This is a genomic window from Dyella sp. BiH032 (assembly GCF_031954525.1).
Lineage (GTDB): Bacteria > Pseudomonadota > Gammaproteobacteria > Xanthomonadales > Rhodanobacteraceae > Dyella_D.
Map to the genome: position 1 here is coordinate 4106520 of NZ_CP134867.1, position 115343 is coordinate 4221862.

General features: G+C 66.7%; 94 protein-coding genes and 1 riboswitch (2 of these 95 cut by a window edge). Of the genes, 31 read left to right on the top strand and 63 right to left on the bottom strand.

Annotated elements, in window-relative coordinates:
* The 5 genes in view from mazG to gspN are tightly spaced (at most 4 nt apart) and all read right to left on the bottom strand, a layout consistent with a single transcriptional unit that may run on beyond the window.
* A protein-coding gene (gene mazG, locus RKE25_RS18125) for a nucleoside triphosphate pyrophosphohydrolase (protein ID WP_311839487.1) crosses the window boundary here: on the bottom strand, window positions 1–55 show its 5' end (the start). Its footprint begins 761 nt before the window's first position; only the first 55 of its 816 coding nucleotides appear in the window; the start codon lies at window positions 53–55; its stop codon lies off the left edge, out of view.
* Between the two features lie 4 nt (window positions 56–59).
* Window positions 60–872 (bottom strand): 3'(2'),5'-bisphosphate nucleotidase CysQ, encoded by an 813-nt coding sequence (cysQ, locus tag RKE25_RS18130; protein ID WP_311839488.1) that lies wholly within the window; start codon window positions 870–872, stop codon window positions 60–62.
* 2 nt (window positions 873–874) lie between these two features.
* Entirely contained in the window at window positions 875–1432 is a 558-nt protein-coding gene (gene nudE / locus RKE25_RS18135; protein ID WP_311839489.1) for an ADP compounds hydrolase NudE, read from the bottom strand.
* A 2-nt stretch (window positions 1433–1434) separates the two neighbouring features.
* A complete protein-coding gene (locus RKE25_RS18140) occupies window positions 1435–2223 on the bottom strand; it encodes an inositol monophosphatase family protein (RefSeq protein WP_311839490.1) in 789 nt (262 codons plus the stop codon).
* Window positions 2220–2999: a type II secretion system protein N gene (gene gspN / locus RKE25_RS18145; protein ID WP_311839491.1), complete on the bottom strand. Its 780-nt coding sequence runs from the start codon at window positions 2997–2999 to the stop codon at window positions 2220–2222. The genes RKE25_RS18140 and gspN overlap by 4 nt, the downstream gene beginning before the upstream one ends.
* A 62-nt stretch (window positions 3000–3061) precedes the next feature.
* Between gspN and RKE25_RS18150 the strand changes: the two genes are divergently transcribed.
* Window positions 3062–4429, top strand: a complete 1368-nt coding sequence (locus RKE25_RS18150; RefSeq protein WP_311839492.1) for an adenosylmethionine--8-amino-7-oxononanoate transaminase — start codon at window positions 3062–3064, stop codon at window positions 4427–4429.
* 138 nt (window positions 4430–4567) lie between these two features.
* Here the strand turns inward: RKE25_RS18150 and RKE25_RS18155 are convergent, their stop codons facing one another.
* Window positions 4568–5164, bottom strand: coding sequence for a hypothetical protein (locus tag RKE25_RS18155; protein WP_311839493.1), 597 nt, complete (start codon window positions 5162–5164; stop codon window positions 4568–4570).
* A 51-nt stretch (window positions 5165–5215) separates the two neighbouring features.
* Between RKE25_RS18155 and RKE25_RS18160 the strand changes: the two genes are divergently transcribed.
* The 4 genes from RKE25_RS18160 (at window position 5216) to RKE25_RS18175 (ending at window position 10114) form a co-directional block, all read left to right on the top strand.
* Window positions 5216–5953, top strand: coding sequence for a 16S rRNA (uracil(1498)-N(3))-methyltransferase (locus RKE25_RS18160; protein ID WP_311839494.1), 738 nt, complete (start codon window positions 5216–5218; stop codon window positions 5951–5953).
* 318 nt (window positions 5954–6271) lie between these two features.
* Window positions 6272–6580 carry a DUF5676 family membrane protein gene (locus RKE25_RS18165; protein WP_311839495.1) on the top strand — a complete coding sequence of 103 codons (309 nt, stop codon included), beginning with the start codon at window positions 6272–6274 and terminating at the stop codon, window positions 6578–6580.
* Window positions 6581–7070: 490 nt separating this feature from the next.
* The gene (locus tag RKE25_RS18170; RefSeq protein WP_311839496.1) at window positions 7071–9482 is read left to right on the top strand and encodes a TIM-barrel domain-containing protein; all 2412 of its coding nucleotides are present in this window, start codon (window positions 7071–7073) and stop codon (window positions 9480–9482) included.
* Window positions 9483–9754: 272 nt separating this feature from the next.
* The gene (locus tag RKE25_RS18175) at window positions 9755–10114 is read left to right on the top strand and encodes a hypothetical protein (RefSeq protein WP_311839497.1); all 360 of its coding nucleotides are present in this window, start codon (window positions 9755–9757) and stop codon (window positions 10112–10114) included.
* Between the two features lie 66 nt (window positions 10115–10180).
* Here RKE25_RS18175 and RKE25_RS18180 read toward each other — a convergent pair whose 3' ends face one another.
* From RKE25_RS18180 to RKE25_RS18230, 11 genes are all read right to left on the bottom strand, one after another.
* On the bottom strand, window positions 10181–10636 hold the full coding sequence (locus RKE25_RS18180) for a hypothetical protein (protein WP_311839498.1): 456 nt from the start codon (window positions 10634–10636) through the stop codon (window positions 10181–10183).
* Window positions 10637–10703: 67 nt separating this feature from the next.
* On the bottom strand, window positions 10704–11195 hold the full coding sequence (locus RKE25_RS18185) for a hypothetical protein (RefSeq protein ID WP_311839499.1): 492 nt from the start codon (window positions 11193–11195) through the stop codon (window positions 10704–10706).
* A gap of 222 nt (window positions 11196–11417) precedes the next feature.
* Entirely contained in the window at window positions 11418–11948 is a 531-nt protein-coding gene (locus RKE25_RS18190) for a hypothetical protein (RefSeq protein WP_311839500.1), read from the bottom strand.
* Window positions 11949–11961: 13 nt separating this feature from the next.
* On the bottom strand, window positions 11962–16575 hold the full coding sequence (locus tag RKE25_RS18195) for an RHS repeat-associated core domain-containing protein (RefSeq protein ID WP_311839501.1): 4614 nt from the start codon (window positions 16573–16575) through the stop codon (window positions 11962–11964).
* A 307-nt stretch (window positions 16576–16882) separates the two neighbouring features.
* The gene (locus tag RKE25_RS18200) at window positions 16883–17359 is read right to left on the bottom strand and encodes a chemotaxis protein CheW (RefSeq protein WP_311839502.1); all 477 of its coding nucleotides are present in this window, start codon (window positions 17357–17359) and stop codon (window positions 16883–16885) included.
* Window positions 17356–19113 (bottom strand): chemotaxis protein CheB, encoded by a 1758-nt coding sequence (locus RKE25_RS18205; protein ID WP_311839503.1) that lies wholly within the window; start codon window positions 19111–19113, stop codon window positions 17356–17358. The genes RKE25_RS18200 and RKE25_RS18205 overlap by 4 nt, the downstream gene beginning before the upstream one ends.
* A complete protein-coding gene (locus tag RKE25_RS18210; protein ID WP_311839504.1) occupies window positions 19106–25420 on the bottom strand; it encodes an Hpt domain-containing protein in 6315 nt (2104 codons plus the stop codon). Before RKE25_RS18210 ends, RKE25_RS18205 begins: the two co-directional genes overlap by 8 nt.
* A 107-nt stretch (window positions 25421–25527) precedes the next feature.
* On the bottom strand, window positions 25528–27558 hold the full coding sequence (locus RKE25_RS18215; protein ID WP_311839505.1) for a methyl-accepting chemotaxis protein: 2031 nt from the start codon (window positions 27556–27558) through the stop codon (window positions 25528–25530).
* A 114-nt stretch (window positions 27559–27672) separates the two neighbouring features.
* On the bottom strand, window positions 27673–28206 hold the full coding sequence (locus RKE25_RS18220; protein ID WP_311839506.1) for a chemotaxis protein CheW: 534 nt from the start codon (window positions 28204–28206) through the stop codon (window positions 27673–27675).
* Between the two features lie 8 nt (window positions 28207–28214).
* The gene (locus RKE25_RS18225) at window positions 28215–28586 is read right to left on the bottom strand and encodes a response regulator (RefSeq protein WP_311839507.1); all 372 of its coding nucleotides are present in this window, start codon (window positions 28584–28586) and stop codon (window positions 28215–28217) included.
* 31 nt (window positions 28587–28617) lie between these two features.
* Complete coding sequence (locus RKE25_RS18230; protein WP_269320406.1) at window positions 28618–29016, bottom strand: response regulator; 399 nt, start codon at window positions 29014–29016, stop codon at window positions 28618–28620.
* Window positions 29017–29344: 328 nt separating this feature from the next.
* Between RKE25_RS18230 and gshB the strand changes: the two genes are divergently transcribed.
* The 7 genes from gshB to RKE25_RS18265 all read left to right on the top strand — a co-directional run bounded on the left by gshB (window position 29345) and on the right by RKE25_RS18265 (window position 42437).
* Window positions 29345–30328: a glutathione synthase gene (gene gshB, locus RKE25_RS18235; protein WP_311839508.1), complete on the top strand. Its 984-nt coding sequence runs from the start codon at window positions 29345–29347 to the stop codon at window positions 30326–30328.
* Complete coding sequence (locus RKE25_RS18240) at window positions 30325–31191, top strand: energy transducer TonB (protein WP_311839509.1); 867 nt, start codon at window positions 30325–30327, stop codon at window positions 31189–31191. Before gshB ends, RKE25_RS18240 begins: the two co-directional genes overlap by 4 nt.
* A gap of 113 nt (window positions 31192–31304) precedes the next feature.
* Complete coding sequence (locus RKE25_RS18245) at window positions 31305–31874, top strand: YqgE/AlgH family protein (RefSeq protein WP_311839510.1); 570 nt, start codon at window positions 31305–31307, stop codon at window positions 31872–31874.
* Window positions 31871–32332 (top strand): Holliday junction resolvase RuvX, encoded by a 462-nt coding sequence (ruvX, locus tag RKE25_RS18250; RefSeq protein WP_311839511.1) that lies wholly within the window; start codon window positions 31871–31873, stop codon window positions 32330–32332. Before RKE25_RS18245 ends, ruvX begins: the two co-directional genes overlap by 4 nt.
* On the top strand, window positions 32329–33258 hold the full coding sequence (locus RKE25_RS18255; protein WP_311839512.1) for an aspartate carbamoyltransferase catalytic subunit: 930 nt from the start codon (window positions 32329–32331) through the stop codon (window positions 33256–33258). Before ruvX ends, RKE25_RS18255 begins: the two co-directional genes overlap by 4 nt.
* 265 nt (window positions 33259–33523) lie before the next feature.
* Window positions 33524–35308: a hypothetical protein gene (locus RKE25_RS18260; protein ID WP_311839513.1), complete on the top strand. Its 1785-nt coding sequence runs from the start codon at window positions 33524–33526 to the stop codon at window positions 35306–35308.
* Between the two features lie 673 nt (window positions 35309–35981).
* The gene (locus RKE25_RS18265; RefSeq protein ID WP_311839514.1) at window positions 35982–42437 is read left to right on the top strand and encodes an autotransporter-associated beta strand repeat-containing protein; all 6456 of its coding nucleotides are present in this window, start codon (window positions 35982–35984) and stop codon (window positions 42435–42437) included.
* 42 nt (window positions 42438–42479) lie between these two features.
* Here RKE25_RS18265 and RKE25_RS18270 read toward each other — a convergent pair whose 3' ends face one another.
* The gene (locus tag RKE25_RS18270) at window positions 42480–43658 is read right to left on the bottom strand and encodes a diguanylate cyclase (protein ID WP_311839515.1); all 1179 of its coding nucleotides are present in this window, start codon (window positions 43656–43658) and stop codon (window positions 42480–42482) included.
* Between the two features lie 197 nt (window positions 43659–43855).
* The gene (locus RKE25_RS18275) at window positions 43856–46924 is read right to left on the bottom strand and encodes a TonB-dependent receptor (RefSeq protein WP_311839516.1); all 3069 of its coding nucleotides are present in this window, start codon (window positions 46922–46924) and stop codon (window positions 43856–43858) included.
* Between the two features lie 528 nt (window positions 46925–47452).
* On the opposite strand from RKE25_RS18275, the gene RKE25_RS18280 reads away from it, so the two are divergent.
* Window positions 47453–47821, top strand: a complete 369-nt coding sequence (locus RKE25_RS18280) for a BON domain-containing protein (RefSeq protein WP_311839517.1) — start codon at window positions 47453–47455, stop codon at window positions 47819–47821.
* Window positions 47822–47984: 163 nt separating this feature from the next.
* Here RKE25_RS18280 and RKE25_RS18285 read toward each other — a convergent pair whose 3' ends face one another.
* The gene (locus tag RKE25_RS18285; protein WP_311839518.1) at window positions 47985–49151 is read right to left on the bottom strand and encodes a PilT/PilU family type 4a pilus ATPase; all 1167 of its coding nucleotides are present in this window, start codon (window positions 49149–49151) and stop codon (window positions 47985–47987) included.
* A gap of 115 nt (window positions 49152–49266) precedes the next feature.
* On the bottom strand, window positions 49267–50304 hold the full coding sequence (locus RKE25_RS18290) for a type IV pilus twitching motility protein PilT (RefSeq protein WP_311839519.1): 1038 nt from the start codon (window positions 50302–50304) through the stop codon (window positions 49267–49269).
* Window positions 50305–50661: 357 nt separating this feature from the next.
* Here RKE25_RS18290 and proC point away from each other — a divergent pair, with 357 nt between their 5' ends.
* Window positions 50662–51486, top strand: a complete 825-nt coding sequence (proC, locus tag RKE25_RS18295; protein WP_311839520.1) for a pyrroline-5-carboxylate reductase — start codon at window positions 50662–50664, stop codon at window positions 51484–51486.
* On the top strand, window positions 51483–52055 hold the full coding sequence (locus RKE25_RS18300) for a YggT family protein (RefSeq protein ID WP_311839521.1): 573 nt from the start codon (window positions 51483–51485) through the stop codon (window positions 52053–52055). Before proC ends, RKE25_RS18300 begins: the two co-directional genes overlap by 4 nt.
* Before the next feature lie 537 nt (window positions 52056–52592).
* On the opposite strand, the gene RKE25_RS18305 is transcribed toward RKE25_RS18300, so the two are convergent.
* From RKE25_RS18305 to pdxH, 3 genes are all read right to left on the bottom strand, one after another.
* The gene (locus RKE25_RS18305) at window positions 52593–53408 is read right to left on the bottom strand and encodes a cobalamin-binding protein (RefSeq protein WP_311839522.1); all 816 of its coding nucleotides are present in this window, start codon (window positions 53406–53408) and stop codon (window positions 52593–52595) included.
* A gap of 100 nt (window positions 53409–53508) precedes the next feature.
* Window positions 53509–53949, bottom strand: coding sequence for a secondary thiamine-phosphate synthase enzyme YjbQ (locus RKE25_RS18310; RefSeq protein WP_311839523.1), 441 nt, complete (start codon window positions 53947–53949; stop codon window positions 53509–53511).
* Window positions 53950–53959: 10 nt separating this feature from the next.
* Window positions 53960–54547, bottom strand: coding sequence for a pyridoxamine 5'-phosphate oxidase (gene pdxH / locus RKE25_RS18315; protein ID WP_311839524.1), 588 nt, complete (start codon window positions 54545–54547; stop codon window positions 53960–53962).
* A gap of 39 nt (window positions 54548–54586) precedes the next feature.
* Between pdxH and RKE25_RS18320 the strand changes: the two genes are divergently transcribed.
* The gene (locus RKE25_RS18320; protein ID WP_311839525.1) at window positions 54587–55417 is read left to right on the top strand and encodes a kinase; all 831 of its coding nucleotides are present in this window, start codon (window positions 54587–54589) and stop codon (window positions 55415–55417) included.
* Window positions 55418–55458: 41 nt separating this feature from the next.
* Here the strand turns inward: RKE25_RS18320 and RKE25_RS18325 are convergent, their stop codons facing one another.
* Both RKE25_RS18325 and RKE25_RS18330 read right to left on the bottom strand, forming a co-directional pair.
* Window positions 55459–55800, bottom strand: coding sequence for a heavy metal-binding domain-containing protein (locus RKE25_RS18325; RefSeq protein WP_311839526.1), 342 nt, complete (start codon window positions 55798–55800; stop codon window positions 55459–55461).
* Window positions 55801–56460: 660 nt separating this feature from the next.
* A complete protein-coding gene (locus RKE25_RS18330; protein WP_311839527.1) occupies window positions 56461–57297 on the bottom strand; it encodes an NAD-dependent epimerase/dehydratase family protein in 837 nt (278 codons plus the stop codon).
* 28 nt (window positions 57298–57325) lie between these two features.
* On the opposite strand from RKE25_RS18330, the gene RKE25_RS18335 reads away from it, so the two are divergent.
* The 8 genes from RKE25_RS18335 to RKE25_RS18370 all read left to right on the top strand — a co-directional run bounded on the left by RKE25_RS18335 (window position 57326) and on the right by RKE25_RS18370 (window position 65071).
* Complete coding sequence (locus tag RKE25_RS18335) at window positions 57326–57865, top strand: shikimate kinase (RefSeq protein WP_311839528.1); 540 nt, start codon at window positions 57326–57328, stop codon at window positions 57863–57865.
* Between the two features lie 2 nt (window positions 57866–57867).
* The gene (aroB, locus tag RKE25_RS18340) at window positions 57868–58965 is read left to right on the top strand and encodes a 3-dehydroquinate synthase (protein ID WP_311842427.1); all 1098 of its coding nucleotides are present in this window, start codon (window positions 57868–57870) and stop codon (window positions 58963–58965) included.
* 14 nt (window positions 58966–58979) lie between these two features.
* Window positions 58980–59291 carry a hypothetical protein gene (locus RKE25_RS18345; RefSeq protein ID WP_311839529.1) on the top strand — a complete coding sequence of 104 codons (312 nt, stop codon included), beginning with the start codon at window positions 58980–58982 and terminating at the stop codon, window positions 59289–59291.
* Between the two features lie 46 nt (window positions 59292–59337).
* Complete coding sequence (locus RKE25_RS18350; protein ID WP_311839530.1) at window positions 59338–59598, top strand: WGR domain-containing protein; 261 nt, start codon at window positions 59338–59340, stop codon at window positions 59596–59598.
* A gap of 1 nt (window position 59599) precedes the next feature.
* A complete protein-coding gene (gene hemE / locus RKE25_RS18355) occupies window positions 59600–60673 on the top strand; it encodes a uroporphyrinogen decarboxylase (RefSeq protein WP_311839531.1) in 1074 nt (357 codons plus the stop codon).
* Window positions 60674–60874: 201 nt separating this feature from the next.
* Window positions 60875–61282 carry a VOC family protein gene (locus RKE25_RS18360; protein ID WP_311839532.1) on the top strand — a complete coding sequence of 136 codons (408 nt, stop codon included), beginning with the start codon at window positions 60875–60877 and terminating at the stop codon, window positions 61280–61282.
* An 80-nt stretch (window positions 61283–61362) separates the two neighbouring features.
* The gene (locus RKE25_RS18365; protein ID WP_311839533.1) at window positions 61363–62049 is read left to right on the top strand and encodes a DUF4328 domain-containing protein; all 687 of its coding nucleotides are present in this window, start codon (window positions 61363–61365) and stop codon (window positions 62047–62049) included.
* A gap of 196 nt (window positions 62050–62245) precedes the next feature.
* Window positions 62246–65071 carry a valine--tRNA ligase gene (locus RKE25_RS18370; protein ID WP_311839534.1) on the top strand — a complete coding sequence of 942 codons (2826 nt, stop codon included), beginning with the start codon at window positions 62246–62248 and terminating at the stop codon, window positions 65069–65071.
* Window positions 65072–65638: 567 nt separating this feature from the next.
* Here RKE25_RS18370 and rimI read toward each other — a convergent pair.
* From rimI to RKE25_RS18385, 3 genes are read right to left on the bottom strand one after another with little or no spacing between them, the layout of a single operon-like run.
* Window positions 65639–66070, bottom strand: coding sequence for a ribosomal protein S18-alanine N-acetyltransferase (gene rimI, locus RKE25_RS18375; RefSeq protein ID WP_311842428.1), 432 nt, complete (start codon window positions 66068–66070; stop codon window positions 65639–65641).
* Window positions 66071–66112: 42 nt separating this feature from the next.
* Window positions 66113–66601, bottom strand: coding sequence for a hypothetical protein (locus tag RKE25_RS18380; RefSeq protein WP_311839535.1), 489 nt, complete (start codon window positions 66599–66601; stop codon window positions 66113–66115).
* 5 nt (window positions 66602–66606) lie between these two features.
* A complete protein-coding gene (locus RKE25_RS18385; RefSeq protein ID WP_311839536.1) occupies window positions 66607–67380 on the bottom strand; it encodes a phosphatidylcholine/phosphatidylserine synthase in 774 nt (257 codons plus the stop codon).
* A gap of 112 nt (window positions 67381–67492) precedes the next feature.
* Between RKE25_RS18385 and RKE25_RS18390 the strand changes: the two genes are divergently transcribed.
* The 3 genes from RKE25_RS18390 to RKE25_RS18400 all read left to right on the top strand — a co-directional run bounded on the left by RKE25_RS18390 (window position 67493) and on the right by RKE25_RS18400 (window position 70424).
* A complete protein-coding gene (locus tag RKE25_RS18390; protein WP_311839537.1) occupies window positions 67493–67933 on the top strand; it encodes a DUF4124 domain-containing protein in 441 nt (146 codons plus the stop codon).
* Between the two features lie 118 nt (window positions 67934–68051).
* Window positions 68052–69749, top strand: coding sequence for a proline--tRNA ligase (locus RKE25_RS18395; protein WP_311839538.1), 1698 nt, complete (start codon window positions 68052–68054; stop codon window positions 69747–69749).
* 348 nt (window positions 69750–70097) lie between these two features.
* Entirely contained in the window at window positions 70098–70424 is a 327-nt protein-coding gene (locus RKE25_RS18400) for an H-NS histone family protein (RefSeq protein WP_311839539.1), read from the top strand.
* Window positions 70425–71632: 1208 nt separating this feature from the next.
* On the opposite strand, the gene RKE25_RS18405 is transcribed toward RKE25_RS18400, so the two are convergent.
* The 21 genes from RKE25_RS18405 to RKE25_RS18505 all read right to left on the bottom strand — a co-directional run bounded on the left by RKE25_RS18405 (window position 71633) and on the right by RKE25_RS18505 (window position 94644).
* The gene (locus RKE25_RS18405; protein WP_311839540.1) at window positions 71633–72943 is read right to left on the bottom strand and encodes a threonine/serine exporter family protein; all 1311 of its coding nucleotides are present in this window, start codon (window positions 72941–72943) and stop codon (window positions 71633–71635) included.
* Between the two features lie 60 nt (window positions 72944–73003).
* Window positions 73004–73363 carry a hypothetical protein gene (locus RKE25_RS18410; protein WP_311839541.1) on the bottom strand — a complete coding sequence of 120 codons (360 nt, stop codon included), beginning with the start codon at window positions 73361–73363 and terminating at the stop codon, window positions 73004–73006.
* Window positions 73360–73809, bottom strand: coding sequence for an NfeD family protein (locus RKE25_RS18415; protein ID WP_311839542.1), 450 nt, complete (start codon window positions 73807–73809; stop codon window positions 73360–73362). The genes RKE25_RS18410 and RKE25_RS18415 overlap by 4 nt, the downstream gene beginning before the upstream one ends.
* Window positions 73810–73828: 19 nt before the next feature.
* Window positions 73829–74779, bottom strand: coding sequence for an SPFH domain-containing protein (locus RKE25_RS18420; protein WP_311839543.1), 951 nt, complete (start codon window positions 74777–74779; stop codon window positions 73829–73831).
* Between the two features lie 105 nt (window positions 74780–74884).
* Entirely contained in the window at window positions 74885–76267 is a 1383-nt protein-coding gene (locus RKE25_RS18425) for an ATP-binding protein (RefSeq protein WP_311839544.1), read from the bottom strand.
* Window positions 76268–76594 carry a hypothetical protein gene (locus RKE25_RS18430; RefSeq protein WP_311839545.1) on the bottom strand — a complete coding sequence of 109 codons (327 nt, stop codon included), beginning with the start codon at window positions 76592–76594 and terminating at the stop codon, window positions 76268–76270.
* A gap of 129 nt (window positions 76595–76723) precedes the next feature.
* Window positions 76724–78067 (bottom strand): sigma-54 dependent transcriptional regulator, encoded by a 1344-nt coding sequence (locus RKE25_RS18435; protein WP_311839546.1) that lies wholly within the window; start codon window positions 78065–78067, stop codon window positions 76724–76726.
* 73 nt (window positions 78068–78140) lie between these two features.
* Complete coding sequence (locus RKE25_RS18440) at window positions 78141–79964, bottom strand: DUF885 domain-containing protein (RefSeq protein WP_311839547.1); 1824 nt, start codon at window positions 79962–79964, stop codon at window positions 78141–78143.
* A 70-nt stretch (window positions 79965–80034) separates the two neighbouring features.
* A complete protein-coding gene (locus RKE25_RS18445) occupies window positions 80035–81249 on the bottom strand; it encodes an FtsX-like permease family protein (RefSeq protein ID WP_311839548.1) in 1215 nt (404 codons plus the stop codon).
* A 7-nt stretch (window positions 81250–81256) separates the two neighbouring features.
* Window positions 81257–82579: an ABC transporter permease gene (locus tag RKE25_RS18450; protein WP_311839549.1), complete on the bottom strand. Its 1323-nt coding sequence runs from the start codon at window positions 82577–82579 to the stop codon at window positions 81257–81259.
* A gap of 20 nt (window positions 82580–82599) precedes the next feature.
* Window positions 82600–83823, bottom strand: a complete 1224-nt coding sequence (locus RKE25_RS18455; RefSeq protein ID WP_311839550.1) for an FtsX-like permease family protein — start codon at window positions 83821–83823, stop codon at window positions 82600–82602.
* A 9-nt stretch (window positions 83824–83832) separates the two neighbouring features.
* Complete coding sequence (locus RKE25_RS18460) at window positions 83833–85137, bottom strand: ABC transporter permease (RefSeq protein ID WP_311839551.1); 1305 nt, start codon at window positions 85135–85137, stop codon at window positions 83833–83835.
* A gap of 41 nt (window positions 85138–85178) precedes the next feature.
* Window positions 85179–86414: an FtsX-like permease family protein gene (locus tag RKE25_RS18465; RefSeq protein WP_311839552.1), complete on the bottom strand. Its 1236-nt coding sequence runs from the start codon at window positions 86412–86414 to the stop codon at window positions 85179–85181.
* Window positions 86415–86426: 12 nt separating this feature from the next.
* Window positions 86427–87740 (bottom strand): ABC transporter permease, encoded by a 1314-nt coding sequence (locus RKE25_RS18470; RefSeq protein ID WP_311842429.1) that lies wholly within the window; start codon window positions 87738–87740, stop codon window positions 86427–86429.
* A gap of 45 nt (window positions 87741–87785) precedes the next feature.
* Entirely contained in the window at window positions 87786–89024 is a 1239-nt protein-coding gene (locus RKE25_RS18475) for an FtsX-like permease family protein (protein WP_311839553.1), read from the bottom strand.
* Between the two features lie 13 nt (window positions 89025–89037).
* A complete protein-coding gene (locus RKE25_RS18480) occupies window positions 89038–90351 on the bottom strand; it encodes an ABC transporter permease (RefSeq protein ID WP_311839554.1) in 1314 nt (437 codons plus the stop codon).
* A gap of 67 nt (window positions 90352–90418) precedes the next feature.
* Window positions 90419–91135 carry an ABC transporter ATP-binding protein gene (locus tag RKE25_RS18485; protein WP_311839555.1) on the bottom strand — a complete coding sequence of 239 codons (717 nt, stop codon included), beginning with the start codon at window positions 91133–91135 and terminating at the stop codon, window positions 90419–90421.
* Between the two features lie 45 nt (window positions 91136–91180).
* Entirely contained in the window at window positions 91181–92452 is a 1272-nt protein-coding gene (locus RKE25_RS18490; RefSeq protein WP_311839556.1) for an efflux RND transporter periplasmic adaptor subunit, read from the bottom strand.
* 212 nt (window positions 92453–92664) lie between these two features.
* Window positions 92665–93234, bottom strand: coding sequence for a hypothetical protein (locus tag RKE25_RS18495; protein ID WP_311839557.1), 570 nt, complete (start codon window positions 93232–93234; stop codon window positions 92665–92667).
* A gap of 103 nt (window positions 93235–93337) precedes the next feature.
* Complete coding sequence (locus tag RKE25_RS18500; protein WP_311839558.1) at window positions 93338–93553, bottom strand: hemin uptake protein HemP; 216 nt, start codon at window positions 93551–93553, stop codon at window positions 93338–93340.
* Between the two features lie 122 nt (window positions 93554–93675).
* Entirely contained in the window at window positions 93676–94644 is a 969-nt protein-coding gene (locus tag RKE25_RS18505) for an aldo/keto reductase (protein WP_311839559.1), read from the bottom strand.
* Window positions 94645–95031: 387 nt separating this feature from the next.
* Here RKE25_RS18505 and RKE25_RS18510 point away from each other — a divergent pair, with 387 nt between their 5' ends.
* Window positions 95032–95502 carry a hotdog fold domain-containing protein gene (locus RKE25_RS18510; protein ID WP_311839560.1) on the top strand — a complete coding sequence of 157 codons (471 nt, stop codon included), beginning with the start codon at window positions 95032–95034 and terminating at the stop codon, window positions 95500–95502.
* 22 nt (window positions 95503–95524) lie between these two features.
* On the opposite strand, the gene RKE25_RS18515 is transcribed toward RKE25_RS18510, so the two are convergent.
* A complete protein-coding gene (locus RKE25_RS18515) occupies window positions 95525–97270 on the bottom strand; it encodes a TolC family protein (RefSeq protein WP_311839561.1) in 1746 nt (581 codons plus the stop codon).
* Window positions 97271–98577: 1307 nt separating this feature from the next.
* Between RKE25_RS18515 and RKE25_RS18520 the strand changes: the two genes are divergently transcribed.
* Window positions 98578–102825: an Ig-like domain-containing protein gene (locus RKE25_RS18520; protein ID WP_311839562.1), complete on the top strand. Its 4248-nt coding sequence runs from the start codon at window positions 98578–98580 to the stop codon at window positions 102823–102825.
* A gap of 91 nt (window positions 102826–102916) precedes the next feature.
* Here the strand turns inward: RKE25_RS18520 and RKE25_RS18525 are convergent, their stop codons facing one another.
* Window positions 102917–103417: a phosphatidylglycerophosphatase A gene (locus RKE25_RS18525; protein ID WP_311839563.1), complete on the bottom strand. Its 501-nt coding sequence runs from the start codon at window positions 103415–103417 to the stop codon at window positions 102917–102919.
* Window positions 103414–104397 carry a thiamine-phosphate kinase gene (gene thiL, locus RKE25_RS18530; RefSeq protein WP_311839564.1) on the bottom strand — a complete coding sequence of 328 codons (984 nt, stop codon included), beginning with the start codon at window positions 104395–104397 and terminating at the stop codon, window positions 103414–103416. Before thiL ends, RKE25_RS18525 begins: the two co-directional genes overlap by 4 nt.
* Before the next feature lie 142 nt (window positions 104398–104539).
* Here thiL and RKE25_RS18535 point away from each other — a divergent pair, with 142 nt between their 5' ends.
* Window positions 104540–105016, top strand: a complete 477-nt coding sequence (locus RKE25_RS18535) for a nuclear transport factor 2 family protein (RefSeq protein ID WP_311839565.1) — start codon at window positions 104540–104542, stop codon at window positions 105014–105016.
* Between the two features lie 140 nt (window positions 105017–105156).
* Here the strand turns inward: RKE25_RS18535 and RKE25_RS18540 are convergent, their stop codons facing one another.
* From RKE25_RS18540 to RKE25_RS18570, 7 genes are all read right to left on the bottom strand, one after another.
* On the bottom strand, window positions 105157–105690 hold the full coding sequence (locus tag RKE25_RS18540) for a GNAT family N-acetyltransferase (protein WP_311839566.1): 534 nt from the start codon (window positions 105688–105690) through the stop codon (window positions 105157–105159).
* On the bottom strand, window positions 105690–106136 hold the full coding sequence (nusB, locus tag RKE25_RS18545) for a transcription antitermination factor NusB (protein WP_311839567.1): 447 nt from the start codon (window positions 106134–106136) through the stop codon (window positions 105690–105692). The genes RKE25_RS18540 and nusB overlap by 1 nt, the downstream gene beginning before the upstream one ends.
* Window positions 106136–106603: a 6,7-dimethyl-8-ribityllumazine synthase gene (ribE, locus tag RKE25_RS18550; RefSeq protein ID WP_311842430.1), complete on the bottom strand. Its 468-nt coding sequence runs from the start codon at window positions 106601–106603 to the stop codon at window positions 106136–106138. Before ribE ends, nusB begins: the two co-directional genes overlap by 1 nt.
* A 39-nt stretch (window positions 106604–106642) precedes the next feature.
* Window positions 106643–107602, bottom strand: a complete 960-nt coding sequence (gene ldcA, locus RKE25_RS18555) for a muramoyltetrapeptide carboxypeptidase (RefSeq protein ID WP_311839568.1) — start codon at window positions 107600–107602, stop codon at window positions 106643–106645.
* A gap of 81 nt (window positions 107603–107683) precedes the next feature.
* Complete coding sequence (ribBA, locus tag RKE25_RS18560; protein WP_311839569.1) at window positions 107684–108775, bottom strand: bifunctional 3,4-dihydroxy-2-butanone-4-phosphate synthase/GTP cyclohydrolase II; 1092 nt, start codon at window positions 108773–108775, stop codon at window positions 107684–107686.
* A 48-nt stretch (window positions 108776–108823) separates the two neighbouring features.
* Entirely contained in the window at window positions 108824–109465 is a 642-nt protein-coding gene (locus RKE25_RS18565; protein WP_311839570.1) for a riboflavin synthase, read from the bottom strand.
* A gap of 127 nt (window positions 109466–109592) precedes the next feature.
* A riboswitch (FMN riboswitch) is annotated at window positions 109593–109794 on the bottom strand.
* A 78-nt stretch (window positions 109795–109872) separates the two neighbouring features.
* The gene (locus tag RKE25_RS18570) at window positions 109873–110778 is read right to left on the bottom strand and encodes a LysR substrate-binding domain-containing protein (RefSeq protein WP_311839571.1); all 906 of its coding nucleotides are present in this window, start codon (window positions 110776–110778) and stop codon (window positions 109873–109875) included.
* Window positions 110779–110868: 90 nt separating this feature from the next.
* Here RKE25_RS18570 and RKE25_RS18575 point away from each other — a divergent pair, with 90 nt between their 5' ends.
* Window positions 110869–111879 carry an NAD(P)-dependent alcohol dehydrogenase gene (locus RKE25_RS18575; protein WP_311839572.1) on the top strand — a complete coding sequence of 337 codons (1011 nt, stop codon included), beginning with the start codon at window positions 110869–110871 and terminating at the stop codon, window positions 111877–111879.
* Between the two features lie 613 nt (window positions 111880–112492).
* Here RKE25_RS18575 and RKE25_RS18580 read toward each other — a convergent pair.
* The 3 genes from RKE25_RS18580 to ribD all read right to left on the bottom strand — a co-directional run.
* Window positions 112493–113515, bottom strand: coding sequence for a Gfo/Idh/MocA family oxidoreductase (locus tag RKE25_RS18580; RefSeq protein WP_311839573.1), 1023 nt, complete (start codon window positions 113513–113515; stop codon window positions 112493–112495).
* Entirely contained in the window at window positions 113512–114354 is an 843-nt protein-coding gene (locus tag RKE25_RS18585; RefSeq protein WP_311839574.1) for a phytanoyl-CoA dioxygenase family protein, read from the bottom strand. The genes RKE25_RS18580 and RKE25_RS18585 overlap by 4 nt, the downstream gene beginning before the upstream one ends.
* Window positions 114355–114445: 91 nt before the next feature.
* A protein-coding gene (gene ribD / locus RKE25_RS18590; protein ID WP_311842431.1) for a bifunctional diaminohydroxyphosphoribosylaminopyrimidine deaminase/5-amino-6-(5-phosphoribosylamino)uracil reductase RibD crosses the window boundary here: on the bottom strand, window positions 114446–115343 show its 3' portion. The gene runs 167 nt beyond the window's last position; the window shows 898 of its 1065 coding nt (coding positions 168–1065); the start codon falls outside the window, past its right edge; its stop codon occupies window positions 114446–114448.

A 115343-nucleotide genomic window follows, 5' to 3' on the forward strand; every position in this document is an offset into this window, starting at 1 on the left:
GACGCGCCATGATGGCGAGGAGGTCGTCGAGGCTGTGGCGCTTGGGATCGTTCATCGGCTCACACGTCCGCCGCGCGCAGGCGCGCGGCCCAGTCGATCGCCAGGTCGCCCACGGCGATGAATTCGGGATTGATCAGGGAATCCTTGCGGTTGTAGCGCAGCGGCGCGCCGGCAAGGTCCAGCACGGCGCCGCCCGCCGCCTCCAGCACGCACTGCGCGGCGGCCGTGTCCCACTCGCTGGTGGCGCCGCGGCGCAGATAGACGTCCGCGTCGCCGCGCGCCAGCATGCAGAACTTCAGCGAAGAACCCATCGGCTTTTCGGCGAAATCGTCGCCCAGCAAGGCGCGCAGCAGCGAAATGCCATGGCCGCCATGCGATCGGCTGCCGGCCACCACGGGCGGCTGGGTCATGCCGCGCGTGGCGATCGGCTGCCAGTCGGCGCCAACCGCCGGTTGGCGCCATGCCGCGCCGCCGCGTTCCGCCGCGTACAGGTCGCCGGTCACCGGCGCCAGCACCACGCCCAGCACCGGCTCGTGGCCATCGATCAGCGCGATATTCACGGTGAACTCGCCGTTGCGCTTGACGAACTCGCGCGTGCCATCGAGCGGGTCCACCAGCCAGTAACGCGACCAGGCCCGACGTTCCGGCCAGGGCGCGATGCGCGATTCCTCGGACAGCACGGGCAAGCGCTCGTCCAGTGCGTCGAGGCCAGCCACGATCACGCGCTGCGCGGCCAGATCGGCGTCGGTGACGGGGGAATGGTCGGCCTTGCGCAGCACTTCGAAATCCTGCGCGTAGACCTCCAGGATGGCCTGCGCCGCATCGCGCGCGATCGCGGCCACCTGCTTCAGCAAGGGGGACACCGGTGCCATCGTCATGCCGGTTTGAAGCGGCCGGCGAGGTACTCGCGGGCCATGAACAGCGCGGCGATGGAACGGCCTTCGGTGACGTCGTCGCGCGCGATCAGTTCGTGCAGCTCGGAGAGCTTCCACGGCACCACTTCGAGCTCCTCCGGCTCGTCCCCTTTCAGGCGTTCCTCGTACAGGTCCTGCGCCAGCACGATGTGCGCCATGTGCGTCATGTACGACGGCGACAACGAAAGGTTGTGCAGGATCTTCAGCTTGCGCGCGCCGTAGCCGATCTCTTCCTTCAGCTCGCGATCCGCGCCCTGCTCGGCGGTTTCGTCCTGGTCCAGGCGGCCCTTCGGCAGGCTCAGTTCGTAGCGGCCGACACCGGCGCCGTACTCGCGCACCAGCAGCACGGTGTCGTCGTCCCGCATCGGCACGATGATGACCGCGCCCAGGCCGCTGCCCTTCAGACGTTCGTAGGTGCGCCGCTCGCCGTTGGAGAACTCCAGGTCGAGTTGCTCCACATGCAGGAAGTGGCTGTCGTGCACGTCGCGGGTGGCATGGATGATCGGTGGCTTGCGCATCTTCAGCTCCGTAAGGCGGCGCGGAAGCGCGCCAGCGCCTCTGCGTGCAAGGCCGGCGTACCCGCCAGCACACTGCGCGTGTCCAAGTTCAGCGGCTCGCCGTCCAGGTCGGTGAATACGCCGCCGGCTTCGCGCACGATCACCGCCAGCGCCGCCACGTCCAGGATGTTCACATCCGACTCGATCACCAGGTCCAGGCCGCCACGCGCCAGCAAGTGGTAGTGACAGAAATCGCCGTAGCCGCGGATACGGTTGCTGTCGCGGATCAGCGCGCCCAATGCGTCCCAGCGCGCGTCGCGGGTCAGCGTCTTGACGTTGCCGGTGGAGATCGAGGCCTGCGCCATCGCCTCCGTGGCCGCCACGCGCACGCGCTCGCCTTCGAACCAGGTGCCGCCACCCGCGCTGGCCCACAACGTCTCGCCGTAGACCGGCGCGCTCGATACGCCCAGCACCAGCTCGCCCCGGTGCATCAGCGCGATCTGCGTGGAGAAGAACGGCGTGCGCCGCACGAAGCTCTTGGTGCCATCCAGCGGATCGACCAGCCACATCAGCTCGCGCGCGCGGTCATCCAGGCCGAATTCCTCGCCGTAGATAGCCGCCTCGGGCAGCGCTTTCTCCAGCACTTCGCGGATCGCCAGCTCGGCTTCGCGATCAGCCACCGTCACCGGCGTGTCGTCGCTCTTGATCTCCACGTCCACGCCGCGCCGCCAGTAGTGGCGGATCACCTCGGCCGCCGCGTCCGCGGCTTCGCGCGCCGCGGACAGCGCCCGCGCCAGATCGGGTGCGCTCATCGATTCCCCTTGCCCATAATCGCGGCCAGTCCGCCGCTGCGTTCCACATGCATGCTGCCATCCGCCGCCAGCCGGCCGAAACCCGCCAGCCAGTCGCGCAGCGCCGGATCGGGCTCGCGCGGCCTGGCCTTGATGTCGTACTTCCAGCCCAACGGGCTCAGCGCCAGGCGGCCGGCCAACTGCAGCGGGCCGTCGCCGTCGTCCTTCACCGTGGCGTTGACCACGCCGCCCGCACCGTTGGCACGCAACTGGAGGTTGCCGAGAGACAGCTCGCGCTGGTCGCCCGGCAGGCGCGCGTCGCTCCACTGCGCCACTGCGTCCAGCTCCAACGGCCAGCGGCCCTGCAGCACCACCCGGGCGTTATCGATGGTGAGTTGCCCTTGCAGGCCCGCGGCGTTCGGCGCCAGGCGCGCGGACAGCTGGGCCAGGTCGCCATCCACGTGCACCTGGCTCCATTCTTCCCGCTTGCCCTCCAGCTTGCGCATCTGCGCCGTCAGGCGGCCCCAGGCGCCGTGCAGGTCCACGCTCAGTTGCGTATCGCCCAGCAGAGCGCGGCGCGAGAGTTGCCAATCCAGCTGGCCCAAGTCGCCGCCGTTGCTGGCCAGGAGCCGGTCGGCATGGCCTTCCCACACCGTGCCGCTCAACCCCTCCAGGCGCCCGCCGCGCAGGCGCGCTTCCAGCTGCGGACGCACCCAGGCCGCCGGCAGGTATGCCACCAGCCAGGCCAGGGCGGACGCCAGCAACAGGAACCACAGGATCGTGCGCAACCGGATCAAAACGGGACTCCAGGGGACAGGCGGGCTTGAGACAGCCGGCGCCGAGGTCCGATCATACCCGGATGAGTCCGAACGAAAGCCGCAACCGCGCCCTCGCCGCGCGCGACCTCCGCCATCTCTGGCACCCCTGCACCCAGATGCACGACCACGCCGGCGCCGTGCCGCTGCTGCCCATCGTCCGCGGCGAAGGCCCCTGGCTGGTGGACGCCGACGGCCGGCGCTACCTCGATGGCATCAGCTCCTGGTGGACCAACTTGTTCGGCCACGCCAACCCGCGCATCGGCGCGGCACTCAAGGACCAGCTCGATACGCTGGAGCACGTGATCTTCGCCGGCTTCACCCATGAGCCAGCCATCGAGCTGGCCGAGCGCCTGGCCGCCATCACCCCGGCCGGGCTGGACCGCGTGTTCCTGGCCGACAACGGCTCGGCTGCGATCGAAGTGGCGCTGAAGATGAGCTTCCACTACTGGCTCAATCAGGGTGCCGGCCAGAAGACGCGTTTCATCGCGCTCACCGGCAGCTATCACGGCGAAACGCTCGGCGCGCTTTCCGTCAGCGACGTGGCGCTCTATCGCAAGACCTACGCCCCGCTGCTGCTCACCCCGATCCTGGCGCCCTCGGCCGATACCTACGAAGCCGAGCCCGGCGAATCCCCCGAAGCCGTCGCCGCGCGCCGCCTCGGCGAACTGCGCGCGCTGCTGGAACGCCACGCGCACGAAACCTGCGCCGTAATCGTCGAACCGCTGGTGCAATGCGCCGGCGGCATGCGCATGTACCACCCAAGCTACCTCACCGGCCTGCGCGCGCTGTGCAACGAGTTCGATGTGCATTTCATCGCGGACGAAATCGCCGTGGGCTTCGGCCGCACCGGCACGCTGTTCGCCTGCGAACAGGCGAAGGTGGCGCCGGATTTCATGTGCCTGTCCAAGGGCCTCACCGGCGGCTTCCTGCCGCTTTCCGCCGTGCTCACCACCACGCCGGTGTACGAGGCCTTCTACGCCGAGTACAACGCCGGCAAAGCCTTCCTGCATTCGCACAGCTACACCGGCAACCCGCTGGCCTGCCGCGCCGCGCTCGCCACGCTGGACATCTTCCGCGACGAGCCGGTGCTGGAACGCAACCGCGGGTTGGCGGCGCACCTGGCGAAACGCCTGGAGCCGCTACGCGATCACCCGCACGTCGCCGACGTGCGGCAGACGGGGATGATCGCGGCGGTGGAGCTGGTGCGCGACAAAGCCACCCGTGCGGCGTATCCATCGGAAGAGCGCCGCGGGCTGCGCGTGTACCTGCATGGACTGGAGCACGGCGCGCTGCTGCGGCCACTGGGTAACGTCGTCTATTTCATGCCGCCGTATGTGGTGAGCACGGACGAGCTGGATCACCTCGTGGACGTGGCCATCGCCGGCATGGAGCGTGCCGTGGCCGGCTGACGGCGAGCCATCCGCGACGCCGATGTGGACGCCGGGGTCACTCCGGCGCCGCCTGAACTCGTCATGCCGGCGCAGGCCGGCATCCAGTCAGCGCCAAGCCCGCCCATGCCGCAAGCGACAAGGGCCAAGCCGACAACCTCAGTGCCCGCCGACACTCGGATCCAATTTCCGCAACGCCGGCCCCAGCTCGGTCTCACCCGTCCGCTCGATGTCCTTCTTGTCATAAGCCCGCCCCGGCATGGGAATGCACTTCCCCTCCTTCGGCGGGATATGGCTCCCGGTCTGGCGCAGGCAATGCCGCTCGTCTACCGGGCGCTGCGCCGCCTTGCCGCCCGTGCTGGACGCCGGCGCCGGATACGGCATGGTGCGCACGCCTTCGATACGGCGCATGCGCGCCCCCTGGACGGCATCCTGGCCCTGCGGGACTGCCGTGGGATTCGGCGCACCCTGGACACTGGGCGCTCCCGCACTGCTCTGGCTGGAACTCTGCGCCGCCGCCTGCCCTGCGAGCGAGGCGAGCAACGCGGCGGCGAGCAACATCGGCAATGTCGACATGACGTCGGCCCTCATGCAGCCGTAGAGAACGACATGCTGCGCCCGGCGACGACCTCGCAGCAACCGGCGGTTGCCATCCGCCGCACCTCGGTTCAGCTCAGCCAGCACGTGCAGCCCCAGGCTTTCGGCAATCCGGCGTCCACCGGGCGGACCCATGCAACCCCGGAAGCCAAGCAGCATCCGTCTCGCTTCGCTATCCTCCTCGCTCGTTTCCAGCCGCCGTTTCGCCCCATGCGCACCATCCGTATTTATGTTCCCGAGCCCATCGCCATCGGCGCCGATTTCACCCTGCCCGCACAGGCTGGCGAACACGTCGCCCGCGTGCTGCGCAAGGTTGCCGGCGATCCGCTGGTGCTGTTCAACGGCGACGGCCACGACTACGCCGCGACCATCCTCTCGGTCGGCAAGCGCGAAGTGATCGTGCGCATCGACAGCAGTGCGCGCATCGACAACGAATCCCCCCTGCGCCTCACCCTCGCCCAAGGCATCGCCCGCGGCGAGAAGATGGACCTGATCGTGCAAAAGGCCACCGAACTGGGCGTCGCCCGCATCGTGCCGCTGCACACCGAACGCTCCGAAGTGAAGCTGGATGCCGCACGAGCAGAGAAGCGCCTCGCGCATTGGCGCGCGGTGGCGGAAAGCGCATGCGAGCAAAGCGGGCGCGCCGTAGTGCCGGAAATCGTTCCGGCTTTGCCGCTGGAAGCATGGCTGCGGGACCTGCCAGCCGACGATGGCGCGCTGCGGTTGGCGTTGTTGCCGGAAGGCGACGTGCAGGCGCGCGCGCTGCGTTTTCCGTCGAGTGGCGGCGTGCTGGTGGTCGGGCCGGAAGGCGGATTGGGGGAGCGCGACATCGGTGCGTTGCATGCGGCAGCGTTTCATGGATTGCGCCTGGGTCCGCGGATTCTGCGTACCGAAACCGCGGGCCTGGCCGCGCTGGCCGCGTTGCAGGCGCTGCACGGGGATGTCTGATCGGGACTCATGAGCTGTGGCAAGCGCGATTTGCCGCGCGCTTGAGTACACCAGATGCGCTGCCGCCGCTTGCAACGCATCGATATCCCTAGGCAGTTATCGACACCGCGGACGCACTTGCCGACCGCCGTCACCTGACGACACTAAAAAGTCCTTGCATTCGCGGAGAGCCTGGCCATGAGAAGGCATCCTGTCGCTAATCAAAGCATTCGCCTCTCCGTTCGACGCTCCGCGCTCTGTTGACGCAAATCAACATGCGCGCCTTGGCGAATCCTAAGTTGATGAACAAGCACCCTCTTCGGTTGCTGGAGGCTCGCCATGAACGTCACTCATTACCGCGCGCATGCCGAAGGCCATGTCGCAGCGCATCGAAAACCGATCGCGATCTCCACCCTAGGAACGGCTCTGAGCATTTTCCTGGCGGTGTCGTTCGTATTCTGCATCGCCGGCTATCTGCTGTTTCCTTCCCTTCCGATCGCACACGCGGCTTTGTCGATCTTTCTGCCCGGCTTCACCCTGCTGAGCTGGTCCAGCTTCCTGCTCGGCCTGGTCGAGAGCGTGATCTGGGGCTGGTACATCGCAGTGGTGTTCGGCGCGATCTACAACGCCGTCGCTCGCCGCTGGTAGGCATCGCCCTTTAAGGGAGACCGATTTATGCCTGCGCATGACGTGCCTTCGTCAGGCTCGCGCTGCACTGGACAAACGGGCCGCCCACCACTGAGGCTTTCCTGGGCCTGTCGGCACTCGCAGCGTTGCGGTTGTTGCACGGCGACATCTGCTGCGTATCGCAAACCTGCAACGTGCGGCTAGTGGCACTAATCGCCATATCGAAAAGCACGCCATAGCCAAGCCCTCACAGGCGGCTTCGATAAGAGACCGGCGCCACCCGGAAGGCCTGCATCCTTGTCGTCGACTTACCTATTCAGATATCCGCCAAACCAGCTTGTGATTATTCCCTGCCCTCGCCGGTGGCCAAAAGCCGCATGCCAGAATGCGCCCGCTGGCAGCGAGTAGCCCTGCCATAAGGGCGAGCGTGAGAGAGGGGAACCGGCAACGGAACGCTCGCGTCGTGAACGTTCGAAAGGGCATCGGACCGATGACTATGGCGTTGCGCCCCATGATGCGAAAGCTGCTTTCTTGTGTGCCGGCGGCACTCCTCCTGGCGATATCACTGGAAGGCACCGCTGCCGCCCAGGGCGAGCCTTTCGTGTTGCAGCGCGATGGCCGGTCGATCGCCATCGAACCCTACGCCCCGAACATCGTGCGGGTAACGCTGAGCACCGAGCGCTCAGCCGTGACAGCGGCGCCCGGCTACGGATTCGACGCCAAGCCATCCGCCCAAGGATGGACGCATACGAAGGATGCCGCGGGTGGCGATGTCTTTCGCTCGGCCAGCATGGTGGTTCGCGTGGCCTCGGAGCATCCCGCCTCCAGCGAACTCCCCCAGAGCCTGCCCTTGGACACGTTGAACCGTGACCTGCGCGAAAAGTACTTCGGCGGTTGGCATGACCCGAACACGTTCAACGATGCGCTGAAGATCACCGACGCCGGAGGCAAGACGCTGCTGCGCATGCGCACCTGGACCATGGCACCCAAGCAGCCGCAGGTAGCGCAGGTCGATGTCGACCCCAAAGGCTTTCGCGCCGCAGCCACCTTCGATTCGCCCGGCAACGAGCACTATTACGGCCTGGGGCAACAACAGCAGGGTTGGATGGACCTGCGCGACCATGAGATCCGCTGCTGGCACGACTACGGTGCGCTGGGCGGCGAGAACGTCTGCGTTCCCTTCATGGTGTCGAACCTCGGCTATGGCCTGGTCTGGGACAACCCTTCAAAAACGACGGTGCAACTGGGCTTCAACGGACTGAACACCTGGTCGTCGGAAGTGGGCGATCGCGTTTCCTATTTCGTCATCGCAGGAAGCAACGCGGACGAGATTTACGCCGGCTACCGCCAGTTGACCGGCGTGACGCACATGCTGCCCCGAACGGTGTACGGCTATATCCAGAGCAAGGCGATCTACTCGTCACAGGAACAGATCCTCGCGGTCGCCGACGAGTACCGCCGGAAGAACCTGCCGCTGGGCGTGATGGTGGTCGATTTCCTCAACATGACCAAGCAGGGCAACCTCGACCTCGATCCCGCGCGCTGGCCGGACCCCGCCGCCATGAACCGCCACCTGCACGCCCAAGGCGTGGATTCGCTGCTGAGCGTGTGGCCGCACTTCTCGAAAGGCTCGCTGTTCTACGACGAACTCGCGAGCAAAGGCTGGCTGATTCACGGCAAGGACGGCTCGCCGGATCAGGGCTGGTACAAGACGATCATCGGCCCGAACATCGACACGACCAACCCCGAGGCGGCGAAGTGGTTCTGGGAGCAGATCCGCGATCGCTACCTCAAGCCGTACGGCTTCGATCATCTGTGGCTGGACGAGACGGAGCCGGACGTCGACCCCGCCAAGGACGTGTTCTGGATCGGCTCGGGCACGCGGTTCTACAACGTCTACCCGCTGTTCCATACCGCGGCGGCGTATGAAGGGTTCCGGCGCGATTTCGGCGATGCGCGAAGAGTCATGATCCTGGCGCGCGCCGCCTACCTGGGCGCCCAGCGCAACGGTACCGTGTTCTGGTCGAGCGATATCTTCGCCACCTGGGACATGCTCAAGCGGTCCATCCCGGCAGGGCTCAATTTCACCGCGACGGGAATGCCCTATTGGGACACCGATATTGCGGGTTTCATGTCACCCTCCCTGCCCGCCGACTACAAGGCGACGCATCGGCCGTTGATCGATGGCTCCGACGTGCGCGGCACGATCGGCAACTACGAGGATTACCCCGAGCTGTTCGTACGCTGGTTCCAATGGGGCACCTTCCAACCGATCATGCGCGCGCACGGCGAAAGGGATCACAACGAAGTGTGGTCGTACGGCAAGCAGGCCGAGCCGATCCTGGCGAAGTACCTGAAGCTCCGCTACCGACTCCTGCCGTACACGTACTCAGCTGCCTTCCGCAGCTACCAGACCGGCGCACCCTACATGCGCGCGCTGTTCATGGACTTCCCCAACGACCCGAAAGTCGCGGACATCCCCGACGAATACATGTACGGACCCGCCTTCCTGGTCGCCCCGGTCACCGAACAAGGCGCCACCAAACGGGCCGTGTATTTGCCCGCCGGCTGCGACTGGTACAACTACTGGACGAACCAGCGCCTGCATGGTGGCCAGACGATCGAGGTGGAAGCACCTATCGACGTGTTACCGCTGTTCGTCAAAGCGGGAAGTATCGTGCCGATGGGGCCGGACGATGCTGATGCGCAGAAAACGCAGAAGATCGTTGCGGTGAACGTTTATCCGGGAGCGGACGGCCGTTTCGCGCTCTATCAGGATGACGGGAAGACTTATGGCTACGAGCGGGGCAAGTACTCGGTGACCACGTTGACGTGGGATGAGGCGTCTCGTCGGTTTGGGCATGACGGAGGAAAGGCTTGGAGCGGCAAGGATGCTCCTGCCGTTTCCGTCATAGGGGATTGAGTTTCGAGGTCTCGGCCTTCGGCACAGATGGCCGGTGCTCCGCATGACTTCTCGTCTGTCGGTCCAGCGGCCGTTCCTACATCCTCTCCGCCATATCGCCACACGACCTATCGGCGATCCCTGACAGACTGACTTGTGCCCGCTCGTTAGTCTTGCTCTGTCGTCCCGCGCCTTTGCGCCACGACCGCGGCATGACCTGCCGTGCAGCGCGGGCCGGATGGGCTGGCACCCATCCGACCCGCTGACCACAACCAACTTAGCTGGAGTTGATCATGGCTGACATCGATCATAAAGCAGACCCGCACCCGCTTCCCAACGAGACGTTTTCTCATGAGGCCTTCCCCACCAACCCACTGGCCCGCCCCTACGACGTCCCCGACGCGATAGAAGACCCGCAGCAACGCCTGCTCGCTCGTCTCGCTGGCATCCACATGGCGGTGAACGTACTCACCGGCCTGCTCGGCAATAGCGAAACCTTCCGCGATCGGCAGAGCTGCGCGCAGCCCACCGAACCCGGCGAATGGCCGTTGCCGCCCACGTGTGTGGAAGGACTCTTCCTGGCGGTCCATTACCTGAGCCAGTACGCCGAGTCCTTGAGCCTGGGACCTGTCATGGCGCCTGAGCCGGTGTAATCGATGCAAGCCCACGGCGCGCCTGATGGCGCGCCGTGACCGGCTCGCTTATCGAAGACTCCGCCCTTACTGCACACGGTAAAGCACTGCGGCGCCGGGCCTCGCCTCGAACGCTGGCACAGTACGCTGCTTCAACACATTGCCCTTCGCATCCCACACCAGCGTTTCGGGCGGGTACTCGTCCTTGCGCGTCATGGCATCGATCTGCTTCACGATGACGCCCGAGCCTTCCTTCACCTCGGGATTCCACGCAAACACACCTAGGCGGCCATAGAACACCGCAGGCGCATCGGCGTCCAGGCGACGATCGGGACACATCACGAGACCGCGCTCCAGCATCACACGCAACGCGCCGACGGGCGTCGCCTTGACGGTGGGCGTCGTGCGATCAGCGCTATGGCCTGGGCAGACATTGGCGGCACGGGTGACCATGCTCTCGACGACTTCGCGATCGGATTGCGCGAAGGCCGACGTGGACGTGGCAGCGAGAACGAACAGGATGGCGGAAGCGATCCTTGGCATGAGTGCAACTCCTTGGCGTTTGGTGTGGCCGAGGGTAGCAAGCGGGCGTTAATGCGGCGTGACGTTCTTACGATGTGCGGCAGCCATGTGTACCCGCCTCAAGCTCCGCCAACAGCGCACTAGCTTCCTCGCGACCCGCCTCGGTGATCAGCTCGGCAGTCATCGCCATCGTCAAATACTTCTTCGCTCGCGCCGCAGAACCGCGAGTCTGGCTAAGTAAGAGCAACTTTCCGAGCTCCAGCGCAGCGTCCATATCGCCCAGAAGCAACGCCTTTCTAAACCACGCCCGGGCCTTCCTCATATCGCCCTGGTCCCGATAGCAAACCGCAATGTTCGAGGTAGCACAGACGTCCTTCTGCCTGGCAGCTCGTCTGTACCAGAGCATTGCCAGATCCGGGTCCCTCGCTGTTCCAACGCCAGTGTCGTAGAAGTAGCCAAGCGTGCTCTGTGACGGTGCGTCGCCTTCGGAAGCAGCGGCGGACAGCAGTTTGAACGCACCATGCAAGTCCCCGGCGTCCCACTTGTCATTGGCTTCGACGAACGTGGCGTGGAGTTTCATATGTATTCTCCATTGAAGCCGCCCCCTATTAATGATTACGAGCCGCCTTGGCGATCCAGACTTTCTGAGCGAGAAAATCGACATCCTCCAAAATGACCTCACGAACAACCGCTAAGTCGTGCGCCGACAGGTTCGCTTTTAGAACATCAACCAGCGGAGCAACTTCGCTCCGGGAGAAGAGGCGTAGATATACCTCTCTGTGAGAGTCAAGGAATGGCGGTGTCAATCTACGAGCGATGGATGAAATCGCAGCTTATAGCAGATAGTAAGCATCCTTGAAAAAATAACATCGACCAAAAATAGGAAAGCTAACGCACCATCAAACCCAACCGCAGTAGAAAATCCCTCTAGAGCGGAAACCAGGTCATTGCCAGCCTTCTCGAACCACATTTTATATTCGTCAAACGCCGCATCGCCCGACGGCTCACCCTGATCTAACGACACCAGGGCTGATTTTGGGATTGATTTTCTTAATTTGGCGGGACAACTATTGAACACCCACGAGTAATGCGTGAGCCAACGAGTAAGACCACCCGCAGGTCCCATGTCATACTCCTGTCTCAGCGATATATCCAGCTCCAGATTCTCGATGAAGCTTTCAAAGTTTTCCGACTCGCGCCAGCGCTTTTTACTCCGCAACTCCATCCCAAGCATGTTTAGCTCATCTAATCGCCTGAGAAACGAAGTCCTTTGCTCACCATTTAAAGCCATCCATTCCTCTGAATCTGCAATGGCGACCGGAATACCTATCACTGCACACCTCCAATTACATAAATGACAATGGATCAATGCTGGCGACCCTTTCCCACTCGCTCAAAATAATCGGCAAAGGGTTACAATAAAGACGAACGCGCCTAATTGCATCCCGCAACCTATTTTGCTTCTCCAAAATAGCCTGTGCATGCCAAAGATGTCTTCCGGCATAAAATTGCGGTAATCGCTTGGTCATTAAGTCATGATAGGCGGCCTGCGCCTCCTTAATTGCCTTCTTACAGCGATCATCGCCACCGGAGCAATTTCGGTTCTCTGGAGGCAATGGCTGATCGCATTCGGCCGTTGGCTCTGAGTGAAAGTACAGCGCGACGCCTGTGAGAATGCGCGCGCACATACTAAGCCCCGTACTCGCCGCCCCCTCCAAAGACATGCCTTCGTTGGCAGCAGGCCCAAGGTCTGGCACCGTTGTAACCCTAGGCATAGGCGCAGTTTGTATTGGGGAGGGACTTCCGACAGGTACCGTTTCCGCAGCCAACCCCGCCTCGTCCGAGAGAGATAACGGTCGCGCCATTACATAGGTATAGGTACCCATTCCTCCCGACAATCCAATTGGATCGCTTTGGATGTAGCTTCCAGTGGAAGGCACGTAGTCACGGTTGCCATTGTGATGGAGCCCCGACTCTTGATCAAAATACTGCCCAGGGAATCGAAGCTTAAATTCAAATCCCGCAGTTAGTGCAGCAGCCTCCCCAAAGGGATTGCTTTGATATGGCCATTGCCAGATTGTTGCACCAGCGCTATTAGCGATTGCTCTCGGGCTGCCTAAGCTATCCACATGCACGTAGCTGATCTGACTACCTGATGCATACATATCGACGACGGCAACAGGCAGGCTGCCCAATCGCACGTAAGTCCGGCCTATAGCCCCATATTCGCCGACCAGCTGGTCATATTCATCATAGACAAACCGCTGATTCACTGCAGCCTTCGAAACGCGCTGACCCATGGCGTTATAGGCGTAATTGGCGATAGTTTGGCCATTCCGCTGCACCACCGTCATGCGATTGCGATCGTTGTAACCATACCCGAAGGTGTCGCCTCCGCTCGCACTACCCGTGGTGTTGCCGTTGGCATCATAGGTCCGCGCACTGTTGCCAATGCTCGTCAGCCAATGCGTGCCCGTCTGATAGCCATAGGTGCCCGTCGCGAGCCCATTGCCCGTCTTGCTCAGGCGATCACCCGTCTTGTTGTAGGTGTACGCCTCGATGGCCTGGCCTTGTGCATCCTTGAGTCCCGTCAGCCGATACAGCGGGTCGTAGCTATAGGTCTCGATTGCCGGATTGGCACCCGCTGCATTGCCCAACGCCGTGACATTCCCCATCGCATCCCGCGCAAAATGCAGATTCAGCGCCGGACTGACCACGTCCGTCACTGCGTAGTTGGCATCGTAGGTGCGCGTAATCGTCTGCCCGTTGCCCAACGTATAGCTGGCGATCGGCCCGAACGGCAGGTAGCTGACGTTGGAGACGACGCTGGCGGCGCCAGCGCCGCTGGTGCCAGGCGGCAGGACGGTGACGGCGTTGATACGCCCAGCACCATCGCGTCCGTACTGAATCGACGTCCCATCCGGCGTCCGTGTGCTCGCAAGACGGTCTGCCAAGGTGTAGGTGTAACTCACCGTATCGACGTTTGTGCCCTGCGTCTGGCTCTTCTTCACCACGTTGCCGCGGGCGTCGTAGCAGTAGACCGTGGTGACGGCGGTTTCGACGATGCTGGTCAGGCGTCCGATCGGGTAGGAGCCGACGCAGCCGGTGACGCTGTCGGGTTCGTCGTAGCGGTAGCTGACGTTGGCGTCGCTGTGCGGGTAGGTAGTGGCTGTGATGCGGTTGAGGGCGTCGTAGGTGCTGTGGCTGACCACGCCACGCGCGTCGGTGGCCTGGGTGCGATTGCCGGCCGCGTCGTAGACGTAAGTGGACGTGCCCGTGTCCGGGCTGTGCACGGCGGTGGTGTTGCCCAGGCCGTCATAGTCGTAGGTGGTGTTGAGGCCATCCGGGTCGCTCACGCCCTGCAGCTGGTCGCGCGCGTCGTAGGCGAACACGCTCTGGGTGTTCTGCGTGGCCGTGTCGGTGCCGTTGTAGTTGTCGATGGTGGTAATCAGGCGGTTGAGCGCGTCATAGCCCTGCTTGCGCTGGATGCCCAGCGCGTCGGCGCTGCGCACCAGGTTGCCATTGCCGTCGTAGCTGTCGCTGAAGCTGGCATCGAACACCGTGCGATTCAGGCCGTCCTTGATGCCGGTGAGCTGGCCCAGCGTGTTGTAGGTACGGCCCAGCGAGCGGCGCAGGGTGCCGCTGGTGTCGAAGGTCTCTTCCTTGGTCTTGCTGCCGGCCGCGTCCAGCGTGTAGTGGATGCGGTTGCCCAGCGCGTCGGTGATGTCGGTGAGGCGGTGGGCGGCGTCGTAGGTGTAGGTCACCTGCACGCCATCCGGGTCGGTGATCGATTCCACCGCGCCGTAGGGTTTGTAGCCGATCTGCGTCACGGCGTCGTTGGCCGAGGGCGTGCCGTCGGCGTTGGCGCGGACCGTGCGCGTCAGGAGCCAGCCGCGCGGGTGGTAAGTGAAGTCGGTGAGGACGCCGTTGGCGTCGCGTTGGCGGACGAGGCGGCCGTTCTTGTCGTAGGCGACATAGGTGGTGACGTGGCCGGCGGCGTCGGTGATTTGGTAGAGATCGCCGGCGCGGTGGCAGGCGCCACCGGCAGTGCCGCAGCCCGACTCGTCCGTGCTCAAGTAGTAGCTATAGCGCGTAGTGCTGATGAGATCCGTACGGGGGCCAGTCACGCTCAGCAACAAACCCACCAAGGGACACTGCGTGCCATCGACGGATCCGCAATATGTATACGTCCGGCGGCGGACGCCTGCAGGTGCGGCTCCCGCTACCGCACAGACATAGGCGACAGCCCCAGCGACAGTGGAGTCCGCCTCGCAATTAGCCACCACTTGGCCGGTGGCGTTATAAACCCAGCTAGTTCTGGCAACCAAGTTACCGCCACCGTCCAACACCGAACGGCTCAGGGGCAGCCGTAGTGAGGTGTCCCAAATCGTGTTGGTTGTCCGCTGGCTGGGCAGACCTTCGGCCTCGATAGTCTGCGCGAGCAAGCCATTCGACTCGTATGAGCTCGCCACGACTGCTCCGGTACCATCGGTACTTGTTGAAACCCTGCCATTTGTTCCGAAGGTGTAGCTCTTGGATTCCGATATACATCCAGTACAGCCGGCCACGGATTGCGTCGGGCGGTTGATGCCCAGGCTGGCCTGGAAACTCACGCTATTTGTCGCACCAAGGGGATCAGTCACCACCGCACTGGCGACGTCGGTCTTCGACCGACTGACCTGCACTGTCGTGTACGCAATAGCATAAGAAGACACGCCACCAGCCATGTAATTGCGTATAGCAAGGCCTTGTGCGTCGTAAATAGTATTGGAATATGTGGCGCCACCTTGATCTATGACGCTGGTCAGCGCGTTTGGAAGGGTTGCACCCGACGTATTAGCAGCCTCACCATAGTTGTACTGGATGGCCTTCCCGTCCGGATAGGTAACAACCTGAAGATTATTACTTGCGTCGTAAGCAAAACCGATGACACCGCCATCGGGCTGAGTCAGGATCTTAATTCTCCCCTGGCTATCGTACGTAAAAGAGAGGGAGCGACCGAAGTCATCCTGCACACTCAACAGCTGACCGGCATCATTCCAGTTCAGTGTTTGCTTGCGACCGCTACGATCGGTGACAGACTGAAGATGCCCGATGGCGTCATAGACCTCAGTTTCGCCCTTGGCGTTGAGATAGGTCAGGGAGATGTAGTTCCCACTCAAATCCTGTGACGAGGTCAGGACGCCATCCACATCAGCATCGAAGACCCATACGCCATTGATAAGGTCTGCGATGTACGTCCTGCCATCCTCCCGCAAGAGATAGGCCGAGGTCGCGCTGCCATCAGGTACTCGATAAACACGAGCCAACTTCAAATAGTTGGCTGTTCGATTGGCTCCAAGCACATTTTCCGCTGGCGAGGCGATACCGCTATAGCCCAAGCTGTTGTAGACCCAGCTGAATTGCAGCGGGAAAGAACCACTACCCGCATATTCGGTTTTTACTTCGAAAACATTGCCAGTAGCGACATTGATTGGATCGCCGCAAACAACACATGGCCCACCTGGAGCGCCGCGGCTTTTATCTGGATTGACTCCGGGAGGAGTGGGGCACGGGCCACCTGCATAGCGACCGGCAGGCCCCGGTGCCGAAGAGCATGATGACCACTGCTCCATGGGACCGTAAAGATTGTAAGCAGGACCTTCGAACAGCTCATTGCTGCCACACCAGATCTCTTTGGCGTATGGAGTCCATATAGCGCCGTCTACGTATCCGTCTACATGCTCGATCTTGGCGCCGAGCAAAACTCCATACAGGGTCAGATTGGAACCAGGAAAGCAGCCGTTCGTGGCGCCCCAGCCGGCCTGCAATGCTGACATCGCAGTTGGATAGCGAACCTTCGTGCCGTCCTGATTGTAGTTGTAGCTGGCGAAATAATTGATCGGCGCATGATCTGCTGAGGCGTTCAGTGCAACCCCCGCCATTACCAGGAGTAGCCAGCACAACAACGATCTATTCATGAATCAGCTCCGTCCCGGCGAGCTACAACAGCGCCCAGGGCAACCAGACTCGCTCTACCCGTCTTTCTTGCCCAAAAGAAAGCCGAAGCTGCATCGCAACTTCGGCCCATCTTGAAATCTTTTACGACAGGCACCGCACATCGATTGTGCTGAACCATTCGTCCATGATCCCGTTCCTTGGGGCTACTTCCAAACTCAAACTGAGGCGCCTCTCGCATAGGTTCGACGCAAAAGCTTTTCAGCTTGGGGAATATTGTCGACTCGCTTCGCCCAGCCCTCATGCCGTAAGGGAGAGGGAGATAAAGTGCTAGCCCGCCAACTCCAACATCTCCGCCAACTGCTCTTCGATCCCCTCCAAATCCGGAATCACCGCCACATCATCCCGCACCAACACCTGCGCCTTTACCCCCGGAGGCAACGGCGAGCCATCGTGCGTGGGAATGATCAGCTCCGCATTGAGCGTAGTCAGTCGCGGAAAACCCTGCGTAACCACAGCGACGAACGGCAACTTCGGATTGCCGCCGAGCGCCTTCAACACAGCAACGCGCATCGCCAGCGTCGGATCACCCTCCTCCGCACCAGCAAGCTTGGTGAACGACACCAACGGCACACGCCAACCACGCCAGGAAATGCGGCCGAGCAGCCACTCCGGTGCATCGTCCACCGGTTCGGGCGTGGGCAGGGTGATGACTTCGGCGACGGTGGCGTTGGGGAGCAGCAGGCGGAGGTGGCCTACGGGTACCAGGACGCAACGGATTTCGCGCGGCAAGGGTTGCTCGCTCATCGCTGGATTTCCTCTTCGATCAAACGCGCCGCCAGTTCGAACGGCGTTCCCGTGAAACTTGCCAGGCGCTCGGCTTCCACGCCGTGCACCATGTCGGCGTAGTGGTCGCCGGAGGCGAGTTCGACCCAGACCTTGCCGCCGCGGTCGTGCACGGCTTGCGCACCGGCGACCGCGTCGGTGCCGGGGCCGGCGAAGACGATGGCGACGGCGTCGCGGCCGAATACATTGGCGGCGGTGGTGAAGGTGGAATCGATGGACGGATTCTGGAACGAGGACACGTCCACGGCGTCGCATTCCACGCGCCCGTCGCGCAACAGGCGCACTTGGCGGTTGGCAGGCACCACCACCACTTCGCCGGCGCGGGCGCGGTGGCCATGGCTGGCGATGCGCACGGGCAGCGCGGACTGCTTCGACAGGCGCTCCGCCAGCGCTTCCACCGACGTAGCGCCCTGGTGGTGCGTAAGCAGCACCGCCATGCGCAGGCTGGACGGCAAGGCGGCAAGGAAGGCGCAGACCGAATCGGTGCTGTCCACCGTGGCGCCGAGCAGGAGTACGCGGCCGAGCGCGCTCTCCAGTTCGCCCAGCTGCATTTCGCGGCCGCTGGCCTCGAAGTCGGTCGGCGCGATGGCTTCTTCGATGGACACCAGTTCGAGCGTCATGCGGGGCTGCACGGCTTCATCGACGTCGTCGACGTCGAGTGCGAGGTAATCCTCGGCGCTCATCTTCTCGATGCCGAAGTCCTGCGCGGCGGGCACCTCGACTACAGAGGCGTCGTCGTCGACGAGCGACCAGCTCGCATGCAGTGCTTCGGCGGTGGAGATCTTTTCCACCTTGATGGGCGCGTCGACGGGCATGAAGCTTTCGTCCAGCGGCGCCAGCGCGAGGTGGTCAAGCTGGAAGGACGGCCGCGGCGCGCTCGGTGGCGCACCCAGCGGGTCGGTGGGAATGCTGGCGGTGAGTTCTTCGCGAAGGGGCGGCGGCACCGGTGCGGCGGGCGCTTCGTCCACCGGCGGGAGCGGAGCCGGACCTTGCGCGGAGGTATCGAGGAAAGCGGCGCCGAACGTGCCGTCATGCAAGACCGGCGCGTCTTCGCCGAAGTCCTTCAGGCCGCTGCCGAAGTCGTCCTCGGCGGGTTCGCCGGTGTCGGCGGCGAGCAGCGCCTCGAGTTCGGCGGCGAGGGATTCGGAGACTTCGGCCGCTTCGCCGACAGCCGGCGACAGCAGGATTTCGGCGGATGCATCATCGAGCGGCGCCTCCGCGAGAGCGGCGGGTTCGTCATCGGCGTGAGAGATCGCGACCGGCTCTTCCACGAAGGACACGGCTGGCTCGGCCAGCGCCATGGCGACGGGTGCGGGCGCGGCGGTCTCGCGCTCGGCTGGCGTTTCCACCGCCAGCGCGTCGGCCGGGCGCGGCGGGTCAATGTCGCCGTCGGCGAGCACCTTCACTGCCAGATGGCGCGCCCAGCGCGCGCGGTCCCAGCCGTCCAGGCCGCGGCTGGCCTGGGCGTCGTTGAACACCACGCGCGGATGGTCGCCATCGATCACGTCATAGAGGCGGTCGAGGTCGTCGGCCGCTTCTTCGTCGAGATTCACCACCACGACCTGGGCGCCGCTGCCGTGGATCACGTCGCGGCTGAGCGTGCCCAGCGCACCTTCGTGCACGATGCGCGCGCCGCGTTCCCGCAGCGCTTCGCGCAGGTGAGCCCCGAGTTCCGCGTCGTCGAACAGCAGTGCGACTGCCGGGGCTTCAGCCATGGGCGGACTCCGTCGCCTGATCCTGCAGCGCACGCTGTTCCAGCACTTCGCTGATCTGCGTCAGCAGCTCGGCTTCCTGGTAGGGCTTGCCGAGGTAGCGGTCGACGCCGATGTCGAATGCGCGCTGGCGATGCTTATCGCCGGTACGCGAGGTGATCATGATGATCGGCACGTGACGCAGGCGCGGATCGGCCTTCATCTGCTCGGCGAGTTCGAAGCCGTCCATGCGCGGCATCTCGATGTCGAGCAACATCAGGTCGGGCACGCGCTCATGCAGCTTTTCCAGCGCGTCCAGGCCGTCCTTCGCGGTGTGCACTTCGTATTCGTGGCGCTCCAGCACGCGGCCAGTGACCTTGCGCATGGTGATGGAGTCGTCGACCACCATCACCAGCGGGCGCACGCGCTCTTCCTCGATCACCGGCAGCTCGACGGCGGTGAGGCCCTCGGCCAGGCGTTCCTGGCGGCGGATGATGCCGTGACGCACCAGCGGCGGCAGGTCGAGAATGATCAGCACCGAGCCGTCGCCCATGATGGTGGCGCCGAGGATGCCCGGCACCGAACTCACCTGCGGGCCGACCGACTTCACCACGATCTCGCGCGAGCCGATCACGGCGTCGATGCGGATGGCGGCGCGCAGGTCGCCCGCGCGGGTGAGCAGCAGCGGCAGCTGTTCCTCGCCCGCATGGCCGGCGGGAATGCCCAGCAATTCGGCCAGGTCGTGGATGCCGTACTGCTCGCCGCCGTAGGGGAACGTGGGCTCGTACTCGGCCAGGCGCGACGCGAGGTCGGCCGGGCTGATGCGGGCCACGCCCTGCACCGAGGTCATGGGGATAGCGAAGTTGGACTCGCCGATGCGCACCAGGATGGCCTGGGTCACCGCGAGGGTGAACGGCAGGCGCAGCACGAAGGTGGTGCCCTGGCCAGGCTGCGATTCCACCGCGATGGAGCCGCCGAGCTGCTTGATCTCGTTGGCCACCACGTCCATGCCCACGCCGCGGCCGGCCAGCTGCGTGATGCTGCTGGCGGTGGAGAAGCCCGGCTGGGTGATCAGGGCCAGCAGCTGGTCGTCGCTGGGCTTGGCGTCGGCGCGCAGCAGGCCGCGCTCGATGCCGCGCTTGCGCACGGCCTCGCGGTCCAGGCCGCGGCCGTCGTCGGTCACGCGCACCACCACCTCGGTGGCTTCGCGCGCCACGCGGATGCGCACCGCACCTTCGGCCGGCTTGCCCGCCTTGCGGCGCTCTTCCGGCGATTCGATGCCGTGCGCCACAGCGTTGCGCAGCATGTGCTCGAACGGTGCCTTGAGGCGGTCGAGCAGCGTGCGATCCATTTCGCCGTGTGCGCCTTCCACGAACAGCTGCGCGCTCTTGCCCTGCTCCTGTGCGGCCTGGCGCAGCGTGCGGCGCAGGTTGGGCACCATGGTGTCGAACGGCAGCATGCGCGTGCGCAGCAGGCCGTCCTGCAGTTCCGAACTCACGCGCGACTGCTGGATCAGCAGTGTTTCGGCCTGGCGAGTCAGTTCGTCCAGCATGCTCTGGATCGACACAAGGTCGGAGACCGACTCGGCCAGCGCACGGGAGTACTGCTGCAGCTGCGAGTAGCGGTCGAGCTCCAGCGGGTCGAACACGCTGATGCCGGCCTCGCGGTGCTCGCGCTGGAAGCGCGCGATGATCTGCGCTTCGGTTTCGATTTCCAGCATGCGCAGCTGGCTGCGCAGACGCTGCACGGTCGAGTCGAGCTCGACCAGGTTAAAGCGGTAGCCGGCCACCTGCTGTTCGAGGCGCGAACGGTAGATGGCCACCTCGCCGGCGTGGTTGACGAGGGTGTCGAGCAGTTCGGAACGGACGCGGATCTGTTCCTGCGGACCGCGCGACTCCTCGAACTGGCCTTCTTCGGGCAGCAGTTCGGGCAGGGCGACGCGTTCGGCCGGAGCGGCCACGGCGGCGCCACTCTCTTCCTTCGCAGCCGGCGTGGTTTCGCCAGCCATGCCGAGGAAGCGATCGATCATCGCCTGCGGATATTCGACCCCGCGGCCCTGCGACACGCGCTGCACGAGGCCGTGCAGGGTATCGAAGCCCGCTTCCAGCGCGCGGATCAGATCGCCGACGCGCGACGGATCGTGACCCACCGGGCTTTCGAGCAAGGTTTCGATGGCGTGCGTGAGGTCGCCCACCGGCACCATGCCGGCGATGCGCGCGCCGCCCTTCAGCGTATGCAGGTCGCGCTGCAGGCTGGCCATGTGTTCCGGCTCGGCCGGTTCGGCACGCCATTGCGCGAGGACGCTGTCGGAGTGGTCGAGGATTTCGCGCGCTTCCTCGGTGAAGATCTCCAGCAGGTCCGGATCGATCTGGTCGTTGGTCCAGCTGCCGGCGTATTCGGCGCCGGCGTCGGCCAGGGCCGGTTCCTCGGCATGGACGACGGGCTGGGCCGAGGGTTCCGGCTCCGCATGGACAGGTTCTGCCTGAGCCGGCTCGGCGTGGGCGAACTCGACGGGGTCGGCCGCGGCTTCTTCGGCCGGCTCGGCTTCGACGGCCGGCGCTTCGACCGCATGCACCGGCGTCTCGGGCGCTGCCTCGGCTTCGGATTCATCGACCAGGCCGGACACCGGTTCAGTGATGTCGGCCGGCGTGTCGAACTCCGCGGCGAGGTCGATGGATTCGGCTTCGACGACCGGGCCGACTTCGGCTTCTTCGATGTCCTCGTCGGCGAATACCGGGGCGAGCGACGCGTGCGTCGCCGTGGCGTCGGCCACCAGCGCCGGCTCGTCGGCTTGGACCAAGGCGTGCGCATCGACCAGATGCGCTTCCGCCGGTTCGACGGCGTCGAGCGACAGCTCGATGTGCTCGGGTTCGTCCAGGCCAAGGTCCGCGCCGGACAGTTCCACGGACTCGATGCCGTCGTCGCCGAGCGACAGCGTGTACTCGCTGTGCGGTTCGGGCGCGGAAACGGTGAGGGCTTGTTCCGGTTCCTCGACGGTCAGGTCGCCATACAGCGCGGCGAAGTCGTCCTCGGTGCCCGCGGTGATCGGGGTGGAAGCCGAGGGCGTGACCGAGACCGAATCGAGCAGCGTGTCGGCTTCCGCGTCCACGGGCTGCGCGGATTCGAAATCGCCCAGCGCGGCCATGAGCTCGGCGGTGAAATCGTCCACCGGCGCTTCGGCCTTCGGCTCCTCCGCCTGCGCGGACGGCTCGCCGGGCTGCACCGGCATGGCGGCGTCCAGCGCGGCGCCGAGCGCGCCTTCGTCGACCTCGCCTTCGGCGGCGAGGTCGTCGGCCAGCGGCTCGAACAGGACGTGGGCGACCTGCGGTTCCGGCTGCGCGTCGCGCAATTCGGTGATGCGATGGATCAGCGCGTCAAGATCCGGCAGCTGCGGATGCTCGGCGTCGAACTGGCCCATGATGAAATCGACGGCATCGGCGCTCTTGCCCAGCAGGTTCACGCCCTCGGCCGAGAGCGGATGGCCGGCGGCGCGCAGGCGCTTGAGCAGGCTTTCCAGCGGCGACAGCAACTGGGTCAGCAGCGGGATGTCGACCATCGCGATGGCGCCGTGCAGGGTGTGCACGGCGCGCAGCAGGCTGTCGTCCACGCGCAGTTCGTCGCTGACGCGATTGATCGCGTGGCGGATCGTCTGCAGGTACTGGGCGACTTCGCTGCGCAGGATTTCCAGCAGCACCGGATCGACCGGCGGCAACACCGGCGGAGCGATGGTTTCGTGCGCCTGCATCGGCGCGGGCTCGGGCGCCGGTTCGAGGTTGGCCAGCGTGGCGGCCGGGATGGCGTCCGCGGCGGCCTGCGCACGCGGCACGCGACGGCGCACGATGCGGCGCACCGTTTCGGTGGCGGCCGGCTTGAGGTCTTCGACGCTCGCGCTTTCCTGGCCGTTGGCCAGGCGGTCGGCGGTCTCCATGATCGCCGCCAGCGGCGCGGTGGGTGCGCCCTCGCCCATCAGCGCACCGCGCAACTGCGGCAGCGCCTCGATGGCGTGGCCTACCAGCGCCTGCACGTTCGCGTTGGCGGGAATGGAGTGGTCGAGCACGCGGTTGAGCATGTTCTCGACCTTCCACGCGTACTCGCCCAGCGCCGAAGCGCCGACCAGGCGGCCGGAGCCCTTGAGCGTGTGGAAGGAGCGGCGGATCGGCGTGAGCGCTTCGAGGCGCTCCGGATCGGCCAGCCACTTGGCCTGCGCGTCGCGCAGGTTGTCAATCTCTTCCTGCATTTCTTCCAGGAAGATCTCGCGGATGTCGTCGTCGATGCCTTCGACGCTGACCTGGAAACCGGCATGGGCGTTGATGGCGTCGGCCACCGGCACCTGCTCTTCGATTTCCTCTTCGATCTCGACCCAGTCGTCGTCGTCGTTGGCGCCGGAAGCGACCGGCGCGGGCACGTGCTCGGTGTCGACCAGGCGCAGGCCGGCCAGTTCGTGGGCGGACGGCATGGGCGTGACGGCTTCGCCGATCACGAGGCTGCCCAGATCATGGCCCGTGGCGAGGCTGACGCTCTCGGTGAGTTCCGGCTCGGTGGACGGCTCGGGCGCGAACACCGGTGCCGGCGCGGGTGCGGCGGCTTCGGGTTCGGCGTCGCTCAACAGCACGGTGCGGGCCGGCGGCGGCGGCCAGTAGCCGAGCGTGCTGAGGCTGTGCTCGGCCACATCCAGGATGTGTTCCAGGCCGCCGCGGTGTTCGCGCGCGGCTTCGAGGTAGTACTCCAGCGCGGCCAGGGCGTCGGCCAGGTGATCCATCTGCGCGCTGCTGGGCACGCGGCGATCGCTGAGGAGTTCGTTGCCGACGAAGCGGCCGATGCCTTCGGCCAGTTCGGCCGGGCGCGGCGCGGTGAGCATGCGCATGGCGCCGGCCACTTCGTCCATCAGGCCCGGGACGTCCGTCAGTTCCTGGTGGCGCCAGCCGGATTCGATGAAGGCGACGATCGATTCCTTCACCTTGCCGGTGTTGGCGGTCGCCTCCTGCATCAGGGTGGAGAGGATGTGGCGCGCCTCGCTGCGGGGCAGCAGGTTGGCGGGCGCCTCGTGGGCGATCTCTTCGTCGGCGCCGAGGCTTTCGATGTGGTCGTCCAGCGAGGCTTCGACGTACAGCAGCGCACCGGCGACGTCGAGCAGGAGCTCTTCGTCCGGGGCACGCAGGCGGCCGGCGATTTCCTCCAGCACGCGACGCTGCTCGTTGACCACGCGGCGCGGCACGCCCAGGGCGAGCATGCCGAGGGTGTCGCCGACACGTTCGAGCACGCCGGTCTGTTCGCTGAGCTGCGCCGGATCGGCATTGGCCTGGCGCAGGAACAGGTCCAGCGCTTCCTTCACGCGCAGCAGGTCTTCCTTGATCGCCTTGGCGACGGAATCCAGCAGGGCGCGGTTGTGGCCGGACATGGAGCCGCGGGCGTGTTCCAGCTCGCCCTCGTCGGGCAGCAGCTTGTCTAGGCCGTAGGTCTTGACCAGCTGGTCCATGCGCGGGCTGCGCTGCTTGGACTGCGCGACCACGTAGAGCAGCTTGCGCGACAGTTCGTCCGCATCGCCGCCGCGCATCGAGGCTTCGCCCTGCTCGATGAGCTGGCGGATGCTGCGGTCGACCTTGCCGATCAGCTGGCGCACTTCGCCGGCCTGGCTCTTGAGCATGCCCTGCTGCAGGCCTTCCAGCACGCCGGCGGCGATCCACCACAGGCGGCGGCCCGGCACGCTGTAGCAGCGCGCGGCGATGGCGTCGAGGGTCTGCACCATGCCGGCGAGCTGCTGCTCGGCCGACTGGCCGCGGAACCACGCCAGCAGCTGCTGCTGGAAGCGCAGGCGCAGCTCGGCGATGCGGCCGTGCATGCGCTCGGCCTCTTCCTGGTTGAGCGCGGCCGGCGCGCTGTCGGGCAGCGCGGCTTCGAGATTGGGCGAGAACAGCGCGGACTCGTGCAGCGCCTGCTGCCCGCGGCTGGCGCGCAATTCGTTAAGCAGCGGCAGCAGCACGACGGGTACGTCGCGGTGGCCGCCGGAAAGGCGTTCCAGGTAGTCCGGCAGCTGCATCAGGCCGCGCATCATCGCGGCGTAGGCGTCCTCGCGCTGCGTGACGTGGCCTTCCAGCAGGGCGATGGCGAGGTTTTCCATTTCCTCGGCCACCAGCGCGGCGCCGTAGAGCTCCACCATGCGCAGGGTGCCCTGCACCTGGTGCAGGCTGTCCGCGCACGAGCGCATGACGTCGCGGTCGCCCGGGTTCTCGACGTAGGACTCCAGCGCTTCGCGTGCGATCGCCAGGGTCTCGTCAAGCTCGGGCTTGACCCACTGCAGGGTGGTGAAATCGATGTGGTCTTGAAGTCTCATGCGCCCCTCTCAGCGGCCGCGCAACGCGTGTCACGCAACCGTCGAGGTTGCCCCCCTGTCATCGGGCGCGTCCGGCGTTCGTCGCCGGGCGCGTCCGTACCGTTGTGTCAGCCCGGCAGCTTGAAGTGCGCCACCGAACGCCGCAGGTCGCTGGCCAGCTGGGCCAGGTAGCCGATCGAGTCGGCCGTCTGGCTCGCGCCTTGCGAGGTCTGCGAGGTGATTTCCTGGATCGCGTTCATCGACTGCGAGATGTCCGTCGCCGCCACCGATTGTTCGCGCGCCGCCGCCGAGATGTTCTGAATCAGCGCGGACAGGTCGTGCGACACGCGCTCGATATCGCCCAGCGCGCTGCCCGCGTCCTCGGCCTTGCGGGCACCGGCCACCACTTCCGCGGTGGTCTGCTCCATGGAGTTGACCGCCTCGTTGGTGTCGGACTGAATCGCCTGCACCAGCGTTTCGATTCGCTTGGTCGCACTCGCCGAGCGTTCGGCGAGGCGCTGCACTTCGTCCGCCACCACCGCGAAGCCGCGGCCCGCCTCGCCCGCCGAGGCCGCCTGGATGGCGGCATTCAGCGCGAGGATGTTGGTCTGCTCGGCGATGTCGTTGATCAGTTCCACGATCGAGCCGATTTCCTGGGACGACTCGCCCAGGCGCTTGATGCGCTTGGAGGTCTCCTGGATCTGGTCGCGGATGGAGTCCATGCCCGAGATCGTCTCGCGCACCACTTCGGCGCCGCGCGAGGCGATGCGCACCGAACGTTCGGCCACGTCGGCCGATTCGGCGGAGTCCTTGGACACGTTGTCCATCAGGCTGGCGATCTGGTTGATCGCCGAGGTCGCGGTGCTGATCCGCGCCGCCTGGTGCTGCGCGGACTCGGCCAGGTGGCGCGCGGTGGTCTGCGTTTCCTGGGCCGAGGACGATACCTGCTCGGAGGTCTCGTTGATGGTGGTCACCAGGGTGCGCAGCTCGTCGATGGCGTAGTTCACCGAGTCGGCGATGGCGCCGGTGATGTCCTCGGTCACGGTGGTCTTCACCGTCAGGTCGCCTTCCGCGAGCGAGCCCATTTCGTCCAGCAGGCGCATGATCGCCTCCTGGTTACGCTGGTTGAGCTCGGCCGATTCCTGGAAGCGGCGGCGCTGGTCGCGCACCAGGGTGAACACCAGCAGGATGGCGAAGGCCACCGCACCGCCGGCGCCGAGCACGCCCCACCACACGTTCGGGAACAGGCGGCGCAGCGGCAGCTTGCCGATCTGTTCGGAAAGTTCGTTCGCGCGCAGCAGCACGTTCTGCGAATCCAGCGAAGCCTGGTTGCCCGCGCGCTTCACCTCGGAGAGGTTGCCGGCGGCACCGACCAGCTTGGAAACCGGGTCCTGCAGGCTGTCCCACTTGGCCTGCATGTCGCCCAGGATCTTGCGGGCGTTGGAGTCGTTCATCGACCGCACACCGACCTCGGCATTGCCTTCCTGCAGACCCTTGAGCACCGAGCCGTACAGCTGGCCGTCGCGGGCCAGGCCGTCGGCCGCCGGCTGCGAGGCGTCGCCGCCCTGCAGGATTTCCTGCACGCGGCGGATCATGCGGTCGGCCAGCAGCATCTGGCGCGCGGAGGTGTAGGTCTGGTCCGCGCTACCGCCGCGCTGCTGCAGGATGTTCACCACCTGCTCCATGCTGGAGTTCAGCACGGGCAGTTCGCGCGACAGCGTGCCGGCGCGCTGCGCCGAATCGAGCACCAGCGCCTTGTTGGAGAGGATCTTGCCGATATCCGCGTCCAGCTGCTTCCACGCGTTGCTCAGCGCGGCCGTGGCACGGCCGGCGGGCGTGGCGCTGTTGTCCGCATAGGCCTGCATGCCGCTCTTGGTGTCGCCGGCATTCAGGCGCTGCACCGCGGAGTCGATCGCGTTGCGGTTGGTCTCCAACTCCTTGAAGGAGTCGACGTTACCGTCCGACGCTTCCAGTGCGTACTTCGCCGTCTGCTGCGACAACACCTGGATCTGCGTGGTCAGGCCGATGGCCTGGCGGTCCTCGCCGTTCTTCGAGTTCAGCATGAAGAAGTCCAGCGCCGCGAAACCGATCGCGACCACCAGCAAGACGATGAGGCCGGTATAGCCCCGCTCCTTGCCGACGCCCCCTGTAGTGCTCATGTTCGTTACCTCACCGTCTACGCCACGCCGGGTCTGCCCGGCGTCGGTTTTGGATCAAGCCCCTGAATCCGGCCGCGACCCGGCACCGGTCCTACCCAAGTTCCGGTTTTCGCGTCAGGCGGCGGCCTGGCGGAAGTCCGGCGCACGCACCAGGCGGCCCATGCTGAATACCGCCAGCCGGGGTTCCCCCACTCGCTCTTCGACGAACCGCGACAGGCGCGGATCGTCTTCCTGCTCGGCGCTCCGGCGCGCTTCGGTGTCCACCGTGCGCTGGCCGAACACCTCGTCCACCAGCAGGGCGACGTTGCCGGCGCCCTGGCGTACCACCAGCAGGCGGCTGCGCTCGGTCTGCAGGGTGCGCTCGCCGAACAGGAAGCGCCCCAGGTCCACCACCGGCACCAGGTTGCCGCGCACGTTGGCCACGCCCAGCAGCCAGGCCTGCGTGCCGGGCACGGGGGTCAGCGCGGGCACGGCCAGCAGTTCACTGATTTCATCGATGCCGCTGACGAACAGGCGGCTGCCGACGCGGTAGCCGATGCCGCGCCAGAGGCCGGGGGCCTCCAGCTTCTCCGGGGTGTCGGAGGCATGCGCCAGCGACAGCCGCTCGTAGCGCGCGAGGATCTCGAACGGGGAAAGGGTCTGGCTCATCGGACGCCTCAGGCCGCGCTGGGCAGAAGGTCGTTGATGCAGGCCAGCAGTTCCTTCTCATTCACCGGCTTGGTGATGAAGGCGCGGGCACCCTGGCGCAGACCCCAGACGCGGTCCGTCTCCATCGACTTGGTGGTGATCATCACGATGGGCACGTCCTTGGTCACCGGGTCGCGCGTGAGCGTGCGCGTGGCCTGGAACCCGTTCATGCCGGGCATGATCACGTCCATGATCACGAGGGCGGGCAGCTCGGAGCGCACGCGCTCGATGCCTTCCTCGGCGTTGTTGACGGAATCGACCTTGTGGCCGGCGCGCTCCAGCAGCGTGGTGAACACGCGCACGTCGGTCGGCGAGTCGTCGATGATGAGAATGTTGGCCACAGGTCCCCCTCAGCCCCTGTAGTCGGTGGTCTTACACCGTGACATGACGATGGATGGCTCCAAGCAGTTCGTCGCGCGTGAACGGCTTGGTCAGATATTGCTCGGCGCCCACGATGCGGCCGCGGGCCTTGTCGAAGAGGCCGTCCTTCGAACTGAGCATGATCACCGGGGTGGACCGGAACTGCGGATTGTTCTTGATGAGCGCGCAGGTCTGATAGCCATCCAGGCGCGGCATCATGATGTCGACGAAGATGATCGCGGGCTTCTGGTCGGAGATCTTGGCGAGCGCCTCGAATCCGTCGACCGCCGTGAGCACGTCGCAACCTTCCTTCTTGAGCAAGGTTTCCGCCGTGCGGCGGATCGTCTTGGAGTCGTCGATCACCATGACCTTCAGACCGGCCAGGCCATTTCCACTTATGTTCAAGTTCACACACCCCCCTGTGACCCGCCCCAGGCTCAGGTAAGACACAAAGCCGACAGCGCAGGGCCGCCGGCTCCATGTGGACGAAAAGAATCCCGCAAAGATAGCCCACTGACTTGCCCGCTCTTCGGCGGACAGTTGTGCGTGCTGTTTACCGCCTGCCCGCCGTGGCGTCAAGCCAAAATCCTCGTGGTTGAGCCGTGCGGCACGCCTTCACGAAGTGCCGGAGCAGCCTTGCCGCCCATCCTCCGCGTCGGCGAACATGCGCGCCATTCCCACCCCGTCGACCATGCCAAGGCTGCCCAGCCTACGGGGACCCCACTACCGGAGAATGACGATGGCCCTCACGGTCGCCGTGCTGATGGACCCCATCGGCGCCATCAAGATCGCCAAGGACACCACCTTTGCCATGCTGCTTGAAGCCCAGCGGCGCGGCTATGCCCTGCTCTACATGGAGCAGGGCGACCTGGCCGTGCGCAACGGCCGCGCATGGGCCCGCCTGGCCCCGCTGACTGTGAAGGACGACCCGGCCGGCTGGTTCAGCCTGGGCGAAGCGCGCTGGCGGGAGCTGGCCGAGGTCGACGTGGTGCTGATGCGCAAGGACCCGCCGGTCGATTCCCAGTTCATCTACGACACCATGGTGCTGTCGCTGGCCCAGCGGGCCGGCGTGGCGGTGGTGAACGACCCGCAGGCGCTGCGCGACTGCAACGAGAAGATGTACGCGCTGGACTTCGGCCAGTGCATGGCCCCCACCCTGCTCTCCCGCGACAAGGTGGACCTGCGCGCCTTCGTGGCCGAGCACGGCGAGGTGGTGCTCAAGCCGCTGGACGGCATGGGCGGGCGCGGCATCTTCCGCGTGCGTGCGGGCGACAGCAACCTCAACTCGATGCTGGAAACCCTGCTCAGCGGCGGGCTGCACAACGGCGGCGGCCACGCGCAGTTCGTGATGGCGCAGAAGTTCATCCCGCAGATCAGCGCCGGCGACAAGCGCATCCTGGTGGTGGACGGCGAGGCCGTGCCCTACGCGCTGGCGCGCATCCCGCAGGGCGACGAGTTCCGCGGCAACCTGGCGGCCGGCGGCCGCGGCGAGGGCGTGCCGCTGACCGAGCGCGATCGCTGGATCGTCTCCCAGGTGGCGCCGGAGCTGAAGCGGCGCGGCCTGCTGTTCGTGGGCCTGGACGTGATCGGCGACTACCTCACTGAGATCAACGTCACATCGCCGACCTGCGCGCGCGAGCTGGACAAGCAGTTCGGCCTTAATATCACCGGCCAGATGTTCGACGTCATCGAGCGCCAACTTCACGGAAAGCGGCCTGCGTGAGCCACCCTGCACCTGCCCCCCGGGGCGCCGACCTGATCGGCGCCACCCTGCTGTTTTCGCTGTTGCTGCATGGCGTGCTCTTGCTCGGCATCACTTTCGGCTACGTGAAGCCCAGGCCCAGCCTGCCCACGCTGGACGTGACCCTGGTGGACGTGGCCAATGGGGAGAAGCCCGAGCAGGCCGACTTCCTGGCCCAGGCCAATAACCGCGGCGGCGGCGAGCAGGACAAGGTGGCCCGCCCGTCGCAGCCGTTCTCCGGCCCGCTGCCCAAGCCCGATCCGGGCGTGGCCGAGCAATCGCAGGAAGCGACCGCGGCGCGTCCGCAGGCGGCCACCGAAGACAAGTTGCTGACCACCACCGGCAACAGCCGCTTCAAGGTGAACTCCGACAGCGCGCAGCCCGAACGCACGGACAGCCCCCTGCCCGCGTCCGACGCCGACCGCATCCGCATGGAGGCCGCCCAGCTGGCGGCGGAGAAGCGGCGGATCCAGGAGGCCTATGCCAAGCGCCCCAAGAAGAAGTTCATCTCGTCCAACACCAGCGAGTACGCCTATGCCGGCTACATGCGCAACTGGGTGGACCGCATCGAGCGGGTGGGCAACCTCAATTACCCGGACGCGGCCCGGCGCCAGCAGCTGCATGGCGACGTGCTGCTGACCGTCACGCTGGACCGCGACGGCAAGGTGATGGGCATCGAGGTGATCGGCAGTTCCGGCGAGAAGATCCTGGACCAGGCCGCGGAACGCATCGTGCGCCTGGCCGCGCCGTTCCCGCCGTTGCCGCAGACGGGCGAACGAGTGGACGAGCTGCACATCACGCGGACGTGGCAGTTCCAGCGCGACAACGTGCTGCATACCCGGTGACGGGGAACGGCAGGCGGCGGGTCCGCGACCTGCGCGCCCGTCCGTTCCTGGTTTTCCTTCTGCGCTCAGCGCTTCACCCCCACCTAGCATTCCCAGCGCTTACAATGCCTGCCATGAGCGCTCCCCGCCCCACTTCCCTCGCCGGCCAATTCCTGATCGCCATGCCCAGCCTGGCCGATCCGCCCTTCTCCCGCGGCGTTGCCTTCCTCTGCCAGCATGACGAGGACGGCGCGGTGGGCCTGCTGGTCAACCAGCTCTCGGAGTACCGCCTCGGCGACGTGCTCAAGCAGATGAAGCTGGAGTGCGAGGACCCCGAGGTCGCCGACCTGCCGGTGCTGATCGGCGGTCCCGTGCAGCAGGAGCGCGGATTCGTGCTGCATCGCGAGCCGGGGCATTGGGAGTCCAGCTACCGCATCAACGACCATTGGTCGGTCACGACCTCGCGCGACATCCTGGTCGCCATGGCCGCGGGCGAAGGCCCGCGCCAGGCGCTGATGGCGCTGGGCTATGCCGGCTGGAGCGCCGGCCAGCTCGAGCAGGAACTGAAGGACAACACCTGGCTCACCGTCGAGGCCAGCGAGCGCATCGTGTTCCAGACGCCGCTCGAGGAACGCTGGAGCGCCGCCGCCGGCCTGGTCGGAGTCGACCCGCTCCAGTTGCCGGGCTACGCGGGTCACGCATGAGCTGTGTGTTCGGTTTCGACTACGGCAGCCGCCTGCTCGGCGTCGCGGTCGGCAACCGGTTCACCGGCCTGGCGCGCGCACTCGCCGTGGTGCCCGTGCGCGACGGCGAGCCGGACTGGCCCCGCCTGGACGCCCTGCGCCAGGAATGGCAGCCGGACACCCTGGTGATCGGCCTGCCGCTCACGCTCGAAGGCCAGGAACAGGCGGCCAGCCGCGGCGCCCGCCGCCTCGCCGAACGCCTGCACACCCGCTACGCCCTGCCCGTCGCCCTGGTCGACGAGCGCCACAGCTCCCAGGAAGCCGCCCGCCGCTTCGCCCAGGCCCGCGCCACGGGCTTGAAGAAGCGCAGCGACGCCGCCGCCATCGATGCGGAAGCCGCCGCGGTGATCCTGGAGCGCTGGCTCGCCCAGCCGGTCGACGCCACCCTTTCCCTTGCCGATCCGCCGCCCCCGACATGACTCCACGCCTGCGCCACCTCACCACGCTCGAAAACATGCCGCGCGAAACCATCGAGCGCCTGCTCGACCGCGCCGTGTCCATGCGCGACGCCTGCGCGCACGGCACGCGCAAGCTCGACCTGCTGGCCGGACGCACCATCCTCAACCTGTTCTTCGAGCCTTCCACCCGCACGCGCACCTCGTTCGAACTCGCGGCGCGGCGCCTGGGCGCGGACGTGATCAACTTCGACATCGGCTTCTCTTCCACCAGCAAGGGCGAGGAGCTGTACGACACGCTGCACACGCTCGAAGCAATGCACCTGGACGCGATCGTGGTGCGCCACAAGGTCTCCGGCACGCCGGACGAGCTGGTGCGCCATGCGATGAGCGGCGTGTCGGTGATCAATGCCGGCGACGGCAATCGCGCGCATCCGACGCAGGGCCTGCTGGACATGCTGACCATCCGCCAGCACCGCCCGGATTTCGAGAGCCTGGGCGTGGTGATCTGCGGCGACGTAAAGCATTCGCGCGTGGCCCGCTCGGACGTGCACGCGCTGGCCGCGCTCGGCACCCGCGACATCCGCCTGTGCGCGCCGGCGGCGCTGATGCCCAACGAGCACGAACTGCCGCATTGCCAGCGCTTCACCGACTTCGACGAGGCTGTGCAAGGCGCCGACGTGGTGATCATGCTGCGCCTGCAGAAGGAGCGCATGGCCGCCACCGATCTGCAAAACGAGGCGGACTATTTCCGCCATTACGGCCTGGACACCCGCCGCCTCGCCCGCGCCGCGCGCAGCGCGCTGGTGATGCACCCAGGCCCGATCAACCGCGGCATCGAGATCAGCTCGGACGTGGCCGATGGCGCGCAGTCGCGCATCCTGGAGCAGGTCGGCAACGGCGTCTTCGTGCGGATGGCCGTGCTCAGCGAGATGCTGGCGCGGCCTTGAGCCTCCCGCGCCGCCCTACGGGCGGCGCGACCGGCGCATTTGGCGCTCACGCAAGAACCTTCCCCTCGGTTGCACCGACGAAGGCCCGGTTGGGCCGCAGACGTAGCTCGTGCCCCGCATCACCCTCCCCGCGGGGACTGGGTCACGGCGTCGCCCAGCCGCCCGCCTCGGCCATCGGCAGGCCTTTCCGCCGCCCGCACCGCCCGGGCGAAACGGGCATAATGCGCGGCGCAACAACCACCTCTTCATATTTCAGGGAATCGACATGCGAGTGAGTAAGCGCTATCTGGCGCTGGCTGTCGCCGGCGTGCTGCTGGCGGCCTGCGGCCACAAGGACAAGGACGCCCCGCTGGCTTTCGTACCGGCGGATACGCCGTACGTGCTGGCCAACCTCGACGTCCTGGACGACGACACCCGCAAGGCGCTGCTCGCCCAGGCCGATGCGCAGCTGCCGGGCCAGCTCGCCCAGCTGAAGGCGGCCGCCGAGGACATGAAGGAGAAGGACGCCGACACGGCGAACCTGCTCAAGGCCTTCATCGCCGAACTCGACGGCAAGAACATCGAGACCTTCGCGCAGAACGCCGGCCTGAACGTGAAGGGCCGCTCGGCCTTCTACGGCCTGGGCCTGGCGCCGGTGGTGCGCTTCGACCTGAGCGACCCGAAGGCCTTCGACGCCTTCGTGGGCCGCCTGGAAACCGCCTACGGCAAGAAGCTCGACACCGCCACCGAAGGCGACGTCACCTATCGCAAGCACATCGCCACCGAAGCCGGCACCCAGGTGATCCTGGCCGTGGTCGGCAAGCAGGCGGTGGGCGCGGTGCTTCCGGCCGACGCGCCGCAGGCGCTGCTGCGCCAGGCGCTGGGCCTGGACCGCCCGGCCAAGAGCCTCCAGGACGATGGCCGCCTCGACAAGCTGGCCAAGGACAAGGGCTACAAGCCGTGGGCCGTCGGCCAAGTGGACCTGGTCCGCCTGCTGCCGCTGATCGCCAGTGGCAAGGACCCGCTGTTCAATGCCATGTACAAGGCGCACCAGCAGGCCGAGGCGGCCAAGACCGGCGAACCGGCGGCCACCCAGCCGGGCATCTCGCCGGCCTGCGAAGCCGACGCCACCCGCATCGCCAGCCGCGTGCCGGCCATGAGCTTCGGCTACACCAAGCTCGACCCCAAGCACCAGGACCTGCGCTGGGACATGGCCCTCGCCGATGACGTCACCAAGGCGTTCTCGGGCCTGAAGGTCGAGCTGCCGGGCCTGGGCGTCGACGGCGACGCGCCGATGGACCTGAGCCTCGCCCTGCCGGTGGCGCAGCTGCGCACCTTCTGGTCGGCGCAGGCCGAGGCCGTGGCCGCCAAGCCGTTCGGCTGCCCCTCGCTCAACAACCTCAACGAAGGCTTCGCCAAGCTGGGCCAGGTGGCGCAGCAGGCCGCGATGCCGCCGTTCGGCGACCTGCTGGGCCTGCGCGTGTCGCTGGACAGCTTCGACATGGGCGGCGAAGGCGCCACGCCGAAGTTCACCGGTCGCGTGCTGGTCGGCACCACCAACCCGGCCGGTCTCGTGGCCATGGGCAGCATGGCGTCGCCCGCGCTGGCGCAGCTGAAGCTCACGCCGGACAACAAGCCGGTGGCGCTGCCGCAGGACATGACCGCCGCCCTCGGCCAGCCCGTGTGGGTCGCGATGGGCGAAAAGGCGCTGGCACTCGCCATCGGCCAGGGCCAGGACGCCAAGGTCGAAGGCATGCTGAAGGCCCCGGCGGGCGATGCCGGCCGCATGAGCCGCGTGCACATCAGCGGCGACATGTACGTCTCCTGGATCAAGGCGATGGAAGAGAAGTCCGATCGCCTCAAGCAGCTGACCGACTCCGTCAGCCACGACGAGAACAGCGCGGAAGACGGCGACAAGGAAGAAGCCGCCAAGGCGCAGGCCGCCGCCGAGCGTTCCAAGGCGCAGTTCGAGACCATGCGCCAGCAGGCCGAACGCATCAAGGCGATCAGCGGCGAAGTGCATGTGGACAACGCCGGCCTGGTGATGACCACGCAGACTGAACTGAAGTAACGGTTCTGCGCAGCGGAACGTCGAACGGGGCGCCTTGGGGCGCCCCGTTTTTTTTGCGACGAGGTGCCAAATTTCACTCCGCTTTTACCCGCGCTCCACCTAGACTGCGCGCGGCGTCACATTCGGGTGGACGACGCCATTGCCCGGTGGCCCTCGTGCCGCCGGCCGCAGGTAATCGACAGCGCTGTCCGCACGGGGGGTGTGATGACTGCCGGAGTCCATTGCCGTTCGCGTTTCGAAATCTCGCCGGGCGGCCTCGCCGCTATCGCCGGCGAACCCGCGGCTTCGCCTTGCTTTCCGCTGCCCACGACCCGGCTCGCCGCCGTCCGGTCGTCGCGAAGCCCTGCCCGATCCATTGCACAGGAGGTGTCACATGGTCGCCGCTCTACGGAACGATGTCGGACAGGCTCAGCGCTCGCTGCCACGGCAGGCTGCACCGCCTGAAAGCTGACCCGGCCGGGAGAGGCCCGGCCGGACGCTGTCCGCCGCCCGCTTTTCCCTGGCTCCACGCCGGCTGACACCGGCCCCCTAGCGCACGCCCTCGCTCGACCGCCGGTTCCGGCGGACCGAGCGCAGACACGTGACCTGCACGACCGGGGCTCATAGGAGAGCCCCGCGCTTCAAGCAGCAAGCCGCCCGGCATCGGCTCACTCGACTCAGGGGTTTAAAACGCATGAATCGCATCTACCGGCTTGTCTGGAACCGCACGCTGCGCGTGCTTCAGGTCGCCTCCGAACTGGCCCATGGAGGCCGTGCCGCCGTTCCGGCGGCCGGGACGCCGCGTCGACCGCTCGCGCGGCGCGCACTCGCGCTGGCCTGCCTCGCCGCGTGCGGTATCCCCGTGGAATCGGCCATCGCCGCCTGCTCGCCGATCAACCCCACCAACGGAGCGACCGTGACCTGTTCGGGGGTGGCGAACCCGCTCGCGCCCTCCTACGCGTCGAGCGCCGACAACCTCACGGTCAACCTGTCGCCCGGCTCGTCGGTCGGCGTGCTGCTTGGGCTCGGCGGCACGGCGATGTCGCTCACCGGCAACGGCACCACGCTCAATAACAGCGGCACCATCGATCCTTCCCTGCTCGGGCTGCTGAGCCTGCTTTCCTCCGGCACGGTCATCGGCAATCCGAATCTCGGCAGCGCGATTCCCGGCAGCACGGTCACCGTCAACAATCTGAACACGATGAAAGGCACGACCGGCCTGCTCGGGCTGAATCTGGCCGATCTCACCGGCATGGCATTGGCCGTACGCAACGGCGCCGGCGGCACCACCACCATCAACAACAGCGGCAGCATCGGCTCGAGCGCACTGCTGGGCGTGTCGCTGCTGGGATCCGATGCGCCAGTAGTCGCCGCCTATGGCGGCGCCCAGGTCAACTTCACCAACACCGGCACCATCATCGGCCGCACCGCGTTCGAGGCATCCGCCGCGGGCAATACCTTCATCAATGCCGGCACGATCAGCGGCAGCGTGTCGATGGGCACCAACAGCACGAACACCTTCACCGCGGTGAACGGGTCGGACATCAACAACGGCGGCAGCCTCGGGCTCAACCTGCTCGGCGTGCTGGGCATCAACCTCGGATTCGCGCCGACCGGGCAAATCGACGGCGGCGCCGGCGGCAGCAACACGCTGGTGCTGCAGAACGCGGTCACCGGCACAGGCTCGGGCGTTGGCGGAACCGAGACCGTCGCCTCGTCCGGCACCTACATCAACTTCCAGCACCTGACGGTCAACAGCGGCACGTGGGATCTGCAGGGCGCGCTGGTCAGCGGCGATGCCACGCTCAACGGCGGCCTGGCCAAATTCGACAGCGACGCCAATTTCGGCAGCGCTTCGACCATCGTGGCCAATGGCGGCGGGATCGGCTCGAGCGTGAGCGGCGCGACACTGAGCAAAGCCGTGTTGCTCAATGCGGGCGGCCTCACGCTCGCCGGCACCAACGACTTCACGATGTCGGGCGTGCTGTCCGGCAGCGGCGCCCTGACCGCGAGCAACTCCGGCACGGGCGCGCCGCCTCCCGTGATTACCGTGACCCTGGATGCGGCCAATACCTATACCGGTGGCACCACCGTCACCAGCTACACCACCCTCGCGCTCGGCACGAACGGTTCGCTGGCGGGCACCGGCATGGTCAACCTGCAAGGGCCCCAGGCGACCTTCGATATCTCAGGCGCCGGCAGCAACCAGACCATCGACGCGCTGACGGGCAATGCCGGCACGGCAGTCGCCCTCGGCGCGCGCACGCTCACCCTCGGCGACAGCGCCAACACCACCTTCTCCGGCGCGATCACGGGCACCGGCGGCATCGTCAAACAAGGCAGCGGCACGTTCACTCTGGGCGGCGCCAATACCTTTACCGGCGCCACCACGATCAATGCAGGCACGGTGGCGATCGGCACGGGCGGCAGCCTCTCTTCCGCCGGAACCGTGGCGCTGAACGGCGCCACCGCGGTTCTGGATGTTTCCGGCACCAGCAGCGCCCCGACCATCGGCGCCCTATCCGGCGTCGCCGGCAGCCAGGTCGTGCTGGGCACGCAGACGCTTACCCTGGGCAACGCCACCAGCACGACATTCGCCGGCACCATCGGCGGCACGGGCGGCATCGCGAAGCAAGGCAGTGGTGCGCTCACGCTGACCGGAACGAACACCTACACCGGCGGCACCGCCATCAACGCCGGCACACTGGCGCTCGGCGCCGGCGGTTCGCTCGCCGCGAGCGGTGCGGTGACGCTCGCCACCGGTGCGACCTTCGATCTGTCGGCCGCCGGCGCACAGAGCATCGGCAATCTCGGCGGCACGGGCGGCACGGTGAACATCGGCGCGAATGCCCTGACGCTCGCGCCGTCCGGCAGCAGCTCGTTCGGCGGCGCGATCGCCGGCAGCGGCGGCGTGGTGATCAATGGCACCGGCACACAGACACTGACCGGCGCCAACACTTACACCGGCGGCACCAGCATCCAGGCCGGCACGCTTGCGCTCGGCGCCGGCGGCAGCCTCGGCGCGGGCGGATCGCTCACGCTCGCGCCGGCCGGCACGTTCGACATCGCCGCCGCGGGCAACCAGACCATCGGCGCGCTGGTGGGCAGCGGCGGCACCATCAATCTCGGCGCCAACACGCTGAGCGTCGCCGGCAGCGGCGGCGGCAGCTTCGATGGCGTGATCCAAGGCACCGGCGGCCTGACCAACACCGCCAATGCCCTGGTGCTCAACGGCATCAACACCTACACCGGCGCGACGCAGGTACAGGCCGGCAGCCTGATGGTGGGCGGCGATGCGGCGCATGCGAGCGCGGCCGTCGGCGGCGACGTCACCGTGGCCAGCGGTGCCTCGCTGGGCGGTTTCGGCACCATCGGCGGCAGCGCGTCGGTGCTGGCCGGCGGCCATCTCGCGCCGGGCAATCCCACGGGCACGCTGACCGTGAACGGCGATCTCACGCTCGCGCAGGGCAGCCTGCTCGACTTCTCGTTCGGCGCACCCGGCCCGAATTTCACCACGTTCGGCACCGGGCACAACGTCGCCGTCGGCGGCAATCTCGCGATCAACGGCGCCACCATCAACGCGATCGATGCGGGCGGCTTCGGGCCCGGGCTGTACAACCTGTTCACTTACGGCGGCACGCTGACCGAAACCAATGGAGGCATCGCGCCGCCGTCGGGCTTCACGATCCAGAACCTCACCGGCAGCAAGCAGATCAACCTGATCAACACCAACGGCTTGACGCTGAACTTCTGGAACGCCAACGGACTGGCCAGCAACTCCACCATGGGCGGCGGCAGCGGCACGTGGTCCCTGCCGCAGGCGAACTGGACGGACGCGACCGGATCGGTGACGGCCACCCGGCAGCCCGCGGACGCGTTCGCGATCTTCGGCGGCGCACCGGGCACGGTGACGGTCGATGACGGTCCGGGCGGCTCGCAACCGGTCACCGCACTGGGCATGCAGTTCGCCAGCGACGGCTACGTGATCACCGGCGGTGCGCTTGCGCTCGTCGCACCCTCGCCGGGCGCGCTCAGCGAGATTCGCGTGGGCGACGGCAGCGCGGCCAGCGCCGGCTGGACCGCCACCATCGACAGCACGCTCACGGGCCTGGGACTCAATAAGACGGGTGCCGGCACGCTGATCTTGAACGGCAGCAACGCATACACGCAGGGCACCCAGTTGAGCGCCGGCACGCTGTCGGTCAGCGCCGATGCCAATCTCGGTGCAGCGAGCGCCGGCCTGGATTTCGAAGGCGGCGTTCTGCAAGTGACCGGCACGTCCTTCCAGTCCACCGCGCGCACGATCACGCTTGGCGCTCCGGGCGGCGGCTTCGATATCGCCGATGCCGCCAATGTCTTCACCGTCAGCCAGGCACTGGGCGGCACCGGTAGCCTGACCAAGCTCGGCGCCGGCACGCTGGTGCTGGCGGGGGCGAACACCTACAGCGGCGGCACGACGATCAGCGCAGGCACGTTGCAGGGAGATAGCACCAGCCTGCAAGGCAACATTGCCGACAACGCCGCGCTGGTCTTCAACCAAGGCACAGACGGCACGTTCAACGGCGCGATCTCCGGCACCGGCTCGCTGACCAAGCTCGGCAACGGCACGCTCACGCTCGATGGCGCCAACAGCTACAGCGGCGGCACCACGATCAGCGCCGGCGCCTTGCAAGGCGATGCGAGCAGTCTCCAGGGCAGCATCGCCGACAACGCCTCGCTGATCTTCAACCAGGGCGCGAACGGCACCTTCAACGGCACAATCTCCGGGACCGGCTCGGTGACCAAGCTCGGCGCGGGCACGCTCACGCTCAACGGCGCCAACAGCTACAGCGGCGGCACCACGATCAGCGCCGGCGCCTTGCAGGGCGATACCACGAGCTTGCAAGGCAACATCGCCGACAACGCGTCGCTGATCTTCGACCAGGGGACGAACGGCAGCTTCGGCGGCGTGATCTCGGGCACCGGCTCGGTCACCAAGCTCGGTGGCGGCACCCTGACGCTCAGCGGTGCCAACACCTACAGCGGCGGCACCACGGTCAGTGCCGGCGCGCTGCAAGGCGACACCGCCAGCCTGCAGGGCAATATCGTCGACAACGCGTCGCTGATCTTCGACCAAGGGACGAACGGCAGCTTCGGCGGCGTGATCTCGGGCACCGGCTCGGTCACCAAGCTCGGTGGCGGCACGCTCACGCTCAGCGGTGCCAACACCTATAGCGGCGGCACGACGATCAGTGCCGGTGCGCTGCAGGGCGACACCGCCAGCTTGCAGGGCAATATCGCCGACAACGCGTCGCTGATCTTCAACCAAGGCGCGAACGGCAGCTTCGGCGGCGTGATCTCGGGCACCGGCTCAGTCACCAAGCTCGGTGGCGGCACGCTCACGCTCAGCGGTGCAAACAGCTATAGCGGGGGCACCACGGTCAGTGCCGGCGCCCTGCAGGGCGACACGACCAGCCTGCAAGGCAACATCATCGACAACGCCTCGGTGATCTTCGAGCAGAACGCCAATGGCGTCTTCAATGGCACGTTGTCGGGGAGCGGCTCGCTGCTCAAGTCCGGCTCGGGCAGTCTCACGCTCAATGGCAGCAATCCGCTCACGGGCGCGACGACGGTCTCGGCGGGCACGCTGGTGGTCGGCGACAACAGCCACCCGGGCGCCACGCTCGCCGGCGCGGTGACGGTGAACAGCGGTGCCACGCTGGCGGGCATCGGCACGATCGGCGCACTGGATCTGTCCGGCACGGTCGCGCCGGGCAACGTTACCGGCACGTTGTCGGTAACGGGCAATGCCGTGTTCCACAACGGCTCCAGCTACCAGGTGGGCGCCACGCCCACCGGCCAGAGCAGCCACATCGTCGTCGGCGGCAGCGCGTCCATCCTCGGCGGCAGCGTGCTGGTGCTGGCGCAGCCGGGCAACTATGCGCCCCGTACGAACTACACCATTCTCACCGCCGCGCAGGGTGTTACCGGCCAGTTCGGCGCAGTGAGTGCGAACCTGCTGTTCCTGACGCCGACGCTCAGCTACACGGCCAACGCGGTCAGCCTTTCGCTCCAGCGCAACGACGTCAGCTTCGAGAGCGTCGCGAACACCAACAACCAGAAGAACACGGCCGGCGCCCTGGATCATCTCGATCCCAACTCGCCCGTATACGACGGACTGCTGGGCCTCGACGCTCCGACCGCGCGGCACGCCTTCGATCAGCTCTCCGGCGAGATGCACGGAAGCATCACTACCGCGCTGTTTGACGACAGCCATTACGTGCGCGACGCGATCAACAACCATCTGCTCGGTGCCGGCTATGGCGGCCAGCGTGCCGAAGGAGCCACGCACCACGGCACCATGGTGTGGAGTTCGGTGTGGGGACACTGGGGCGACCACGACAGCGACGGCAACGCGCACGATATGAGTGCCAACGGCAGCGGCCTGCTGGTAGGTGCAGACCTGCCGGTCGATGCCTTCCGCCTCGGCGGCGTCGTCGGCCACGGGCAGAACAGCCTGCATGTGGACGACGTCGGCTCGTCGGCGCACGCCAAGGCCACCTACGCGGGCGTATACGCGAGTTGGGACCTCGGTGCGGTACGCCTGCGCGGCGGCCTGGCGTACGCATGGCAGAAGATCGACACGGCGCGCAACATGGCGTTCGGTCCGTTCTCCGGCCGGGCTCAGGCCAGCTATGACGCCAACACCGCGCAGGCCTATGTCGATGGCGGCTACACCTTCCAGCTCGGCTCCGGCACGGTCGAGCCGTACGTCAACCTGAGCCAGGTGCACGTGCGCACGGATGCCTTCACGGAGCACGGCACATCCGCGGCGCTGGCCATCGACAAGAGTTCGTCCAACCTGACCGCCGGTACCGCCGGTGTCCGCGGCACGCTCGACCTGGGCCCGGGCGGCCTGCACGGCTATGCCGGCCTCGGCTGGCAGCACGCCTGGGGCGATCGCGTGCCGGACCGCCGCCAGCGCTTCGTCGCGGGTGCGGACAACTTCACTGTCTCCGGCCTGCCGGTGGCCGACGACGCGGGCGTCGTGGACCTGGGCCTGCGTTTCCCCGTGGGGCGCATGGTGACGATGGACTTCGGCTACCACGGGCAGTTCGCCAGTGATGCGCGCGACCAGTCCGCACGGTTGACGGTGAACGTGGCGTTCTGAGCGCAGCGGCGGGCCATCGGCACCACCGGTGGCCCGCCGTCGCTACGGCAGCGGCATGCCCTCCGGCAGCTGCTGGCGCACGCAGTTGCGGCCGTCGGATTTCGCGCGATAAAGCGCACGGTCCGCCGACGACACCAGTTGTTCGAAGGTCGACGCTCCGCCCTCGCCCACCGCGACGCCGATGCTGGTCGTCACCCGCAGGCGATGACCGTTCAACAGCACCGATGAACCGGCCAACGCCGCGCGCAGTCGTTCGGCCAGCTCGCTCGCTTCGCGCAGGCCGGCGCCGGGCAAGGTCAGCAGGAATTCCTCGCCGCCGTAGCGGCCAACCGCATGGCCGGGCCAGGCCACGACCTCGCGCAGCACCGCCGAGGCATGCACCAGCACCGCATCGCCGCCTTCATGGCCCCAGCGGTCGTTGATCTGCTTGAAGCGGTCCAGGTCCAGCGCGAGGATCGCGCAGGGCCGGCCCTGCACCGCGCTGGCTGCCAGGGCTCGGCGCCCCTCCGCCAGCATGGCGCCGCGATTGAGCAGCCCGGTCAGTGCATCGACCGATGCCGCGCGCCGCAGATCCACCATCAGGCGTTCGGTGATCATCAGCAGCAGGGCGAAGTACGCGGCGAGACTGATCACGATGCCCGCGACGTACGTCAGCGTGACCGGCGCGCCGGCGCGAAAGATGCTTCCCGCCGCCCCCGGACTCAGCGGCACGAATGGACGAACCGTGAACAACAGTGCATCCGCCGCCATCACCAGGGCGAGGATGCGGGCGCTCAGGCGTATCTCGCGCGGCGCAAAACCCAGCAGCAGCACGACGCACCACACGTCCCAGACCACCGCCTGCACGCTGGCCAGCACGATGCGCGTGCGCAGGTCGGGCACGACATAGGCGAACCAGGCGATGCCCGATGCGTACAGCAGCACGATGGCGAGCGGCACGCGCCAGCGGAACGGCCGCGCCAGGTGCAGCGCGAGGCCGCGGACCATCAGCGCGCCCGCCAACGCGATCAAGCTATTGGCGAGCACGATGGAAAGGACGTCGGGGATCTGCCCGCGCAGCGAGATCAGCGTGATGCCGATGGTCGACACCCACAGGCTGGCCACCCAGATGCGCAGTGCCGCCTGCCCGCGCAGCACCAGCATCAGCGAGGTGAAGCCGATGGCCGCGCTGATCGCGGCCAGGAAGCTGACGAACAGCAGGGTGGGAAGGTCAAGTTGCATAGGTGCCCCGCTCCTGCGGGCGTCCGGCCGCGCCGGCTGGCGTTGCAGTTCCGCCCCTGTAGCGGCGGCGGCCCCCTGGAACTTGAGCTCAGTCTTTTACGGCCGGCGAAAAAAACCACCGGCGGGTGCCGGTGGCTGAAAAAGACACTGCTGAAACACCGGCCCGGCGCCTGGCGGCACCGGACCGGCAGGCCCGATCAGAAGTCGTAGCGGGCGGTGACACGGAAGTAGCGCGGATCCGTGTAGTTCAGCTCGCGACCGTACAGCGGGTTCACCGTCGTGCGGTTCAGCGCGTAGCGGTAGTTGTACATCGTCGCCGTCTGGCGGTTCAGCACGTTGATCACGTCCAACTGCAGCGTCAGCTTGTTGTCCATCCAACCCGGCGTGTAGGCCGCGTTGAGGTTCAGCTGATAGGTCCACGGCGTGGTGCCGTGCGAGCCGCGCGGCGAGATCGTGTAGCCCGGCTGGCCCGGCAGGCCGCAGAACCAGTACGTGGAGCTGTTGTACAGGCCCTTGTCCGCGGTCGGGTAGAAGCTGGTGCAGTTCTTCGGACGACCCGAGGCCGCCACCAGCGTGCCGCCGAAGCGCCACTCGGTGTTCAGCTGGTAATAGCCGAACGCCTTGACCTGGTGCGCGCGGTGGTTCGGGAGCACGCCGTTGGAACCGACCATCAGCTGCGGCAGGTCCCAGTCCTGGGTGCGCGACACGTCGGTCTGGCCGCCCGCGCCGGTATCCAGGTCGGAGGCCAGCTGGCCTTCGGTGTTGCCGTAGTTGCGCGAGAAGGTGTACTCGACCTTGCCGTACCAGCTGTCGGCGAACGGATGCTCGACGAACAGATCGACGGCGTAGTACTTGCGCTTCAGATCAGGCAGACCGAGGTCCTTCTGGCTGAGGTGCACTTCCTTCAGGCTGCCGTCCGCCTGCGGCACCAGGAAGGTGTTGCCGCGACCCGGGTTGAAGGTCAGGCACTTGTTGCCGAGCGCCTGGATACAGGTGTCGTCGATCGCGCTCATCAGCTTGCGGTAGGTCAGCTTGGCGCCCCAGTTGAACGTCGGGGTGAGCTGCTGCTCCATGCCCAGGATGTACTCATCCTGGAAGTGCGAGCGAAGGCCCTTGGCCGCCACGGTGCGCGGGTCCGGCGCCTGGCCGCATTCCTTGTTGGAGGACACGCCGCCGGTGTTGGCGCAGATGAACGGGCTGGTGGGATCGACCGCGATCGGGTTCAGGCCGAGCGGGGCGCCGCTGTTGGGGTCGACGCCCGTGTAGGTGAAGTACTGGTTGCTGATCAGCGAACCGGACACGCTGCGTACGGCGGCATTGTTCGGCACGGCCAGGTGGTAGCGGCCCGCGTTGGCGAACACCTTCAGGCTGGAGTCGCCGAACACGTCCCACGACGCGCCCAGGCGCGGCGCCAGCTGATGACGCTGCTTGATGTAGGCGTCGCCGTTCTTGTTGTAATTGGTGAACTGCTCGTTGCGCAGGCCCAGCGACAGCAGCCAGCGATCGGAGACCTGCCAGCGGTCTTCGATGAACTGCGCCGCCTGGTCGGTTTCAACGCCGGCACGCTGGGTGTTGTACGCCTTGTAGACGTAGTAGCCCTGCGCGCCCAGGCCGCCCGCCGAAGCCGGCGAGCCGATCACGCCCAGGCCCGGATCGATCGCGGTCGCCGGGTTGGTCTGCTTGGCGTAGATCCACGCGTAGCCGCCCGCGTACTCCTTGCCGGTGAACGACTTGGCGTTCTGCGCGTCGTAGCCGAAGCGGATGTCGTGGTCACCGAGGCGATACTCGATGTCCAGGCGCCAGCCCTTGGTCTTGTCGTTCGCGCCTTCCAGCGGCAGGGTCGAGGTGACCGCGGTCTGGCAGCTGTTGTAGGTCAGGCCCGGGGCCTGCGCGTTCGAGCCGACCGAGATGTACGGGCAGGCCGGGTCGAAGCCGTAGTTGGTCTGCACGTGCTTGACGGTCTGCGTGCCGTACAGCGCCGACACGGTCAGGTCGTCAGTGATGTAGCCGGTGTACTTGGCGATATAGAGGTCGCCGCCGTCCTTGTTGTACACGCCGCCCGTCTGCTTGCTGCCATGGCTCAGCGACTTGTAGTCGTAGGCATAGCGCTGGGAGGTGGTCTCGGTCTTGTCCGACACACCCGTGAATTCGAGGATGTGGTTGTCGGTGATGTTCCAGTCGATCTTCGCCGTCCAGCGCGGGATCTTGGAGGTGAAGTCGCTGTAGCCGATCTTCGAGGCGGACGCCGCGGAGTTCGAGAAGGAACGCACTTCGGCGCCTTCCTGGCGGTTCACTTCGGCGTCGATGTAGTAGAACAGACGATCCTTGATCAGCGCGCCGCTCAGGTAGGCGCCGACCGTGGACTTCCAGTACTGGTTGCGGTTGCGGTACTGGTACAGCGTGCCGTCGGTGGCCGCGTTGGTGGCTGCGCCAGTGTGCGGGAAGTAGTTGTTGCGCGGGCTGGCGCGCAGCGCCTCCGGTTCCCAGATGGTGTAGACGCCACCCTTGGTCTGGTTGCTGCCGCGCTTGGTGACGATGTTGATCACGCCGCCGGTGGAGCGGCCGAACTCGGCGCCGTAGCCGCCGGTCAGCACCTGCTGCTGGTCGATCGCGTCGAACGGCAGCTGGGTGAAGCCGATCGAGGTCAGCGGATTGGTCACGGCGTAGCCGTTGATGAAATACGCATTCTCCGACGACGCGGCGCCGCCGAAGCTGGGCACGCCGTAGCTGGAGTTGGCGACCACGCTCGGCGCCAGCAGCGCGGCGGCGGCGATGTCGCGGCCGATCGGCAGCTTGGCCAGCTGTTCGGAGGTCAGCACGGTGCGGGTGTCGACCGAGGACACGTCGATCGCCGGAAGAGCCGAAGCCACCACCGACACGCCGTCGAGGTTCTTCGCGTCAGCCGCGGTCGCCGTCGCGGCCGAGGCACCGAAGGACACTTCCGTGCCGCCGGCGATGCTCAGCTCGACGTTGTCGCGCGTGCTGACGGCAGCGCCGTCGTTCTTCAGGGTGACGGTGTAGCGGCCGGTCGGCAGCGAGCTGAAACGGTAGCGACCCTGCTCGTCGACCGTGGCCGAACGGGTCAGGCCGGTGTCGACGTTCTTGATCTCGACGGTGTTGCCCGACTGCGGGGCCACCTGGCCGAAGATCGAACCGGTGATGTTGGACTGAGCGAGGGCGCCGGTGCTCGCCAGGGCGAGGGCAACGGCCAGGGCCAGGGACGAACGCCCCTTAGGCCGCTTCGTAAAAGCAGCGAAGTAACTCACGAGTTGTACTCCCATCAACTTGTAGCAACGCAAAGATCCGCAGTAGGTGCGGACCGGGGATGTGGGTCGTGCGGGCCCGGGGTGGGACCCTGCTCAGAGGAAGAACGGAACGCTCCCGGACGGCTCAACCAGATGGCCCTCGACGAGCCCCCCTCTCGCAACCGTCCGGCCCCAAGAGCAGCCGGCTGTATAACGCAACATCGTGCGAAGCTCAACGAATTCGTAACGCAATTTTCTGAGCTGTGTCACTAGTCATGACCCTGCTTTCGCACATGAAATGCCGTAATCCACTGTCTTGAAAGAGAACATGTGCTGCCGCACCGCAGCAGCGCAAGTTTCGCGAAAGCTTACGAATTCTCTGCATCTCGAGCACGAATCCTTCGCAATGAGCAGCCCGCACTGAACGGGCCGGCCCGCTATCGAAGCGATGTTCACACCGGTGCTGTTGGTATGGACGACGGACGCTCAAAGCGACCCGTCCTACTGTCCGCGTCCCCCGGACAGCGTCCCCTACACAGGAGAGTTGCCATGCAGACTTCGACTTTGTTCCGCAAGACCCTGTTCACCGCTGGCCTGGCCGCGGTCTTCGCCGCCTCGCCGCTGGCGCAGGTCGCCGCGCAGGATGCCGGCGCAATGCAGAAGTCCTCTACCAACCAGACCGTGCCCGACAAGGCCGCCGACGGCTGGATCACCACCAAGGTGAAATCCGAGCTGGCGACCACCAAGGGCGTCAAGAGCGGCGATCTGTCGGTCAATACGACGGACGGCGTCGTCACCATCACGGGCACCGCCGCCAGCTCCGCGCAGAAGGCCAAGATCGAAAGCGTCGCCAAGGCGGTCAAGGGCGTGAAGACGGTCGACACCAGCGGCGTGACCATCAGCGATACCGCCAAGTGACCGTCGCGCTGGCAAGCGCGCAAGACTGGAAAGGGGCCGCAAGGCCCCTTTCTTTTTTGACGTAACGAAGAACGCAGCCGCTATCGCGGCGCTAAAACAGGAACGGCGGCCCGAAGCCGCCGTTCTCCATCGTGAAAGAAATCCGGTTCGCCGGCTCCCCCGCTCAGCGATACAGCATCCCGCCGCCGAACTGGTTGGAATCGCGGGTCTCTTCCAGCTCCACCCCGTCCAGACCCTGCGAAAGCGTGTGGGCGTCGCCGCCCTGGGCCAGCTTGATGCGCAGGCGCACTTCGTTGGAGCTGTCGGCGTGGCGCAGGGCGTCCTCGTAGGAGATCTCGCCGGCGTGGTAGAGCTCGACCAGGCTCTGGTCGAAGGTCTTCATGCCGAGGTTGGTGGATTCCTTCATCACTTCCTTGAGCTTGTGGATCTCGCCCTGGCGGATGTAGTCCTGCACCAGCGGCGTGCCCAGCAGGATCTCCACCGCCACGCGGCGGGCCTTGCCGTCCGGCGTGGGAATGAGCTGCTGCGCCACCACGCCCTTGAGGTTGAGCGACAGGTCCATGAACAGCTGCTGCCGGCGGTCTTCCGGGAAGAAATGCAGGATGCGGTCCATCGCCTGGTTGGCGTTGTTCGCGTGCAGGGTGCATAGGCACAGGTGGCCCGTCTCGGAGAAGTTGATGGCGTGCTCCATCGTCTCGCGCGTACGCACCTCGCCGATCATGATCACGTCCGGCGCCTGGCGCAGCGTGTTCTTCAGCGCGTTCTCCCAGCTGTCGGTATCGATGCCCAGCTCGCGCTGCGTGATGATGCAGCCTTCGTGCTTGTGCACGTATTCGATCGGGTCTTCGATGGTGATGATGTGCCCGGTCGAGTTGGCGTTGCGGTAGCCGATCATCGCCGCGAGCGAGGTCGACTTACCGGTGCCGGTGCCGCCGACGAAGATGATGATGCCGCGCTTGGTCATCGCCAGCTGCTTGATCACCGGCGGCAGGCTCAGTTCCTCCACCGTCGGGATCTTGGCCTCGATCCGGCGCAGCACCATGCCCACGCAGTTGCGCTGGTAGAAGCACGAGACACGGAAGCGGCCCACGCCCTGCGCCGAGATGGCGAACTGGCATTCGTGGGTCTTCTCGAACTCCTCGCGCTGGGCGGGCGTCATGACGTTGAGCACCATGTCGCGCGACTGCTGCGCGGACAGCGGGCTCTGCGTGATGGGCACGATGCGGCCCTGCACCTTCATCGACGGCGCGACGCCGGCCGTGATGAACAGGTCCGAGGCCTTCTTGTGGACCATCAGCTTGAGGAAGGAGGTGAAATCGAAGTCGCTCATATGCCCTCCGGGAGGGAGTCGGGAATAGAGAACAGGGAATCGGAAGAGCAAGTCCGGGCAAGCTTGCGGTTACGCGCTTTACCCATTCTCTATTTCCCAATCCCCATTCCCTGGATTACTTGAACACTTCCTTGTTCCTGGCATAGGCCGCCGCCTGCTGGCGCGTCACCAGGCCGCGCTTGACCAGGTCTTGCAAGTTCTGGTCCAAGGTCTGCATGCCGTATTGCTGGCCGGTCTGGATGGCAGAGTACATCTGCGCCACCTTGTCCTCGCGGATCAGGTTACGGATCGCGGGGATGCCCACCATGATCTCGTGCGCCGCCAGGCGTCCGCCGCCGACCTTCTTGAGCAGCGACTGCGAAATCACCGCGCGCAGCGATTCGGACAGCATCGAGCGCACCATCGGCTTTTCGCCGGCGGGGAACACGTCGATGATGCGGTCGATGGTCTTGGCCGCCGAGCTGGTGTGCAGGGTGCCGAACACCAGGTGGCCGGTTTCCGCGGCGGTCAGCGCCAGGCGGATGGTTTCCAGGTCGCGCAGCTCGCCCACCAGGATGTAGTCGGGGTCTTCGCGCAGCGCCGAGCGCAGCGCCTCGTTGAAGCCGTGGGTGTCGCGGTGCACCTCGCGCTGGTTGACCAGGCACTTCTGCGAGGTGTGCACGAATTCGATCGGGTCCTCGATGGTGAGGATGTGGCCGTATTCGTTCTTGTTGATGTGATCGACCATCGCCGCCAGCGTGGTGGACTTGCCCGAGCCGGTCGGGCCGGTCACCAGGATCAGGCCCTGCGGTTGCTCGATCAGCTCGCGGAAGATGCGTGGGGCGCCCAGGTCCTCCAGGGTGAGCACTTCGGAGGGAATGGTACGGAACACGCTGCCGGCGCCGCGGTTCTGGTTGAACGCGTTCACGCGGAAACGGGCCAGGCCGGGGATCTCGAACGAGAAGTCGACTTCGAGGAATTCTTCGTAATCGCGACGCTGCTTGTCCGACATGATGTCGTAGATCAGCGAGTGCACCTGCTTGTGCTCGAGCGCCGGAATATTGATGCGCCTGACGTCGCCGTCCACGCGGATCATCGGCGGCAAGCCGGCGGACAGGTGCAAGTCCGACGCCTTGTTCTTCACCGAGAAGGCCAGTAGTTCGGCGATATCCATGGATTCCCCTTCGAACGTCAGCTTTGGGCGGTACGCGCGGGGAACGGTCGCGGGCAGCCTGACACGGCCTGTGCGCTGCCACCCTCGCAGGTCCCCCTCGCAGCGGCCCGATACTACTCGCGGCGCGGCGACAGGGGCCAGTCTTTCGACCGGCCGATGTTTGAAAGTGATAACCGCGTAGGCCGGGGCACGCCGGGGGGCTGGCCCCGGCCGCGCCGCGGGGATGCCCTACGCCCAGCGCGGCCAGCCGCCCCTGCCGGAACGGCGGCCGGCGATGCCGCGGCGCTCGTTGGGTTCGCTGCGCTCACCCCCACCTGCGGGTAAGGTATGGCCCCCGGTTTACCCCAAGGAGTCCGCATGACCCGCATCGCTTTCATCGGCGGAGGCAACATGGCGCGCAGCCTGATCGGCGGCCTGCTGAAGACCGGCATCGCGGCCTCCACGGTCAGCGTCGCCGAACCGCGCGCCGACGCGCGGCAGGAGCTGGGCCGGGAGTTCGGCGTCGCCTGCTATGCGGACAGCCGCAGCGCGGTTGCCGACGCGGATGTGGTGGTGCTGGCGGTGAAACCGCAAGTCATGCCGGCGCTGCGCAACGAGCTGCAGGACGTGTTCAAGCAGCGCCGCCCGATGCTGATCTCCATCGCCGCGGGCGTGCGCATCGACCAGTTGGAACGCTGGTTCGGCAGCCTGCTGCCGATCGTCCGCTGCATGCCGAATACGCCGGCCCTGATCGGCGCCGGCGCCACCGGCCTGTGCGCCAACGGGCGCGTCAGCCAGCCGCAGCGGGCGCAGGCGCAGCACATCCTGGACGCGGTAGGGCTTACTCGCTGGATCGACGACGAGGCGCAGATGGACACCGTCACGGCCCTGTCCGGTTCCGGCCCGGCCTATTTCTTTGCCTTGGTCGAGGCCTTGGAGGATGCGGCGGTCGCCCAGGGCATGCCGCGCGAGACTGCACGCGCCCTCGCCGCCCAGACCTGCCTCGGCGCCGGCCGCATGCTGGCCGAAAGCGGCGAAGCGCCGGCCGAACTGCGCCGCCGCGTCACTTCCCCCAACGGCACCACGCAGGCTGCGCTGGAAAGCTTTGCCGCCGATGGCCTGCCGCGTATCGTCTCCCGCGCCGTCGCCGCCGCCACGCGCCGCGGCGAAGCACTGGCCGCTGCCCTGGATGACGCCTCGTGAGCTATCTGCTGACTGCCTTTTCCTTCCTGGTCGACATCGCCTTCGGCCTGATCGCCACCGTGTTCCTGCTGCGCCTGCTGGCGGAAGCCAGCCGCGCGGATTTCAACAATCCGCTGAGCCAGTTCCTCTACCGTTACACCAACCCGGTGCTGGCGCCGCTGCGGCGTGTGCTGCCCAACTGGCGGCGGATCAATCTGGCGGCCGTGCTGGTGCTGTGGCTGCTGATGCTGCTGCGGCGGGCGATCTCCTACGCCTTGCTGGGTGCGGCGCCGAATATCCTGGGACTGCTGGTGCTTGGCCTGGCGGATCTGCTGGATCTGGTGCTGTTGACCTACGTGATCCTGATCTTCGTATGGTCGCTTTTCAGTCTGTTCTCGATGAATCAGCGTCATCCGGTGCTGCGCCTGGTGGGCAGCCTGGTGGGGCCGGTGATGCGGCCGTTACGCGGCAGGCTGGTGGCGGGGGGGCTCGATTTTTCGCCGTGGGTGGCGATGATCGTGCTGATGTTGTTGCGGATTTTGGTGGCGGCGCCGTTGGCGGCGCTTGGGACGCAGTTGGCTGGGCATTGATGGGGCTCGCCGAGGGGCGTGCGCTGACAAGTGGCGGCATCGCTCGGTTGTCGCCTTATGACTAGCCCTGTCTCGCCCGGAGGGCGAGGGTTTCGCTCTCCTGCCGGAGAGCGAGTTACTTCTTCTTTGCTTGCCCAAAGAAGAAGTAACCAAGAAGAAAGGGCCCCCTGCGCGGCGCCCTCCGCAGCCTACGCTGCTCCGGGTGCGTTGAGGTCTGGCCGGGCTTTTCGACAGGGCATCCTTGCCCTGATCGAAAAGGCGGGGGCGTCCTGCCCCCGCCCCGCTTCGCGGGCCTGATCGTCCAGCCCTCACCGCCGCGAAGGGAACCCGGCAGATCAAGAGCCGTACGGAGCGTCGCTTCGCTCGCTCTTGTTTGGTTGGTTGCTTGCCTCGGTACATCACTTCTCCTTCTCCCCTCCGGGGAGAAGGCGGGATGAGGGGCGGGTGCTCGCCACAAGCCATCTAGGGCTAAATCTCAATATGCCGCATGAGCATCGGTGAAACCCAACAGCCCGAAAGCGACGCCCATCAGGCACGCTACGCCCCTCTTTCACCCCTCGCAGCCCATGCCGCGATGTGCCGATGCAATTCCGCCAGCCCATCGAACAACGCTGCCGGCCCCGGCTGCAGGATGATTGGCGATTTGATCTCGTACACGTCGCCATGGCGCACCGCGGGAATCGCATCCCAACCAGGCCGTGCTGCGACGTGTTCCGGGCGGAAGCGCTTGCCGCACCAGGAGCCGAAGATGATGTCGGGTGTGGCGCGGACGACCTCGGTGGGGTCTTCCAGGATGCGGTGCTTCGCCAGCGACTCGCCCGATTGCCGCGGGAACACGTCTTCGCCGCCGGCGATGCGCACCAATTCCGCCACCCAGCGGATGCCGGTGATCAGCGGCTCGTCCCATTCTTCGAAATACACGCGCGGACGCTTGGGCAACGCTTCGGCTGCCGCGAGTACTGCGGCGATATGCCGCTCCGCTTCGCGGGCATAGGCTTCGGCTTTCGCCGTGGCGCCGACCATCGCGCCGAGCCGGCGGATGTAGGCGAGGATGCCGTCCACGCTGCGATGGTTGCTGATCCACACTTCCACGCCCGCCTTGATGAGGTCGCGCGCGATGTCCGCCTGCATGTCGGAGAAGCCAATCACCAGGTCCGGCTCCAACTTCAGTATTTCGCCGATCTTCGCGCTGGTGAACGCCGACACCTTCGGCTTCTCCTTGCGCGCCCGCGCCGGCCGCACGGTGAAACCGGAGATGCCGACGATGCGGTGTTCTTCGCCGAGTGCATACAGCACTTCGGTCGGTTCTTCGGTGAGGCAGACGATGCGGTGGGGGAAGGTGTCGTCGGACATGCGTCGGGGCTGAGGTGGGAAAGCGGCGTCCGACACTGCCATAGCCGGCCGGCGTCGCCAAAAGAAATGAAGGAATCGGCGAACGGTCGCGGCGTGACGCTCAGTGACCGACCACCGTCACCGTGATCTTGCGCTGATGCGGATCGCGCCGGTGCTCCCACAGGTACACGCCCTGCCACGTCCCCAGCACCAGCTTGCCGCCGTGCACCGGCAGCGTGAGGCTGACGCCTGTGAGGATGGAGCGGACATGGGCGGGCATATCGTCCGGGCCTTCGGCGTCGTGCTCGAAGATGGCGTCGCCGTCGGGCACGGCGCGGGCGAACCAGCGTTCCAGATCCTCACGCACTGCCGGATCGGCGTTCTCGCTGATCAGCAGCGAACAGCTCGTATGGGTGGTGAAGACATGGGCGATGCCCGTCTGCACGCCGCTGGCCATGACCGCCTCGGTCACCTTGTCGGTGATCTCGCTGAATCCGCGGCCGCGCGTATGCACGGTGAAACCCTGTTGGGCGACGTGTCCGGCGGGCGCGGCTCGGGTCATGGCGGGTTCCTCAGGGATACAGCATGCGGTGCGTCCAGGTCTGGCCGTGGCGGCTCCAGCGCACGCGCTCGTGCAGGCGGAACTGGGCCCCGTACCAGAACTCGATCATGTCCGGCTCGACCACATACCCGCCCCAATGTGGCGGACGCGTGACGTCGCGCCCTTCGAACTCCTGCTCGTAGCGCGCCACGCGCTGCTCGAAAGTCTCGCGGTCCGGCAGGGTCTGGGACTGCAGCGAGGCCCACGCACCGATCTGGCTCATGCGCGGGCGGCTGGCGAAGTATGCATCGGACTCCTCGTCCAGCAGCTTGCGCGCGGCGCCTTCGATGCGCACCTGCACACCTTCGCGCAAGGTCTTCCAATGGAAGCAGAGCGCCACCTGCGGATGCGCTTCGAGCTGGTTGCCCTTGTCGCTCTGGTAATTGGTGAAGAAGCGAAAGCCCCGCTCGTCGGCGCCTTTCAGCAGCACGATGCGGGAGCTGACCCGGCCGCCGGCGTCGGCGCTGGACAAGGTCATGGCGGTCGGCTCGGGATCGCCGCTCGCCCGGGCACCCTCCAGCAGCTGTTGGAAGGTCTCGAGGATTTCAGGTTTCAGCATGGGTCTTGAATCGTGGCCGGCGCGCGTCATCATGCGCGGATGGTTAACGATGCTAGCACGCAGAATTCCACCCTGGCGGGCCTCCTGCTGGACCAGTACGCCGGGCGCATCGCCCGCTCCAAGCGACCGTACCTGCTCGGCATCTCCGGCCTCCAGGGCAGCGGCAAGAGCACCTTGGCGCGGGAAGTGAAGACCCAAGCCGAGGCGCGCGGCTGGGCGACCGAGATACTGTCACTCGACGATTTCTATTACAGCCGCAGCGACCGCGAGGCCCTTGCCCACCAGGTGCATCCGCTGCTGCGCACCCGCGGCGTGCCCGGCACGCACGAGATCGAACTGCTGATGTCCGTGCTGGCGGCGCTGCCGCACGCCTCGGACAAGCTGCCAGTGACCTACCCCCGCTTCGACAAGGGCCGCGACACGCGCGTCCCGCCGTCGCGCTGGCCCCGGGTGACGCGCCCGCCGAAGCTGATCATTCTGGAAGGCTGGGCACTGGGCATCCGCCCGCAGCTGCAGTCCGCTCTGGAAGTTCCGGTCAACGAACTGGAGCGCACCGAAGACCCCGACGGCACCTGGCGCCACTGGGTCAACAAGCAGTTGCGCGGCTACCAGCCGTTATGGCGTAAGCTGGATGCGCTCGTGGTGCTGCAGGCGCCGAACTGGGAAGTGGTGCGCCAGTGGCGCAGCGAACAGGAGGAGCAATTGCTGGCCCGCCACGCGCCGCTGGCGATGGAAGCGTCCGCCATGGAACGCTTCCTCGCCCACTTCGAACGTCTCAGCCGCCACGCCCTGGCCACCCTGCCCGCGCTGGCCGACACCTGCGTGGAATACGACACGCAACGCCACGTCACCGGCCTCAGCCATTTCTAAGCCGGCGACGCACGCAGGCGTCGCCGCTCCACTTCCCCGACTTATGCGACCGGCTCGACCTGCACCGCCGTGCCGTAGGCCAGCACTTCGGTCACTCCTTCTGCCACGTCGTTAGCGTCGTAGCGCATCGCCACGACCGCGTTGGCGCCATGCTCGCCGGCGTGCTGAAGCATGAGCTCGAAAGCTTCCTCGCGCGCCTTCTCGCAAAGCTCGGTGTAGATCGAAATATTCCCACCCACCAACGTCTGCAACGCCGCCCCCAGATTGCCGATGACACTGCGCGAGCGAACCGTGATGCCGCGCACGATGCCCATGGGACGGACAACGCGATAGCCGGGAAGGTCGTTGGCGGTGGTGACCATGTGGGGGGAGATGCGGGCCATGGGGAGTCCTTGCGTTGGAGTGTGGCGGGATCGTCCCACACAGTTGGGGAAGAGTGATGGATGGAGGATTTTTGTGCGGAAGTTTTGTGGAGCGTTGTCGCGAGCACCCGCCCCTCATCCCGCCTTCTCCCCGGAGGGGAGAAGGAGAAGTGATGGACCGAGGCGAAAACCAAACAAGAGCGAGCGAAGCGACGCTCCGTCGCGCTCTTGATCTCCCGGGTTCCCTTCGCGGCGGTGAGGGCTGGACGATCAGGCCGCCGCAGGCGGGCGGGGACAGGACGTCCCCGCCTTTTCGATCAGGGCAGGATGCCCTGTCGAAAAGCCCGGCCAGCCCTCAACGCACCCGCAGCAGCGAAGGCTGCGGAGGGCGCCGCGCAGGGGGCCCTTCTTCTTGGTTACTTCTTCTTGGGCAAGCAAGAAGAAGTAACTCGCTCTCCGGCAGGAGAGCGAAACCCTCGCCCCGGAGGGGCGAGACACGGCTGGCCATGAGGCGACAACCGAGCCGTGTCGCTACTGGGTGACTCGCTGCGCCCGCCCCTTCGGGGCCGCCCTACGCGCGTTCTCCGCGCCACGCGCTACGTCTGGTCTGCGCCGGAATGACGAGTAGGTGGAGGCGAGGCAACCCTCCGCGCCCGTTGGGGTTCGCAAACTCACCCCAACCTACGTTCCCTCGAGCAAAACCCGATACCCCTCCCGCGCATCCCCCCAAACCACCCCAAACCCACTCCCCCGCAACCGCGCATTACTCAACCGCTTGCTCCCGACACCCGGCGGCGCCGCCCCCTCCTCCGGCCGGGACGCCCCAACCAACCCCGCCAGATGCTCGTAAAGCACGTGCAGCGGCAACGGCGTGTCGTCCACACCGACATACACGCGTTCCGGCGCAGTCAGGCCCAGCAGGTGCACCGCCGCCGCTGCCGCATCGTCGACGTGGATGCGGTTCGACCAATGCGGCGGATCGCGCCGCACCGGCGCCTGCCCGGCGCGGATGCGCTCGACCAGCTGCATGCGTCCCGGCCCGTAAATACCCGCCAGCCGCAGGCTCACCGAAGACACCGGCTGCGCTGCCAGCCATCGCTCCGCCTCCAGCAGAACGCGGCCGTTGAAGCCCGGCGGAGCGGGAGGCGTGTCCTCGTCCACCCAGGCATCGCCATGCTCGCCGTACACCGCGCTGGAAGACACGAACAACACGCGCTGCAACGGCGCGTCCGCGAGCGCTGCCATCAGGTACTGCAGGCCGTCGACGAACACCGCGCGATAAGCCGCTTCGTCGCGCGCGCCCGGCGTCGGCGAAAACACCACCTGGCTGAGGCCGGACGGCAGGTCGCGCAGCGTGTCCGGCCGGGTCAGGTCGCCGCGCAGCCAGCGCAGGCCATCCCCGGCGTCCGCGGGCGGCGAGCGGCGCAGCGCGAACACTTCGGCGCCCTGCGCCAGCAACCGCTGCGCGACGCGCAGTCCCAGATCGCCGCATCCGGCCAGCAATACCCGTTCGGTCATGTCGAGCCTGCTGCTAAAGTCGGCATATATGAATCCCTCGTGCAACCTGTTCATCGTCGGTCCGACCGGCGCCGGCAAGACGTCGATCGGACGACGGCTCGCCGCGCATTATGGGCTGGAGTTCCTCGATCTCGATCAGGAAATCGAGCGCCATTGCGGCGCCGCGGTGAGCACGGTGTTCGAGCTGGAGGGCGAGGCCGGTTTTCGCCGGCGCGAGAGCACCCTGCTCGACGACTGCAGCGCCCGCCGCGGCGTGGTGCTGGCCACCGGCGCCGGGGCCGTATTGGATCCCGCCAACCGCCGCCTGCTCGCCGAGCGCGGCTACGTGCTGTGGCTGCAGGCCACGCTGGAACAGCAGTTGGAACGTCTCGCCCGCGACCGCAGCCGCCCGTTGCTGGCCGGCGAGGACCGCCGCGCGAAACTCGAAGCCATGGCCCTCGTACGCACGCCGCTCTATCAGGACATCGCCGACCTGGCGATTCCCGGCGAGCACGAACTCGTCCAGGCCGCCAGCGAACGCAGCATCGCCCTGATCGACCAGCACTGGCAGCGCCAGCAAGCCGCATGAGCATGAACGACACGACCCAACCCCGCACCATCGACGTTGCCCTCGGCGCGCGCAGCTATCCCGTATGGATCGGCGCCGGACTGCTGGAGGACCGCGACCGCTGGTGCGCCATGCTGCGCGGCCGCCATGCGCTGGTGATCAGCAACACCACGGTAGCGCCGCTGTATCTCGACCGCGTGGCCAAGGGTCTCGAAGGCCTGCAGTGGTCGGCCTTCCTGCTCGATGACGGCGAAGCGCACAAGACTTTCGACAACGTCGGCCGCGCGCTGGATGCGCTGGCACAGCTGGGCGCCACGCGCGATGCCTGCGTGGTCGCGCTGGGCGGTGGCGTGGTGGGCGATCTGGCCGGCTTCACCGCCGCGTGCTGGATGCGCGGCATCGACTTCATCCAGATGCCGACCACGCTGCTGGCAATGGTCGATTCGTCCGTCGGCGGCAAGACCGGCGTGAACCTGCCGGCGGGCAAGAACCTCGTCGGCGCCTTCCACCAGCCGCGCGCAGTGATCGCGGATATCGACACGCTCGCCACGCTGCCGCAGCGCGAATACCGCGCGGGCCTGGCCGAGGTGGTGAAGGGTGCGGCGATCGGCGACCTGCCGTTCTTCGAATGGCTGGAAACGCAGGCCGACGCTCTCGCCGCCCGCCAATCCGTTCCGCTGACCGAAGCGATCGCGCGGAAGGTCGGCTACAAGGCGGGCGTGGTCGCCCGCGACGAAACCGAGCAGGGCGAGCGCGCATTGCTCAACCTCGGCCATACCTTCGGCCATGCGCTGGAAACCGCGGGCAAGTACACCGTGCTGCTGCACGGCGAAGGCGTGGCGGTCGGCATGCTGCTCGCCGCGCGGCTGTCCGAGCGCCTGGGCATGAGCGGCGCCGCGGATACCGCGCGCCTGCGCCGCCTGCTGGAGCGGCTGGGCCTGCCCACGGCGATCCCGCCCGGCATGGATCCGGAAGCGCTGCTGGCCCTGATGCGCCTGGACAAGAAGAACACCGCCGGCACGTTGCGCCTGATTCTGTGGCGCGGCATCGGCCGCGCCGAGATCGTCGGCGGCGTGGACGAGCGCGCGGTACTGGCCACGCTGCGCGAAGCCGTCGGCTGAAGGCGCGCGCAACCGTGGCGCACGAGCTTCTGGACGGACCCGGTGGCCTGGCTCGACTGCTGCGCCTGATCATTGGAGACCTGGCCTGGACGGGCGGCTTGCGCCAGCTCGGTCGCGGCGTGCTGCTGGTCCTGACCCTGGGGCGGTTTCCGCGCGGTCGCCAGCTCGAGCGCCATGGCCGTCTGATTGCCTGCGCCGGCGTACTGACGCTAGCTGCGGCATGGGGCGCCATCGCTCTCTGGAACCAGCGACACAGCCAGCCACCCGCCGGTGCACGGCCCGCTGCGGCTTCGCCGCACTCGCCCCCGGCCGGCTCCGCCCCCTAGAATGAGCGACTTGCGGCTCACCGCACCTATCCACATGCAACCCTCCATGCGCCTCTACCTGCAAACCGCGCCCGGCTCCGGCGAAGCGCCCCGCTATGTCCAGATCGTGCTGGAGCAGGACCTGCTCGGCGGCTGGACGCTGTATCGCGAGACCGGCGTGCAGGGCGGCAAGGCCACGCTCAAGCGCGAGCAGTTCCTGGAGCGCGACGACGCGATAGCGGCGTTCGAGAAGGCGCGCGACGCGCAGCTCAAGCGCGGTTATCGCCTGATGTTCAGCCAGGGCATGGACGGCCCATACGGACGTTGAAATGACCGAAGTCCTCAAGAACGACCGCTTCCTGCGCGCGCTGCGCCGGGAGCCCACCGACACCACGCCCATCTGGGTGATGCGCCAGGCCGGCCGCTACCTGCCGGAATACCGCGCCACCCGCGCGCGCGCCGGCAGCTTCATGGCGCTGGCGCAATCGCCGGAGCTGGCCTGCGAAGTGACGCTGCAACCGCTGGAGCGCTTCGAGCTGGACGCGGCGATCCTGTTTTCCGACATCCTGACCGTTCCCGACGCGATGGGGCTGGGCCTCAGCTTCGCGCAGGGCGAAGGCCCGCAGTTCGCGCATCCGGTGCGCACGCGCGCCGACGTCGAGAAGCTGGACGTGCCGGACATGGACGGCGAGCTGCGCTACGTGATGGATGCCGTGCGCCTGATCCGCCGCGAGCTGCACGGCCGCGTGCCGCTGATCGGTTTTTCCGGCAGCCCGTGGACGCTGGCCTGCTACATGGTCGAGGGCGAAGGCTCGCGCGATTTCGCCACGCTCAAGGCAATGTGCTGGAACGAGCCGAAGCTCGCACACCAGCTGCTCGACACGCTGGCGCGCTCGGTCGCCGCCTACCTGGCCGCGCAGGCCGCCGCCGGCGCGCAGGTGCTGATGGTGTTCGACACCTGGGGCGGCATGCTCGGCCCGGCACCGTTCCGCGAGTTCTCGCTGCGCTACATGGCGCAGGTGGTCGACGCGCTGAAGGCCGATGCGCATGCGCGCGAGCTGCCGGTGATCCTGTTCTCCAAGGGTGCCAACCGTCATCTGTCCGCCATGGCCGACACCGGCTGCGCCGCGCTGGGCGTGGACTGGACGATCGACCTGGCCGATGCGCGCGCCGCGGTCGGCGGGCGCGTGGCGCTGCAGGGCAATCTCGACCCGGCGGTGCTGCGCTCCAATCCGGAGACCATCCGCCGCGAAGCACGCGCCGTGCTGGACAGCTACGGCCCTCACCCGGGCCACGTCTTCAATCTCGGCCACGGCATCACGCCGGAAGTCGAGCCGGAGCACGTGAAGGTGCTGGTGGACGAAGTGCACGCGTACGGACGGACGCTGCGCGCGCCAGCGTGAACGTCCCGGCGCCGTTTCGCCGCGGCGAATCGCAAGAACGCACTCGCCGGGCCGGCTCCCGGCGCCAGCTCCGCCACGGCTTCAAACGATGGCGGCCCGCCTTCGAGCGGGGCGGCCTGAGCGCGCCACGCGCGGGCGCCGAGACGAACGGCTAGAGTCTGCCGTCCACCGCCGCGCCGTGGGGCGCGCGAGGAGACTGTCATGCGCGACAACCGCTCCATGCCTGCCTGCACGGTGATTCCCGAGCTCGCTTACACCGACGTCCGCGAAGCCGCGGAATGGCTCGCCCGCGCCTTCGGCTTCCGTACGCGCCTGCGCATCGGCGACCACCGCATCCAGATGCATGCCGGCGATGGCGCCATCGTCGTCGTCGAAGGTGGCGGCGGACCGGTCGCCCCCCAGGCCGTGCTGATGCGCGTCGCCGATGTGGACGCCCATACCGCCCGCGCCCGCGACGCCGGTGCCACCGTGCTCCGGCCACCAGTTACCTATCCGTACGGCGAACGGCAGTGCAGCCTCGTCGATCCCGGCGGTCATGTGTGGACGTTCTCCGAGTCCGTGGCGGACGTGGATCCGGCCGATTGGGGTGGCGAGCTGGTCGAGCCATAGCGCGCCGGGCCCGGCTCGACAACGGCGCCCGCGCTGGCCGATGATCTCCGCGCCCGGACCGGGCAGGGGGAAAACCGACCATGGAATACACGTACCGCGACCTGAAGGCGCGGACGACGTGGCTGAGCGGCCTGCTCTATGCGCAGGCCACGCTGGACGTCGCTTCGCTGTTCACCAACCACGCCGAACGCGACGTCCTGCACCGGATCACCGACATGACCGCCGAGAACGCCGAGGCGATCCGTGCGGCGGCCGAGCGCAGCGACTTCTGGCAGAAGCTGGTCGCCTACCCCCAGCTCGCGCTCCTGCTACTGACCTTCGTGCTGGCGGGGATGTGGATCTACCGCGCCGCCGCCAACGTCCGCGCGCTGGGCGCCACGAGGCTCGAGTACACCCCGGGCTGGTCGGTGGGTTGGTATGCCGTGCCGTTCGCCAACCTGATCAAGCCCTTCCACGCCATGAACGAGATATGGCGAGCCAGCCGCGATCCGCGCGGCTGGGAGGCTCTACCGACGCCGCCGGATCTGCGCGTCTGGTGGGGCCTGTGGCTGGCCTCGTGCATCCTGGGCCGCGCTGCCATGCAGATGAGCCTCCACGCGGAGCAGGTCGGAGAACTGCTGGACGTCAACATGGTCCAGACCGCGAGCAACCTGGTCAGCCTGCCGCTGGACCTGCTGTTCGTCCACATCCTGATCCGCATCACCGGCATGCAATCGGGGCATCCCGTCCCGGCCGACCAGCCTCCGGCGCTGCCCGAGCCCGCCTGAGCCCACGGCGGCCGGGCGGCCGACCGCCAGACGCACCCTCCGCCGACCGGTGCCCGCTGCATTCCGGGCAGCGCGCCCCCATCTCATCCTGGCGGCGCCGCCGGGCTTTTTTGGCAGCCCAGGCCCCGCCCCGTACAATCGTCCTCCTTTGACTGCCCACCGCGCCCGTTCCCGGGCGCGCCATGACGAGCCCCCGATGGACAAGAGTTTCGAGCCCCGCCAGATCGAGTCGAAGTGGTATGCCCGCTGGGAAGCCAGCGGAGACTTCAAGCCCTCCGGCCACGGCGAGCCGTACTGCATCCTGCTGCCGCCGCCGAACGTCACCGGCACCCTGCACATGGGCCATGCGTTCCAGCAGACCGTGATGGACATGCTGATCCGCTACCAGCACATGCGTGGGCTCAACACGCTGTGGCAGGTGGGCACCGACCACGCCGGCATCGCCACGCAGAAGATCGTGGAGAACCAGCTCGCTGCCGCGGGCCAGACCCGCCACGACCTGGGCCGCGAGGCTTTCGTCGAGCGCGTGTGGCAGTGGAAGGAGGAGTCCGGCTCCACCATCACCAACCAGATGCGTCGCCTGGGCGTCGCCGCTGACTGGTCGCGCGAGCGCTTCACCATGGACGAAGGGCTCTCGTCCGCGGTGCGCAAGGTGTTCGTGGAGTGGTACCGCGCCGGCCTGATCTACCGCGGCAACCGCCTGGTGAACTGGGACCCGGCGCTGGGCACGGCGGTGTCGGACCTGGAAGTGAACAACGTCGAGCGCGATGGCCATCTGTGGTCGATCCGCTATCCCACCGTGGACGGCAAGGATAGCGTGGTGGTCGCCACCACCCGTCCGGAAACCATGCTGGGCGACGTCGCCGTCGCAGTGCATCCGGAAGACGAGCGCTATGCGCACCTGGTCGGCAAGTTGCTGCGCCTGCCCCTGTCCGGCCGCGAGATCCCGGTGATCGCCGACGACTATGTGGACCGCGAGTTCGGCACCGGCTTCGTGAAGATCACGCCCGCGCACGACTTCAACGACTACGCCATCGGCCAGCGCCACAAGCTGGCGCCGATCAACATCTTCACGCTCGACGCGAAGGTCAACGACAACGCGCCGGAAAAGTATCGCGGCCTGGACCGCTTCGAAGCGCGCAAGCGCGTGCTCGCCGACCTGGAGGCCGAAGGCCTGCTAGTGGAGACCAAACCGCACAAGCTGCAGGTGCCGGTGAGCGAGCGCTCGGACGCGGTGATCGAGCCGATGCTCACCGACCAATGGTTCGTCGACCTCACCTCCGACGCGCAGGCGGATGGACGTCCGGGCGGCCGCAAGGCGATCACCGAGCCGGCGCTGGACGCCGTGCGCTCGGGCGAGATCAAGTTCGTGCCGGAGAACTGGAGCACCACCTATACGCAGTGGCTGGAGAACATCCAGGACTGGTGCATCAGCCGCCAGCTCTGGTGGGGCCATCGCATTCCCGCGTGGTACGACGAGGCAGGCAACATCTTCGTCGGCGAGGACGAAGCGGACGCCCGCGCGCATGCCGCCGCCGCTCCCGTCGGCGCGCTGCGCCAGGACGAAGACGTGCTCGATACCTGGTTCAGCTCCGCGCTGTGGCCGTTCTCCACGCTCGGCTGGCCGGCCAACGGCCCAGTGAAGAACGAGCGCGGCGAAGTCGTCGCCAACTGGCAGCAGGACAAGATCTTCCTGCCCAGCGCCGTGCTGGTCACCGGCTTCGACATCATCTTCTTCTGGGTCGCCCGCATGGTGATGGCGACCAAGTACTTCACCGGCCAGGTGCCGTTCCGCGAGGTGTACATCAACGCCATCGTGCGCGACGCCGAAGGCCAGAAGATGTCCAAGTCCAAGGGCAACACCCTGGATCCGCTGGACCTGATCGACGGCATCGAGCTGGAGCCGCTGGTCGCGAAATCGACCAAGTCGCTGCTGATGCCGCGTGACCGCGAACGCGTGGAAAAGCGCATCCGCAAGGATTACCCCACCGGCATCTCCGCCATCGGCACCGATGCGTTGCGCTTTACCTTCACCGCGCTGGCCAGCTACAGCCGCACCATCAATTTCGACATCAAGCGCGCCGAGGGCTACAAGGCGTTCTGCAACAAGCTGTGGAACGCCGCGCGCTTCGTGCTGATGAATGTGGAGAATGGCTCGCTGTCGGAGGCCGGCAGTGCACCGGCGACGGAGGCCGAGCGCTGGATCCTTACGCGCCTCAAGCAGGCGCTCGCCGACGTCGAGCAGCACTTCGCCACGTATCGCTTCGACCTGCTGGCGCAGGAACTGTACGAGTTCGTGTGGAACGAGTACTGCGACTGGTTCCTGGAGCTGTCCAAGCCCGCGCTCAACGGCGACGACGCTGTCGCTGCGGCGTCCACGCGCCGTACGTTACTGGTGGTGCTGGAGACGGTGCTGCGCGCGCTGCATCCGATCATTCCTTTCATCACCGAGGAAATCTGGCAGTCGGTGGCGCCGCTGCTGGGCCTGACGGACGAAGGCATCCTGCGCCGCCCATGGCCGAAGGCCGACGAGATCGCCGCGGACGATGCTGCGACGGCCGAGATCGAATGGTTCAAGAACGTGCTTAGCGGCATCCGCCGCATCCGTTCGGAAATGAACATCGCCCCCGGCAAAACCATCCCTCTGCTGCTGGCCGACGGCGACGACGCCGATCGCGCGCGCGCGGCGAAGTTCTCCGCACAGATCGCCTTCCTCGCGCGCGTGGATGCGCCGCAGTGGATCGCCGGTACTGACGAACCGGCGGCCGCCGCGGCCGTGGTGGGTGCGATGCGCGTGTTGATTCCGCTGGCCGGATTGATCGACGTAGATGCCGAGAAGGCGCGTCTCGCCAAGGAGATTTCGCGCATCGAGAGCGAGATCAAGAAGTGTGAAGGCAAGCTGGGCAACGCCAACTTCGTCGCCAACGCACCGGCCGAAGTGGTCGCGCAGGAACGCCAGCGCATCGCCGACTGGGGCACGCAGCTCACCGCCTTGCGCGAGCAGGTGCGGAAGTTGGGGTAAGGCGTTGCCGGGACGGTGCGGTTAGCCGCGCTTGAGTCTGGAACGGATCGCTCCGTAGGACCCCTCATCCCGCCTTCTCCCCGGAGGGGAGAAGGAGAAGTGAATACCGAGGCAAGAACAAACAAGAGCGAGCGAAGCGACGCTCCGTAACGCTCTTGATCTCCCGGGTTCCCTTCGCGGCGGTGAGGGCTGGACGATCAGGCCGCCGCAGGCGGGCGGGGACAGGACGTCCCCGCCTTTTCGATCAGGGCAAGGATGCCCGATCGAAAAGCCCGGCCAGCCCTCAACGCACTCGCAGCAGCGTAGGCTGCGGAGGGCGCCGCGCAGGGGGCCCTTCTTCTTGGTTACTTCTTCTCGTGGTCCCCCTTGAGGGGATGGGCAAGCAAGAAGAAGTAACTCGCTCTCCGGCAGGAGAGCGAAACCCTCGCCCCGGAGGGCGAGACAAGACTGGCCATAAGGCGACAACCGAGCGCTATCGCCACCGGGTCCCGGCCTGCGCCGGAATGACGAGGATGGGAGCGCGAGGCGACCCTTAGCTCACGTTGGGGTTCGCAAGCTCACCCCAACCTACGGCGCCGCGAAATCCAATGCCATCACAATGGCATCCTCCCTACCCTGCTTCGCCGGATAGTAATTCGGCCGCCGCCCGATCTCCTCGAAACCGATCGACCGATACAACGCCTGCGCCACCGGATTCGACGGACGCACCTCCAGGAACACGCGCTCCGCGCCATTCCACCGCGCCACATCCAGCAGGCGGCGCAGCAGATGCCGCCCCAGCCCGAGGCCACGGTGATTCTGGCCGATGCACAGATTGAGCACGTGCGCCTCGCCCGCGGCGACGGAAAGCACGCCGTAGCCGGCCATCTCGCCTTCCACCCACAGCACCCAGCTCGGGTGCCCCGCCTTCAGACAATCGCCGAAGATGCCTTCGCTCCAGGGGAAGTCATAGGAGGCGCGCTCGAGGGCCGCGACGCCGGCGAGATCCTCCCGCCGCATCGCGCGGACTTCCGCGTGGGGACGGGCGACCGCCACCACGGCTCAGCCCTCCGCACCGGCCAATGCCCGGCGCAGGCTGCGCAGGGCGTTCCAGAGACGCCGCTTGCCGGCGCCCGATGCATGGATCGCCGCGGGCTCGTCCGCCAGCACGATATGCGCCTGCTGCAGCAGGGTCGCCGGCAACTCCCGGCCCAGCGCATGCGCCTGGGCCTCGCCGAACACGAGGTAAGCCCGCGCCAGCGGCGGTGCCGCCAGCTTGCCGTCGCGTACTTCGATCCGCGCGGCGCGCGCCACCGACGGGCCGAAGGCGGTGAGCGCGCGACCGAGCAGGTCCAGCGAGCGCGGGTCGCAGCCGGCCGGCAAGAGGATCGCGCAGTGACCGGGAGCCGCCTCCTCGGCCTTCTCCAACGGCTCCGGGGAAAGGCCGGCAGGCGACGCGTCGAGCGGCATCGCGCGCCGCACCCACGGCGTGACGCCCAGCGCGCGCAGCAGGCGTGCGCGATGCCCGGGGCTGGCCAAAGCGTGACCCATCGCGCTCATGCCACGCCGCGGCGGCGGCGGGTGGCGCGACCCCACAGGGTCATTGCCGGGCCGGACAGCAGATAGAGGGTGAACACGACGAACAGCATGCGCGGCGGGTCCACGAAGAAGGGAATCAGGATCAGCAGGGCCGCGATCACCCACAGGAACGGCACGCGGTCGCGCTCGCCCATCGGCAGCGACTTGAAGCTGTAGTAACGGAAACGGCTGACCATCAGCAGACCGACGGTCGCCGCCATGAACGGCGTGAAGAAGCACACCTCGTCGCCGCCCACGCCGAACTTGTCCATGCTCCACACGAAGGACATGCACACGGCGGCGGCGGCGGGGCTGGCCAGCCCCTGGAAATAGCGCTTGTCGGCCACGCCGACCTGGGTATTGAAGCGCGCCAGGCGCAGCGCCGCGCAGGCGGCGTAGATGAAGGCGGCTGCCCAGCCGATCTTGCCCCACAGCGGGCCGTACTCCTTCAGCATCGAGAGCGACCAGGTGTACATCACCAGCGACGGCGCCAGGCCGAAGCTGACCAGATCGGAGAGCGAGTCGTACTGCACGCCGAATTCGCTCTGCGTGCCGGTCAGGCGGGCGACGCGGCCGTCCATGCCGTCCAGCAGCGCGGCCACGAACACGGCGATGGCCGCGTCGCTGTAGCTGCCGCCGATGCTCGCCACGATGGCGTAGAAGCCGGAAAACATGGCCCCCGTGGTGAACAGGTTGGGCAACAGGTAAATGCCCCGGTGCCGCGGCGTGCGGACTGGCGTGCTCTCAGTCATGAATCAATCCGTGACGGAATGCGCGCAGTGTAAACCATCGCTTGAGTCCAATCCTTGCGGGTGCTAACAAGGGCGCCTGCCCTCCAAGACCTATCTTTTCCCGGAGAAGACCATGCGTCGCCCGCTGCTCGCCGTCGCCCTGCTGCTGCTCGCCCCCCTGGCCATGGGCCAGGCCTACAAGTGGACCGACGCCAGCGGCACCGTGCACTACTCCGACAATCCGCCGCCGAAGGGCACCCAGTTCAAGCGGGTCACCACCACCGGCAGCGTCCAGCCGCTGGCGGAGCCGGCCAAGTCCACCGCCGGGGATGGCCGCGGCGAGGCCAATGCCTCCAATGAGCCGGCGCCAGCCAGGGCGCAGTCGGTCGCCGATACTCCCGAGAACCGCAAGAAGCTGTGCACCACGCTGAAGGGCAACCTGGAGATCCTGCGCGACAAGAAACCCGTCGTGGTGCAGGAAGGCAACCAGTCCCGCGTGCTGGACGACGCGCAGCGCAAGCAGCAGCAGACCACCGCCGAATCCCAGTACAAGCAGTACTGCCCGAACGACTGACACCCCGCCGCCTCATTGCGGCGGCACCCTGCGCAGCCCCGGACGCGGCCCGCCGCGCCCGGGCGCTCGTGCCGATCGCCTATAATCGGCTTCTTTGCCCCGCCGGAAAGCCAACCGCATGCGCCTCAGTCAATACCACCTGGCCACCGTCAAGGAAGTGCCCGCCGACGCCGAGATCGCCAGTCATCAGCTGATGCTGCGCACCGGCATGATCCGCAAGCTCGCCGCCGGCCTGTACACCTGGGCGCCGCTGGGCCTGCGCGTGATGCGCAAGGTGGAGAACGTGGTGCGCGAAGAAATGGACCGCGCCGGCGCGATCGAAATGCTCATGCCGACCATCCAGCCGCGCGAGCTGTGGGAGGAAACCGGCCGCTGGGAGAAGTTCGGCGGACAGCTGCTGAAGATCCAGGACCGCAAGGAACAGGGCTTCTGCTATGCGCCCACGGCGGAGGAAGTGGTCACCGACTTCGCGCGCAACGAGCTGAAGAGCTACAAGCAGCTGCCGGTCAACTTCTACCAGATCCAGACCAAGTTCCGCGACGAGATCCGTCCGCGCTTCGGCGTGATGCGCGCGCGCGAGTTCGTGATGAAGGACGCCTATTCCTTCCACCTCACGCAGGAATCGCTGGGCGCGACCTACCAGGCGATGTACGACGCCTATGCGCGCATCTTCACCCGCCTGGGCCTGAAGTTCCGCGCGGTGCAGGCCGATACCGGCGCCATCGGCGGCAACGCCAGCCACGAGTTCCAGGTGTTGGCCGACTCGGGCGAGGACGCGCTGGTGTTCTCCGACGGCTCCGATTACGCGGCCAATATCGAGAAAGCCGAAGCCCTGGCCCCCGCCACGGCGCGCCCCGCAGCGGCCGCCGAGCTCAAGCGCGTGGATACCCCCACGCAGAAGACCATCGAGGACGTCGCCGCATTCCTCAAGGTGGATCCGACGCAGTGTGTGAAGACCATCCTGGTCCAAGGTACCGACGGCCTGGTCGCGCTGTGCGTGCGCGGCGACCATGAAGTCAACGAGGTGAAGGCCGGCAAGCTGGCCGAAATGCCCGGCGAATCGGTGCTGGCCTCCGAGGCCGAGATCCTTGCCGTCACCGGCACGCGTCCGGGCTTCATCGGTCCCGTCGGCCTGCCGGCGGAGATCCCGGTCATCGTCGACCGCAGTGCCGCGGTGCTTGCCGATTTCGTCTGCGGCGGCAACCAGGACGGCACCCACTACACCGGCGCCAACTGGGAGCGCGACGCACGGATGACCCGCGTGGAAGACATCCGCAAGGTCGTGGAGGGCGATCCGTCGCCGGACGGCAAGGGAGCGCTGCGCATGGGCCGCGGCATCGAGGTCGGCCACGTGTTCCAGCTCGGCAGCAAGTATGCCGAGGCGCTGAAGGCCACCGTGCTGGATGAGAACGGCAAGGCGCAGGTCATGCTGATGGGCTGCTACGGCATCGGCGTCAGCCGCATCGTCGCGGCTGCCATCGAGCAATGCCACGACGACGCCGGCATCATCTGGCCGGAGGCGATGGCACCCTGGCGCGTCGCTGTGTGCGTGATCAATCCCAAGGGCCTGCCCGAGGTAACTGCGGCGGCCGAGGGTCTGTATCGCGAGCTCCAGGATCGCGGTGTGGAAGTGGTGCTCGACGATCGCGGCCTGCGCCCCGGCGCGATGTTCGCGGACATGGAACTAATCGGCATCCCGCATCGCGTGGTGGTCAGCGAACGCGGCGTCGCCGCGGGAACGCTGGAGTACCGCGCCCGTAACGCGGCAGAAAGCCGGGCGATCGACAGCGCGGAGCTGTTCGCCCTGTTGGGCTGATCGACCCTCAATCGGGCTCCGAACGGCCGCCTTGCGCGGCCGTTTTGCTTTGGCGTTGCCATAGATCGGCGCCCATTTCGCCTCCGGATAAACGGCCCTGCCCAACCGGCCACACCGGACATGCCGGCCGAAGCGCGTTTTCTGCGAATTAATAACCTTGTTTAGTATTAATCAGCCCCAATGCGACGCAATAAATGTATCCACTGGGCGGCCCCAATACCCGGCATTAAGGCAGATTTTGACAATTTCGGCGCACATCATAGAGAATCACCGGCGCAATACGCCTTCGATGGCACCCACTAAAACAACATAATGCTCGTTTAATGGCTCATCGCTCCGGGAGTAGTCATGGCTGTCGATATCAAGAATCTCAACCATAATCAGCTCAACGACCTCATCGCCAAGGCGCAGCAGCGCCAGACCGAGCTGCGCAAGGACAAGGTCGCCAAGCTCCGCGAAAAGATCCACGCCCTGATCAAGGCCGAAGGCTTCGCCTTCGAAGACGTGTTCGGCCAGGGCCGCGCCGGCAAGGTGCGCAAGACCGGCGGCATCGTCCCGCCGAAGTACCGCAACCCCGCCGACCCGGAACAGACCTGGTCCGGCCGCGGCAAGCGCCCGCGCTGGTTCAACGACGCGCTGAAGGCAGGCAAGAAGGAAAAGGATCTGGCGATCTGATTTCGCCCGACACTCCGACATGGGAAACGCCGGCTTCGTGCCGGCGTTTTCTTTTTTGCGGTAAGAGGTGGGGCGGGTGTGAGAGGTATGCGGCCAGGTGTTCGGAGTCTTCCCTGATTGCAATATCATGCATTCGCCCGGCGATTTCGCTGCCTCACTGGGTTCGACCTGCCGTTCGCTGTTAAAGGCAAAGATAGGCGCGTGCTTTTGCCCTCATCGCATTTGGCATCCGCCGTGAGTGGGCAATAGCAAAGGGCTTGAGTTATCTCAGCGTCGTTGGTGGGAATTTTTGGTTGGTGTGTGGGTAATGGCGCGGGGGATTCCTGCGCGGAAGGCGGAGCTGATTGGCGCAACGGTGGCAACCTTCGTGGGTCTAGCACGCGCGGATTGGTACGCTCGTCGGCTAACTAAGATGGCGGTTTCGCTCTTGATACGTTTTCGCGAGCACCCGCCCCTCATCCCGCCTTCTCCCCGGAGGGGAGAAGGCGAAGTGAGGTACTGAGGCGAGAAAAAAAAGCCGCAACGCTCAACGAGCGAGCTTTTGCTTTTCCCGGGTTCCCTTCGCGGCGGTGAGGGCTGGACGATCAGGCCGCCGCAGGCGGGCGGGGACAGGACGTCCCCGCCTTTTTGATCAGGGCATGGATGCCCTGTCAAAAAGCCCGGCCAGCCCTCAACGCACCCGTAGCAGCGAAGGCTGCGGAGGGCGCCGCGCAGGGTGCCTTTTCTTCTTGGTTACTTCTTCTTTGGGCAAGCAAAGAAGAAGTAACTCGCTCTCCGGCAGGAGAGCGAAACCCTCGCCCTTCGGGCGAGACCAGACCGGCGACCACTTCGCGACAACCGAGCGAAACCGCCTCTGGATGCCTCGCTACGCTCGCCCCTTCGGGGCCGCCCTGCGAACGCTCTCCGCGCTACGCGCTCCATCCGGCCTACGCCGAAATGACGAGGATGGAAGGCCGAAGCGATCATCAGCGCCCGACGTTGGGGTTCGTGGACTCACCCAAACCTACGCCGCTCGCCCCTTCGCGGCCCCTGCGAGCCTTCTCCGCGCATCGCGCCCTGCCCGATCTGCGCCAGAACAACGAGGAATGAGAGAGCAAGGTCAGAAACACGCGCCAACCAGGACCGCGAATGCTCCCCCTAACCTAAGCCAACCCCACACCAGTCGCCGCAACCCACCACACGGCCTCCCGCCAAAACCCAACCCACACTCAAAGCGACCGCCGCGGCGCCACCAACAAATCCCCAAACAACAACCCCGCCACCAGCGAAATCAACAACGTCACCAACAACACCCCCGTATCGAACCCCAGCACCGTATCCCTCTCCAGCAGATACGACACACTGCGGAAACCGACACTCCCGGGCACCAGCAAAATGATCCCCGGCTCCCTCACCACCGCCCCCGGGCGATGCGCGAACCGCGCGTACACATTCGCCAGCGCCCCAAGCAGGAAGCCGCCGAGGAACACACCGAACGGCGCGGCCGGGAGCGCCCCGGAGATCAAGCCGCCCCAGCGCGTGGACACGTAACCCACCACCACCGCGGCCATCACCACCGGCCAATCGCGCCGCGCGGCGCGGAACGCCATGGCGAAGGCGATCGCCGCCACCATCAGCGCGGGAACCTCCGTCCAGGAAGGCAGCGGAGGCAGCGCGAAATCCCGCGGATAAATGCCGAACGCGGCGCAGAGCTGCGCCCCGGCCACGGTGCCGAAGGTGAGCTTGAGCAGGGTAGCCAGCGCCCCGCCCATTCGCGCCACACCCGCGACCAAGTGCTGGCTGGAGATCTCGCGCACACTGGTGGTGAGGGCCATGCCGGGCATCAGCATGATCAGCCCTGCCAGGATCACCGACTTGATCGCCAACGGCACCACCAGCGCGCTCACCAGGATCGCGAAGATGGTGCCCACCAGCGCGCAGATCGCTTCGCTCGCCACGGCCAGGCGCGGGCGCGTGGCCGAGAGCACGGTGATGGTGCCGATCATCAGGCCGATCACCGCCGTCGTCAGCAGGTCCGCCCAAGAGCTGTGCAACAGCAGCGACACCACGCTCGCCGCCGCCAGGCCGTAGCTGGCGATCACGCCGGCCTGTGCGCGCCGCGTGTCCGGCTTGCCCAGGTCGCGCAGCAGGCGGAAACCGTCGCGCAATTCCATCTGCCCGGCGATCACCTGGTCGGCGATCAGGTCGGCCTGGCACAAGCGCGCCAGGTTCACGTCACCCGGGGGCAGACGCATCACCTGGGTGACCTGGGCGACGCCATCCTCGCCCTGCGTCAGGTCGGAGAAGGAAATGATGATCGCGGTCGGGCTGGACCACACTTCCGCCGCCAGCCCCAGCCGCAGCGCCGAGCCGGCGATCGCCATCTCCAGGCGCGGCGCGGACGTGCCGTACTGGTGCAGGCGCCGGGCCAGTTCCACCAGGAAGGCGATACGTGTATTCAGCGCCGCGGTGGCGAACTGATGGGGGGCCGGCTGAGTCGGCGAAGCGAAGCCGGTCGGCGATGGGGTCGGGAAGCTCATGGCGCATTCTTACCCGGAAGCTGCGGGCTTGAATACGTTTGGCCGTCCGAACGACGGAACTCACCACGCAAGATGGCAGACGCTGCCGACGCCTCCTACCGCCCAGCCCACGGCGAGGGCAGCCACCGACGCCCCGGCCAGCCAGGCCATGCGTCTGGCCCAGCTTCCCCGCGCGGCCTCGGGCAGAACGGTGGCGGCGGCGATGCAGCCGGCCAACACGACCAGCACGGCCGGCCAGGCGTACATGGCGGATACCACCCACAGAAAGAACGGCCAACCGAACAGGCTGCCGTTCTCGCGCAGGCAGGCGCCCAAGCTGCCGCCGAACAAGAAAGCGTAGAACAGCAGCGCCGGCCAGGCGAACGCGTACAGGAAGCGCCCGCACCAGCGAAGCGCCCTTGCTGCCCTGGAGTCATTCATGCCGCGGGCTTGACCCGCAGGGTGTTGCCGTCCACGGCCACGACTTCGACCGTCGTCCCCACCGGCAGGTCCGGCCCGCTGACCAGCCACAGGCCGTCGCCTACGCGTGCCTTGCCGCGACCGTTGACGATGGCCTCGGCCAGCACGTAGCGCTGGCCGATGTTCTGCTCGCCGCGACGGTTGAGTCGCGGTTCGTCCCCGTCCTCGCGCTGCAGGCGCGGCCGCAGCAGGTACCAGTAGGCCGCGCAGGAGAGAAACGCCAGCACCACGAAGGCGACCGCCTGGGCGATCACCGACAACCCTGGCACCAGCAGCGTGAGCAGTCCGGTGGCCGCTGCACCCAGGCCGATCCACAGCATGAAATAACCCGGCAGCAGCACCTCCGCGCCGATCAGCAGCAGGGCGAGGATCCACCACAGGTAATGCGTTGCGACGTCAGCGAACATGCGTCCCCCTTGCGCCGCGTCAGACCGGCGGCGTGCGGCGCGCGACCGCGTTCTTGTCCTGTTGCTGGCCCAGCGATTCCTTGGCCAGCTCCGCGATGCCCGCCAGCGAGCCGATGATGCCGGTGGCCTCCACCGGCAGCAGCAGCATTTTCTGGTTGGGCGAATGCGCCATTTCCTTCAGCGCTTCGACGTACTTGTTGGCGACGAAGTAATTGAGCGCATTGACGTCGCCGCTGGCGATCGCGTCCGACACCAGCTTGGTGGCCTGCGCCTCGGCCTCGGCCAGGCGGATGCGCGCCTCGGCTTCGCGGAACGCGGCTTCCTTCTTGCCGTCCGCGGCGAGAATCGCCGACTGCTTTTCGCCGTCGGCCTTCAGGATCGCCGCCTGGCGCAGGCCTTCGGCCTCGAGGATCTGTGCGCGCTTCTCGCGCTCGGCCTTCATCTGGCGTGCCATCGAATCGACCAGATCGCGCGGCGGCGCGATGTCCTTGATCTCGATGCGGTTGACCTTGACGCCCCACGGATGCGTCGCCTCGTCCACCACGCGCAGCAGCTGCGCATTGATCGCATCGCGTTGGCTCAACGACTCGTCGAGATCCATCGAGCCGAGTACGGTGCGGATATTGGTCATCACCAGCGCCAGCGCCGCCTGCTCCAGGTTGGCCACCTCGTAGGCCGCCTTGGCCGCGTCCAGCACCTGGTAGAACACCACGCCGTCCACGCGCACCACGGCGTTGTCCTTGGTAATCACGTCCTGCGAGGGTACGTCCAGCACCTGCTCCATCATGTTCATCTTGCGGCCGATGCCGTAGATGAAGGGGATCAGGAAATGCAGCCCGGGAGTGAGGGTGCGCGTGTACTTGCCGAAGCGCTCCACCGTCCATTCGTAGCCCTGCGGCACGATGCGCACCAGCTTGGCGATCACGATGATCGCGACGATCACCACCACTAGAGCTAAAAGCGATCCCATGGCCTGACTCCTTTCCTTGATGATGGCGCGGAGTATAGGCGAGGCCGGCGAAGGGGGCGGTTACGTTATGACGTCACACGCGCAAGGGTGCATCCCGCGCCGGCTTCAGGCCAGCTTGAGCGGCAACAGCAGGCTCACGCGCAAGCCGCCCTGCTCCCGGTTGGCCAGCGTGATGCGGCCGCCGTGCGCCTCGACGATCTCGCGCGCCAGCGCCAGGCCCAGGCCGGTGCCGGAACGCTTGGTGGAATAGAACGGCAGCAGCGCCTGCGCCAGCACGGTCTCGCTCATGCCGGGGCCGCGGTCAGCCACCTCGATGCGCAAGTCGCGCCCGATCACTGCCAGCGAGAGCGTGACCTCGTCGTCCGGCCCGCCGGACTCGTGGGCGTTCTTCACCAGGTTGATCAGCACCTGCTCGATCTGCGCGGCATCGAACCAGCCCGGCTGCTCCGGCACGCCGCCCACGAGGCGGAAGACGCAGTGCAGCGCGAGACTGTCCAGGAACGGTTGCCATTGGATAGGCACCGGCTGCGGCGCCGGCAACTTGGCGAAATTGGCATAGCCGGCGATGAAGCCATGCAGATGCCGAGCGCGTTCCCCGATGGTGGCGAACACGCCGGGCAGGCGTTCGGTCTGTCCGCGCCGCGCCAGCTCCGCGCCCGAATGCGCAAGCGAGGAAATCGGCGCGAGGGAGTTGTTGAGCTCGTGGCTGATCACGCGGATCACGCGTTTCCAGGTCGCCACTTCCTGCCGCGACAGCTCGCGCGTCATGCGGCGGAACAGCTGCAGCCGATGCGGCCGGCCCTGCAGGCGGAAGCTGCGCTGCGAGAGATGGAAGGTTTCCTCGCTACCCTCCATCTCCACCGTGAGCAGAGCGTCCTCGCCGCCCTGCACCGCGCGGCGCAGCGGCTCGGGCGCATCCTGCAGCAGCTCCAGGAAATCCAGGCCGTGCAGCGAGCGCCCTTCGTTGAACAGATGGCGCGCAGCGATGTTGGCGTAAGTGACGCGTCCACTCGTGTCGGTGAGCACCAACGCCACCGGTGTGTTCTGCACGACCGTGTCCAGCAGCAGCTCGCGCTGCGCCAGGTTCTGGCGTTGCTCGCGCAGCGTCTGGCCCAGGGCGTTGTGCATGCGGATCAGCTCGCCGAGCTCGTCGTTGCGCGTGGCGGCGATGGAGAAGCTGAAATCGCCATCGCGATAGCTGGCGACCGCGCCTTCCAGGGCGCGCAGCAGCCGGCTCAGCGGGTCCATCACGATGCCCGCCAGCCAGATGGACAGCGGAATCGCGATCGCCGCGCTGAAGGCCAGCCCACCCCACACGCCCATGTGCGCCGGCGGCTGCACGGACACGCCCAGATCGTGCTTCATCCATTGCAGCAGCTGCGGCAACGGCCATTGCGTGATGCCGATGTAGATCGCCGCGCCAGACACGTAGGCCAGGCACAGCAGCAGCGAAAGCCGCGTCTGCAGGCTGTTGAGGCGACGCGGCACTCAGAAACCCTGACCAGGACGCGGCGGCGGCGCCTGACGGCAGGTGGAGGCCGTGGGATTGGCTTCGCAGATGTTGTCGGGACGGCCGTAGCGGCGCTTAGGCGAAGTGACCTGGAAGCGCGGATCGGCCTTCTCGTCATCCTTGAAGCGGAAGGCGCTGTGGCTCTCGTGCGCCGTCGTCGCCGGACGGCTGCCATAGGCCGCGCCCGCGCTGGACGACGCCGCCGGCCGCTGCCAGCTGTCGCTCGCCGTCGGCGCGGATTGCGCGTGAACGGTGCCGGCCAGCAGAACCGCCGCCGTGACCGTGGACCTCATCCATCGACGCATGATCGTTCCCCAGGCTCGTCCGGATCGCGGCATCTTGATATGCGCACGCTGCGCCGGGCAACCATCTTTAGGCATGGCACAGCGCACCTTGCCCCTTTTTGCCCATCCCCGCGCCGGGGCTGGCGCCGCTCACGTCCCCTGCGTCGCCAGCCCGTAGCGTTCCATCCGGCGGTACAGCGCCTGCCGCGACAGGCCCAGCGCCTGCGCCGCGCGGCTGACCACGCCGTCGGCCTTGTCCAGCGCCGCTTCCACCGCCTCGCGGCTGGGCTCGTCGAGGTTGCGATTGGTGGGCACCGCCGACTGCGGCAGGTTCAGCTGCTCGGGGCCGATGCGGCCGTCCGATGTCAGCAAAGCCGCGCGCTCGATCGCATTCTTCAGCTCGCGCACGTTGCCGGGCCAGCTGTAGGTGAGCATGGCTTCGCGTGCGGCATCGCTCAGCTCGGCGCGGCCGTCCAGGAAGTACTCGGCCAGCGGCAGGATGTCGTCGACGCGCTCCGACAACGGCGGCAGGTTCACCTCGATCACATTGAGGCGGTAGTACAGGTCTTCGCGGAACGTGCCCGCGCGAATCATCGCCTTGAGGTCGGCATTGGTCGCGCTCAGCACGCGCACCTTCACCTGGCGCGTGCGCCCGGAACCCAGGCGCTCGAACTGCCCGGTTTCCAGTACGCGGAGCAGCTTCACCTGGCCCGACAGGGGCAAGTTGCCGATCTCGTCGAGGAACAGCGTGCCGCCGTCGGCCAGCTCGAAGCGGCCCTCGCGCGCCTTGTTGGCGCCCGTGTAGGCGCCGGCTTCCGCGCCGAACAGCTCGGCCTCGATCAGCTCGCCCGGCAGCGCGCCGCAGTTGACCGCGATGAACGGGCCGCGCTTGGCCATCGAATTCGCGTGCACGATCGCCGCGATGCGTTCCTTGCCCGCGCCGTTCGGGCCCGTGATCAGCACCGGCACTTCCGAGCGTGCGACCTGGCAGGCCAGCTCCAGCGTGCGCGCCATGGCCTCGGAGGAGAACACCAGGCCCGTGAGGTCGTAGCGCCGCTGCAGATCCTCGCGGCGCCGCCGCCGCTCGTTGCGGGCGCGGTTCACCTCGCGCGTGGATTCCGACAGCTCCAGCAGGTTTTCCACGGTCGCCAGCAGCTTGGCGTCGTCCCACGGCTTGGCGAGATAGTCGGCCGCGCCGGCCTTCACCAGCTCCACCGCAGTCTCCAGGTGCGTCCAGGCCGTGAGCAGAATCACCGGCAGGTCGGTATGGCGCTGCCGGATGGCGCGGAACAGGGCGATGCCTTCCTCGCCGGAGGTGGTGTCCGCCGTGAAGTTCATGTCCTGGATGACCACATCGATGCGCTCGCGCTCGAGCAGCTCCAGGCCCTGCTCCGGGGTCAGCGCGGTCAGGGGGCGGATCTCGTGCAGGGAAAGCGCGAGCGAGAGCGCCTCCCCCACGGCCGGGTTGTCGTCGATGATCAGGACAGTACGCATGTGGCTCTTGGGCATGCCGGAATGGATGCATCCTGCCGGCAAAACGTTGCAATGACCATTGGCCTACCCGGGCTCACGGCGCGGCCACGGGCGGCGGCGTCGGCTTGCCGGCCTTCACCGCCGCGATCCAGGCGTCGGTGCGCGCTTCCAGCACGTCCAGCGGCAATGCACCGCCGCCGAGGATCTGGTCGTGGAAGGCGCGGATGTCGAAACGCCCGCCCAGCTGGGTCTTCGCGCGCTCGCGCAATTCCAGGATCTTCAGCTGGCCCATCTTGTAGCCCAGCGCCTGGCCCGGCCAGGTGATGTAGCGGTCGGTCTCGGCCTGGATATCGGGCTCATCCTGGCTGGAATGAGCGTGGAAGAAATCGACCATCTGCTGCCGGGTCCAGTGCTTGTAGTGCACGCCGGTGTCCAGCACCAGGCGGTCGGCGCGCAGCAGTTCGTCCGACAGGCGGCCGTAGTCGGACAGCGGGTCCTTGTAGAAGCCGATGTCCTTGCCCAGCCGCTCGGCGTACAGCGCCCAGCCCTCGACGTAGGCGTTGTAGCCGGCCTGCTGGCGGAACGGCGGCAGGCCCGGCAGGGCCTGCGCGATGGAGATCTGCATGTGATGGCCGGGGATGGCCTCGTGGTACGCGGTGGACTCGATCGTCAGCGTGGTACGGCTGGCGAAATCGCCGGTATTCACGTACACCTGCCCGGGCCGCGAACCGTCCGGCGTGCCCTGGTGATATTCGGCGCCGGGCGCTTCTTTCTCGCGGTACTCCTCCACCGGCATCACCTCGACCTTGGTCTTCGGCAGCAGGCCGAACAGCTTCGGCAACTCCGGCTGCATCTGCGCGATGAAGCCGCGATAGCGATCCAGGATGTCCTTGCGCGAGGTCGGCTGCAGCTTCGGATCGTGCTTCAGCGCTTCGCGGAAGCTGGCCAGGTCCTGGTAGCCCTGCCCCTTGGCAATGACGGTCATCTCCGCCTCGATGCGCTTGACCTCGGCCAGGCCGATCTCATGGATGCGCTCGGGGGTTTCCTTGGTGGTCGTCATCTGCTCGACCTGGAAACGGTAGATCGCGTCGCCGTTGGCGAGCTGCCAGACACCCGGCTGGCTGCGGCCGTGCGGCGCGTAATCCTTGGCCACGAACTGGCCAAGTTTGCGGTAGGCCGGGCGCACGTCGTTGTCGATGGCGGCGACGATGGCATCGTGCAGACGCTTGCGGTCGGCCTCGGACATCGATTTGGGGAAACGCTTGAGCGGTTCCGCGAACGAACTCGCCTCGCCGGCCGGCGCCGCGATGCTGTCGATCTGCGCGGCGACTTTCTCCAGCAGGTAGCGCGGCGGCATCATGCCGTCCTTCAGGCCCTGGCGCGCCACTTCGGTCACCTGGTCCAGCACGCGCGGCACGGCGCGCAGGCGCGCGAGGTAGTCCTCGTATTGCTTGGCATTGTCGAACGGAATGGAGCTGACGAAACCCGCCAGCTGCAGGTGCATGCCGTTCATCTGGTCTAGCGGCATCTCATTGAGCTTCAGGTCGTAGCCCTTCAAGCTCTCCCGAAGCTGGCGGACCATGAGCTGCTGGTTGAGTTTGTCCTCGTCGGCGAAACCCGCGGTATCGATGGCTTCGAAGCGCTTGAGGAAGTCCGCGTTGGTCTTGCGCTCCGCCGCCTGGTGCGCGAGCGAGAGGTCGCTCCAGCGGTCGTTGTAGCGCAGGTCGCCCAGGATGGTGGCGAACTCTGGCGAGTTCTCCAGCGTGTGCTGCCACTGTTCGGCGAGCAGGCCGTTCAGCGCCTTGACCCGCGCGGACACGTCGGCGGACGGTGCGGCTGCCGTCGCAGCCATGGCCGGCGCGGCCAGCGTCACCGAACCGAGCAGGCTCGCGCAGATCATCCAGGACACCAGTTTCATTTCCAACCTCCGGGTGGCAAGCGATCCGCGCACTGTAGCCGGCCCGCGCCCTCTCGTGCACCCGTCGCGCTCAACCCGAGCGCGTCGCCACCACCGGCGGCACCGCCGCGGCGCGCAAGGCCGGGCCCAGTACCGCCAGCTGACCCAGGCCCCACAGCACCACCGCGCCCACCGGCAGATAGAAGAGCGGCAACCGCGGCAGTTCATAGAACTTCATGAGCACCAGGTTCAGCGCGAACGCCATCGCCATGCCCAGGCCGATGCCGCCGCTGACGATCAGGAAGTTCTCCGTCTGGAAGTAATGCAGGATGTCGCCGCGCGTCGCGCCGATCGCGCGCCGGATGCCGATCTGCTTACGTCGCTGCTGCACCCAGAAACTGGCCAGGCCGACGATGCCCAGCGCGGTCACTAGCAGCAGCGCGATGATGACGCCGACCAGCATGAAGGCCATGGTGCGGTCTTCCTGGAAGAAGCTGTCGCGCAAGTCGCTGATGGTCTGCGAGCCCTCCTGGTCCAATACGGCATCGGGGGCGATCTTGGGGATCAGTGTGCGGGCGTCGCGCAACACGCGCCCCAGGTCCGCCGGTGCCGCCCTGAGTAGATAACTGCCGGCAAGGTTTGGCCCCGGTTGTGCGGGCACGAAGGCCGCCCATCCCGGCGCGCTTCGCCCGGCCCACCCCGGCGCGGGCGTCGCCAGGTGATCGACGATGCCCACGACGCGATACGACCAGCGGTCGACCCAGAACGTCTTACCAAGTGGGTCCGCCCCCGGCCACAAATGCTCGGCCAGTTCACGCGCCATCAATACCGGAGCCGTACTGGGAAACACGCCGGTGAATGGCTGGTAGTCGTCCGCCTGAAGTTTCCGCCCCGCGATCAGCTTCAGCCCCATGGCTTCCACGCTACCGGGGCCGCCCAGGTAGAGCTCGACCACGCCGGCGAAATGCTTGCCCTCCGGATCGGTGGTGATGCCTACCCTGCCGCGATGCTCGCCAAAGGGGATGGAGTTGAGCACACTCGCCGCCTGCACGCCGGGAATCGCCCGCAGGCCGGCGAGGATGCGGGCATTGACGTCGTTGGCCTGCGCCTCATCGAAGCCACTGATCTGCAGGGTTGCCAACGAAGCCTCGTCCACACCGCTGTTCACCTGCATCGCCTGCAAGCGATTGGCGATCAGGAAGCAAGCGTTACACAGCACCGCGCAGGCCAGCGCGATCTCCAGCGCGATCAGCAACGTGGCAAGGCGGTGCTTGCGCAGCGCGGCCAGGATGGGTTGGATCTGCATGCGGACCTCAAAGCGTCTTGAGTTGGAGGCCGGGCGTCACCCGGCTCGCGCGCCATGCCGGCAAGAAGCCGGCGAGCAAGCTGGTGGCGATCGCCAGCACGAACGTCAGCAGGAACATGCGCGTATCGAGATGCACCATGTCGGCGAACGCTACGGGTTGCCGCCGCACCAGACTCAGGCCAAGCAAGGTCAGCAGCAGGCCGCCGATGCCGCCGATCAGGCCGATCATCCCCGCCTCGACCAGGCATTGAGAGAAAATGGCGCCGCGGCTCGCACCCAATGCCCTGCGTACGCCGATCTCGGCACCGCGGCGCAGAAACTTAGCCAGCAGCAGGCCAATCGTGTTGAACAGGCAGATCGCCAGGAAGCCGAAGGACAGCCAGGTCTGCAGGCGCACGTCGCTGGGCACCACGCCTTGATAGTCGAGCCATTCGACCAGGCTGCGCAGCCGGGTATTTTCCGGGCGGACGATGCGTCCCGACTTCACCTGCTCCCCCACGTAGCCGTCGAGGAAGCGCTTGAATGCCGTGGCCTTGGCGGCGCTGCCCAACTGCACCCACAGAGCCAGCCAGACGCAAGGCGCATTCTGGAGGTGTCCTGGCGCGGGCGGCAGCTGCCAGCAGCTGTACTGATAGAAGTTGCCATCGTTGAGTTCGAGCGCACTGCTGAACGGCGTGATGACGTCTTGGGGCTTGCTGTAGTAATCGGCGGTCTTTCCGCCCGAAAAGCGCCCACCGGCGATGTTGTAATAGCGAGGCGAAGGGCGCCATGGTGCCAGCACGCCAACGATGCGCACATCCGTATCGCGCAGACGCAAGGTACGGCCGACGCTGTTCGCGCCCCCGAACAGTTTGTCGTTCAGATCGGCGGAGATGATGGCCACCCGCGCGCGCGCCGCATCATCTTCCGCCCGCCAGGGGCCGCCATAACGGAATGGCACGTCGAACATGGCGAAGAAATCCGCAGTGGTCGACAACATCGGCATCATCAGCGGCGGCAGCGTGGTATCCGGCGCGCGCAGTTTTACCGGGCTGTCCACGATGATCGCCTGCCGATCGCCCTTGTGAGCTGTCCATAAATCCATCGCCGACTGGTAGGTCATGACATCCATCGGCTCCTTTTGCTTGCCGGGCAGCGGGTTGTCATCCACCTGCACGTAAAACAGCTTGTCGCTGCGCCCCGGCAACGGATCGCCCGACAGCAGGTGCATGACTGTCAACGTGGTCATGCTGGCCCCGATGCCGACGGCGATCGCCAGCACCATCAGTGCCGTCAGCACCTTGTTGCGCTTGAGGCTGCGCAAGGCGAGGTCGAGGTAATAGCCGAACATCCGTGACTCCTTGCAGGATTTCACACCGACCGCGTCGCTACGACCGGCGGTACCGCGGCGGCACGCAGTGCGGGACCGAGCACCGCGGCCTGGCCGATCAGCCACAGCGCCAGCGCGCCGATCGGGAAATAGATCGCGGGCAGCCGTGGCAGCTCGTAATGCACCATCAGGAACAGATTGACGCCGTAGGCCAGCACCATGCCAAGCACGATGCCAATGGTCGCCAGCAGGAAATTCTCGGTCTGGAAATAGCGCAGGATGTGTCCGCGCGTGGCGCCGAGCGCGCGGCGTACACCTATCTGCCGCCGGCGCTGCGCCACCCAGAAGCTGCCCAGGCCGACGATGCCCAGCGCGGTGACGACCAGCAACGCCACGCATACGCCGATCAGCAGGCCGGTCATGGCGCGGTCGCCCTCGAAGAACCCCTCCCGCACTTCGTCCCAGGTGCGCTTCTGCCACACGATCCGGTGCGGGTTGTTCTTCTTGAGCGCGTCCAAGGCGGCGGCGAGCACGCGTTCGCGTTGATCCGGCGAGGTGCGGATCAAATACTGGTTACTGTCCACGCGCATCGGCAGCATCATGCTGTACTGCGCTTCCGCGTCGTTCCAGATCGATGGCCGCACGAGGTTCTTCACCACGCCCACCACGGTGAGCGGCAGTTCGGCGCCGACCCAGATCGTCTTGCCCAGCGCCGACTGGCCGGGAAACAGGCGTTCGGCCATCGGCTGGGTGATGACCACCAGGCGCGGCAGCCCTTCGGCCTTGCCTTCGGTGTAAGCCTTGGCCGCGTCCTTCAGCTCCACGTAGTCCCCCGGCTGCAGCAGGCGGCCGGCCACCAGCTGCAGGCCCAGGGTCTGCGCGATGTTCTCGCCCTGGTAATGCGCGGCATTGAGCGTGGACTTGTTTTGCTTGGGGTCGAGCTTGATGCCGCTGTTGTTCGACGAATGGCCGAAGGGAATCTGGTTGACCGCCGCCACCTGCGTCACGCCCGGAATGGCGCGCAGCGCGGCGAGGTCCGTGAGGGTACGGGCGTGCTCATCGTCGGTCTTGCCGATGTCGGCCAGATCCACCTGGATCAGCTCGTGCTCGGCCACGCCGCTAGGCATGTGGATGCGATCGACGCGCTGGATCACCAGGAACACCGCGTTGCACACGATGGCGCAAGTCAGCGCGATCTCCAGCACGACCAGCAGAGCGGTGGTCTTGTGGCGCCGCAGGGTGGAAAGAATGGGTCGGATGGCCATGGTGTCTCCTCACTGGCTCTTGAGCTGCAGCGCGGGGGTGATCTGGCAGGCACGCCAGGCCGGCAACAGCCCGGCGGCGATGGTGGAGCCGACCGCGAGCGCGAAGGTGACGCCGAGCATGAACAGGTCCAGATGGGCCAGCGAGGCGTAATCGGCCGGTTGATGGCGCACCAGCCACAGGCCAAGGAAGGCCAGCCCCAGGCCCAGCACACCGCCCGCCACGCCGATCACGGCGGCTTCGACCAGCAGTTGCTTGAACACCTCCAGCTTGGAAGCACCAAGGGCGCGCCGCACGCCCAGTTCGCCCGCACGACGCAGGAATTTCGCCAGCATCAAGCCCACGGTATTGACCAGGCACACCACCAGGAAACCGATCGCCAGCCAGCTCTGCAGGCGGACGTCGCTAGGCACGACCTTCTGCTGGTCCAGCCATTCCATGACGTTGCGCAATCGCACGTTCACCGGCCGCTGGAACCGCCCCAGCGCTTTCTGCTCGCGCGAGTAGTTCTCCAGGAAGGCCTTGTAGGCGGCAACCTGCGAGGAGCTCTCCAGCTCCACCCAGAACTGCATCCACACGCAGGTGGCGTTCTCCAGATGTTCGCCGTCCGCGGCGCCCTTGCCCCAGCAGTCCATGCTGCCATTGCGCGGCAGCACGAGGTCGCGCGAGGTGGACAGCGGAATGAACACTTCTTCCGAGTCCGAATAGTTGCCCATGTTGAGGTCATAGAAATGCGGATTCGGCCGCCAATCGTCCAGCACGCCGACCACGCGGAAGGCGGTGTCCTTCATGCGCACGATCTGGCCACGGCTGTCCTTGCCGCCGAACAGCTTCTGGTTGAGCTTGCGGGTGAGCACCACCACACGCGCCTTGGCGTCGTCGTCCGCCGCGCCCCAGCCCTGGCCATACAGGAACGGCGCATCGAACATGGCGAAGAAATCGGCGCTGGTGTAGCGCGCGTTGCTGAAGAACGGTTCCAAATCCGACTGCGTCGGCTGCACCGGCACGGCGCCCCCGGTCATCAGGGCCTGGCGCTGGGCGCGCTTGGCTTTCAGCAGGTTCATGCCGTCCGTCCAGGTCAGCTGCGCGGGCGGCTCCTCGCCTTCGCGGTAGCCCTCCATGTCCTGGGGGTCGAGCTGCGGATAGAACAGCCGCGCGCTCTTGGCCGGGATCGGGTCGCCCGACAGCACGTGCAGCACGGTCAGCGTCGTCATGCAAGCGCCGATGCCCAGGGCCACGGCCACCACCATCAGGGCCGTGAGCACCTTGTTGCGCCGGAGGCTGCGCAACGCCAGTTCCAGGTAATAAGTGAACATCCCCTCGTCCTTCGTGTCGTCCTACTCGACCGAGCACCCGCTCACACTGAGCGCGTGGCCTCCACCGGCGATACCTTCGACGCGCGGATTGCCGGCGCCAGCACCGCCCCTTGTCCCAGCAGCAGCAACAGCAGCACCCCCGCCATCACGTAGAGCAGCGAGAGCCGATGCATCTCGAAGCGGGTGACCAGCCAGAGGTTCATGGCGACAGCCAGCACCACGCCGGCCACGACGCCACCCACGCTGATCAGCAGGTTTTCGGTCATGAAATAGCCCAGGATGTCGCCGCGCGTCGCGCCCAGCGCGCGGCGCACGCCGATCTGCCGCCGCCGCTGGCCGACCCAGAAGCTGGTCAGGCCGACGATGCCTGCAGCAGTGATCGCCAGCAAAACCAGACTGATGATGCCCATCAGTACCGCCATGCCGCGGTCGCTTTCGTAGGCGCGGGAACGCACCTCGGCGAAGCTCATGATGCCGTCCTTGTCATCCCATACGCGCCGCGGGTTCTCCGCGAAAAGCGCCTTGCGTGCGGCCTGCATGGCCGTGGCCAGCTGCCCGGGCTGGGTACGCACGATGTAGTAGGCGCCTTCGGGGACCGCCATGCGACGGGGCGCCAGCACCGAACGGTAAGCGAAGCTCGACGCCCAGCGGGCCACGCTCTGCGCCTGCAGAAGGTCGACGATGCCCACGATGGTGGCCGGGCCGCCGACCAGATAAATCGTCTTGCCCAGCGCGTGGCCGTCGGGGAACAGCTTGTCGGCCAGCGCGCGCGTCACCAGCACCACCGGAGGCGCCAGGCGGTCGCGCATGTTCATGGGCTCGACTTCATCGGCGCGAAAGTTGCGTCCGGCGACCAGCTTCAGGCCGAGGGTGTCGATGAAGTGCTCGTCGGCCAGGTAGATCGTCGCGCCCGACGTGTCCTTGATCTGCTCGGCGCTCAACCGGACGCCGTCGTCCCAGCCGCCACCGCGCAGCGGATACGAATTGCTGGACGTGGCGTTCTGCACGCCGGGCGTCCGGCGCAACACGTCCAGGTCGGCGCGCAGCATCGCGTCGGCCTGGGCACTGCTGACTTTGCCGACCCACTCGTTCTGGATCACGAAGATGTTCGGCTCGTCGATGCCGGTGGGCTCCGACAGGTGGGCGACGCGCTGCTGGATGATGAACAATGCGTTGCACACGATCGCCAGGGTCAGCGCAATCTGCATCGCGATCAGCATCGTGCCGGCCTTGTGCTGGCGCAGCGCGGCGAGGATGGGCTTGATTTCCATGGCCATGATCTCCTCGCCTCAGTTGGATTTCAGTTGCCAGGCCGGCTGCACCTGCGCCGCCCGCCAAGTCGGATAGAACGCCGCCAGCACGGTGGCCGCGATGGCCACCAGCAGGGAGAGCGTCACCAGTGATACGTCCAGCTGCGCCAAGTGCGCGATCTCTGGCTCGAACACCAGCCCCACTCCAAGCATGCCGACGCCGGTAAGCGCCACGCCCAACAGGCCGCCAGCCAGCCCGACCATGCCAGCCTCGGCCAGGAACTGGCGGTAGATGTCTCCGCGCGAAGCGCCCAAGGCCCGGCGCACACCGATCTCAGAAGCGCGGCGCATGAATTTCGCGAGCAGCAGGCCGATGGTATTGACCAGGCAGATCACGAAGAAGCCGATAGCGACCACCAGCGAGATGCGGCTTTCCGGCGGCACCGCATGCCGGTAGTCGAGCCAGCCGATGACGTCGCGCAGGCGGACGTTCGGTGCCCAGTCGAAGCGCCCCGCCCTGCGCTGATCTTCTGCGTAGGACGTCAGGAATTGACGGTAGCGCTCCACCTCGGCCGCGCTGTCCAGCTCGACCCAAGGGCTGATCCACACGCACTGGCCGTGCAGCCAACCTTCGCGGTCATCCCCGCGTTTGCCGCCACCGCCGCAATTGTTGTTGCCCGCCGTCTCGATCTGAAGATCCATCGCCCGGTTGAACGGAATGTAGATCTGCGAAGGCTCGGAATACGCATTGCCGCTGAACATGTCGAAGAAACGCGGCTTCGGGTCCCAATCCTCGGTCACGCCTACGATGCGGTACTGCTGATCGTCCAGAACGATCTCTCGCCCTACGCTATTGGCACCGCCGAACAGCTTCTGGTTGAGACGGCGGGTGATCACGATGACGGGAGCACGAGCATCGTCGTCGGCGGTGCTCCAGCCGGAGCCATACTGGAACGGCACGTCGAACATCGGGAAGAAGTCGCCGGTGGCCGCGTAGCCCGGCACCTTGAAGGCCGACTTCTGCGATTCCTCGGGCATCAGCGACAGACGGATGGCGAACAGTACCGTCTGGCGCTTGGCCTGGCGTGCCTTCATCAAGGCGACTGCGTCGGTATAGCTCAACGCGTCCGGCGGCTCGCCGGCGTTGTTGTATTGCGGGCCACGGTTGTCGATCTGCGGGGCGAACAGTTGCCCGGACTTCTGCGGAATCGGATCGCCCGAAACCGCGCGGAACACCGCGTAAGTGATCATCGAGGCCGCCACGCCGAAGCCGATCGCCATCACCATCAGTGCCGTGAGCACCGGGTTCTTGCGCAGGCTGCGGGCACCGAGCCGCAGGTTATGGACAAACATTCCGCTCATGTCGCTCTCTGCAGGGGAAGCTCAGGGACTACGCGCTCACACCGAGCGCGTGGCCTCCACCGGGGGCACCTTCGCCGCGCGCATGGCCGGCGCCAGCACGGCCGCCTGGCCGAGCAGCAGCAGCACCACCACGCCGACCGCCACGTACATGACGGACAGGCGGGCCATCTCGAACTGCGAGACCATCCACAGGTTCATGCCGATGGCGAGGCCGACGCCGATCACCACGCCGGCGATGCCGATCATCAGGTTCTCGGTGAGGAAGTAGCTGAGGATGTCCCGCTTGGTGGCCCCCAGCGCGCGGCGTACGCCGATCTGCTTGCGGCGCTGGCCGACCCAGAAGCTGGTGAGGCCGACGATGCCTGCGGCGGTGATGGCCAGCAGGATCACGCAAATCACGCCCATCAGGATCGCCATGCCGCGGTCGCTCTTGTAGGCGTCGGTACGCACCTGTTCGTAGGTCCGCACGGCGCGTTCGCCGGAGATCACGCGCATGCGGCTGGTCTTCAGCAAGGTTGCCGGCGCGTTCTTCACTACATCCGCCAGCTGCCCCGCCTTGGCGCGGATCAGGTAGATCGTGTAGGTACCGGTGAGCTGCACTGGCAACAGCATGGCGTTGTCGTTGAAGTTGTCGGACCAGGTACCGGTCCACGGCACCTGCAGCCGCGCGACGATGCCGATGATGGTGCTGGGCGGGATGTCCTTGCCGCCGAGGTAGATCTGCTTGCCCAGCGCGTCACCCTTGGGGAAGAGCTTGTCGGCCAGCGCCTTGGTCACGATGACCTGAGCGGTCGACTTGATGTCCTTGGGATCGGCGGTGATCACTTCGTCCGGAGTGAAGTTTCGGCCCGCGATCAGCTGCGCACCGTAGACGGCCAGCGCGTGATCGTCGACGAAATACAAGGTGGTCTGCGCGGCCGACTTGCCTTCGTTCTTCGGCTGCAGGTTCACGCCAGTCGACCAGCCGCCCCCGCGCAGCGGGAAGGAGTTGGTCGCAATGGCGTCCTGGACGCCCGGCGTCTGGCGCAGCGCCTGCACGTCGGCCTTGATCAGCGGGCCGGTGTCCTTGCCGTCCACCGATACCCAGCGGTTCTGGATCGCCAGCACGTTGTTCTCGTCCATGCCGGTGGGGCGCGAGATGCGTTCCACGCGCTGCTGGATGATGAAGAGCGCGTTGCACACGATCGCCAAGGTCAGCGCGATCTGCATCGCAATGAGCAAGGTACCGGCCTTGTGGCGCTTGAGCGCGGCGAGAATGGGCTTGATCTGCAGCATGTTCGTCGCCTCGTCAGTTGGACTTGAGCTGCCAGGCGGGCTGCACTTGGGCCGCGCGCCAGGTCGGGTAGAAAGCCGCGATCACCGTGGCCAGGATCGCCACTACCAGCGTGAGCAGCACCAGCGGGATGTCCAGCTTGGCCAGGCGCGCCACCTGCGGATCGAAGATCAGCGAGATGCCGTACACCCCCACGCCGGTCAGCAGCAGGCCGAGCACGCCGCCGGCCAGGCCGACCGCGCCCGCCTCGATCAGGAACTGCGTGTAGATTTCCCTGCGCGAGGCGCCGAGCGCCCGGCGCACGCCGATTTCCGAGGAGCGGCGCAGGAACTTGGCCAGCAGCAAGCCGATGGTGTTGACCAGGCAGATCACCAGGAAGCCCAGCGCGACCAGCAGCGAGATCTTCGCTTCCGGCGGCACCACCTTCTCGTAATCCAGCCACTCCACCACGTTGCGCAGGCGGGTGTTCGGCGCCCACTTGAAGCGGCCGGCGCGCTGCTGCTCAGCGGCATAACCATTCAGATAGTTGCGATAGGCGTCGGCCTCGGCCTTGGTCGGCAGTTCGGCCCAGAAACCCAGCCAGATGCATTCGGAATGCAACCAGTTATCCCAGCCGGTGCCGGGATCCTTGTTGCAGTTGTTGTTGCCGTTGGTGGTTACCTTCAGCTCGATCATGCGGGTAAACGGCACGAACAGCTGGGTCGGGTTGTCGAAGCCGCCGGTGTTCACCGCGTCGAAGAACAGCGGCTGCGGGTCCCAGTGATCCATGACGCCGACGATGCGGTAACTGCGGCCGTCGAGATTAATCTCGCGGCCCACGCTGTTCTCGCCGCGGAACAGCTTCTCGTTGAGGTCTTCACCGATCACCGCCACCTGCGCGTGGGCATCGTCGTCCGCCTGGCTCCAGCCGCGGCCGTACTTGAATGGGATGTCGAACATCGGGAAGGCGTCCGCATACACGCCGTAGGTGTTTTCGCGGAACGGCAGCTGGCTGGCGTCCGGCGGCACGATGGACAGGCCGGCCGGGTACAGCGCGGTCTGGCGCGCGGCCTTGTGGTCGCGCATCAGCCCGATCGCATCCGTATAGCTCATCGCGCGGGGCGGCTCACCCTGGTTCTGCTGCGCGTCCTCCGGGCCCCAGTTGTCGATCTGCGGCACGTAGAGCTGCGAGGACTTCTGCGGGATGGGGTTGTTGGAGGTGGCGCGGAAGACCGAATAGGTGGTCATCGAGGCCGCCACGCCGAAGCCGATGGCCATCACCATGAGGGCGGTGAGCAACGGATTCTTGCGGAGACTGCGCAGGCCGAGCTGGAAGTAGTAGGCGAACATCGTGGCGTCCGTCGATGAAGGAAGGGACCTCCCGCGGCGGCAGGAGGCGTCCTTGGGCTTGGCTGCGTCAGGCCGGCGCGCCGGCGCGCGCGGTGTTCTGGTGGAAGCGCGGATCTTCCGCGAGGTCCACCACCTGGCCGTCGATGATGTGCACGTTGCGCTGCGCGCGGGCCGCCAGCTCCGGATCGTGCGTCACCATCACGATGGTCGCGCCTTCGCGGTGGATCTCTTCCAGCAGCTCCATGACGCCGCGGGCCATCTGCGTGTCCAGGTTGCCGGTGGGTTCGTCCGCGAGCAGGAGCCGCGGCGAGCCGGCCAGTGCACGGGCGATGGCCACACGCTGCTGCTGGCCGCCGGAGAGTTCGGCCGGGTAGTGCTTCGCGCGCGAGGCCAGGCCCACGCGCTCGAGCGCGTCCATGATGCGCTGCTTGCGTTCCGGCGCCTTCATGCCGCGGTAGCGCAACGGCACTTCGACGTTGTCGTACACGTTGAGGTCGGGGATCAGGTTGAACGCCTGGAAGATGAAGCCGATCTTCTCGTTGCGGATCTTCGAGCGCGCGTTGTCGTTGAGGTTGCTCACCTCCACGCCGTCCAGGTGGTAGTGGCCGCCGGTGAAGGTTTCCAGCAGGCCGGCGATGGTGAGGAAGGTGGTCTTGCCGGAACCGGACGGGCCGGTAACGGCGACGAACTCGCCTTCCTTCACGTCGATGTTGAAATCGCGCAGCGCGTAGGTCTCCACCACTTCGGTGCGGTAGACCTTGGACAGGTGGGTCATCTTGAGCATGGTTGTTCGTCCTTCGGTGATGGAGCTGGTGTGATGGGAATGCCGTCAGCGGCTGATGGCGACGCGCGCCGCGTTCTTGAAACTGTCGGTACCGGAGATCACGATGCGGTCGCCTTCCTTCAGGCCGTCGAGGATCTCCACCTTGTCGATGCTGCTGGCGCCGACGCGGATCGGGTGCTTCTCGGCGATGCCGTCGCGCACCACGTAGGCGTAGGCGCCGCCCGATTCGTCGACGAAGGAGCCGCGCTGCACGGCCAGCACGTTGTCGCGGCGGTCGAGCAGGATGCGCACGGACAGGCGCTGGTTCTGGCGCAGCTGCTTGGGCGTGTCGCCATCGAAGCGCAGGCGGGCGGCGACCTCGCCATTCACCACCTCGGGCGAAATGGCGCTGACCAGGCCCTTCCAGGTATTGCCGTTGCCGCTGATCTCGCCACCCATGCCGATGCCCAGGTCACGGGCGAAACTCTCCGGCACCTTCATTTCCACTTCGAGCTTGCTCAGGTCGATGACGCTCAGCAGTTGCGCGTCCTTGGCGACGGTGGCGCGCTCGGCGATGAAGAGCTGGCCGACCTGGCCATCGACGGGCGACTTCACGTTGAGTTCGTCCACCTGGCGCTGCAGGTCCTTCACCAGCAGCACCTGGCGGTCGTGCGCGAGCTTCTTGGACTTGATGTCGAAGTCCAGGCTGGCGCCGTCGTTGGCGAGATCGGCCTTGGCGTGCTCGACGGTGATGCGCGCCTTCTCGACCTCGTCCTTGGCCTTGTCCACATTCATGCTGGGCACGGCGCCCTGCGAGAAGGCCTTCTGGTAGCGCTGCAGGTCGCGCTGGGCGCTGGTCTGGTCGATGGTGGCGTTGTCGAACGCCTTCTGCAGTTCGCCGCGCTTCTTCTTGGCGTCGATCTGCGAGCGGAGGTAGTCGACTTCCATCGCGTCGGCGGCGCTCTGTTCCTGCGCCAGCTTGTTGGTCAGCTCGGGGCTGTCGATGGTGGCGAGCACCTGGCCCTTCTTCACCACGTCGCCGGCGTGCACCTTCAGGGTGACCGCGCCGCCGGAGGTGGCGTACATGGTCGGACTGACGGCGGCGACCACCTTGCCTTCGGCTGCGATGTCGCGAACGAACAGCCCGCGCTCCACCGTGCCGAAGGCCAGGCGGGAACCGCTGACCGAGGCGTCGGCGGAGAACAGGCGGCTGGCCTGAGGCAGCACGAAGGCCAGCACGGCCACCACGGCCACGCCGGCGCCGATGAAGATAGCCCGGCGCTTGCGGCTGGGCTTGACCTCGACCAGGCGGTCTTGAGCGGAGGTATCGCGAATCATGGATCGGTCCCTGGCCACGTACGTGTGTGGCCCCTGGACCGGTATCAGCAAGCGCTGTGCCAAGCGAAGACTCGGCCAATTGCACTTGTCTTTCAGTAAGTTGGCAAACGCCGCCGATCAGGCTCGGTTGTCCGCGGACAGGTGGACGGACAGGCGGACAAGTGTCCGGACGCGGACATCGCGCGCTGGCGGCGGTGTTCGGAACCGCTCGCTCAGTCCGCTCTGCCGAACTCCAGGGCTTCTGCCCGCATCACTTCGCGGGCGATGTCCTGGCCCAGGATCGAAAGACGGGCGGCGTCCTTGCCGCCGAGCACATCCAGGTTGCCGAGGCGTCGCTGAGTGAAGTGCAGCAGACGCGCACCGGCGGCGCGGAACGGCCGCTGCACGCGGCGAAGCGGGGGGTGTGCCATGGGGTGCGCGGAGAGCAGGACGTCCCAGGCGAGATAGTCGGTATCCGGCAGCAGATGCAGGCGAGCGCGTACGCAGCCGGCGGCATCCACGCACTCGATCCATTCGCGTGGACCGTCGGCGCCGATCGCGCAGGAGGCTAGCAGCCACTCGACATGCAGCAGCGGGGCGAGGTCTTCGCTCTCGGCCAGCCAGCCACGGGCGGGGTGGTCCGGTGATCCGTCGGCTCGCATAGGCAGATAGAGCACGGTGCCCAGCAGGGGCAGCCGCGCGGCCAGGGCCGACGATTCGACGTGCAGCCAGCGCGGCTGGCACGCGGACGCATGGAAGTGCGGACAGACCGCGGCAAGGGTATGGGTCAGCCAGCCGAACATGGATGAGCTCCTGGGCGAGGAGACCCGGCTGGCGCGAGGCGCGGGGCGACGCGTGCTGGCGATAGGCCTTCGTGCAATGAGTTGCCGGCGTACGCCGGGCGGCTTACTTGGTGAGGATCAGCTTGTCGTTGCGAGTGAGCCGAAGATGGTATTCGCTGCCTTCGTGGGTGATCACCAGTTCGCGTTCCCCCGCCAGCAAGGCCTGGCTGGAGATGCGGCGGACAGCAGGCGCGGCGGCGGCTTGCGGTTTCAGGCGAAGCAGGCCGTGCGACCGGGGCAGCAGGTCGGTCGGCTGGGGCAAGACAGCAGGATGGGACATGGGTGGACTCCGCGTCGGTCAGAGGCGGAGTTGATGATAATCGTTCTCATTTGCGTGTCAACGGTCTTCGGCCGGCCGCGGCGGGGCGAGAGCTCGCGGCCAGGGCCGGCACTGCGCCGCGCTCAGGCCACCGCCTGCTCGATCCTCGCTTGCACTTCTTTAGTCAACCGGGGCAGCACGTCGAGGGCGGCCAGGTTCTGCTCAAGCTGCTCCAACCGGCTTGCCCCCAGCATCACCGTGGAAACATGGGGGTTGAGCAGGCACCACGCGATCGCCAGTTGCGCCTGGCTCACGCCGAGATCCGCAGCGATCGGCGCGAGCCGGCGCACCTTGGCGATGCGCTCGCCGCCCTGCTCCAGCACCGCCTCGCGCAGCCATTCATAGCCGGGCTGCGCCAGCCGGGCGTCGTCCGGCACGCCGTCGTTGTACTTGCCCGTGAGAAGACCCGAGGCCAGCGGCGACCAAATCGTGGTACCCATACCGAAGTCGCGGTAGAGCGGCGCGTAGTCCTTCTCCACACGCTCGCGATGCAGCAGGTTGTACTCCGGTTGCTCCATGCTTGGCGCGTACAAATGGTTCTCGCGCGCCACCCGATGCGCTTCGGCAATCCGCTCCGCCGGCCATTCGCTGGTGCCCCAGTACAGCACCTTGCCTTGCCGGACCAGCGTATCCATCGCGGCCACGGTTTCCTCCACCGGCGTATCCGGGTCCGGGCGGTGGCAGAAGTACAGGTCCAGATGCTCCACGCGCAGGCGCTGCAAGGCCTGATGGCAAGCCTCGATCACGTGCTTGCGCGACAGGCCGCGCTGGGTCGGCAGCGGACGGGCGCGCGCACCGAAGAACACCTTGCTGGACACGCAATAGCTGTCGCGCGGGAACCGCAGGTCGGCCAGCACGTCACCCATCAGCGTCTCGGCCACGCCGTGGTTGTAGACCTCGGCGTTATCGAAGAAATTGACGCCGCGATCGTGGGCCAGCGCGAGCATGTCGCGCGCCAGCGAGCGCCCCACCTGCTGCCCGAACGTAACCCAGGCGCCGAAGGACAGCGCCGAGAGCTGCAGGCCGCTCTTGCCCAGACGACGGTATTGCATGGGGAATCTCCTTGGGAATGCCGAATCGGCCGAGCATGCCAAGAGCCCTCCCTAGCGTCTATGGCTGCGGCATGAAGAAGTTGTCATGCGCGCCGACGCCGCCGTCTTGATCCGGCACCTAAGCATCGGACACACGCGATCCGCCGCCCAACCTTTCGCGTGACGTACCGCACCGAGATGGACGGCCTCGAAGCGGAGAAGTTCGGGGCAGTGGTCACCACGGACTTTGCCGACGTACTTGCCATACCGAAGCAGCTGGCCGGACGGAACGGCTAGGATCCGCCGTGGGCGCCAAGGATAGATAGGCCTTCGCCCGCCGCGGATCGCGCAGGCTTTCCTGCCTCCGGCGCTCCGGTTCCACTTCCCGTTCCCACGGCAGAGGTCTACATGAGCACGTCCAGCAGTGCCCTCGCGATGTGGCAGAAGCTTTCCCGGTGGCCTGGCGGCGCCTGGCTGTTCTCGCGGCTGATCTGCTTGAAGGCACCCTACTTCGGCAGCATCCGGCCGCGCTTCATGGAGCTGCGCCCCGGATACTGCCGCATCCGCTTCGCCAAACGACGGGCCGTGCTCAACCACATCGGCACCGTGCACGCGATCGCCATGTGCAACCTGGCGGAACTGGCCGGCGGCACCATGACCGAGGTGACCATCCCGTCCAGCCATCGCTGGATTCCCAAAGGCATGACGGTGGAATACTTGAAGAAGGCGTCCACCGATGTCGTCGGCGTGGCCATGCCGCAGAGAGGAGACCTAGGCGCGGAGGGTGCGGATTATCCTGTGCTCGTCGAGGTCCATGACCTACACGGTGAACTCGTCTTTCGCGCAACCATCACCATGTGGGTCAGCCCTCGCAAGTAAAGCCGCCCTGTGCCTTGCTCACTCAGCGCAGATGGGCGAAGCCGGGCAGGCCCCTCTGCGCATCGCCGCGCGCGATCACGCCGGACCCGGCACCCATCCCGGCCAGCCATTGCGTGAGCTGGCCGGCGCCGGCGTAGGCGGAGATAAGCGCGCCATAAGCATCGAACCGGCTGCCGATCTCGCCGATGCGATCGGAATACAGGCTCGTCTCCGACGACAGCACGTCCAGCAAGCTGCGCCTGCCCAGGTGATACCACTGCTGGAAGAATGCGTCTCTGACCGCCTCGGCCTCCTTGATGAGGGTGCGATAACCATCCGCGCGCGTCAGCGCGTCTTTGGCGGTCTGCACGGCGCTGCGAATCTGGTACTCGTAATCACGCTCAAGCACTTCGACGGCATGCCGGCTGGCTTCCGCACGAGCCAGGGCCGCACGATGCTGCGATGCATTCGCTCCGCCGTTGAAGAGCGTCCAGCTCAGCACCAGGGACGTGGCCCAGGGCTGATGATTGCCGCGCGCATCGTTGAAGGCACTCTTGTTGATCACCCAATCGACGCGCGGCTTGGCCGAGGCCTTGACCGCGCCCGCATAAGTCTCGGCAGCTTCAGCCGTCGCCTTCGCCTGCTGGATCGCCGGGTTGTCGCGATAACCGGCCAGCAGGCTGTCCAGGTCCGCTTGGCTCAGCGACCACTGGTCGCCCGGCGGCAGGTCCTTTCCGTCGTCGCCGGTCAGGATGCGCAGGCGAATCTCCAGCTCCCTGACCTGCGCTGCATAGCCATCGCGGTCGGCGGTGGCTTCCAGCAGGCGCGCCTTGGCCTCGCTCCATTCGCTCCGGCGACCGCGGTCCACCTCCACGATCTGCCCGAGCATATCGACCAAGGTCTGCATGCGGCGCACGTAATCGTCGCCGGCGACGGTCATTGCGCGGTACCGCACCAGCTCAAGCATCGTCGTGACCACGTTCTGCGCTAGTGCCTCACGGGCCGAGCGGTACCCCTGCTCCACGGCCTGGGCTTGCTGCCGATAGCTCTGCTGATTCTTGCGCCCAGCGCCCCAGTCGAAGACCGGTGTGGTGACGTTCAACGACAAGGAGCCCACGTTGCTGGCTGGATTGAATGCTGGATCACCGCCGAATGTGCGCGCATTGGTTTGGCCGGAGAGTCGCACCTGCGGCAGGCGCTGACCGCGTGCCGCGTCGGCATCCGAATCCGCCGCGCGTCGCTGCGCGTCGGCCTGCAGTAGATCCGGGCTGCGCGCGATGGCCGTCAGAACGGCGTCGTTGAGCCGCCGTCTCAGCGGAACGTCGGAGAGCGCCTCGCGCTCACGCCCGGTTTCAGCGACGGACACCATTTCCCATCGACGATCGCGGCGGACGGGAACGTCCACACGGCGGTTCCAGGAAGATGATGGTTCGACAGCAACGCGCCGCTCCGGCGACGCCTGTGCAGCAGTCACGCCGATCCGATGTTGGCGAAGCGCGGCGATCCTTTGTTCGCCAGGAGGCGCCGTGGACGACGATTCGTTCGAACGCGCCTCCTCCGGCTCCCTGACTGCCTCGCTCCGCGCGTCGTGCTTGATGTTATGTGCATCAGCCGACGCCTCTTTCCTCGGCGGCGGTACTGCACGCTCGGTCTTAGGTTCTTGCCGCCGAAACGACGTCACGCCTTCGTCCCACGATGGAAGCTCGGTAGGCTTCCTCGACACTGTGTCGTTGCGCTTTGCATCGTCCGCCTTTTCGCCTAGAGCCATTACCGGCGGAGAGGCGGGCATCACTTCGCTTCGATACACCGGCGCTGGCGCTGGCGAAGATTTCCGCTGGTCGTGCTTTGTCGCTATCGGCTCGGCGGGGGCGGACTGTGCGGACGCGCTACCAGTCGAACCCACGCGCGTAGCAGACGTGCCATTTTGCGACGGTGCCGAGCGAGCAGAGAAATCGACGAACTCCTGCCGCCACGAATAGCCCTTTGCCGAGGGAAACCCGCCCGGCGCCGCAAGCGCTGGCGCCGCGAATGCCGACAAAGCCAAGGCCATGGATGCGGCCACAGGACGCCTGCTCAGCACGTCATATAGCGGGCGCCCACCGGAATGGGACCCTGCAACGCACGCAGGCTCTGCCACACGCCGCTGGTCATGCAGAACCGATGGATTCCTTCGGTGGGTCATCTTGCTCGCCATTCACTGGTGGCGTCGCCCCGAGTTCAGTCAGCACCCTGTAGCAGCCGCGTCGGCAGCTGGCGGCCCTCCATTCGAGACATGCCGTCGTCTCGGCGAAAGCGCTCATCAATGGTGGAAGGGTGCGCGGGCGACCGGATGCATGCGTGGGACTACGCACGCGGTCTGGTGATCGCTTCGCCTCCGCTTGGGCGAATGATCACTTTGACTATGACAATTCTTGTTCGAAAGAGCCATCGGCGAACTCCGAAGCTCCGCCACTCATAGGTGCTGATGCATTGAATTAAAACTCCTTCTATAAGCACAGCGATTTCCTAGTCGGCTATCACGAATAAGAAGGCCAACAGGCGCGACGTCACCGAAGCGCAAAGCGGCGATTCGCCGCGCGACGCGACCGAATCTTTCGAAGTTCTCGACTAGCGCAAGGCAAATGCGGCTCACAGAATGCGCTTCCAGCGCTTCGCCCATAGCCCTGCGGGGCTTCGAACATTCGCTACGAGATCCATGCTTCGAGCAACAGCCTGCGATTTATCGCAATGCATGCTCGCCGTGCTTGACGCCGAATCCGTAAGCGAGCACTCGCCTTTCGCACGTCACCGATGGTGCACACACGGCATCCGTCGGTGAAACAAACTCGATCTTTCGTTTCGTGAAAATACGAAGCCAAACATGCGTAACCGCCCAGGTTCGCGAAGCGAAAACCGAGCCGCGACGTATACGTGAGACACGTAAACGGCGCATGCACGCTCGTTCGCGTGGCCGCCTTGCGTCCACGACGACAGGGCATCGATGCAGGACGGAGCTCCCCGCTTCTCTTCTGTTTGACCACCGCGGCATCGCTCACCCCATTGCCGCAACCCAGCCAGGCCATGCGCAGGCATGCCACGCAACAAGGATCCAATTGCATGCGAGACCAAAGCGACTCGTTCCGAACCGAAGTCCGTGACTTCAGTCAGAACCTCACCCTGTCCGACCAAGGCAGCCGCAACGGCGCCTTCCCTTTTATCACTGAAGTCTTCGACAACGCCGGACAGCAGCAGGGCGCCCTTGATAGTGGCGACATCACCGATGCGCGCCAGCCCGTCATCTCCGGCAGAGGCATTGCAGGTACCGTCATTGTGATTGACATCAGGCCCGGCAGTGGCCTCCAGTTCGTTACCGTCGATCGGGACGGCAACTGGACGTATACGCCGAACACGCCGCTTGCGGATGGCACGCACCTGATCTCCGTTTATCAGCAGGGCGCGCCTGGCATCCGCGACACCTTCATCCTCAATGTCAATCAGGAGGGGTTTTCCCGGCCGGTGGTGAACGGAGCCTTCGATGATGCAGGCGATGTCACGGGGCTGCTGCCCAGCGGATCGAGCACGGACGATCGCCGTCCGACCTTCACAGGTTCGGGCGCTACACCGAATGGCGTGTTGCGCGCAGGCTTCGGCCCCCATGTGTTCGAGATCCGGGCGGATGCAGATGGCCATTGGAGCTGGACACCGCCGATCGACATGACGGACGGCGTGCATTTCGTGACCTTCCGGGATCTCAGCAGCGGCACGTTCAGCGATGTCTTCACACTCACTGTTGGGGCTGTAACGCCGGCACCCGTGACGCCGACCATCGATCTTGCGTTCGACAATGCCGGCGCATCGCAGGGTGGCATTGCCAATGGATCTTCCACCGACGACACGCGCCCGACGCTGCGCGGCAGCGCCGCACCGAACGAGCAGGTGTCCATCTATGACAATGGCTTTCTCGTCGCCACCGTCATGACGGACCGCTTCGGTCAGTGGAGCTGGGAAAGCGCCATCGACCTCGCCGCAGGCCCCCACAACTTCCAGGTGCGTTCGGGCGATCAGGCCAGCAATACCTTCACTCTGAATCTGGAACCGGCCGCGCCGGAAGCTCCAGCGATCCAGTCGGCGTTCGACAATGTCGGCCCCGAGCAAGGCGGCCTTTTCAGCGGCGCCGTTACCGACGACATGCGCCCGACCCTGCGCGGCAGCGCTGCACCGAATACGCAGGTGTCGATCTATGACAATGGCGTCCTCATCGCGACCGTCACCGCGGATCAAAACGGGCGGTGGAACTGGGAAAGCCCCACTGACCTCGCCGAAGGCTCCCACAGCTTCCAGGTGCGTGCCGGCGATCAGACCAGCGATAGCTTTGTCCTGATTCTTGAGCCGGCGCAGGCTCAGCCCGTGACGCCAGTCATCCATTCAGTGCTCGACAACGTCGGCGATTCGATCGGCGCCCTTGCCTACGGCTCGACCACCGACGACATGCGTCCGACGCTGCGCGGTACCGCTGCGCCCTACGCAGTAGTGTCCATTTATGACAACGGTGTTCTTGTCGCGACGGTCAAGGCGGACTACTACGGGCAATGGCAGTGGGAAAGCCCCACCGACCTGGCCGCCGGCCCCCATAGCTTCCAGGTAAGCGCGGGCGACCAGACCAGCCAGGCGTTCGCGCTGACGCTGCAGCCCGCCTCGCAGCCCCAACTGCCGAGCATTCTTTCGGCGCTCGACGACGTCGGCTCCGAACAGGGCGAGCTGTCCAACGGTGGCGTCACCGACGATGCCCGTCCGCGCCTCTCCGGTACCGGCGAGCCGGGCAGCTATGTGCACATCTACGACAATGGCCGCCTGCTCGGCTACACCATGGTCGATGCGCAGGGTCGCTGGACGTACACGCCGGATGGATTGGCGGATGGCGACCACACCTTCACGGCCATCACGGCGAAGGGTTCCAGCGATGCGTTCACGTTGACCATCCAGGGTGGCGGCTACAGCGACAAGCCGATCTTCCAGTCGGTGATGGACAACGCCGGCAGCGCCCAGGGCGAACTGGCCAACAGCGACCGCACCGACGACACCACGCCGACGTTCTCCGGCTTGGCCAAGCCCGGTTCATGGGTCACCATTCGCGACGGCGGCATCATCATCGGCCAGGTGCAGGCTGGCGAGAACGGGCACTGGAGCTTCACCCCGCGTGCGGAACTGACGGCGGGCGAGCACACGTTCCAGATTTCCAACGAGTACGGCCAGAGCTGGTTCCAGCTCACCATCGCTCCGCCAGTGGCGAGCATCGTGTCGGTTCTCGACGACGTCGGTAATGAACAAGGCCAGCTGGCTAGCGGCGCCACCACGGATGACAACCGTCCGACGCTCACTGGCATGGGCGCCCCGAATGGCTACGTCTTCCTCTACGACCACGGCCAATTGATGGCCCAGGTGTTCACGGACGCTCAGGGTCGCTGGACCTACACCCCCGACGCCCTCAGCGACGGCCAGCACGCGTTCACCGTGAAGAACCAGCACGGTTCCAGCGAGACGTTCTCCCTGAATGTCCAGGGCGGCGACAACGGCGGCGGCGTCGAAGATGCCCCGAAGATCGTTTCCGTGATCGACAACGTGGGACCAGAACAGGGGGAACTCGCCAACGGCGCTACCACTGACGACTACACGCCCACGCTGATCGGCACCACTCGGCCGGGAGCGCTCGTAGCCATCCATGCCTATGGTTATCAAATTGCCGTCGTACGCGCTGACGAGCATGGCAACTGGACCTATACGCTGGAGAACGACTTCCCCGGCCAAGTGACCATTACCGCGTCCAACAGCTTTGGCGAAAGTTCGTTCGACATCGTCTTCGCAAACAAGGAAGGACACGCCGCCATTACGTCTGTCTTCGACAACACGGGCGCACAGCAAGGCGCGCTTGCCAATGGCACCACGACAGATGACAGCACGCCCACCTTGGTCGGCATGGCCAAACCCGGCGCGCCGGTGATCATCCGTGCTAATGGCCAGGTCATCGGCCAGGCGTTCGTGGAAGCGGATGGCAGCTGGACCTTCACGCCTTCTGCCCTGCCCCCGGGCCATTACACCTTTACCGCCTCCAATCCCTTGGGAGAGACCTCGTTCCAGCTCACCATTGAAGCGGGCGAAACTCCGAAGCCGGCTGCGATCGATCAGATTTTCGACGACGCAGGCGCGGAACAAGGTGCGCTTGGCTTCGGTGCCACCACGGACGACGCACGCCCCACGCTTTCCGGCTCCGGAACGCCCTTCACCACTGTCACCATCTACGACAACGGCGCGGCCATCGGCCAGGCCTTCGTCGGCCAGGACGGTCGCTGGAGCTGGGAACCTGCTGCCGATCTGATCAACGGTCAGCACAACTTCCGGGTGGCTGCGCCCGGCGAGCTGCCCAGCGAGGCGTTCACGGTGAACGTGTTGGCCCAGGCGGCCGGTGATCGGCCGCAGATTGCCTTTGGCATCGACAATGCGGGCAATGAGGAGGGCCTGTTGTTCAATGGCGGCGTGACGGATGACCGGACTCCCGACTTGAGCGGCCAGGCGACGCCCGGTATCACGCTGACGATCTACCTCAACGGTGTTGCCATCGATACCGTGGGCGTCGACGGCGGCGGCAACTGGCGGTGGATCGTGACCTCGGACCTGCCGCCGGGCGACCACGTATTCACCGTGGCCGGTCCCAAAGGGGTGCACAGCGAGCCGTTCGAGCTGAAGATCCTGCCGCCGGCGCCGGAAGTGCTGAGCATGTACGACGACGTCGGTGCCCAGCAGGGCGAGTTCACCGACGGTTCGGCGGGCACGGTCACTGACGATGCCCGTCCGCGCTTCTCGGGTACCGGCGAGCCGGGCTCCACCATCTACATCTACGATGTCCACAACACGTCGGGCACCGGCGGCACGCTGCTGGGCAGCGTGGAAGTGGGGGCCGACGGCCGCTGGACGTTCACGCCGGACCAGGGCCTGCTGGATGGCATCCATCTGATCTCGTCGTCCTACACGGCCGACGGCCAGAATCAGGGCACTCCGATCGCCATCCAGGTCGATACGACCGGCACGATTGCTCCACAGGCCCATGCCGACGCCGGCAACGAGTCGGCGCAAGGCGACATCGACGCGCTCTCGCTGGGCGACGTGCTGGCCGATGAAGGCCCGGCGTTGTTCAGTGCTCATGATGCGGCGGGAGAGGTCGTGACGGACATCGCCGCCCAGCTGGCGAACGTGGATATCGGTCTCGGCGACGTCACGTCCGCAGGTATCGACGGTCTGGCCGCGGCACACGCCACGGCGGCATCCGACCTGCTGAGCCAGTGGGAGGTGGTCCACCCGACGGTGCATTGACATCCGTGCGGCAAGGCGCCGGCTCTGCCGGCGCTTTCACGGCCGACCCTCCGGGATCGGCCGTTTTTTTATGGGCAGGAACCCATGGGGATCAGCCGAACAGGGCGAGACCGCCCCACAACACCAGGGCCGCGAACAGACCGGCCACCGCGTCGTCCGCCATCACACCCAGCCCTCCTTTCCATCGCCGATCCAGCCATCCGATCGGCCAGGGCTTGGCCACGTCGAACAACCGGAACAGCGCGAAGCCCGCAAGAACCGCCCACCACGGCGCGAACAACGCCGGCACCAGGGCGATCCACTGACCGACGAACTCGTCCCAGACCAGACTGCGATGGTCGTCCACGCCCAGCGCGCGCCCGGCGATGCCGCAGGCCCATACGCCGAGCGCAAAGGCGAGGACAACGATGCCGATATACAGAGGCAGCGGCAGGTGGCGCAGCAGCAGCCAGGGCAGCAGCGCGGCCAGCGAACCGAAAGTGCCCTGCGCCTTCGGCGCGAGTCCGGAACCGAAGCCACAGGCGATCCAACCCGCGAGGGACGAAGTAAGCCGGCGGCGCTGCTCGGCGGTCAGGGTTTTCTTCTGAGTCATGCGGCGAAATGATCCCAGCCTTGGCGCATCGGTTCCAACCAGCGGCCGTCCTCGCCGCGCACGCGCACACCCTCGCCTTCGACGATGCGACCGATCCGCGTCGCTCCGCAACCCAGCCGTGCCAGATCGGCCTGCACCTCGGCGGCTCGCGAAGCAGGCACGGTGAAGCAGAGCTCGTAGTCGTCGCCTCCGCTCAATGCGAAGTCGCGTGCAGATGCTTCGTCGAACAACGCCAGCAGTGCCGGCGAACGCGGCAGCAGTGCGCTTTCGATTTCCGCGCCGACACCGCTGGCTTCGCACAAGTGGTTCAGGTCGGCGAGCAATCCGTCCGATACATCCAGGCATGCGCTGGCGCGGTCACGCAAAGCCAAGCCCGCCGCGATGCGCGGCGCGGGCCGATGCAGACGCTCCACCAGGTAGGCGCCCTGGGCGCCATGGCGATCCTCCTGCCCGCCGCGCTGCAGAAGATGCAGGCCCGCGGCCGCATCGCCCAGGGTGCCGGTGACCATGACCACGTCGCCCAGCTTGGCGCCAGCACGGCGCAAAGCCTTGCCCGGCGGCACGAATCCATGCACCGCCACGCTGATCACCAGCGGACCGCTCGTCGTATCCCCGCCCACCAGCGCCAGCCGGTGCGGTTGCGCGAGCTGTGCAAAGCCGTCTGCGAAATCGTCGATGAAGTGGCTCCGCTCTGCGGCCGATCCGTCGCGCGGCAAGGTCAAGGCCAGCAGCGCCCAGGCGGGCGTGGCACCCATCGCGGCGAGGTCGGAGAGATTCACGGCCAGCGATTTCCAGCCGAGATCCGCTGGCGCCGTGCCGCGCAGGAAGTGCACGCCTTCCACCATGGTGTCGATCGCCACCGCCAGCTCCTGCCCTTCGGGCACCGCCAGCAGCGCCGCGTCGTCGCCGATACCCAGGCGCACGTCGTCACGCCCCTGTGCGGTGCGCTCGCGAATGCGGTCGATGAGGCGAAATTCCATAAGCGGCTCGAGAAGGTCGATAACGCCGGCAAGCAGACCACCCGCGTCCGCGCCGCGCAAGCGCTGCCCCTGCCGGTGGTCATGCAGGCGGGCCTGCGGTGCGTCGCTAGAATCCGGTAGACCTAGCTGCGGAGGCCCGCCCATGCACGTCCGTCGATTCTCGCCGTTCCGTTCATTGCTTCCCGCCTGCGCCGCTCTGGCCGCGCTGGCGACCGCCCCGCTCCATGCCGCCACGCCGGAAGAAAAAGCCGTGCTCGCGCCCTTCCAGGCGCTGCTCGACGGCATCGGCAAGCGCGACCACGAGATGATGCGCGCCGCCCTGCTTCCCGGCGGCATGATCACGCTCACTCGCCCCGAGAAGACGACCCAGCTGCATTTCGATGCCTTCATCGACCACGTGCCGACCAGCGGCACGCAGAAACTGGAAGAGCGCATCCACGACCCGCTGGTGAAGATCGACGACAACATCGCGATGATCTGGGCGCCGTACGAGTTCCTCATCGACGGCAAGGTGGATCATTGCGGCACCGACATCGCGCACCTGGTGAAGCGCGACGGGAAATGGCTGATCGCGGGCATCGCGGACAATGGCCGGAAAGAGTGCGGAACAAGTAAATAGCACTGCGTTCCCGGCGCGCCATCATCGGCCCGCCGGCCTTTTCCCGCTGGAAGAGTGTTCCACGATAACTTCACTAGCCCTCCCCTTTCGGGGAGAGGGCTAGAACAGCGGCCGGGCGGGACGCAGGCCCCGCACCCATGCTAACGGCGGAAAACGATCGTCGGCTCGCCGTGGTACACGCTGCGCTGCCACTCGCTGAACCCGGCTCTTTCGGCCACGCGGATCGAAGCCAGGTTGTCCGGTGCGATGATGCACACGGCGCGCATCTGCGGCAGCGTGGCGGACGCCCATGCGGTCGCCGCCGCGACGGCTTCGCTGGCGTAGCCCTTGCCGTGTACGGCCGGCGACAGAACCCAGCCGAATTCGAGCATTCCAACCAGCGACGGATCGAATTCGCGCCGGAAATCGGCGAAGCCGACATCGCCGACGTAATGTCCGCCGTCCTTCTCTTCCACGGCCCAGTAGCCGTATCCCAGCATGCCCCACAGGCCGCGCGAGGCCAGCATGCGCCGCCAGGTTTCCTCGCTGGAGAACGGGCGTCCGCCGATGAATCGCGTCACCAGCGGATCGCTCCACAGAGCCGTGCAGGCCGGGTGATCGTCCGGGTGATGCGCGCGCAGCCGGAGCCGCGCGGTCTCCAGCACCGGCACCTCGCTGACCGGCGCGGCGGCCATCAGCCCTTCTTTTCCACCGCGCGCAGCTGCGCGGCCAGCTTGTCCAGCACGCCGTTGACGTAGCTGTGGCCGTGGTCGGCGCCGAAGCGCTTGGTGACTTCGATGGCTTCGTTGATCACCACGCGGTACGGCACGTCCGGGCGGTACTTCAGCTCGTAGGCCGCCATGCGCAGCGCAGCGCGCTCGATCGGGTCGATCTGGTCGATCTCGCGATCGACGTACGGCTTGAGGCTCTCGTCGATGGCGGCGAGGTTGTGCTCCACGCCGTGCAGCAGGTCCTCGAAATAATCGAGGTCGGCCACTTCCATGTCCTGCTCGTGCTGGAACTGCTGGATCACCGAATCGATGCCGCTCCCGCTGAGCTGCCACGCATACAGCGCCTGCAGCGCGCGGCGGCGGGCGCGCGAGCGCGCGGCCAGGTCGATGCCGTCGGTACGAGGGTTCATCACAGCTTTCCGTAAAGGTTGACCATCTCCAGCACGGCCATGGCGGCGTCGGCGCCCTTGTTGCCGGCCTTGGTGCCGGAACGCTCGATGGCCTGCTCGATGGTGTCGGTGGTCAGCACGCCGAAGGCGACCGGCACGCCGGAGCTGTAGGCGGACTGGGCCAGGCCCTTGGCGCACTCGCCGGCGACGAAGTCGAAATGCGGCGTGGAACCGCGGATGACTGCGCCCAGCGCAATGACCGCGGCGTACTTGCCGGAGTTGGCCAGCTTGTGGGCGGCCAGCGCGATTTCCCAGGCACCCGGCACACGGACCAGGTCGATGGCCTCGTCCTGCACGCCGTGGCGCACCAGCGCGTCGCGCGCGCCGGCCACCAACGCCTCGACCACGAAGCCGTTGAAACGGCCGGCGACGATGGCAAAGCGGCCCTTGGGCGTGGAGAAATCGCCTTCGATGATATTCATGGGTATGCGTTTCCTGGGCAGGTCGGCCCGTGAGGGCCAGCTATTTTACGGGATTTGGGGCAGCGTGCCCGGGTCCGGCCGGGACTCGGCCGCGGCCAGGTGCGGGTAGCCGCCGAAGGACAGCCTGGCCTCCCCGTCGGCCACGCGCAGGCGCGCGGCCGCGCCAAACGGCAGGGTGAACTTGTCCGGCTCGTGGCCGAACGGCAGCTCCCGGACCACCGGCACCCGCGCCGCGCGGCCGATCTGGTCGAACGCGGCATCGAGGTCGTAGCCATTGTCGTAGGCGGCCGGCCGGCACTGGCTGAAATGGCCCAGCACCAGGGCCTGCTGCCGGTCGAGCACGCCGGACAGATGCAGTTGGTACAGCAGCCGCTCGATGCGGTAAGGCGGTTCGCCTACATCCTCGACGAACAGGATGCCGCCCTCGATGCGCGGAAAGTACGGCGTACCGATCAGGCTGCACAGCACGGCGAGGTTGCCGCCCCAGAGGGGACCCTCGACGTCCAGTTCCTCTTCGCGGGGCGTCGCCCAGATCGCGGTCGACTGCGGCCCGGCCACGGTGCGCCAGAAATGCTCCCACATCAGCGGATGAAGCTCGGGGGCGCCGAAATCCGCGCCCAGCATGGGGCCGCCGAAAGTGACCAGGCCGCTTTGCGCGTACAGCGCCAGCTGGATCGCCGTGAAGTCGCTATGCCCGACCAGCACCGTGGCGGTATCGGCCAGCCGCTCGCGCAGCGCGCCATAGTCGAGCTGTTCGAGCAGGCGGGTGGCTCCATAGCCGCCGCGGATCGCCAGGACGATGTCCGGCAGTTCGTCCAGGCTGGCCAGCGCATTGAGGTCGGCCACGCGCTGGTCGTCCGAACCGGCGTAGCGCAGTTCGGCACGATCAAGCACGTCCAGACCCTCCAGCGTGCAGCCGGCTGCGCGCAGCCGCGCAATGCCGCGCTTCACCGCCGCGTGGTCGTGGGGGTAGCCGGAGGGAGCGATCAATCGGATGACGGTCATGGGATGGGCGGGCGGTGAGGAAGGCGCCAGTATGCCGCGCGCGCCGTGGCCGCCACGTGGCGGCGCACGGCGCAGGACGGGTCAGACGTGCTCGACGACTTCCAGGCCGAAGCCGCCCAGGCCGACCAGCTTGCGCGGCGTGCCCAGCACGCGCAGCCGATGCACGCCCAGGTCCGCCAGCATCTGCGCGCCCAGGCCGAGCTGACGCCATTCCTGCTGCTGGGCCTCCTCAGGCGCTTGTGCCGACGGTTGGCGACTCAGGCGCCGCAGCAGCGCGTCGGGGGTGTCTTCGCCGGAGAGCACCAGCAGTACGCCCCGTCCTTCGTCAGCGATGCGGCGCAGCGCGGAAGTGACGGTCAGGCCCAGGTCCTCGCGCTGCAGGTGGAGCACGTCCGACAAGGTATTGCGCACGTGCACGCGGGTGAGCACCGGCGCGCCATCGTTGACCTTGCCGCGGACCAGCGCGAAGTGCAGGCCGTGGCGGATCGCGTCGCGGTACGCCACCAGGCGGAACGGCCCGAATTCGGTCGCGACTTCTTCCTCGTGCACGCGCTGCACGGTCTTCTCGGTTTCCAGGCGGTAGCGGATCAGGTCGGCGATAGTGCCGATCTTCAGGCCGTGCCTCTTCGCGAAGACCTCCAGTTCCGGCCGGCGCGCCATCGAGCCGTCCTCGTGCAGGATCTCGATCAGCACTGCGGACGGCTCCAGCCCGGCCAAGGCGGCCAGATCGCAGCCCGCTTCTGTATGGCCGGCGCGGGTGAGCACGCCGCCGGGCTGCGCCGTGAGCGGGAAGATGTGGCCGGGCTGCGAGAGGTCTTGCGGCTTGGCATCCGACTTCACCGCCACCTGGATGGTGCGCGCGCGATCGTGCGCCGAAATGCCGGTGGTGACGCCTTCGGCGGCTTCGATCGAGACGGTGAAGTTGGTGTGGTACGGCGAGGTGTTGTCGCTGACCATCGGGCGCAGGCCGAGCTGCCGCGTGCGCTGCTCGGTAAGCGTGAGGCACACCAGGCCGCGCGCCTCGCGCACCATGAAATTGATGTCCTCGGGCCGCACCATCTGCGCGGCCATGATCAGGTCGCCTTCGTTCTCGCGGTCCTCGTCGTCGAGAATCACGACCATGCGGCCGGCGCGGATGTCTTCCAGGATCTCTGGGATGGTGTTGAAAGCCATGGGTGTTCCTTGGGGGATGCGCCGCCGCGCGGCAGCGGCGCGGGGAAGTCAGGCGAAGCCGTGCTGCTTGAGGAAGTTTTCGTCCAGCCGCGGCGGCTCGCCGCTGCCGATCAGGCGCTCGATGTAGCGCGCCACCACGTCCACTTCCAGGTTGACGGCGTCGCCGGGGCGGCGCGTCTTGAACGCGGTGTGCTCGACCGTGTGCGGGATCAGGTTCACGCCGAAACGATGCCCGTTCACCTCATTGACCGTGAGGCTGGTGCCGTCGATGCAGATCGAGCCCTTGGCGGCGATGTAGCGCGCGAGGTTCGCGGGCGCCTCGAACACCCAGCGCAGCGAGCGTCCGTCCGGCGTCACCGAGACCACCTTGCCCACGCCGTCGACGTGGCCGGACACAAGATGTCCGCCGAGCCGGTCGGCCAGGCGCAGCGCCTTTTCGAGGTTCACCGGATCGCCGGCCTTGTGCTTGCCGAGCGTGGTGAGCGAAAGGGTCTCGTTGGAGACGTCCGCGCTGAAGCCGCGCGGCTCCAGCGTCACGGCGGTCAGGCAGACGCCGGAGACGGCGATGCTGTCGCCCAGTTGCACGTCGGCAAGGTCGAGGTCGGCGGTGTCGACGTACAAGCGCACGTCGCCGCCGCGCGGTTCGAGCCGCGCGATGCGGCCCACGCTCTGGATGATGCCGGTGAACATCAGCGCACCTCCTGCACGGAGGCGATGGCAAAACGAGTTGTGTCAGTCATGAAACGTTTCCCGCCTGGTGTCTGCGAAAAACGCCCCAAGGCGCATGGCAGGCGCACGCCCGCGAAGGCGTCCGCCGTACCGTCTTCTCTCATCCGGACTTTCCGGAAGTCCCTTCGCCGAGCAGCGCGAAGGCTTCCGACCGTCGGCTCCGGCATCGGACCGGATCTGCTGACCTTTTGCTCTTGGAGCAAAAGCGCTCGCGGGCTCGTGTCGTCCGCCCTTGCGGGCCTTCTTCACCTACCGCCGGTGGGGAATTTCACCCCGCCCTGAAGACGTCGTTGTGGTTTGGATGCCGGCGAACCGGCGGCCGGGAGTCTAGCACCGGCGGGCGTTCGCCGGGATGGACGGTCTGTCGCCTACCGCAGCTCGGCGGCCAGGTAGTCGATCAGCGCACGCAGGGCCGGCGCGCGATCCGCACCCGGCAGCCAGACCAGCTGGATCGGCGACACACTCAGATCCCAGGCCGGCAGCACCCGCGCCAATCGCCCTGCGGCGATCAGCTCATCGGCCATGTAGTCACCCTGGATGCCGATGCCCACGCCCGCCAGCAAGGCCTCGCGGGTAGCGGTGGAGTCGTTGCAGGTCAGCACCGGGTCTACGCGCACGGAGCGCCGGCGGCGCCCCTGGCTGAACTGCCAGAGCGTGCCCGTGCGCAGGCCGCTGAACGCGACGCAACGGTGTGCCTTGAGTTCGGCTGGGTCCATCAGCGCAGGAGCCGAGGCGAGGTAGGACGGCGCGGCACACAGATAGCGGCGCATGTCGCCCACGCGCCGGGCCACCAGTTGCGCATCCGCCAGGCGACCCACGCGGATGGCGAGATCGATGCGGCCGGCGACGAGATCGGCATAGGCGTCGTCGTACACCGCTTCGATGCGGATCTGCGGATGACCCGCCATGAACCGGGCCAGCACCGGCGCCACGCACAGGCGCCCGTACGCCGCGGGCAGATGCACGCACAACCGGCCGGACGGCTCGCCGCCGCGCGGGCGCAGATCCGCGGCGAGGTCGAGCATCACCATTTCCAGGCGCTCGCAGTGCGCCAGCAACTGCTCCCCGCGCGGCGTGAGCGTCATGCGTCGCGTGGTGCGCAGGAACAGCTTGCCGCCCACGGCTTCCTCCAGCGACGCGATACGCCGGCTCAGCACCGACGGCGTGCACCCCGCCTCCCGCGCGGCGCGGGAAAAATTGAGCAGGCGTGCGGCGATGGCGAAACCACGCAGTTCACGCAGGCGGCCGGGAGTGAGCTCGAACGATTGATTCATGGGATGAATAAAAGATGTGCTTTGCCGAAGGATTATCACCCTTCGCAAGCAGGCGGACCATGGCGCCATTCCCAACCCGCGGAGCCCTCCATGCGCGCCTATCAGCTCAACGCCTTCGGCATCGACCATCTCCAGCTCACCGAACAGCCGGCACCCCGTCCCGGCCCGGGCCAGGTGCTGGTGAAGATGGAAGCCGCCTCCCTCAATTTCCGCGACCACCTGCTGGTGAACGGCACGCTCTACCGCGACGTCGCGCTTCCGCTGACCCCCGTCTCCGACGGCGCCGGCACCGTACTGGAAGTCGGCGAAGGCGTGACCCGCTTCCGCCCAGGCGACCGCGTCACCACCTTCTACAAGGCCCGCTGGCTCGCCGGCGCCATGCGTCCGGAATGGGAAGGCGCCGACCTCGGCGGCCCCGGCCCCGGTGCCATGCGCGAACTGGCGTGCTACGACGCCTACACGCTGGCCCGCACGCCATCGCACATGAGCGCACTGCAGGCCGCCACCCTCCCCATCGCCGCGCTCACCGCCTGGACCGCACTGGAACAGGCACACGTCACCGCGGGCCAGACCGTCCTGCTGCTTGGCACCGGCGGCGTTTCCCTGTTCGCGATGCAGTTGGCGAAAGCCCGCGGCGCGAAGGTGATCCTGCTTTCCTCCAGCGACGAGAAGCTGGAACGCGCCAAGACGCTCGGCACGGACATCGGCATCAACTACGCCCGCCATCCAGCCTGGGCGCCCCTGGTCCGGGAAGCCACGGACGGACGCGGCGCGGATACCGTCATCGAAACCGTAGGCGCCTCCACGTTCCGCCAATCGGTACAAGCCACGGCGATGCACGGCTTCATCGGCATCGTCGGCTTCATGGGCGGACGCGAGGCCGAGGTGCCGCTGGTCGACGCCATCCTCAAGCGCATCCACCTCCAGGGCATCTCCGTCGCGTCGCTCGAAGATCACGAAAAGATGGTGCGCGCCCTGGAGGCCATCCAACTGCAGCCGGTACTCGATGCGGTCTACGGCTTTGGCGAACTACGGGCGGCGTTCGAGCATCTGGCGGGCGGGAAGCATTTTGGGAAGATCGGTATTGATTTCACTAAGTGAGGGGGCGGCCGCTGATCTCTGCGGCGTCAGGTGCTGGTTTGCCATCGATACGTTCGGACGAGCCCCGGCCCCTCATCCCGCCTTCTCCCCGGAGGGGAGAAGGAGAAGTGATGGACCGAGGCGAAAACCAAACAAGAGCGAGCGAAGCGACGCCCCGTGCCGCTCTTGATCTCCCGGGTTCCCTTCGCGGCGGTGAGGGCTGGACGATCAGGCCGCCGCAGGCGGGCGGGGACAGGATGTCCCCGCCTTTTCGATCAGGGCAGGATGCCCTGTCGAAAAGCCCGGCCAGCCCTCAACGCACCCGGAGGTGGCGAAGGCCACCGGAGGGCGCCGCGCAGGGTGCCCTTCTTCTTGGTTACTTCTTCTCGTGGTCCCCCTTGAGGGGATGGGCAAGCAAGAAGAAGTAACTCGCTCTCCGGCAGGAGAGCGAAATCCTCGCCCCGGAGGGGCGAGACACGACTGGCGACCACGTCGCGACAACCGAGCCGAGTCGCCACTGGCTTCCGACTACGCCGGAATGACGAGAGTGAGAGTGCAAGGCGACCCTTAGCTCCCGTTGGGCTTCGCAAGCTCCCCCCAACCTACCGCAACCCGCGATAACAACTGCCCCCCCCTAAACCCCAATAACCTGCCCCGTCCCCCGCCGATACGCCCGCAACACCTGATCCATCACCCAACTCGTCCGCGCCCCGCTCTCCGCCGTCGACGGACACACACCCCGTTCCCCCAGCAACTCCCGCACGATCGTCTCGATCAGCGGCTGCTGGATGTGCGCCGGGTTCGCCACGCGATATTCGCGCGCCCCCTCCTTCGTCTCGACGACGATCGGCCCGTCGCCGAACGTCGCGAATCGCATGCTTCCGCGGTCGCCGATCACCTCGATGCAGTCGTGATGCCGGTAGCTGTCGAAATTCCACAGCCCCGTGCCCAACACGCCGCTGTCGAAAGCGAAGGACATCGCCACCGTGTCTTCCGGCGGATAGGCCCCAAGCTGATTGGAAGCGCGCCCTTCCGCCGACACGATCGGCCCGAACAGCCAGTCGAGGATGTCCAGCGTGTGGCAGCCGATGTCCATGAACACGCCGCCGCCCGAGATCGCCGGTACCACGTGCCACGGCAGGTTGCCGCGGTCGTGGTAGCGCGGATGATGCGGCTCGTACAGCACGGTGTTGACGATGCGTGGCGCGCCGATCGCCTGCGCGTCGAACAGCAGCTCGCGCACCTTGTGGAAGCGCGGCAGCATGCGGCGGTAATAGGCGACGAACACCGGTACGTTCGCTTCGCGCCCCGCACGCAAAATGGCCTCGCACTCGGCATGATCCAGCGCCATCGGCTTCTCCACGTAAACCGGCTTACCCGCGGCGATGCTCATCAACGCGTAGGTTTTGTGCGTGGAAGGCGGTGTGGCGACGTAAACGGCATTCACTTCGGCGTCGGCGATCAGGGCGGCCGCATCGTCGTACCAGCGGGGCACACCGTGGCGTTGCGCATAGTCCTTCGCCTTCGCGCCATCGCGGCGCATCACCGCCACCAGCGACGAATGCGGCGCCTTCTGGAAGCCGGGGCCGCTTTTCACTTCGGTCACGTTGCCGCAGCCGATGATGCCCCAACGGATCTGGTGCGCTTCGCCGCTCATCGGATCTCGAACTCCTTGTTGATGAATTGCTGGTGCCAGGCGTGGTACTGGTCGACTTCCGGATGGCGCGCGCGCTCGGCGATATGGATTTCCAGCGCGGCGCGCACGTCCGGGGCAAGCGTGGCGAGATAACCCGGCGTGTACTCACGGTGGTCGAGCACGCCGAAGTGACAGGTCGGCGCATGCCGCGCCGAATGAAAACCGAGGTGGATGGTGATGCGTCGCTCCGCCAGCACGCCGGCATAGCCTCGGTGCACCGCGTAGTTGTTGTAGAACACCGCCTGGCCCGGCCGCAGCACCAGCTGCACGCCGTTGGCCAGTTCCGGTTGCGCGTCGACCGGCGCGATGCGCGGATCGGCGCCGAAGATCCGGCGCTCGGCCTCATCGTAGGGGCGCCGATGGCTGCCGGGCACGATCCACAGGCAGGGATCCGGCGTCAGCGGGATGTTCACCTGCACGTAGTTGTAGCGATAGTCGTCGCTGAACCAGCGCGGATCGATCTGTTCGTCGGGCACCTGCATCAGGTCGCGATGCCAGCCCTGGCGGTAGTCCACGCCCGCGTCCGCGTAGAACAGCGAGGCGCCGTCGATCACGATGTCCTCGCCCAGCAGATCCGCAGCAATCGCGCGCAGCGAGGGCTGGCAGATCACATCCTGGATGGCGCGCACATCCTTGCCCGGTTGCAGGAACTGCAGGTTCATCATGCGGCCTCGCTCGCCGCGCTCGGCACGCGCCCGCTCGACACCGGTCACATAGCGCGCCACGTCGTCCGCGCCGAGCGCGTCGCAGATCACGTAACCCTGGGTACGGAACTGTTCGCGCTCCGCCGCGGTAAGCATGCCGCGCACTCCTCGATGCTCGCCGGCGCCCGCGGCGCCTTCAGGCGGGCGATTCTGGGCGCCGCTTTCCGGGTGGTCAAATCCGGCGCGGTCAGCCGCGGTCGGGACGAAGCAGCAGGCGCAGGTCGCTGCCCAGCATGCGCTGGTCGACCGTGCGCAGGTTCCAGCGCGCACCCATGTCCTGCAGCAGCGGCAGGTGCAGCAGTGGCCGCGCGGCATCGCCGAGCAGCAGCGGCGCCACGTAGAGCAGCAGTTCGTCCGCCAGCCCGGCCGCCAGCAGCGCGCCGCACAAGGTGGGGCCGGCTTCCACGTGCAATTCGTTGCAGCCGCGCTCGGCCAGCAAGGCCAGTGCCTGGCGCAGGTCGAGCCTGCCATCCGACACGTCCAGTGCCGCGCGCTGCACGCGCTCGAGATGGGTGGGAACGACGGCACCGGCCGCATGCAGCAGCAACGTGGGCACGCTGCCGTCCAGCACGTGGCTCCCCGCCGGCGTCCGCAGGGCGCGGTCAAGCACGACGCGCAGCGGCGGCGCGAACGCTTCGTTGGCGGGCAGGCGCACGGTCAACCGCGGATCGTCCGCCAGCACCGTGCCGCTACCGGTGAGGATGGCCGAGCTGCGCGCGCGCCAGCGCTGCACGTCGGCGCGCGCGGCTTCGCCCGTGATCCACTTCGACTCCCCGTTCGCCAGCGCGGTGCGTCCGTCCAGGCTCATCGCCAGCTTCACGCGCACCCAGGGGCGACCGCGTTCGATGCGACTGAAGAAGCCCACGTTGAGCGTACGCGCGGCCTCGCGCATCAGCCCTGTGTCGACGGCGATGCCAGCGGCGCGCAGCTTGCCGATACCGCGACCGTCCACCTGGGGAAAGGGATCTTCCGCGGCGATCACCACACGTGCAATGCCGGCGGCGATCAGCGCATCGGCGCATGGCGGCGTACGCCCATGGTGCGCGCACGGTTCCAGGGTGACGTAGGCGGTGGCGCCGCGGGCC

What these genes read in the sequence shown, in the direction of transcription:
- RKE25_RS18175 (WP_311839497.1), top strand. Translation starts at nt 9,755, where the DNA reads ATGGCTGACATCGATCATAAAGCAGACCCGCACCCGCTTCCCAACGAG.
- RKE25_RS18380 (WP_311839535.1), bottom strand. Translation starts at nt 66,601, where the DNA reads ATGGGTCACGCTTTGGCCAGCCCCGGGCATCGCGCACGCCTGCTGCGC.
- RKE25_RS18440 (WP_311839547.1), bottom strand. Translation starts at nt 79,964, where the DNA reads ATGAAACTGGTGTCCTGGATGATCTGCGCGAGCCTGCTCGGTTCGGTG.
- RKE25_RS18465 (WP_311839552.1), bottom strand. Translation starts at nt 86,414, where the DNA reads ATGGCCATGGAAATCAAGCCCATCCTCGCCGCGCTGCGCCAGCACAAG.
- RKE25_RS18510 (WP_311839560.1), top strand. Translation starts at nt 95,032, where the DNA reads ATGAGCACGTCCAGCAGTGCCCTCGCGATGTGGCAGAAGCTTTCCCGG.
- gshB (WP_311839508.1), top strand. Translation starts at nt 29,345, where the DNA reads ATGGCCCTCACGGTCGCCGTGCTGATGGACCCCATCGGCGCCATCAAG.
- ruvX (WP_311839511.1), top strand. Translation starts at nt 31,871, where the DNA reads ATGAGCTGTGTGTTCGGTTTCGACTACGGCAGCCGCCTGCTCGGCGTC.
- RKE25_RS18365 (WP_311839533.1), top strand. Translation starts at nt 61,363, where the DNA reads ATGGAATACACGTACCGCGACCTGAAGGCGCGGACGACGTGGCTGAGC.
- RKE25_RS18495 (WP_311839557.1), bottom strand. Translation starts at nt 93,234, where the DNA reads ATGTTCGGCTGGCTGACCCATACCCTTGCCGCGGTCTGTCCGCACTTC.
- cysQ (WP_311839488.1), bottom strand. Translation starts at nt 872, where the DNA reads ATGGCACCGGTGTCCCCCTTGCTGAAGCAGGTGGCCGCGATCGCGCGC.
- RKE25_RS18360 (WP_311839532.1), top strand. Translation starts at nt 60,875, where the DNA reads ATGCGCGACAACCGCTCCATGCCTGCCTGCACGGTGATTCCCGAGCTC.
- RKE25_RS18390 (WP_311839537.1), top strand. Translation starts at nt 67,493, where the DNA reads ATGCGTCGCCCGCTGCTCGCCGTCGCCCTGCTGCTGCTCGCCCCCCTG.
- hemE (WP_311839531.1), top strand. Translation starts at nt 59,600, where the DNA reads ATGACCGAAGTCCTCAAGAACGACCGCTTCCTGCGCGCGCTGCGCCGG.
- RKE25_RS18215 (WP_311839505.1), bottom strand. Translation starts at nt 27,558, where the DNA reads ATGAGCACTACAGGGGGCGTCGGCAAGGAGCGGGGCTATACCGGCCTC.
- nusB (WP_311839567.1), bottom strand. Translation starts at nt 106,136, where the DNA reads ATGAACCCTCGTACCGACGGCATCGACCTGGCCGCGCGCTCGCGCGCC.
- RKE25_RS18520 (WP_311839562.1), top strand. Translation starts at nt 98,578, where the DNA reads ATGCGAGACCAAAGCGACTCGTTCCGAACCGAAGTCCGTGACTTCAGT.
- RKE25_RS18445 (WP_311839548.1), bottom strand. Translation starts at nt 81,249, where the DNA reads ATGCAGATCCAACCCATCCTGGCCGCGCTGCGCAAGCACCGCCTTGCC.
- RKE25_RS18260 (WP_311839513.1), top strand. Translation starts at nt 33,524, where the DNA reads ATGCGAGTGAGTAAGCGCTATCTGGCGCTGGCTGTCGCCGGCGTGCTG.
- RKE25_RS18330 (WP_311839527.1), bottom strand. Translation starts at nt 57,297, where the DNA reads ATGACCGAACGGGTATTGCTGGCCGGATGCGGCGATCTGGGACTGCGC.
- RKE25_RS18170 (WP_311839496.1), top strand. Translation starts at nt 7,071, where the DNA reads ATGATGCGAAAGCTGCTTTCTTGTGTGCCGGCGGCACTCCTCCTGGCG.
- thiL (WP_311839564.1), bottom strand. Translation starts at nt 104,397, where the DNA reads ATGGAATTTCGCCTCATCGACCGCATTCGCGAGCGCACCGCACAGGGG.
- RKE25_RS18570 (WP_311839571.1), bottom strand. Translation starts at nt 110,778, where the DNA reads ATGAATCAATCGTTCGAGCTCACTCCCGGCCGCCTGCGTGAACTGCGT.
- RKE25_RS18405 (WP_311839540.1), bottom strand. Translation starts at nt 72,943, where the DNA reads ATGAGCTTCCCGACCCCATCGCCGACCGGCTTCGCTTCGCCGACTCAG.
- RKE25_RS18155 (WP_311839493.1), bottom strand. Translation starts at nt 5,164, where the DNA reads ATGCTGCTTGGCTTCCGGGGTTGCATGGGTCCGCCCGGTGGACGCCGG.
- RKE25_RS18265 (WP_311839514.1), top strand. Translation starts at nt 35,982, where the DNA reads ATGAATCGCATCTACCGGCTTGTCTGGAACCGCACGCTGCGCGTGCTT.
- nudE (WP_311839489.1), bottom strand. Translation starts at nt 1,432, where the DNA reads ATGCGCAAGCCACCGATCATCCATGCCACCCGCGACGTGCACGACAGC.
- RKE25_RS18160 (WP_311839494.1), top strand. Translation starts at nt 5,216, where the DNA reads ATGCGCACCATCCGTATTTATGTTCCCGAGCCCATCGCCATCGGCGCC.
- RKE25_RS18420 (WP_311839543.1), bottom strand. Translation starts at nt 74,779, where the DNA reads ATGGGATCGCTTTTAGCTCTAGTGGTGGTGATCGTCGCGATCATCGTG.
- RKE25_RS18385 (WP_311839536.1), bottom strand. Translation starts at nt 67,380, where the DNA reads ATGACTGAGAGCACGCCAGTCCGCACGCCGCGGCACCGGGGCATTTAC.
- pdxH (WP_311839524.1), bottom strand. Translation starts at nt 54,547, where the DNA reads ATGCTGAAACCTGAAATCCTCGAGACCTTCCAACAGCTGCTGGAGGGT.
- RKE25_RS18490 (WP_311839556.1), bottom strand. Translation starts at nt 92,452, where the DNA reads ATGATTCGCGATACCTCCGCTCAAGACCGCCTGGTCGAGGTCAAGCCC.
- RKE25_RS18500 (WP_311839558.1), bottom strand. Translation starts at nt 93,553, where the DNA reads ATGTCCCATCCTGCTGTCTTGCCCCAGCCGACCGACCTGCTGCCCCGG.
- RKE25_RS18430 (WP_311839545.1), bottom strand. Translation starts at nt 76,594, where the DNA reads ATGCGTCGATGGATGAGGTCCACGGTCACGGCGGCGGTTCTGCTGGCC.
- RKE25_RS18480 (WP_311839554.1), bottom strand. Translation starts at nt 90,351, where the DNA reads ATGTTCGCCTACTACTTCCAGCTCGGCCTGCGCAGTCTCCGCAAGAAT.
- RKE25_RS18485 (WP_311839555.1), bottom strand. Translation starts at nt 91,135, where the DNA reads ATGCTCAAGATGACCCACCTGTCCAAGGTCTACCGCACCGAAGTGGTG.
- RKE25_RS18290 (WP_311839519.1), bottom strand. Translation starts at nt 50,304, where the DNA reads ATGGATATCGCCGAACTACTGGCCTTCTCGGTGAAGAACAAGGCGTCG.
- RKE25_RS18270 (WP_311839515.1), bottom strand. Translation starts at nt 43,658, where the DNA reads ATGCAACTTGACCTTCCCACCCTGCTGTTCGTCAGCTTCCTGGCCGCG.
- RKE25_RS18435 (WP_311839546.1), bottom strand. Translation starts at nt 78,067, where the DNA reads ATGCGTACTGTCCTGATCATCGACGACAACCCGGCCGTGGGGGAGGCG.
- ribBA (WP_311839569.1), bottom strand. Translation starts at nt 108,775, where the DNA reads ATGGCTTTCAACACCATCCCAGAGATCCTGGAAGACATCCGCGCCGGC.
- RKE25_RS18525 (WP_311839563.1), bottom strand. Translation starts at nt 103,417, where the DNA reads ATGACTCAGAAGAAAACCCTGACCGCCGAGCAGCGCCGCCGGCTTACT.
- RKE25_RS18140 (WP_311839490.1), bottom strand. Translation starts at nt 2,223, where the DNA reads ATGAGCGCACCCGATCTGGCGCGGGCGCTGTCCGCGGCGCGCGAAGCC.
- RKE25_RS18245 (WP_311839510.1), top strand. Translation starts at nt 31,305, where the DNA reads ATGAGCGCTCCCCGCCCCACTTCCCTCGCCGGCCAATTCCTGATCGCC.
- RKE25_RS18515 (WP_311839561.1), bottom strand. Translation starts at nt 97,270, where the DNA reads ATGCCCGCCTCTCCGCCGGTAATGGCTCTAGGCGAAAAGGCGGACGAT.
- RKE25_RS18210 (WP_311839504.1), bottom strand. Translation starts at nt 25,420, where the DNA reads ATGAGACTTCAAGACCACATCGATTTCACCACCCTGCAGTGGGTCAAG.
- RKE25_RS18350 (WP_311839530.1), top strand. Translation starts at nt 59,338, where the DNA reads ATGCGCCTCTACCTGCAAACCGCGCCCGGCTCCGGCGAAGCGCCCCGC.
- proC (WP_311839520.1), top strand. Translation starts at nt 50,662, where the DNA reads ATGACCCGCATCGCTTTCATCGGCGGAGGCAACATGGCGCGCAGCCTG.
- RKE25_RS18285 (WP_311839518.1), bottom strand. Translation starts at nt 49,151, where the DNA reads ATGAGCGACTTCGATTTCACCTCCTTCCTCAAGCTGATGGTCCACAAG.
- RKE25_RS18325 (WP_311839526.1), bottom strand. Translation starts at nt 55,800, where the DNA reads ATGGCCCGCATCTCCCCCCACATGGTCACCACCGCCAACGACCTTCCC.
- RKE25_RS18310 (WP_311839523.1), bottom strand. Translation starts at nt 53,949, where the DNA reads ATGACCCGAGCCGCGCCCGCCGGACACGTCGCCCAACAGGGTTTCACC.
- RKE25_RS18400 (WP_311839539.1), top strand. Translation starts at nt 70,098, where the DNA reads ATGGCTGTCGATATCAAGAATCTCAACCATAATCAGCTCAACGACCTC.
- RKE25_RS18470 (WP_311842429.1), bottom strand. Translation starts at nt 87,740, where the DNA reads ATGTTTGTCCATAACCTGCGGCTCGGTGCCCGCAGCCTGCGCAAGAAC.
- RKE25_RS18150 (WP_311839492.1), top strand. Translation starts at nt 3,062, where the DNA reads ATGAGTCCGAACGAAAGCCGCAACCGCGCCCTCGCCGCGCGCGACCTC.
- RKE25_RS18370 (WP_311839534.1), top strand. Translation starts at nt 62,246, where the DNA reads ATGGACAAGAGTTTCGAGCCCCGCCAGATCGAGTCGAAGTGGTATGCC.
- RKE25_RS18460 (WP_311839551.1), bottom strand. Translation starts at nt 85,137, where the DNA reads ATGTTCACTTATTACCTGGAACTGGCGTTGCGCAGCCTCCGGCGCAAC.
- RKE25_RS18280 (WP_311839517.1), top strand. Translation starts at nt 47,453, where the DNA reads ATGCAGACTTCGACTTTGTTCCGCAAGACCCTGTTCACCGCTGGCCTG.
- RKE25_RS18540 (WP_311839566.1), bottom strand. Translation starts at nt 105,690, where the DNA reads ATGGCCGCCGCGCCGGTCAGCGAGGTGCCGGTGCTGGAGACCGCGCGG.
- aroB (WP_311842427.1), top strand. Translation starts at nt 57,868, where the DNA reads ATGAACGACACGACCCAACCCCGCACCATCGACGTTGCCCTCGGCGCG.
- RKE25_RS18185 (WP_311839499.1), bottom strand. Translation starts at nt 11,195, where the DNA reads ATGAAACTCCACGCCACGTTCGTCGAAGCCAATGACAAGTGGGACGCC.
- ldcA (WP_311839568.1), bottom strand. Translation starts at nt 107,602, where the DNA reads ATGACCGTCATCCGATTGATCGCTCCCTCCGGCTACCCCCACGACCAC.
- RKE25_RS18320 (WP_311839525.1), top strand. Translation starts at nt 54,587, where the DNA reads ATGGTTAACGATGCTAGCACGCAGAATTCCACCCTGGCGGGCCTCCTG.
- RKE25_RS18505 (WP_311839559.1), bottom strand. Translation starts at nt 94,644, where the DNA reads ATGCAATACCGTCGTCTGGGCAAGAGCGGCCTGCAGCTCTCGGCGCTG.
- RKE25_RS18180 (WP_311839498.1), bottom strand. Translation starts at nt 10,636, where the DNA reads ATGCCAAGGATCGCTTCCGCCATCCTGTTCGTTCTCGCTGCCACGTCC.
- rimI (WP_311842428.1), bottom strand. Translation starts at nt 66,070, where the DNA reads ATGCGGCGGGAGGATCTCGCCGGCGTCGCGGCCCTCGAGCGCGCCTCC.
- RKE25_RS18335 (WP_311839528.1), top strand. Translation starts at nt 57,326, where the DNA reads ATGAATCCCTCGTGCAACCTGTTCATCGTCGGTCCGACCGGCGCCGGC.
- RKE25_RS18455 (WP_311839550.1), bottom strand. Translation starts at nt 83,823, where the DNA reads ATGGCCATCCGACCCATTCTTTCCACCCTGCGGCGCCACAAGACCACC.
- RKE25_RS18220 (WP_311839506.1), bottom strand. Translation starts at nt 28,206, where the DNA reads ATGAGCCAGACCCTTTCCCCGTTCGAGATCCTCGCGCGCTACGAGCGG.
- RKE25_RS18195 (WP_311839501.1), bottom strand. Translation starts at nt 16,575, where the DNA reads ATGAATAGATCGTTGTTGTGCTGGCTACTCCTGGTAATGGCGGGGGTT.
- RKE25_RS18305 (WP_311839522.1), bottom strand. Translation starts at nt 53,408, where the DNA reads ATGTCCGACGACACCTTCCCCCACCGCATCGTCTGCCTCACCGAAGAA.
- RKE25_RS18395 (WP_311839538.1), top strand. Translation starts at nt 68,052, where the DNA reads ATGCGCCTCAGTCAATACCACCTGGCCACCGTCAAGGAAGTGCCCGCC.
- RKE25_RS18585 (WP_311839574.1), bottom strand. Translation starts at nt 114,354, where the DNA reads ATGCTTACCGCGGCGGAGCGCGAACAGTTCCGTACCCAGGGTTACGTG.
- RKE25_RS18200 (WP_311839502.1), bottom strand. Translation starts at nt 17,359, where the DNA reads ATGAGCGAGCAACCCTTGCCGCGCGAAATCCGTTGCGTCCTGGTACCC.
- RKE25_RS18410 (WP_311839541.1), bottom strand. Translation starts at nt 73,363, where the DNA reads ATGAATGACTCCAGGGCAGCAAGGGCGCTTCGCTGGTGCGGGCGCTTC.
- RKE25_RS18415 (WP_311839542.1), bottom strand. Translation starts at nt 73,809, where the DNA reads ATGTTCGCTGACGTCGCAACGCATTACCTGTGGTGGATCCTCGCCCTG.
- RKE25_RS18165 (WP_311839495.1), top strand. Translation starts at nt 6,272, where the DNA reads ATGAACGTCACTCATTACCGCGCGCATGCCGAAGGCCATGTCGCAGCG.
- RKE25_RS18580 (WP_311839573.1), bottom strand. Translation starts at nt 113,515, where the DNA reads ATGAGCGGCGAAGCGCACCAGATCCGTTGGGGCATCATCGGCTGCGGC.
- RKE25_RS18535 (WP_311839565.1), top strand. Translation starts at nt 104,540, where the DNA reads ATGCACGTCCGTCGATTCTCGCCGTTCCGTTCATTGCTTCCCGCCTGC.
- RKE25_RS18255 (WP_311839512.1), top strand. Translation starts at nt 32,329, where the DNA reads ATGACTCCACGCCTGCGCCACCTCACCACGCTCGAAAACATGCCGCGC.
- RKE25_RS18475 (WP_311839553.1), bottom strand. Translation starts at nt 89,024, where the DNA reads ATGCTGCAGATCAAGCCCATTCTCGCCGCGCTCAAGCGCCACAAGGCC.
- RKE25_RS18565 (WP_311839570.1), bottom strand. Translation starts at nt 109,465, where the DNA reads ATGTTCACCGGCATCATCCAGAGCGTGGGCCGCATCGCGCGGCTCGAA.
- RKE25_RS18450 (WP_311839549.1), bottom strand. Translation starts at nt 82,579, where the DNA reads ATGTTCGGCTATTACCTCGACCTCGCCTTGCGCAGCCTCAAGCGCAAC.
- RKE25_RS18575 (WP_311839572.1), top strand. Translation starts at nt 110,869, where the DNA reads ATGCGCGCCTATCAGCTCAACGCCTTCGGCATCGACCATCTCCAGCTC.
- RKE25_RS18205 (WP_311839503.1), bottom strand. Translation starts at nt 19,113, where the DNA reads ATGGCTGAAGCCCCGGCAGTCGCACTGCTGTTCGACGACGCGGAACTC.